92 protein-coding genes, 1 pseudogene and 1 riboswitch (2 of these 94 cut by a window edge) are annotated in these 114297 nt (G+C 72.3%); of the genes and pseudogenes, 44 read left to right on the top strand and 49 right to left on the bottom strand.

Translation table 11 applies throughout. The annotated features are described in order from the left end of the window. From ACIGO8_RS02305 to def, 3 genes are all read left to right on the top strand, one after another. On the top strand, nt 1-974 hold the 3' portion of the coding sequence (locus ACIGO8_RS02305) for an HD-GYP domain-containing protein (RefSeq protein ID WP_399722886.1). 268 nt of this gene lie to the left of the window's left edge; only the last 974 of its 1242 coding nucleotides appear in the window; the start codon falls outside the window, past its left edge; it ends in the stop codon at nt 972-974. Between the two features lie 79 nt (nt 975-1053). After that, nucleotides 1054-2034: a tetratricopeptide repeat protein gene (locus ACIGO8_RS02300; protein ID WP_399722884.1), complete on the top strand. Its 981-nt coding sequence runs from the start codon at nt 1054-1056 to the stop codon at nt 2032-2034. A gap of 72 nt (nt 2035-2106) precedes the next feature. Continuing rightward, entirely contained in the window at nt 2107-2757 is a 651-nt protein-coding gene (gene def / locus ACIGO8_RS02295) for a peptide deformylase (protein WP_399722882.1), read from the top strand. Between the two features lie 63 nt (nt 2758-2820). Here the strand turns inward: def and ACIGO8_RS02290 are convergent, their stop codons facing one another. From ACIGO8_RS02290 to ACIGO8_RS02265, 6 genes are all read right to left on the bottom strand, one after another. Then, nucleotides 2821-3837, bottom strand: a complete 1017-nt coding sequence (locus tag ACIGO8_RS02290) for a ribonucleotide-diphosphate reductase subunit beta (protein ID WP_399722880.1) — start codon at nt 3835-3837, stop codon at nt 2821-2823. Further along, nucleotides 3837-6185: a ribonucleoside-diphosphate reductase subunit alpha gene (locus ACIGO8_RS02285; protein ID WP_399722878.1), complete on the bottom strand. Its 2349-nt coding sequence runs from the start codon at nt 6183-6185 to the stop codon at nt 3837-3839. The genes ACIGO8_RS02290 and ACIGO8_RS02285 overlap by 1 nt, the downstream gene beginning before the upstream one ends. A 130-nt stretch (nt 6186-6315) precedes the next feature. Beyond that, a riboswitch (cobalamin riboswitch) is annotated at nt 6316-6453 on the bottom strand. Between the two features lie 43 nt (nt 6454-6496). Next, nucleotides 6497-7015, bottom strand: coding sequence for a GNAT family N-acetyltransferase (locus ACIGO8_RS02280; protein ID WP_399722876.1), 519 nt, complete (start codon nt 7013-7015; stop codon nt 6497-6499). 213 nt (nt 7016-7228) lie between these two features. Beyond that, complete coding sequence (gene mctP / locus ACIGO8_RS02275; protein WP_399724263.1) at nt 7229-8839, bottom strand: monocarboxylate uptake permease MctP; 1611 nt, start codon at nt 8837-8839, stop codon at nt 7229-7231. A gap of 11 nt (nt 8840-8850) precedes the next feature. Beyond that, entirely contained in the window at nt 8851-9105 is a 255-nt protein-coding gene (locus ACIGO8_RS02270; protein WP_399722875.1) for a DUF3311 domain-containing protein, read from the bottom strand. A 125-nt stretch (nt 9106-9230) separates the two neighbouring features. Next, a complete protein-coding gene (locus ACIGO8_RS02265) occupies nt 9231-9995 on the bottom strand; it encodes a GntR family transcriptional regulator (protein ID WP_399724261.1) in 765 nt (254 codons plus the stop codon). Between the two features lie 285 nt (nt 9996-10280). Between ACIGO8_RS02265 and ACIGO8_RS02260 the strand changes: the two genes are divergently transcribed. From ACIGO8_RS02260 to ACIGO8_RS02245, 4 genes are all read left to right on the top strand, one after another. Beyond that, entirely contained in the window at nt 10281-11561 is a 1281-nt protein-coding gene (locus tag ACIGO8_RS02260; RefSeq protein ID WP_399722874.1) for an extracellular solute-binding protein, read from the top strand. A gap of 77 nt (nt 11562-11638) precedes the next feature. Beyond that, entirely contained in the window at nt 11639-12631 is a 993-nt protein-coding gene (locus tag ACIGO8_RS02255; protein ID WP_399722873.1) for a carbohydrate ABC transporter permease, read from the top strand. Beyond that, on the top strand, nt 12628-13476 hold the full coding sequence (locus ACIGO8_RS02250; protein ID WP_399722872.1) for a carbohydrate ABC transporter permease: 849 nt from the start codon (nt 12628-12630) through the stop codon (nt 13474-13476). The genes ACIGO8_RS02255 and ACIGO8_RS02250 overlap by 4 nt, the downstream gene beginning before the upstream one ends. 10 nt (nt 13477-13486) lie before the next feature. Continuing rightward, nucleotides 13487-15007: a glycoside hydrolase family 3 protein gene (locus tag ACIGO8_RS02245; protein WP_399722871.1), complete on the top strand. Its 1521-nt coding sequence runs from the start codon at nt 13487-13489 to the stop codon at nt 15005-15007. Between the two features lie 94 nt (nt 15008-15101). Here the strand turns inward: ACIGO8_RS02245 and nagB are convergent, their stop codons facing one another. Both nagB and ACIGO8_RS02235 read right to left on the bottom strand, forming a co-directional pair. Further along, nucleotides 15102-15887, bottom strand: coding sequence for a glucosamine-6-phosphate deaminase (gene nagB, locus ACIGO8_RS02240; protein ID WP_399722869.1), 786 nt, complete (start codon nt 15885-15887; stop codon nt 15102-15104). Nucleotides 15888-16103: 216 nt separating this feature from the next. Beyond that, nucleotides 16104-16865 (bottom strand): SDR family oxidoreductase, encoded by a 762-nt coding sequence (locus tag ACIGO8_RS02235; RefSeq protein ID WP_399722867.1) that lies wholly within the window; start codon nt 16863-16865, stop codon nt 16104-16106. A gap of 85 nt (nt 16866-16950) precedes the next feature. Here ACIGO8_RS02235 and ACIGO8_RS02230 point away from each other — a divergent pair, with 85 nt between their 5' ends. Beyond that, on the top strand, nt 16951-17556 hold the full coding sequence (locus tag ACIGO8_RS02230) for a TetR/AcrR family transcriptional regulator (protein WP_399722865.1): 606 nt from the start codon (nt 16951-16953) through the stop codon (nt 17554-17556). A 329-nt stretch (nt 17557-17885) separates the two neighbouring features. Then, entirely contained in the window at nt 17886-19352 is a 1467-nt protein-coding gene (locus tag ACIGO8_RS02225; RefSeq protein WP_399724258.1) for a sensor histidine kinase, read from the top strand. A 195-nt stretch (nt 19353-19547) separates the two neighbouring features. Here the strand turns inward: ACIGO8_RS02225 and ACIGO8_RS02220 are convergent, their stop codons facing one another. Next, the gene (locus ACIGO8_RS02220) at nt 19548-19805 is read right to left on the bottom strand and encodes a WhiB family transcriptional regulator (protein ID WP_003953983.1); all 258 of its coding nucleotides are present in this window, start codon (nt 19803-19805) and stop codon (nt 19548-19550) included. A 319-nt stretch (nt 19806-20124) separates the two neighbouring features. Then, entirely contained in the window at nt 20125-21093 is a 969-nt protein-coding gene (locus ACIGO8_RS02215; RefSeq protein WP_399722864.1) for a diacylglycerol/lipid kinase family protein, read from the bottom strand. A gap of 208 nt (nt 21094-21301) precedes the next feature. Between ACIGO8_RS02215 and ACIGO8_RS02210 the strand changes: the two genes are divergently transcribed. Next, entirely contained in the window at nt 21302-21757 is a 456-nt protein-coding gene (locus ACIGO8_RS02210) for a hypothetical protein (RefSeq protein ID WP_399722862.1), read from the top strand. 21 nt (nt 21758-21778) lie between these two features. Here ACIGO8_RS02210 and ACIGO8_RS02205 read toward each other — a convergent pair whose 3' ends face one another. The 3 genes from ACIGO8_RS02205 to ACIGO8_RS02195 form a co-directional block, all read right to left on the bottom strand. Continuing rightward, nucleotides 21779-22786 (bottom strand): RNA polymerase sigma factor SigF, encoded by a 1008-nt coding sequence (locus tag ACIGO8_RS02205; RefSeq protein WP_399722860.1) that lies wholly within the window; start codon nt 22784-22786, stop codon nt 21779-21781. Further along, on the bottom strand, nt 22783-23196 hold the full coding sequence (locus tag ACIGO8_RS02200) for an anti-sigma regulatory factor (RefSeq protein ID WP_399722859.1): 414 nt from the start codon (nt 23194-23196) through the stop codon (nt 22783-22785). Before ACIGO8_RS02200 ends, ACIGO8_RS02205 begins: the two co-directional genes overlap by 4 nt. A gap of 193 nt (nt 23197-23389) precedes the next feature. Then, nucleotides 23390-23650, bottom strand: coding sequence for a UBP-type zinc finger domain-containing protein (locus ACIGO8_RS02195; protein WP_399722857.1), 261 nt, complete (start codon nt 23648-23650; stop codon nt 23390-23392). A 54-nt stretch (nt 23651-23704) separates the two neighbouring features. Between ACIGO8_RS02195 and ACIGO8_RS02190 the strand changes: the two genes are divergently transcribed. Continuing rightward, on the top strand, nt 23705-25300 hold the full coding sequence (locus ACIGO8_RS02190) for a Na+/H+ antiporter (protein WP_399722855.1): 1596 nt from the start codon (nt 23705-23707) through the stop codon (nt 25298-25300). Here the strand turns inward: ACIGO8_RS02190 and ACIGO8_RS02185 are convergent. Continuing rightward, on the bottom strand, nt 25297-26358 hold the full coding sequence (locus ACIGO8_RS02185) for a 1-aminocyclopropane-1-carboxylate deaminase/D-cysteine desulfhydrase (RefSeq protein ID WP_399722853.1): 1062 nt from the start codon (nt 26356-26358) through the stop codon (nt 25297-25299). The genes ACIGO8_RS02190 and ACIGO8_RS02185 overlap by 4 nt on opposite strands. A gap of 33 nt (nt 26359-26391) precedes the next feature. Next, the gene (locus tag ACIGO8_RS02180) at nt 26392-26982 is read right to left on the bottom strand and encodes an N-acetylmuramoyl-L-alanine amidase (protein ID WP_399722851.1); all 591 of its coding nucleotides are present in this window, start codon (nt 26980-26982) and stop codon (nt 26392-26394) included. Between the two features lie 253 nt (nt 26983-27235). Between ACIGO8_RS02180 and ACIGO8_RS02175 the strand changes: the two genes are divergently transcribed. The 5 genes from ACIGO8_RS02175 (at nt 27236) to ACIGO8_RS02155 (ending at nt 31339) form a co-directional block, all read left to right on the top strand. Next, nucleotides 27236-28651 carry a family 2B encapsulin nanocompartment shell protein gene (locus tag ACIGO8_RS02175; protein ID WP_399722849.1) on the top strand — a complete coding sequence of 472 codons (1416 nt, stop codon included), beginning with the start codon at nt 27236-27238 and terminating at the stop codon, nt 28649-28651. Nucleotides 28652-28743: 92 nt separating this feature from the next. Further along, nucleotides 28744-29808, top strand: a complete 1065-nt coding sequence (locus ACIGO8_RS02170) for a family 2 encapsulin nanocompartment cargo protein polyprenyl transferase (RefSeq protein WP_399722847.1) — start codon at nt 28744-28746, stop codon at nt 29806-29808. Between the two features lie 113 nt (nt 29809-29921). Continuing rightward, nucleotides 29922-30506, top strand: a complete 585-nt coding sequence (locus tag ACIGO8_RS02165; protein WP_399722845.1) for a dihydrofolate reductase family protein — start codon at nt 29922-29924, stop codon at nt 30504-30506. A 26-nt stretch (nt 30507-30532) separates the two neighbouring features. Then, on the top strand, nt 30533-30877 hold the full coding sequence (locus ACIGO8_RS02160) for a hypothetical protein (RefSeq protein ID WP_399722844.1): 345 nt from the start codon (nt 30533-30535) through the stop codon (nt 30875-30877). A gap of 42 nt (nt 30878-30919) precedes the next feature. Further along, a complete protein-coding gene (locus ACIGO8_RS02155; RefSeq protein WP_399722842.1) occupies nt 30920-31339 on the top strand; it encodes a DUF6304 family protein in 420 nt (139 codons plus the stop codon). A gap of 76 nt (nt 31340-31415) precedes the next feature. On the opposite strand, the gene ACIGO8_RS02150 is transcribed toward ACIGO8_RS02155, so the two are convergent. Both ACIGO8_RS02150 and snpA read right to left on the bottom strand, forming a co-directional pair. Further along, nucleotides 31416-31886 carry a group II truncated hemoglobin gene (locus ACIGO8_RS02150; protein WP_399722840.1) on the bottom strand — a complete coding sequence of 157 codons (471 nt, stop codon included), beginning with the start codon at nt 31884-31886 and terminating at the stop codon, nt 31416-31418. Between the two features lie 45 nt (nt 31887-31931). Next, nucleotides 31932-32576 carry a snapalysin gene (gene snpA, locus ACIGO8_RS02145; RefSeq protein WP_399722838.1) on the bottom strand — a complete coding sequence of 215 codons (645 nt, stop codon included), beginning with the start codon at nt 32574-32576 and terminating at the stop codon, nt 31932-31934. A gap of 177 nt (nt 32577-32753) precedes the next feature. Here snpA and ACIGO8_RS02140 point away from each other — a divergent pair, with 177 nt between their 5' ends. From ACIGO8_RS02140 to gdhA, 4 genes are read left to right on the top strand one after another with little or no spacing between them, the layout of a single operon-like run. Then, the gene (locus ACIGO8_RS02140) at nt 32754-33707 is read left to right on the top strand and encodes a LysR substrate-binding domain-containing protein (protein WP_399722836.1); all 954 of its coding nucleotides are present in this window, start codon (nt 32754-32756) and stop codon (nt 33705-33707) included. Next, nucleotides 33704-34204, top strand: coding sequence for a hypothetical protein (locus tag ACIGO8_RS02135; RefSeq protein ID WP_399722835.1), 501 nt, complete (start codon nt 33704-33706; stop codon nt 34202-34204). Before ACIGO8_RS02140 ends, ACIGO8_RS02135 begins: the two co-directional genes overlap by 4 nt. A gap of 55 nt (nt 34205-34259) precedes the next feature. Continuing rightward, on the top strand, nt 34260-34760 hold the full coding sequence (locus ACIGO8_RS02130; protein ID WP_399722833.1) for a GNAT family N-acetyltransferase: 501 nt from the start codon (nt 34260-34262) through the stop codon (nt 34758-34760). Then, complete coding sequence (gdhA, locus tag ACIGO8_RS02125; protein WP_399722831.1) at nt 34757-36103, top strand: NADP-specific glutamate dehydrogenase; 1347 nt, start codon at nt 34757-34759, stop codon at nt 36101-36103. Before ACIGO8_RS02130 ends, gdhA begins: the two co-directional genes overlap by 4 nt. Before the next feature lie 97 nt (nt 36104-36200). Here gdhA and sodN read toward each other — a convergent pair whose 3' ends face one another. Next, nucleotides 36201-36596 (bottom strand): superoxide dismutase, Ni, encoded by a 396-nt coding sequence (gene sodN / locus ACIGO8_RS02120; protein WP_046907284.1) that lies wholly within the window; start codon nt 36594-36596, stop codon nt 36201-36203. A gap of 142 nt (nt 36597-36738) precedes the next feature. Between sodN and sodX the strand changes: the two genes are divergently transcribed. Next, nucleotides 36739-37173 (top strand): nickel-type superoxide dismutase maturation protease, encoded by a 435-nt coding sequence (gene sodX / locus ACIGO8_RS02115; protein WP_399722829.1) that lies wholly within the window; start codon nt 36739-36741, stop codon nt 37171-37173. Here the strand turns inward: sodX and ACIGO8_RS02110 are convergent. Next, nucleotides 37077-37706: a CGNR zinc finger domain-containing protein gene (locus ACIGO8_RS02110; protein WP_399722828.1), complete on the bottom strand. Its 630-nt coding sequence runs from the start codon at nt 37704-37706 to the stop codon at nt 37077-37079. The genes sodX and ACIGO8_RS02110 overlap by 97 nt on opposite strands. A gap of 95 nt (nt 37707-37801) precedes the next feature. Between ACIGO8_RS02110 and ACIGO8_RS02105 the strand changes: the two genes are divergently transcribed. After that, the gene (locus tag ACIGO8_RS02105) at nt 37802-38566 is read left to right on the top strand and encodes a class I SAM-dependent methyltransferase (RefSeq protein WP_399722827.1); all 765 of its coding nucleotides are present in this window, start codon (nt 37802-37804) and stop codon (nt 38564-38566) included. A gap of 80 nt (nt 38567-38646) precedes the next feature. On the opposite strand, the gene ACIGO8_RS02100 is transcribed toward ACIGO8_RS02105, so the two are convergent. From ACIGO8_RS02100 to ACIGO8_RS02090, 3 genes are read right to left on the bottom strand one after another with little or no spacing between them, the layout of a single operon-like run. Beyond that, nucleotides 38647-39414: an amino acid ABC transporter ATP-binding protein gene (locus tag ACIGO8_RS02100; protein WP_399722825.1), complete on the bottom strand. Its 768-nt coding sequence runs from the start codon at nt 39412-39414 to the stop codon at nt 38647-38649. Beyond that, the gene (locus ACIGO8_RS02095) at nt 39411-40397 is read right to left on the bottom strand and encodes an amino acid ABC transporter permease (RefSeq protein ID WP_399722824.1); all 987 of its coding nucleotides are present in this window, start codon (nt 40395-40397) and stop codon (nt 39411-39413) included. The genes ACIGO8_RS02100 and ACIGO8_RS02095 overlap by 4 nt, the downstream gene beginning before the upstream one ends. Before the next feature lie 29 nt (nt 40398-40426). After that, entirely contained in the window at nt 40427-41395 is a 969-nt protein-coding gene (locus ACIGO8_RS02090; protein WP_399722822.1) for an ABC transporter substrate-binding protein, read from the bottom strand. A 547-nt stretch (nt 41396-41942) separates the two neighbouring features. Between ACIGO8_RS02090 and ACIGO8_RS02085 the strand changes: the two genes are divergently transcribed. The 3 genes from ACIGO8_RS02085 to ACIGO8_RS02075 all read left to right on the top strand — a co-directional run bounded on the left by ACIGO8_RS02085 (nt 41943) and on the right by ACIGO8_RS02075 (nt 45897). Continuing rightward, on the top strand, nt 41943-43154 hold the full coding sequence (locus ACIGO8_RS02085; protein WP_399722820.1) for an NADP-dependent malic enzyme: 1212 nt from the start codon (nt 41943-41945) through the stop codon (nt 43152-43154). Between the two features lie 279 nt (nt 43155-43433). Beyond that, entirely contained in the window at nt 43434-44399 is a 966-nt protein-coding gene (locus tag ACIGO8_RS02080) for a zinc-binding dehydrogenase (protein ID WP_399722818.1), read from the top strand. A gap of 127 nt (nt 44400-44526) precedes the next feature. Further along, complete coding sequence (locus ACIGO8_RS02075) at nt 44527-45897, top strand: cellulase family glycosylhydrolase (RefSeq protein ID WP_399724256.1); 1371 nt, start codon at nt 44527-44529, stop codon at nt 45895-45897. Between the two features lie 264 nt (nt 45898-46161). Here the strand turns inward: ACIGO8_RS02075 and ACIGO8_RS02070 are convergent, their stop codons facing one another. Further along, nucleotides 46162-47055 carry a helix-turn-helix transcriptional regulator gene (locus ACIGO8_RS02070; protein WP_399722817.1) on the bottom strand — a complete coding sequence of 298 codons (894 nt, stop codon included), beginning with the start codon at nt 47053-47055 and terminating at the stop codon, nt 46162-46164. A gap of 1 nt (nt 47056) precedes the next feature. After that, a complete protein-coding gene (locus ACIGO8_RS02065; protein WP_399722815.1) occupies nt 47057-47932 on the bottom strand; it encodes a DUF4097 family beta strand repeat-containing protein in 876 nt (291 codons plus the stop codon). A 177-nt stretch (nt 47933-48109) separates the two neighbouring features. On the opposite strand from ACIGO8_RS02065, the pseudogene ACIGO8_RS02060 reads away from it, so the two are divergent. Continuing rightward, nucleotides 48110-49059 (top strand): annotated as a pseudogene (locus ACIGO8_RS02060) (hypothetical protein). 18 nt (nt 49060-49077) lie between these two features. Here ACIGO8_RS02060 and ACIGO8_RS02055 read toward each other — a convergent pair. After that, a complete protein-coding gene (locus ACIGO8_RS02055) occupies nt 49078-49260 on the bottom strand; it encodes a DUF6104 family protein (protein WP_005312030.1) in 183 nt (60 codons plus the stop codon). A gap of 103 nt (nt 49261-49363) precedes the next feature. Between ACIGO8_RS02055 and ACIGO8_RS02050 the strand changes: the two genes are divergently transcribed. From ACIGO8_RS02050 to fxsT, 7 genes are all read left to right on the top strand, one after another. Next, entirely contained in the window at nt 49364-49897 is a 534-nt protein-coding gene (locus tag ACIGO8_RS02050) for a CU044_2847 family protein (protein WP_399722813.1), read from the top strand. Beyond that, a complete protein-coding gene (locus tag ACIGO8_RS02045) occupies nt 49894-51954 on the top strand; it encodes a trypsin-like peptidase domain-containing protein (protein ID WP_399722811.1) in 2061 nt (686 codons plus the stop codon). Before ACIGO8_RS02050 ends, ACIGO8_RS02045 begins: the two co-directional genes overlap by 4 nt. 217 nt (nt 51955-52171) lie before the next feature. Continuing rightward, nucleotides 52172-53179, top strand: a complete 1008-nt coding sequence (locus ACIGO8_RS02040) for an AAA family ATPase (RefSeq protein WP_399722809.1) — start codon at nt 52172-52174, stop codon at nt 53177-53179. A 7-nt stretch (nt 53180-53186) separates the two neighbouring features. Further along, entirely contained in the window at nt 53187-56477 is a 3291-nt protein-coding gene (locus tag ACIGO8_RS02035) for an SAV_2336 N-terminal domain-related protein (RefSeq protein WP_399722807.1), read from the top strand. Between the two features lie 118 nt (nt 56478-56595). Continuing rightward, complete coding sequence (locus tag ACIGO8_RS02030; RefSeq protein WP_399722806.1) at nt 56596-56802, top strand: hypothetical protein; 207 nt, start codon at nt 56596-56598, stop codon at nt 56800-56802. Between the two features lie 141 nt (nt 56803-56943). Further along, a complete protein-coding gene (locus ACIGO8_RS02025; RefSeq protein WP_399722804.1) occupies nt 56944-58221 on the top strand; it encodes an aKG-HExxH-type peptide beta-hydroxylase in 1278 nt (425 codons plus the stop codon). A 59-nt stretch (nt 58222-58280) separates the two neighbouring features. Beyond that, complete coding sequence (gene fxsT / locus ACIGO8_RS02020) at nt 58281-61304, top strand: FxSxx-COOH system tetratricopeptide repeat protein (RefSeq protein ID WP_399722802.1); 3024 nt, start codon at nt 58281-58283, stop codon at nt 61302-61304. A 153-nt stretch (nt 61305-61457) separates the two neighbouring features. Here fxsT and ACIGO8_RS02015 read toward each other — a convergent pair whose 3' ends face one another. The 6 genes from ACIGO8_RS02015 to ACIGO8_RS01990 all read right to left on the bottom strand — a co-directional run bounded on the left by ACIGO8_RS02015 (nt 61458) and on the right by ACIGO8_RS01990 (nt 71416). Further along, on the bottom strand, nt 61458-65282 hold the full coding sequence (locus ACIGO8_RS02015; protein WP_399722801.1) for a multifunctional oxoglutarate decarboxylase/oxoglutarate dehydrogenase thiamine pyrophosphate-binding subunit/dihydrolipoyllysine-residue succinyltransferase subunit: 3825 nt from the start codon (nt 65280-65282) through the stop codon (nt 61458-61460). Nucleotides 65283-65573: 291 nt separating this feature from the next. Next, nucleotides 65574-66701 carry an ATP-binding protein gene (locus ACIGO8_RS02010; RefSeq protein WP_399722799.1) on the bottom strand — a complete coding sequence of 376 codons (1128 nt, stop codon included), beginning with the start codon at nt 66699-66701 and terminating at the stop codon, nt 65574-65576. After that, entirely contained in the window at nt 66698-67435 is a 738-nt protein-coding gene (locus ACIGO8_RS02005; RefSeq protein WP_399722798.1) for a response regulator transcription factor, read from the bottom strand. Before ACIGO8_RS02005 ends, ACIGO8_RS02010 begins: the two co-directional genes overlap by 4 nt. Before the next feature lie 72 nt (nt 67436-67507). Continuing rightward, on the bottom strand, nt 67508-68233 hold the full coding sequence (locus ACIGO8_RS02000; protein WP_399722796.1) for a spermidine synthase: 726 nt from the start codon (nt 68231-68233) through the stop codon (nt 67508-67510). A 73-nt stretch (nt 68234-68306) separates the two neighbouring features. Continuing rightward, on the bottom strand, nt 68307-69425 hold the full coding sequence (gene surE / locus ACIGO8_RS01995) for a 5'/3'-nucleotidase SurE (RefSeq protein WP_399722795.1): 1119 nt from the start codon (nt 69423-69425) through the stop codon (nt 68307-68309). Between the two features lie 245 nt (nt 69426-69670). Beyond that, nucleotides 69671-71416: a glycoside hydrolase family 3 protein gene (locus ACIGO8_RS01990; protein WP_399722793.1), complete on the bottom strand. Its 1746-nt coding sequence runs from the start codon at nt 71414-71416 to the stop codon at nt 69671-69673. Between the two features lie 106 nt (nt 71417-71522). On the opposite strand from ACIGO8_RS01990, the gene ACIGO8_RS01985 reads away from it, so the two are divergent. Further along, nucleotides 71523-72155, top strand: a complete 633-nt coding sequence (locus ACIGO8_RS01985) for a TetR/AcrR family transcriptional regulator (RefSeq protein ID WP_399722791.1) — start codon at nt 71523-71525, stop codon at nt 72153-72155. Between the two features lie 51 nt (nt 72156-72206). Here the strand turns inward: ACIGO8_RS01985 and ACIGO8_RS01980 are convergent, their stop codons facing one another. Next, entirely contained in the window at nt 72207-72764 is a 558-nt protein-coding gene (locus ACIGO8_RS01980; RefSeq protein WP_399722789.1) for a hypothetical protein, read from the bottom strand. Nucleotides 72765-72820: 56 nt separating this feature from the next. Next, nucleotides 72821-73456: a GNAT family N-acetyltransferase gene (locus tag ACIGO8_RS01975; protein WP_399722788.1), complete on the bottom strand. Its 636-nt coding sequence runs from the start codon at nt 73454-73456 to the stop codon at nt 72821-72823. 130 nt (nt 73457-73586) lie between these two features. Between ACIGO8_RS01975 and lon the strand changes: the two genes are divergently transcribed. Next, a complete protein-coding gene (lon, locus tag ACIGO8_RS01970; protein WP_399722786.1) occupies nt 73587-75998 on the top strand; it encodes an endopeptidase La in 2412 nt (803 codons plus the stop codon). Between the two features lie 47 nt (nt 75999-76045). On the opposite strand, the gene ACIGO8_RS01965 is transcribed toward lon, so the two are convergent. The 3 genes from ACIGO8_RS01965 to ACIGO8_RS01955 all read right to left on the bottom strand — a co-directional run bounded on the left by ACIGO8_RS01965 (nt 76046) and on the right by ACIGO8_RS01955 (nt 79456). Beyond that, a complete protein-coding gene (locus ACIGO8_RS01965) occupies nt 76046-77197 on the bottom strand; it encodes a glutamate--cysteine ligase (RefSeq protein ID WP_399722784.1) in 1152 nt (383 codons plus the stop codon). Nucleotides 77198-77341: 144 nt separating this feature from the next. Continuing rightward, nucleotides 77342-78382: a lytic polysaccharide monooxygenase gene (locus tag ACIGO8_RS01960; protein ID WP_399722782.1), complete on the bottom strand. Its 1041-nt coding sequence runs from the start codon at nt 78380-78382 to the stop codon at nt 77342-77344. Between the two features lie 234 nt (nt 78383-78616). Next, nucleotides 78617-79456, bottom strand: a complete 840-nt coding sequence (locus tag ACIGO8_RS01955; protein WP_399722781.1) for a lysozyme — start codon at nt 79454-79456, stop codon at nt 78617-78619. 222 nt (nt 79457-79678) lie between these two features. Between ACIGO8_RS01955 and ACIGO8_RS01950 the strand changes: the two genes are divergently transcribed. After that, entirely contained in the window at nt 79679-80164 is a 486-nt protein-coding gene (locus ACIGO8_RS01950) for a MarR family winged helix-turn-helix transcriptional regulator (protein ID WP_399722779.1), read from the top strand. Nucleotides 80165-80229: 65 nt separating this feature from the next. Here ACIGO8_RS01950 and ACIGO8_RS01945 read toward each other — a convergent pair whose 3' ends face one another. Further along, nucleotides 80230-81012 carry a hypothetical protein gene (locus ACIGO8_RS01945; protein WP_399722777.1) on the bottom strand — a complete coding sequence of 261 codons (783 nt, stop codon included), beginning with the start codon at nt 81010-81012 and terminating at the stop codon, nt 80230-80232. 384 nt (nt 81013-81396) lie between these two features. Between ACIGO8_RS01945 and ACIGO8_RS01940 the strand changes: the two genes are divergently transcribed. The 5 genes from ACIGO8_RS01940 to ACIGO8_RS01920 are packed head-to-tail and all read left to right on the top strand — an operon-like array spanning nt 81397 to nt 87352. After that, nucleotides 81397-84543: a nitrate- and nitrite sensing domain-containing protein gene (locus ACIGO8_RS01940; RefSeq protein WP_399722775.1), complete on the top strand. Its 3147-nt coding sequence runs from the start codon at nt 81397-81399 to the stop codon at nt 84541-84543. Further along, nucleotides 84540-85028: a roadblock/LC7 domain-containing protein gene (locus ACIGO8_RS01935; protein WP_399722773.1), complete on the top strand. Its 489-nt coding sequence runs from the start codon at nt 84540-84542 to the stop codon at nt 85026-85028. Before ACIGO8_RS01940 ends, ACIGO8_RS01935 begins: the two co-directional genes overlap by 4 nt. Continuing rightward, nucleotides 85025-85438: a DUF742 domain-containing protein gene (locus ACIGO8_RS01930; RefSeq protein WP_399722771.1), complete on the top strand. Its 414-nt coding sequence runs from the start codon at nt 85025-85027 to the stop codon at nt 85436-85438. Before ACIGO8_RS01935 ends, ACIGO8_RS01930 begins: the two co-directional genes overlap by 4 nt. Further along, entirely contained in the window at nt 85419-86093 is a 675-nt protein-coding gene (locus tag ACIGO8_RS01925) for a GTP-binding protein (RefSeq protein WP_399722770.1), read from the top strand. Before ACIGO8_RS01930 ends, ACIGO8_RS01925 begins: the two co-directional genes overlap by 20 nt. A gap of 23 nt (nt 86094-86116) precedes the next feature. Beyond that, entirely contained in the window at nt 86117-87352 is a 1236-nt protein-coding gene (locus tag ACIGO8_RS01920) for a styrene monooxygenase/indole monooxygenase family protein (protein WP_399722768.1), read from the top strand. Here the strand turns inward: ACIGO8_RS01920 and ACIGO8_RS01915 are convergent. The 4 genes from ACIGO8_RS01915 to ACIGO8_RS01900 all read right to left on the bottom strand — a co-directional run bounded on the left by ACIGO8_RS01915 (nt 87325) and on the right by ACIGO8_RS01900 (nt 90766). Then, nucleotides 87325-88581, bottom strand: a complete 1257-nt coding sequence (locus ACIGO8_RS01915) for a C40 family peptidase (RefSeq protein WP_399722766.1) — start codon at nt 88579-88581, stop codon at nt 87325-87327. The genes ACIGO8_RS01920 and ACIGO8_RS01915 overlap by 28 nt on opposite strands. Nucleotides 88582-88655: 74 nt before the next feature. Next, nucleotides 88656-88991 carry a hypothetical protein gene (locus tag ACIGO8_RS01910; RefSeq protein ID WP_399722764.1) on the bottom strand — a complete coding sequence of 112 codons (336 nt, stop codon included), beginning with the start codon at nt 88989-88991 and terminating at the stop codon, nt 88656-88658. A 36-nt stretch (nt 88992-89027) separates the two neighbouring features. Then, the gene (locus ACIGO8_RS01905; protein ID WP_399722763.1) at nt 89028-89750 is read right to left on the bottom strand and encodes a TetR/AcrR family transcriptional regulator; all 723 of its coding nucleotides are present in this window, start codon (nt 89748-89750) and stop codon (nt 89028-89030) included. A gap of 80 nt (nt 89751-89830) precedes the next feature. Beyond that, on the bottom strand, nt 89831-90766 hold the full coding sequence (locus tag ACIGO8_RS01900; RefSeq protein WP_399722761.1) for a diiron oxygenase: 936 nt from the start codon (nt 90764-90766) through the stop codon (nt 89831-89833). Nucleotides 90767-90911: 145 nt separating this feature from the next. Between ACIGO8_RS01900 and ACIGO8_RS01895 the strand changes: the two genes are divergently transcribed. After that, on the top strand, nt 90912-92024 hold the full coding sequence (locus ACIGO8_RS01895) for a ferritin-like domain-containing protein (protein ID WP_399722759.1): 1113 nt from the start codon (nt 90912-90914) through the stop codon (nt 92022-92024). Between the two features lie 89 nt (nt 92025-92113). On the opposite strand, the gene ACIGO8_RS01890 is transcribed toward ACIGO8_RS01895, so the two are convergent. Beyond that, the gene (locus tag ACIGO8_RS01890; protein ID WP_399722758.1) at nt 92114-95230 is read right to left on the bottom strand and encodes a DNRLRE domain-containing protein; all 3117 of its coding nucleotides are present in this window, start codon (nt 95228-95230) and stop codon (nt 92114-92116) included. 648 nt (nt 95231-95878) lie between these two features. Between ACIGO8_RS01890 and ACIGO8_RS01885 the strand changes: the two genes are divergently transcribed. Further along, entirely contained in the window at nt 95879-103735 is a 7857-nt protein-coding gene (locus tag ACIGO8_RS01885) for a ricin-type beta-trefoil lectin domain protein (protein ID WP_399724252.1), read from the top strand. Then, nucleotides 103732-104253, top strand: coding sequence for a hypothetical protein (locus ACIGO8_RS01880; protein ID WP_399722756.1), 522 nt, complete (start codon nt 103732-103734; stop codon nt 104251-104253). The genes ACIGO8_RS01885 and ACIGO8_RS01880 overlap by 4 nt, the downstream gene beginning before the upstream one ends. A gap of 126 nt (nt 104254-104379) precedes the next feature. Here the strand turns inward: ACIGO8_RS01880 and ACIGO8_RS01875 are convergent, their stop codons facing one another. The 7 genes from ACIGO8_RS01875 to ligD form a co-directional block, all read right to left on the bottom strand. Then, the gene (locus tag ACIGO8_RS01875; protein WP_399722754.1) at nt 104380-105858 is read right to left on the bottom strand and encodes a penicillin-binding transpeptidase domain-containing protein; all 1479 of its coding nucleotides are present in this window, start codon (nt 105856-105858) and stop codon (nt 104380-104382) included. 24 nt (nt 105859-105882) lie between these two features. Next, nucleotides 105883-107274 (bottom strand): FtsW/RodA/SpoVE family cell cycle protein, encoded by a 1392-nt coding sequence (locus ACIGO8_RS01870; protein WP_399722752.1) that lies wholly within the window; start codon nt 107272-107274, stop codon nt 105883-105885. A 56-nt stretch (nt 107275-107330) separates the two neighbouring features. Beyond that, a complete protein-coding gene (locus ACIGO8_RS01865; protein WP_399722751.1) occupies nt 107331-108617 on the bottom strand; it encodes an ATP-binding protein in 1287 nt (428 codons plus the stop codon). Nucleotides 108618-108832: 215 nt separating this feature from the next. Further along, a complete protein-coding gene (locus ACIGO8_RS01860) occupies nt 108833-109615 on the bottom strand; it encodes a hypothetical protein (protein WP_399722749.1) in 783 nt (260 codons plus the stop codon). A 596-nt stretch (nt 109616-110211) separates the two neighbouring features. Then, nucleotides 110212-112302, bottom strand: a complete 2091-nt coding sequence (locus ACIGO8_RS01855; protein WP_399722747.1) for a PBS lyase — start codon at nt 112300-112302, stop codon at nt 110212-110214. A 548-nt stretch (nt 112303-112850) separates the two neighbouring features. Continuing rightward, complete coding sequence (locus ACIGO8_RS01850) at nt 112851-113795, bottom strand: DNA ligase (protein WP_399722745.1); 945 nt, start codon at nt 113793-113795, stop codon at nt 112851-112853. A 128-nt stretch (nt 113796-113923) separates the two neighbouring features. Then, a protein-coding gene (gene ligD / locus ACIGO8_RS01845; protein WP_399722744.1) for a non-homologous end-joining DNA ligase crosses the window boundary here: on the bottom strand, nt 113924-114297 show its 3' end. The gene runs 511 nt beyond the window's last position; the window shows 374 of its 885 coding nt (coding positions 512-885); the start codon falls outside the window, past its right edge; its stop codon occupies nt 113924-113926.

The following is a 114297-nucleotide window of genomic DNA, read 5'->3' as shown; positions in this document are numbered from 1 at the left end:
CCGGGATCGTGCCCCACGTCGCCCGCGGCCGCGGTCCCGTCCTCGACCACCTGGCCCGGCGCATCCTCACCGTCGGCTTCGCCGCCCTCTGCTTCCAGCCGCTCTACAACGCCGGCGCTCTCACCGCCCACCTCGGCCAGGGCGCCTCCTACGCCCTCTTCCTGCTCCTGCTGCTCCTGCTCACCGCCCTGTGCGACGCCGTCCTCGCCGCCCTGCTGCACCGCGCCCGCACCGGCCATCCCTACGGCCCGCTGCTCCGCGAGGAACTGCACGCCCTGCTCGGCATCGGCTCGGCCGTCTGCGCCACCGGCACCGTCATGGCCCTCGGCACGGCCGTCGCCGGACTGTGGGCGCTGCCCGTCTTCGCCGTACCGCTGCTGCTCACCCAGGTCTCCTTCCGGCGTTACGCGGCGGTGCGCACCACCAGCCGGCAGACCATCGCCTCGCTCGCCCGGGCCACCGAGATCGCCGGCTGCACACCGCCCGGCCACGCCCGCCGGGTCGCCGCGCTCAGCCGGGCCGTGGGCCGCGAGATGGGCCTTTCCGGCCCCGAGCTGACCGTCCTCGAATACGCCGCGCTCATGCACGACATCGGACAGCTCTCGCTGGTCGACCCGGTCGACGGCGGCGCCACCGCGCTGCTGCCCGCCGAGGAGCAGCGCAGGATCGCCCTGCTCGGCGGCGCCGTGGTCCGCCAGACCGGCGTCCCGGCGGCCGTCGCCGTCGTCGTGGAGCGGCAGGCCGACCCGTACCGGGAGCAGCCGCTGCCCGCCCGGATCGTCCGGGTCGTCAACGCGTACGACGACCTCGCCGCCGGCAGCGCGGGCGGCGGGCTCGGCGCCCTGGAGCGGCTCCGTCTCGGCGCCGCCCGCGACTACCACCCGGACGTGGTCGAGTCCCTGGCCAGGGTTCTGGCCAGGGGCGCGGCCACGCCCGCCGCGACCAGGGGTATCGCCTCCGTCCCGCCGGGGTAACCCATGGGTAATGAGCGCGCGTCCGACCGGGCATGGTTGGATGCGAACAAGAGGGTGAAGCGACCGGCAGGCGGGAATCGTGAGGATCTTCGGGAAGGTACGGCATCGGCCCTCCGCCTCGTGGCGGCAGGCCACCGACCGCGCGTTCACGCTGATCGGCGACGGCCGGTACGAGGACGCGGGCGCGCTGCTGACGCGCGCGGCGGACCTGGAGCCCTGGCTCTCGGAGTCCTGGTTCAACCTGGCCCTGCTGCACAAGTTCCGGCACGACTGGGAGCAGGCGCGGGCCGCCGGGCTGCGCGCCGTCGCGCTGCTCGACAAGGAGAGCGGCGCCCCGGACTGGTGGAACGTGGGCATCGCCGCCACCGCCCTGCAGGACTGGCCGCTGGCCCGCCGCGCCTGGCAGGCCTACGGCCTCAAGGTGCCCGGCGCGGCCGCCGGCACCGGCGAGCCGGCCGGCATGGAGCTGGGCAGCGCGGCCGTGCGGCTGTCCCCGGAGGGCGAGGCCGAGGTCGTGTGGGGCCGCCGTCTGGACCCGGCCCGGATCGAGGTGCTGTCCATCCCGCTGCCGTCGTCCGGACGCCGCTGGGGCGAGGTCGTCCTCCACGACGGCGTGCCGAACGGCGAGCGCACCACCAGCGCCGGCCCGTCCTATCCGGTCTTCGACGAGATCGAGCTGTGGGCGCCCTCGCCGGTGCCGACCTGGGTGGTCCTCCTGGAGGCCGCCACGGAGGCCGACCGGGACGCCCTGGAGCAGCTGGCCGCCGACGCCGGCTTCGCCGCCGAGGACTGGTCGTCCTCCGTACGGCTGCTGTGCCGGGCCTGCTCCGAGTCGACGATGCCGAGCGCCGAGGGCGAGGGCGAGCACCTGGACCCGCACGACCACAGCGAGCCCGGACATCCCGGCCCGCTCGGCCACCGCTCGCCCGGCGAGCTGTGGGTGCCGGAGCGCGAGTGCGGTATCGCCGCGCCCGCGGGCCTGGTCCGCGGGCTCCTCGACGGCTGGGTCGCGGACAGTCCGGACAGCCGGGAATGGCGTGATCTGGAGGAAGTCTGCTGACCTCTGCCCGTAGGCTGTATCCCACACCTACAGCGGTTGTATCGGTTTCCAGGAAGAAGGCGTACGGCGGAGATGGCGCAGCAGGGCACTGAGCAGGAGCAGACGGGCGTGTTCGCGGTGGACGACGAGGGCTTCGTCGTCGACACCGAGGACACCGAGGCCCGCGAGGCCGCCCACCGCGAGCGCGGCACCTCGCGTCCGATCACGGTGGTCGGCAACCCCGTGCTCCACCGGGAGTGCAAGGACGTCACCGAGTTCGACGACGAGCTGGCCCAGCTGGTCGACGACATGTTCGCCAGCCAGCGCACCGCCGAGGGCGTCGGCCTCGCCGCGAACCAGATCGGCGTGGACCTGAAGGTCTTCGTCTACGACTGCATGGACGACGAGGGCGTCCGGCACGTCGGCCACGTGATCAACCCGGTCCTCCAGGACCTGCCGGCCGACCGCCGCCACCTCGACGACTCCAACGAGGGCTGCCTGTCGGTCCCGACCGCGTACGCCTCGCTGGCCCGTCCGGACTTCGCCGAGGTGCACGGCGTCGACCTGAAGGGCAACCCGATCAAGGTCCGCGGCACCGGCTACTTCGCCCGCTGCCTCCAGCACGAGACGGACCACCTCTACGGCTTCCTCTACATCGACAAGCTGTCGAAGCGGGACCGCAAGGACGCCCTGCGCCAGATGGAAGAGGGCACCCCGCGCTACCCGGTCGTCGCGAACGACTGACCGCACACCGTCACGCCGAAGGGCCCCGCACTCCGAGGAGTGCGGGGCCCTTCGCCGTACCGGCTAGAAGTCCTCGTCGAGGTCCACCGAGCCCTCGACCGCCACCTGGTAGGCGGACGGGCGGCGCTCGAAGAAGTTGGTCAGCTCCTGGACGCCCTGGAGCTCCATGAACGCGAACGGGTTCTCGGAGCCGTACACCGGGGCGAAGCCGAGGCGGGTCAGGCGCTGGTCGGCGACGCACTGGAGGTACGCGCGCATCGACTCGGTGTTCATGCCCGGCAGGCCGTCGCCGCACAGGTCGCGGCCGAACTGGAGCTCGGCCTCGACGGCCTCCTTCAGCATGTCGGTGACCTGCTGCCGCAGCTCGTCGTCGAAGAGCTCCGGCTCCTCCTTGCGGACGGTGTCCACGACCTCGAAGGCGAAGTTCATGTGCATCGTCTCGTCACGGAACACCCAGTTGGTGCCCGTCGCCAGGCCGTGCAGCAGGCCGCGGGAGCGGAACCAGTACACGTAGGCGAAGGCGCCGTAGAAGAACAGGCCCTCGATGCACGCGGCGAAGCAGATCAGGTTGAGCAGGAAGCGGCGGCGGTCGGCGGCCGTCTCCAGCTTCTCGATCTTCTCGACCGAGTCCATCCACTTGAAGCAGAACTGCGCCTTCTCGCGGATGGAGGGGATGTTCTCGACGGCGGCGAACGCGGCGGCGCGGTCGTCCGGGTCGGGCAGGTAGGTGTCGAGCAGCGTCAGATAGAACTGGACGTGCACGGCCTCCTCGAAGAGCTGGCGCGACAGGTACAGGCGCGCCTCCGGGGAGTTGATGTGCTTGTAGAGCGTGAGCACCAGGTTGTTGGCCACGATCGAGTCGCCGGTCGCGAAGAACGCGACCAGGCGGCCGATCATGTGCTGCTCGCCCGGCGACAGCTTGGCGAGGTCGGCGACGTCCGAGTGGAGGTCGACCTCCTCCACGGTCCAGGTGTTCTTGATGGCGTCGCGGTAGCGCTCGTAGAAGTCCGGGTAGCGCATCGGACGCAGGGTCAGCTCGAAGCCCGGGTCGAGGAGGTTCTGGTTCCGGGTGGTGCTCATTACTGGCAGGCCTCGCAGGACTCGGGGTTTTCGAGGGAGCAGGCGACGGCGTCGGGGTCGGCGACCTGCTGGACGGGAAGGGTGGCGGCCTGGGCGGCGCGGGCGATCCGGGTCGCCGGGCGCGAGCGCAGGTAGTACGTGGTCTTCAGGCCCTGCTTCCAGGCGTACGCGTACATCGACGACAGCTTGCCGATGGTCGGCGTCTCCATGAACAGGTTCAGGGACTGCGACTGGTCGAGGAACGGCGTGCGGTCGGCCGCCATGTCGATCAGGCCGCGCTGCGGGATCTCCCAGGCCGTGCGGTACAGCTCGCGCACCTCGGCCGGCACCCAGCCGAAGCCCTGCACCGAGCCGTTGGCGTCGCGCAGCGCCTCGCGGGTCTGCGCGTCCCACACGCCGAGCCGCTTCAGCTCGTCCACCAGGTAGGTGTTGACCTGGAGGAACTCGCCGGACAGCGTCTCGCGCTTGAACAGGTTGGAGACCTGCGGCTCGATGCACTCGTAGACGCCCGCGATGGAGGCGATCGTCGCGGTCGGGGCGATGGCGAGCAGCAGGCTGTTGCGCATGCCGACGGAGGCGATCCGCTCGCGCAGCGCCGCCCAGCGCTCGGGCCAGTTCAGCTCCACGTCGTAGTGGTCGGGGTGCAGGACGCCGCGCGCGGTGCGGGTCTTGTCCCAGGCGGGCAGCGGGCCGCTGCGCTCGGCGAGGTCGGCGGAGGCCTCGTACGCGGCCAGCATGATCCGCTCGGCGATCCGGGTGGACAGCGCGCGGGCCTCGGCGGAGTCGAACGGCAGCTTCAGCTTGAAGAAGACGTCCTGCAGGCCCATCGCGCCCAGGCCGACCGGGCGCCAGCGGGCGTTGGAGCGGCCCGCCTGCTCGGTCGGGTAGAAGTTGATGTCGACGACCCGGTCGAGGAAGGTGACGGCGGTGCGGACGGTCTCGTCGAGCCGCTCCCAGTCGATGTCCGAACCGACGACGAACGCGCCGAGGTTGACCGAGCCCAGGTTGCAGACCGCGGTCTCGCCGTCGTCGGTGACCTCGATGATCTCGGTGCAGAGGTTCGAGGAGTGGACGACGGTGCCGGGCTCGGCGGTCTGGTTGGCGGTCCGGTTGGAGGCGTCCTTGAAGGTCATCCAGCCGTTGCCGGTCTGCGCGAGGGTGCGCATCATGCGGCCGTACAGGTCGCGGGCCGGCATGGTCTTCTTGGCCAGGCCCGCCTCCTCCGCCTTGCGGTACGCGGCGTCGAACTCCTCGCCGTACAGGTCGACGAGCTCGGGGACGTCGGCCGGGGAGAACAGCGACCAGTCGGCGTCCGCGTTGACCCGGCGCATGAACTCGTCCGGGATCCAGTGCGCGAGGTTGAGGTTGTGGGTGCGGCGGGCGTCCTCGCCGGTGTTGTCGCGGAGCTCCAGGAACTCCTCGATGTCCGCGTGCCAGGTCTCCAGGTAGACGGCCGCGGCGCCCTTGCGCCGGCCGCCCTGGTTCACGGCGGCGACGGACGCGTCGAGCGTCTTCAGGAACGGGACGATGCCGTTGGAGTGGCCGTTGGTGCCGCGGATCAGCGAACCGCGGGCGCGGATGCGGGAGTAGGACAGGCCGATGCCGCCCGCGTGCTTCGACAGGCGCGCCACCTGGTGGTAGCGGTCGTAGATGGAGTCCAGCTCGTCCTGCGGGGAGTCCAGCAGGTAGCAGGAGGACATCTGCGGGTGGCGGGTGCCGGAGTTGAACAGGGTGGGGGAGGAGGGCAGGTAGTCGAGCCGGCTCATCAGCCCGTACAGCGCCGTCACCTCGTCCACCGCGCGGTCGCTGTCGTCCTCGGCGAGGCCGGAGGCGACGCGCAGCATGAAGTGCTGCGGCGTCTCGATCACCTTGCGGGTGATCGGGTGGCGCAGCAGGTAGCGCGAGTAGAGGGTGCGCAGGCCGAAGTAGCCGAAGCGGTCGTCGGCGACCGGGTCGATCGTCGCGTCCAGCCGGTCGGCGTGCCGGGCGACGAACTCGGCGGTGCGGTCCGCGATCAGGCCCTCGCGGTGGCCGACGGCGACGGAGGCGGCGAAGGAGGTCGCGCCCTGTCCGGCCGCCTCCTCGGCGATGGTGAGGGTGAGCAGCCGGGCGGCGAGCCGGGAGTAGGCCGGGTCCTCGGCGATCAGGCCGGCGGCGGCCTCGGTGGCCAGTTCGCGCAGCTCCGCCTCGTCCGAGCCCGCGTGCCGGCCGCGCAGCGCGGCGGCGGCGACCTTGCCGGGGTCGGCGTCCGGGAGGTCGGCGGTGAGATCGGTCAGGGTCCGCAGGAGTACGGTCCCGGGGCCGTCGTTCTCGATCGCTGCGGCCGGATCGGCGGGCGCGATGGTCACGTGGGGGCTCTCCCTCGCTCGGCTCGGGGCCAGGGCGAAGGGAGGCGGGCGGCGGCGGCCGCAGGCATGGCGGCGCCGCGTCCACCGGCCCACTCCGCGAGGCCCGGACGTCTGTGACACCCGGAACGGACGGACCGGGCGCGCTGCCGGCAGGTCCTCGGACTCGCCCGTGCGCGAAACACGCAAAAGCACACCGTTGCGGGACAGTTCCGGATTTCCACCGGATTCCCCTGCGGCGACAGCGAGGACGAGCATACATGTGGGGGGCGCCGCTTGCCGCACCCCCCACATGTTGTGTGTCGTTTGCGCCGCTACAACTCCAGCGTGTAGCAGAGGAGTCGGAATTCAGGCCGCTCGGGGATCGGCGACCAGTCCCGTTCCGGGGCGCGGCCGAAGCCCAGCCGCTCGTAGATCCGGTGCGCGGTGCGCATCCCGGTCTGGGTGGACAGAACGATCCGCACACAGCCAGGAACGGCCCGCGCGCGGTCCACGCAGGCCCGCACGAGCGCCTCGCCGACACCGCGGCCGCGGGCGGCGGGCGCGACGGCCAGCATCCGGATCTCGGTCTCGCCGGCCTCGGCGCGATCGCCCATCACTCCGGGCGCCGGGACGAAGGTCACACCGCCCAGGACGGCGCCGTCCGCCTCGTCGCGGGCGACGGCCACGAGCACGTCGGCGACCTCGGCCCGCCCGGCCACGTTCTTCAGATGGCCGAAATACCAGTCGTCCTCGCCCTGGAGGAGGTGTCCGTCGTCGAGGTAGGCCCGGGCGGTGAGCTCGCCGAGGGTCGCGTACTCCTCCGGCCGTACGTCTCTGATCATGAAGTCCATGCCCGGCAGTCTCCCGCGCCCCGCGCCGGACGCGCGCCGGGGGGCCGCCGGGCGGCGCTTGGGGCCGCCGGGCGGTGCGGGGGCGCTGGGGCCGCCGGGGCAGTCGGGCCGCCCGGGAGTCGCCTCGCCGCGAGAAACGGCCGCCGGGACCCCTGGCAGGGGCCCCGGCGGCCGTTCGGAAGCGTGGCGGGACCGTTTGCCCGCCCGGTGGGATCAGTGCGCGCTGCCGACCTTCGGCGGCTCGGTGACGACGCCGGTGTCGCCGGCGTCGGCGGTGTAGTCCTCGGGGGAGGTCTCGTCGACGCCGTCGGGTGTGCCCACGGCGCGCAGGACGAGGGTGAGGACGACGGTGACGAGGACGTTGAGGACGAAGGCGGTGAGGCCGATGTAGCCGATCTCGCCGATGCCGGGGATCTCGGCGGAGGAGCCGCCGAAGTGTTTCTGGGTGGGGCTGGCGACGCCGTAGGCGGCGGCGGTGCCGTAGACCATGCCGACGGCCCAGCCGGCGATGAGGGCCCAGCGGTGCATCCAGCGGGTGAACAGGCCGCCGACGAGGGCGGGGAAGGTCTGCAGGATCCAGATGCCGCCGAGGAGCTGGAAGTTGATGGCGACGGTCTTGTCCATGGTGAGGACGAAGACGAGGGCGCCGACCTTGACCAGGAGCGAGACGAGCTTGGAGACCTTGGTCTCCTGGGCGGCGGTGGCGTCGGGCTTGATGAAGTCCTTGTAGATGTTGCGGGTGAAGAGGTTGGCGGCGGCGATCGACATGATGGCGGCCGGGACGAGGGCGCCGATGCCGATGGCGGCGAAGGCGACGCCGGCGAACCAGGCCGGGAACATGTTCTCGAACAGCTGCGGGATGGCGAGCTGGCCGTTGGTCACCTTCACACCGGCCGCGATCGCCATGAACCCGAGCAGCGCCAGCAGACCCAGCATCAGCGAGTACAGCGGCAGGATGGTGGTGTTGCGCCGGATCACCTCGCGGCTCTTGGAGGAGAGCGTCGCGGTGATCGAGTGCGGGTACATGAACAGCGCGAGCGCCGAGCCGAGCGCGAGCGTCGCGTACGTCCACTGGCCTGCCTCGCCGGGCACGAGCGCGCCCTTGGGCTTGCCGGTCTTCGGGTTGAGTGCCTCGTAGGCGTGGGCCGCCTTGCCGAAGATCTCGTCGAAGCCGCCCAGCTTGATCGGGATGTAGATGATCGCCACCGCGATGACGAGGTAGATCAGGGTGTCCTTGACGAAGGCGATGAGGGCCGGGGCGCGCAGGCCGGAGGAGTACGTGTAGGCCGCCAGCACGCCGAAGGCGATGAGCAGCGGCAGGTCCTTGACGAACCAGTGGGTGTTCTCGCCGCCGCCGACGCCCATCACGTCCAGGACGGCCTGGATGCCGACGAGCTGGAGCGCGATGTACGGCATGGTGGCGAGGATGCCGGTGACGGCGACCGCCAGCGACAGGCCCTTGGAGCCGAAGCGGCCGCGGACGAAGTCGGAGGTGGTGACGTAGCCGTGCTTGTGGGACACCGACCACAGGCGGGGCAGGAAGGTGAAGATCAGCGGGTAGACCAGGATGGTGTACGGCACGGCGAAGAAGCCGGCCGCGCCCGCCGCGTAGATGGCCGCCGGGACGGCGACGAAGGTGTACGCGGTGTAGAGGTCGCCGCCCAGCAGGAACCAGGTGATCCAGGTGCCGAACGAGCGGCCGCCCAGGCCCCATTCGTCCAGGCTGTGCTCGTTCTCGGCCCGGCGCCACTTGGCGGCCAGGAAGCCCATGACCGTGACGGCCAGGAAGAAGAAGACGAAGACGCCGAGGGCGACGCCGTTCACGCCGTCGTGCTTCACTGCGACGCACCTCCCTTGCGGGAGCGCTGGTCACGCTTCCAGAGCTGGTACGCGACCATGGTCAGAGCGGTGGAGATCACGACCCACAGCATCTGGTACCAGTAGAAGAACGGGACACCGACGAAGGTGGGTTCCACCTTCGCGTAGGAGCTCACCCACAGCATCGCGACGAACGGCGCGACGAGGCAGAGCGCGATCACCACTCTGGCGGGTGTGATGACCGGTTGTTTCCCTTGTGTCGCTTCTGACATGGCGAAACCGTCCCCTCGCTGATCACCTCGTAATGACGGGGAAATCTAGGGGACGGTCTCGCTGTTAGGAACCCCTGTCCGTATAACGGATCAACCGTCAGTGGGAAGCGGCGGCTCCGGCCGGATCAGCCGTGGGGCCGCTGGAGGCGGGCGACGAACTTGTAGCGGTCGCCGCGGTAGACCGAGCGCACCCATTCGACCGGTTCGCCCTGGGCGTCCAGCGAGTGCCGGGAGAGCATCAGCATCGGCAGGCCCACGTCCGTGCCGAGCAGCCCGGCCTCGCGCGGGGTGGCGAGCGAGGTCTCGATGGTCTCCTCGGCCTCGGCGAGGTGGACGTCGTACACCTCGGCGAGCGCGGTGTAGAGCGAGGTGTACTTCACCAGGGAACGCCGCAGTGCGGGAAAGCGCTTGGCGGACAGGTGGGTGGTCTCGATGGCCATCGGCTCGCCGCTCGCCAGGCGCAGCCGCTCGATCCGCAGCACCCGGCCGCCGGGCGAGATGTCGAGCAGTCCGGCGAGGGTGTCGTCGGCGGTGACGTAGCCGATGTCGAGGAGCTGCGAGGTGGGTTCGAGGCCCTGGGCCCGCATGTCCTCGGTGTACGAGGTGAGCTGGAGGGCCTGGGAGACCTTGGGCTTGGCCACGAAGGTGCCCTTGCCCTGGATCCGCTCCAGGCGGCCCTCGACCACCAGTTCCTGGAGGGCCTGGCGCACGGTGGTGCGCGAGGTGTCGAACTCGGCGGCGAGCGTGCGCTCGGGCGGGACCGGCGTGCCGGGCGGCAGGGTCTCCGTCATGTCGAGCAAATGCCGCTTCAGTCGGTAGTACTTGGGCACGCGCGCGGTACGGGTGGCCGCGCCACCCTCTGTCTCCGTGCTGCCCGCGTCCGTGGCCATGGCCTGCCTTCCCGACTCCTGTGCTGCTGCCGTCACCGGCTCCTCCGTCTGTCGCGGCTCACATGGTGGCACGGACCGGTCACGGGTCGTCGCCCTCCCTCAGGTGTCGGTCCGATAACGGACCCGACTGCCCTTCTTATACACCCTTGACACCCCTAAAGGTCTAGGCCAAGCTCCGGGTACTGGTCTACACCATTAAAGACCAGGTCCCAGCCCCACGAGCACTACTCGACGTATGTCTTCGCGCGGTGGGCAGGGGTTGCAGGCATCCCTGAGGAGGGTGGCGTGAAGCGCAAGCTCATCGCGGCGATCGGCGTCGCGGGCATGATGGTCTCGATCGCGGCGTGCGGGGGCTCCGACAAGGGCGGCGACAAGGCCGGCGGCGAGGCCAAGGAGCTGACCGTCTGGCTGACGGTCGACGCCCAGAACAACTGGCCCGAGCTGGTCAAGGCTGCCGACGACGCGGTGACCAAGAAGCACCCGGGCATCACCATCAAGCACGAGTACTACGGCTGGCCGGACAAGAACACCAAGCTCGACGCGGTGCTCGCGACCGACAAGGCCCCGGATGTTGTCGAGATGGGCAACACCGAGATGATCAGCTACATGGCCAAGGGCGCCTTCGCCGAGGTCGACCCGTCGAAGTTCGAGAACTCCGACCAGTGGCTCGACGCCCTCAAGGACTCGGTCACCTACAACGGCAAGACCTACGGCGTCCCCTACTACGCCGGTGGCCGCGTGGGCACCTGGCGCAAGGACATCGCCGCCGAGGTCGGCGTCAAGGCCGCCCCGAAGACCTGGGCCGAGCTGACCGCCGCGCTCGACAAGATCCAGGCCAAGAAGGGCGACAAGTTCAGCGCCTGGTACCAGCCGTCGCCCGACTGGTACGCCGCGATGTCCTTCGTCTTCGAGGCCGGCGGCTCCATCGCCAAGCAGAACGGCGAGACCTGGAAGGCCAACCTCTCCTCGCCCGAGTCCGTCAAGGGCCTCACCGAGTACAAGAACATCGTCGACAAGTACATGCACGGCGACAAGACGAAGGACGAGTCCGACCGTCCCGTCGTCTTCGGCCAGGGCAAGTCCGCGACCATGTTCGCCGCCGGCTGGGAGGGCGCCACCGCCGCCGACCCCAAGACCGACAAGGTGGGCGGGCTGAAGGACAAGCTCGAGAACTTCGTGATGCCCGGCCCGTCCGGCAAGAACCTCCCCGTCTTCCTCGGCGGTTCCGACCTGGCCGTCCCGATCAAGTCCAAGGCCCAGGGCGTGGCGGCCGAGTGGATCGCCGCCTTCACCGGCGCCGAGGGCCAGAAGGGCCTCGTCGCCAAGGGCAACCTGCCCAACAACAAGAAGGACCTCGCTCCGCTGAAGAGCGACCCGGCCACCGCCGTCCCGGCGACCGCGGCCGAGTCCAGCTGGTTCGTCCCGACCGCCCCCGGCTGGGGCCAGGTCGAGAAGGCCCAGACCCTCAAGACGATGCTCATCGAGATCGCCAACGGCAAGAAGTCGGTCGAGCAGGCGGCCAAGGACGCCGACGCCGCGATCGACAAGGTCATCAACACCAAGTGACCTGACACCGCAGGGCCCCGCCGGCGCGGCGGGGCCCTGCGGCCCGTACCACGAGAGGGACCGCTGAGGAGCACGGGATGAGTGCCGCTGAGACAACCACCGCGAAGGTGCCGCCGGTGCGGCAATCGCCACCCTCCGGCTCCGGAGCCGGCCCGACCGCCCGCCCGGCCGGGAAGCCCAGGGCCAAGACCGGCACCCCATGGCTGCTCCTGGCGCCGTGCCTGATCGTCCTGCTCCTCGTCCTCGGCTATCCGCTGATACGCCTGGTCACCCTCTCCTTCCAGAAGTTCGGCCAGCCGCAGCTGTGGGGCTTCCAGGAACCCGAGTCGGCCGGCTTCGACAACTTCACCGCGATCCTCGGCGACGGCGAGTTCTGGACCGTCGTGCTGCGCACCGTGCTCTTCGCGGCCGGCGCGGTGATCGTCACCATGGTCCTCGGCATGGCGATCGCCCTGCTCCTCCAGCGCGTCTCGGGCTGGGTCAAGATGCTGATCAACATCGTGCTCGTGGCGAGCTGGGGCATGCCGATCATCGTCGCCACCGCCATCTTCAAATGGCTCTTCGACGCCGACTACGGCGTGCTCAACTGGCTGCTCAGCCGGCTGCCCGGAGTCGACATGATCGGCCACAACTGGTTCGCCAGCGGCCCGCAGGGCCTGGCCGTGATCATGCTCCTGGTGGTCTGGGGCGCCGTGCCCTTCGTCGTGATCACGCTGAGCGCCGGACTCACCCAGGTGCCCAAGGAACTCGAAGAGGCCGCCCGCCTCGACGGCGCCGGCGCCGGGGGCGTCTTCCGCTACGTCACCCTGCCCATCCTCAAGCCCGTCATCGTCATGCTGACGACGCTGTCGGTCATCTGGGACATGGGCGTCTTCCCGCAGGTCTACGTGATGCGCAACGGCCACCCGGAGGCCGAGTTCCAGCTGCTCACCACGTACTCCTTCGACAAGGCCTTCGTCGTCAACGACTACGGCACCGGCTCCGCGATCGCGCTCGTCTCGGTCCTGCTGCTGCTCGGCGTCGTGGCGGTCTACATGCGCCAGATGCTCAAGATCGGAGATGTCGAGTGAGCACCGCCACCCAGGCCCCGCGCAGGCCGCGCAAGTCGAAGCTCGGCTGGAACCTGCTCGGCCTGCTCGTCTTCGTCACCGCCGGCTTCCCGGTCTACTGGATGATCAACACGGCCTTCAAGCCGGCCAAGGACGCGATCGACCCGGACCCGCACTTCTTCCCGTCCACCTTCACGCTGGAGAACTTCCGGCGCGCGCTGGACATCGCGGACTTCTGGGGCCCGGTCACCCGCAGCCTCGTCGTCTCCACCGTGGTGGTCGTCATCGGCATCGCGGTCGGCCTGCTCGCCGCGCTCGCCATCTCGCGCTTCGCCTTCCGCGGCCGCAAGATCGTCATCGTCGGCATCCTCACCGTCCAGATGATCCCGCTGGTCGCCATGATCATCCCGGTCTTCCTGCTGCTCAACGACCTCGGGCAGTACGACAAGCTCAGCGGCCTCGTCATCACCTACCTGACCTTCATCCTGCCCTTCACGGTGTGGACGCTGCGCGGATTCATCGTCAACATCCCCAAGGAGCTCGAGGAGGCCGCCCAGGTCGACGGCTGCACTCCCACCGGCGCCTTCCTGCGGGTCGTCTTCCCGCTGCTCGCGCCCGGCATGGTCGCCACCTCGGTCTACGGCTTCATCCAGGCCTGGAACGAATACCTCTACGCGCTGATGCTGATGAGCCAGCAGAACCAGACCGCGACCGTCTGGCTGTCCAACTTCATCACCAAGAACGGCACCGAGTACGCCCCGATGATGGCCGGCTCGACCATGATGGCCGTCCCCATCGTGATCCTCTTCCTCCTCGTCCAGCGCAAGATGGCCGCGGGTCTGACGGCCGGCGCAGTGAAGGGATGACGACCGCCCCATGACCACACTCGCAACCGGCACCGACACCCTGACCCGGGACGCGCTCACCGTCCTCCAGCCCGGCTTCGTCGGCACCACCGCACCCGACTGGCTGCTCCGCCGGATCGGCGAGGGCCTCTCCTCGGTCGGCCTCTTCGGCCGGAACATCGCCGCTCCCGAGCAGCTCGCCGCCCTCACCGCCCGGCTGCGCGCCGAACGCGACGACGTCCTGGTCGCGATCGACGAGGAGGGCGGCGACGTCACCCGCCTGGAGGTCAAGGAGGGCTCCTCCTTCCCCGGCAACTACGCCCTCGGCACCGTCGACGACGTCGAGCTCACCCGGGCCGTCGCCCGCGAGCTGGGCCGCCGGCTCGCCGCGTGCGGCGTCGACCTCAACTGGGCCCCGTCCGCCGACGTCAACTCCAACGCCGCCAACCCGGTCATCGGCGTCCGCTCCTTCGGCGCCGACCCCGACCTGGTCGCCCGGCACACCGTGGCCTACGTCGACGGCCTCCAGGCCGTGGGCGTCGCCGCGTGCACCAAGCACTTCCCCGGACACGGCGACACCAACGTCGACTCGCACCACGCCCTGCCCCGGATCGATGTGGACCTCGCCACACTGCACGCCCGTGAGCTGGCACCTTTCCGCGCCGCGATCGCCGCGGGTACCAAAGCCGTCATGAGCGCGCATATATTGCTCTCCGCGCTCGACCCCGACCGCCCGGCCACCCTGAGCCCGCAGATCCTCACCGGTCTGCTGCGCCAGGACCTGGGCTTCGAGGGCCTGATCGTCACCGACGGCATGGAGATGCAGGCCATCTCGGCGACGTACGGCATCGAGCGCGGATCCGTCCTCGCGATCGCCGCGGGCGCCGACGCCATCTGCGTCGGCGGCGGGCTGGCCGACGAGGACACCGTACTGCGGCTGCGCGACGCGCTCGTGACGGCGGTACGGACCGGTGAACTGCCCGAGGAGCGGCTGGCCGACGCCGCGGCGCGCGTGCGCGCCCTGGCGGCCTGGACCCAGGCGCACCGGGTCAGGGGGGCTGTATCGGGGCCGGGCGCGGCACAACAGGAGGGGACCGCGCCCGGCACCGACGTCGGACTCGTCGCGGCCCGCCGGGCCCTGAAGGTGACGCCCGGAACGCGGCCCTACGAGCCGATCACCGCCGCGCCCTACGTCGCCTCCTTCACCCCGGTCGCCAACTTCGCCGTCGGCGACGAGACGCCCTGGGGCATCGCCGCCGAACTTCAGCGGCTCCTCCCCGGCACCACCACCGGCTCCTACGGGACCGACGCCTCGGCGGACGCCGTCCTCGCGGCGGCGGGGGAGCGGCGCGTGGTCGCGGTCGTCCGCGACGCCCACCGCCACCCGTGGATGTCCGGGACCCTGGACGCCCTCCTCGCCGCCCGTCCCGACACCGTGGTGGTGGAGATGGGCCTGAACGAGTCGGAGCCCCGCGGCGCCCTGCACATCGCCACCCACGGCGCCGCCCGGGTCTGCGGCCGCGCCGCCGCCGAGGTCATCGCGGGCCGCTGACCCGCCCGCCCGCGACACCTCGCCCACGACGAAGGGGCCCGGCACCTGGACCAGGTGCCGGGCCCCTTCGCGCACCGGCTGTGCGCGCGAGGTCCTAGATGCCCTGCCAGGACGGCTTGTTCGCGAAGGTGTGACGGAAGTAGTCGGCGAGCTTCAGCTTGGAGGCGGCGGCCTCGTCCACGACCACGGTCGCGTGCGGGTGCAGCTGGAGCGCGGAGGCCGGCACGAGCGCGGCGACCGGGCCCTCGACCGTCTGCGCCACGGCCTCGGCCTTGCCCTCGCCGGTGGCGAGCAGCACCAGGTGACGGGCCTCCAGGATGGTGCCGATGCCCTGGGTGATGACGTGGTGCGGCACCTGGTCGATGTCGTCGTCGAAGAAGCGCGCGTTGTCGACGCGGGTCTGCTCGGTGAGCGTCTTGATCCGGGTGCGGGAGGCCAGCGAGGAGCAGGGCTCGTTGAAGCCGATGTGCCCGTCGGTGCCGATGCCCAGGATCTGCAGGTCCACCCCGCCGGCCTCGGCGAGCGCCTTGTCGTAGGCCTCGCAGGCCGCCTGGACGTCCTCGGCGGAGCCGTCGGGACCCATGAAGGCGTCCTGGGACAGCCCGAGCGGCTCGACGACCTGCCGCAGCACCGTCGAACGGTACGACTCCGGGTGCCCGGCGGGCAGGCCCACGTACTCGTCGAGCTGGGCCACGCGGGCGCGGGAGGCGTCGACGGTGCCGGCCTGGACCTGGGCGATCAGGGCGTCGTAGATGGGCAGCGGGGTCGATCCGGTGGCCACGCCCAGCAGCGCGTCGGGCTTGCGGCGCAGGAGGCCGGCGATGCCGTCCGCGATCAGCTCGCCGCCCGCCTTGGCGTCCTTGACGATGACAACTTCCACGCTGTGCCTGCCGATCTGGTGAGGGGCTTCTGAGCAGCCGGGTGGTATAGACCAATCTAGCCCCAAATTTAGCAGAGCGCAGGCCGTCCGCCCATGCCGTTCCGCCCCGTGGACGCGGCTGATCCCATCGTCAGTCGCCCCTGTCCCACCGGCCACTCGGACCCCACGCCACCGGACCGGAGGCCCCGATCCGACGGGTGCCCCGAAGCCTCCGCGTCAGGCCAGCGAACCTCCCGTCGCGTCGATCCACTGCCCGGTCACCCAGCGCCCGTCGTCGGAGGCGAGGAACGCCACCACGGCGGCTATGTCCTGCGGAGTGCCGACCCGGCCCAGTGCCGAATACGCCGCCGCCTGCGCCCGCGCCTCCGGGTCGTCCCGCAGCCATGCCGCGTTCATGTCGGTGTCGATGATCCCCGGGGCCACCGCGTTCACCGTGATCCCGCGCGGGCCCAGCACCTTCGACAGATAGCGGGTGAAGATGTCGAGCGCGCTCTTCGTCATCGCGTACGCCATCAGGTCCGGCATCATCGCCGCGTGCGAGAGGCCGGTCGACACGTTCACGATCCGGCCGCCGTCCCGCAGCCGCTCCGCGCCCAGCTGCGCCAGGAAGAACGGCGCCTTCGTGTTGACCGCGAAGACCCGGTCGTACTCCTCCTCGCCGATCGCCTCGAAGGAGCTCGAGACGCCGATCCCCGCGTTGTTCACCAGGATGTCCAGGCCGCGGTCCTCGCCGACGGCCGCGTCGAAGGCTGCCCACAGCGCCGCCGCGTCGCCCGGCACGCCCAGCTCCTGCCCGATCGCGAAGGCCTCGCCGCCGGCCGCGGCGATCGCCTCGACCGTCTCCTTCGCGGCCGCCTCGTTGCTCCCGTAATGCACGGCGACCCGCGCACCCTCGCGGCCCAGCCGCTCGGCGATGCCTCGTCCGATGCCCCGGCTCGCGCCCGTGACCAGCGCCGTCTTCCCCTCGAGCACGCCCATGCGGACGCCCCCCCTCACTTCCGTAGCGGTCGTTACAGAAAGAACCGTACCCCACCTTCCGTAGCGACCGCTATAGAATTTCCCCATGACGACCAAGCAGCGCGGCCGCCCCCGCTCCTTCGACCGCCCGACGGCGCTGGAGCAGGCGACGATGGCCTTCTGGGAGCACGGGTACGAGTCGACCTCCGTCTCCGACCTGACCCGCCTCATGGGCATCAGCGCACCGAGCCTCTACGCGGCCTTCGGCGACAAGAAGACGCTGTTCGAGGAGGTCGTCGAGGCGTACGTCGAGTCGTACGGCGCTTTCGGCCGTCGCGCCCTCGCGCAGGAGCCGACCGCCCGCGCCGCCGTCGGCCGGATGCTGCGCGAGGCCGCGGTGGAGTACACCGACCCGGCCCACCCGCGCGGCTGCCTGGTGATCTCCGCGGCCGCCAACTGCTCCACCACCGAGGTCGAGGAGGCCCTGCGGGCGCGCCGGCGGTCCAATCTCGCCGTCTTCGAGGAGCGCATCCGCCGGGACGTCGACTCCGGCGTCCTGCCGGCCGGCACCGACCCGGAGGCCCTCGCCCGCTTCAGCGGCGCCGTTTTGCAGGGCATGTCCCAGCAGGCCCGGGACGGCGCGACGAGGGAGCAGCTGGCGGCGGTGGCGGAGGCGGCGATGCGGGCCTGGCCCGCCGAGACGGACACCTGAGCGGCCCCCGGAAACACCCGCGGGCCGCGGCGCCTGACGGGACCCTCAACCCGTCCGGCACCGCAGCCCGGAGTTGCCCGGCCGGGGGTGTGCGGTCCCTCGGCCGTGTGGGAGGTCTCGGCGCAGTCAGGGCAGAGAGCGCCGGGTACCTCGTCCGTCCTCCTGTGCGGGGAGGACGGAGGCTCGTGAAATGCATTGTGGACTAGACCATTCTTGTCTGTCCATCCATGCGCACACGGTCGTCACGGGCCCATCCTCCAACACGGAGGCCCGGAGATCCAGGTTCACCGCCCCGTAATTCCACGGGTACGCTCGCACACGTGCCCTCCATGAACGACCTCGTACGCCAGCACACCGCTCTGAGCGAGTCCGATCTCGACTGGCTCCACATGCTGGTCTCCGAGTGGCAGCTGCTCTCCGACCTCTCCTTCGCGGACCTCGTCCTGTGGGTCCCGACCCTGGACGGCACCCGCTACGTCTCCGTGGCCCAGATGCGGCCGAACACCGGCCCCACCTCCTACCAGGACGACATGGTCGGCCACCTGGTCCCGCGCGGCCGCCGCCCGCTGCTCGACGCCGCCCTCGACGAGGGCCGGATCGTACGCGAGGGCGACCCCGAGTGGCGCGAGGAGGTCCCGGTCCGGGTCGAGTCGATCCCCGTACGCCGCGAGGGCCGCGTCCTCGGCGTCATCGCCCGCAACACCAACCTGCTCACCGTCCGGACGCCGTCCCGCCTGGAGCTCACCTACCTCCAGTCCGCGTCCGACCTGGCCCAGATGATCGCCGCCGGCTCCTTCCCCTTCCCCGGCGAGCAGGTCGACATGGACTCCTCGCCGCGGGCCGGCGACGGACTGATCCGCCTCGACGCCGAGGGCGTCGTCCAGTACGCCTCGCCCAACGCGCTCTCCGCCTACCACCGGCTCGGCCTCGCCGCCGACCTGGTCGGCCAGGACCTCGGCCAGATCACCGCCGAACTCGCACCCTCCCGCGGCCCGGTGGACGAGGCCCTGGCCAAGATGGCCTCCGGCTACGCCCCGCGCGAGTTCGAGGTCGAGGGCAACGGCGGCGTCATCCAGCTGCGCGCCATCCCGCTCAAGCCCAAGGGCACCCGCATCGGTTCGCTGGTCCTGCTCCGTGACGTCACCGAACTGCGCCGCCGCGAACGCGAGTTGATCACCAAGGACGCCACCATCCGGGAGATCCACCACCGGGTGAAGAACAACCTGCAGACGGTCGCCGCCCTGCTCCGCCTCCAGGCCCGCCGGATGGACTCCGACCGGGGCCGCGAAGCACTCAACGAGGCCGTGCGGCGCGTCGGTTCGATCGCCATCGTCCACGAGACGCTGTCCCAGAACCTGGACGAGCGGGTCGAGTTCGACGAGATCGCGGACCGGGTGATCGCGATGGTCGCCGAGATCTCGCCGGGCAAGGTCACCTGTCGGCGCAACGGCCGCTTCGGCATCCTCGACGCCGAGGTCGCCACTCCGCTCTCCATGGTCCTCACCGAGGTCCTGCAGAACGCGCTGGAGCACGCCTTCGCGCCGGGAGAGCACGGCACGGTCGAGGTCACCGCCGTCCGCGGCGAGCCGCGCGCCGACGCCCGGCTGCTCATCACGGTCAAGGACGACGGCCGCGGTCTGCCGGAGGGATTCGACCCGCAGCGGGCCGGCAACCTCGGCCTCCAGATCGTACGGACGCTGGTCGAGGGCGAGTTGGGCGGCAGTTTCGACATGCAGCCCGGCGCCGAGCGCGGCACGCGCGTGGTCCTCGACATTCCCGTACAGCCGCAGAAGTAACCCGCCCCGGAAAGCCGGGAGTTCGTCTCCGCGCGCTTTCCGGCCTTCCCCGGAATTCCACAGCAGCGAGCCCCGGACCGAAGGAAATCCGGTCCGGGGCTCGAATGCTGTGGGTTACTGCGCGCGCTGCGGCTCGAAGGCGGTGATTGCGTACACGGTGTACGCGCCGCGGGGCCTCAGGCTGTTGCAGGTGGCTCAGGCGCTGGCGTTGCGCGCCCGGTTGCGGGCGGCGCGGCGCTTCATCGCGCGGCGCTCGTCCTCGCTGAGGCCACCCCAGACGCCGGAGTCCTGGCCGGACTCGAGCGCCCACTGCAGGCACTGCTCCATGACGGGGCAGCGGCGGCAGACGGCCTTGGCTTCCTCGATCTGCAGCAGCGCAGGACCGGTGTTGCCGATGGGGAAGAACAGCTCGGGGTCTTCCTCACGACAAACGGCGTTGTGACGCCAGTCCATGGCTGCTACCTCTCTCGGTGTTACGTGCGAGTTGCTTGTGAATGTGAACGCTTTCACGAATCCCCCCGCAAGGGAAGGGCCGACTGCCAGGTGAACTGGTGTGGTCCTGGTTACTTAGGAGGGGGTTCTGGCTCTCAGTGGAGGCCGGTCTTGCGGGCCGTCCCGATCGCCAAGAAGAGACTCCCAAACCCCAGAGGCGGATACAACCCCTTCTGGAAAGTTTTTTTTGATTCCTCGGTGTCGGCTCGGTCACAGCCGTACTTCTAGGGGGTGGTGGGCAGCCTAAACGTTCGAGTGGAAGGACTTTCGGTCCTTCTGGTCACACAATCACACGCAGTGCACGGCGTACGCCTGTGAACGTCACGCTCGTACGCAGTCCGAGGTGGTCTCCGTCCATCTGCAGCGGCAGCGGGACCTTCGAATGCAAGGTGAAGTCGGTCAGATCGTGCAGAGTCACCGCGTGCTTACCGTGCGGTCCGCGTTCCGGGGTCGAGGTGAGCAGCTGGGTCGCGTACCGGGCCACCGAAGGGGCCGACAGCCGGCTCAGACCGAGCACGTCGAGGGCCGTCTCGAAGGACGCCTCCGGCGACGCGTACACCGGACGACTGCCCAGGTAGGTCCACGGAGAGGTGTTGCAGATTATGGAGAGGACCAGATCCTCCACAGGATCCTCACCCGGGCGCTCCAGGGTGATCGTCCCGTGCCGCCGGTTCCGCTCGCCCAGGAACTGGCGCACCACCTGACGCAGATAGAGCGCGTGCGTCGAACGCTTGCCCCGCTCGCGCTGCTGTTCGACCCGGCCGATCACACTCGCGTCGAAACCGAACCCGGCGCAGAAGGTGAACCAGCGCTCCGGCACCGCCTCGTCCTCCGTGCCCGGCGTCCCCGACGCCAGACCCAGGCTCACCGTCCGGGCCCGCCGCTCACGCAGCGCGTCCAGCAGCGCGCCGGTCGCCTCCACGGCGTCGTTCGGCAGCCCCAGCGCCCGCGCGAAGACATTGGTCGAGCCGCCCGGCACCACCGCGAGCCCCGGCAGCCGGTCCGGATCGGGCCCCGCGTGCAGCAGCCCGTTGACCACCTCGTTGACCGTGCCGTCGCCGCCGAGCGCCACCACCAGATCGACGTCGTCCGAGTCGGCGGCCCTGCGCCCCAGGTCACGGGCATGGCCCCGGTACTCGGTCGTCACCGCCTCCAGCTTCATCTCGCTGGCGAGCGCGTGGATCAGCACGTCCCGTGTGCGGGCACTGGTGGTGGTTGCTGCCGGATTGACCACGAGAAGCGCGCGCATGCTCGCCAGCGTACCTACCCGGCGGTACCGGACGCAGTCCCGGTCCAGCTGGCGGGCACCTCCGCCGGACGCCTTCGCCCGGGACCGTGGCCGACGCCGTGCCTGCACCCGGGACCGGGCCGACGCCGTAGCCCGGCCCTGCCGTGCCGTGCCTTCGCCCACACCTCCGGCCCGTCGGTTCCGGCCGGGCCCCCGCTACCCTTCCTGCATGAGCAGTGCGAGCAGTGCCGACACCAGCAGGACGCAGCAGGCTACGGAGCCGGGCACCCGGCCCGGGCGGCTCACCGCCGCCGCGGCGGTGGCCGCGGTCGAGGGCCTCGCCCTCGTCGCCGGCGGCCTCTACCTCCTGGTGACCAGCCTCGTCGACCGGTCCGGCGACCTCACCTCGGCCCTCATGGGCGGCGTCACCCTGATCGCCCTCGGCCTCATCCCGCTCGCCGCCGCCCGCGGCCTGTGGCTGCGCCGGTCCTGGAGCCGCGGCCCGGCCGTCATCACCCAGATCCTGGCACTGCCCGTCGCCTGGCAGCTCCTCCAGGCGAACAGCGTCATGATCCCGGCCGGCATCGCGCTCGCCGTCCTGGCCGTGGCCGGCCTGGTCCTCCTGGTGAGCCCGGCCACGACCGAGGCGCTCGGCATCAAGCGCCCCGGCCAGGACACGCCGTAACGGCGCTTCCTCCTCCTCGTCCTACTCCTCGACGAGCAGCTTGTCCCGCAGCTGCGCCAGCGTGCGCGCGAGCAGCCGGGACACGTGCATCTGCGAGATGCCGACCTCCTGCGCGATCTGCGACTGGGTCATGTTCCCGAAGAAGCGAAGCAGCAGGATCCGCTTCTCCCGCGGCGGCAGGTCCTCCAGGAGCGGCTTGAGCGACTCCCGGTACTCGACGCCCTCCAGGGCCTCGTCCTCCGCGCCCAGCGTGTCCGCCACCGCCGGCGACTCGTCGTCCGTGTCCGGCACGTCCAGGGAGAGCGTCGAGTAGGCGTTCGCCGACTCCAGACCCTCCAGGACCTCCTCCTCCGAGATCCCGAGCCGTTCCGCCAGCTCGTGCACCGTCGGCGAGCGCCCGTGCTGCTGCGACAGCTCCGCCGTCGCCGTCGTCAGCGAGAGCCGCAGTTCCTGGAGACGCCGGGGAACCCGGACCGCCCAGCCCTTGTCCCGGAAGTGGCGCTTGATCTCGCCGACCACCGTCGGAGTCGCGTACGTGGAGAACTCCACGCCGCGGTCCGGGTCGAACCGGTCCACCGACTTGATCAGGCCGATCGTCGCCACCTGCGTCAGGTCGTCCAGCGGCTCGCCGCGGTTCCGGAAGCGCCGGGCCAGGTGCTCCACCAGCGGCAGGTGCATCCGCACGAGGCGGTCGCGCAGCGCCGCCTTCTCCGGCGAACCTTCCGGAAGGCCGCGCAGCTCGATGAAGAGCGCCCGCGCCCCGGTGCGGTCGTGCGGGTCGGGCACGGCGGGCTCCCCGGCCGCGTCAGGGACCTCTTCGTGCTGCTCGTGCTCGCTCATCTGGTCCGCCTGCTCCGTAGCGACCTCGACCTCGACTCCTCCGGCCTCCGCACCCGTGGCCTCGGCACCCGCACCCGCGGCCTTCGCGCCAGCGCCCGCGGCCTCGGCACCCGCGGCCTCGGCACCCGCGGCCGTCCGCGGCAGGGCCTGCTGCTCAGGGATGCCGGCCGTCGCGTCCCCGCTCCTCACGCCGGGCCTGGCCCCGCGCCGCGCTGTTTGTACAGGCTGATGGAGACCGTCTTGTCGTCGGCCACGGAGGACTCCACCTTCCCGGCGAGGGCCGAGAGCACCGTCCACGCGAACGTGTCCCGCTCCGGCGCCCGGCCGTCCGTCGTCGGAGCCGACACCGTGACGTCGAGCGAGTCCTCCACCAGCCGGAACACACAGCTCAGCACCGACCCCGGCACCGCCTGCTGGAGCAGGATCGCGCACGCCTCGTCGACGGCGATCCGCAGGTCCTCGATCTCGTCGAGGGTGAAGTCCAAGCGCGCCGCGAGGCCGGCCGTGGCCGTACGCAGCACGGACAGGTAGGCACCCGCAGCGGGCAGCCGGACTTCCACGAAGTCCTGGGTCCCGGGCTCGCCTGCGATCTGGGACACCCTCACCTCCAAGGTGGCACAAGCTCTTTCGGGGTCCGGGGAGGAAGCCCCCCGAACCAGGCGGTACGCAGTCGGTTGCGCAGTCCGCCGAGACGCTATCGCGATCCGTCCCCCCGTGTCGCCGGGGGCCTGAGGACCGGACCCCCTGCCCGGCGGCCGCGGAGAACCCGCGGAGGGGTGACGTACCCAGCCGTCAGACGATCGAACCGTCCACGAAGCACCAGCGCCAGCGCTCGTTCGGTTCGAAGGTCCGCATCACCGGGTGCCCGGTGGCCGTGAAGTGCGCCGTCGCGTGCCGCCCCGCCGAGGAGTCGCAGCACCCGACGTGGCCGCAGCTCAGGCAGAGCCGCAGCTGGACCGGGTGCGTGCCGTCGGCCAGGCATTCCGGACAGGTGTCGTGCAGCGGCGCCGGTTCGGGGCGCGGCATTTCGGCAACGTGCGGGCACTCGCTCATGATGGCCAGATTACGTGGTGGCGCGAGAGACGAGACACGAGGCGGGGACCCGGAATGGACGCATTGCAGCTGGTGGCACTGGTCGCGGTGAGCGCCGCGGTGGCGGGCTTCGCCCGCAGGACGCCGGTGCCGGCGCCGCTGCTCCTCGTCGCCGTCGGCCTCGCCGCCGCCTATGTGCCTGGAGTGCCCGACTACACCCTCGACCCGCACATCGTGCTGCCGCTGATCCTGCCGCCGCTGCTGTACACGGCCGCCGTCGACTCCTCGTACCTCGACCTGCGCGCCAACATCCGGCCCGTCGCCCTGCTCTCCGTCGGTTACGTGCTCTTCGCGACCGTCGCGGTCGGCTGGCTCGCCTACGTGCTGGTGCCCGACCTGCCGCTGACCGCCGCCCTCGTGCTCGGCGCCGTCGTCGCCCCGCCGGACGCGGTGGCCGCCACCGCCATCGCCCGCCGGCTCGGCCTGCCGAACCGGATCACCACGATCCTCCAGGGCGAGTCCCTGGTGAACGACGCCACCGCCATCACCGCGTACAAGGTCGCGCTCGCCGCCGCCGTGGGCGAGGCCGTCAGCTGGGCCGGCGGGCTGTGGGACTTCGCGCTGGCCGCGGTCGGCGGCATCGGCGTCGGCCTGGTCCTCATGGTGCCCATCCACTGGCTGCGCACCCATCTGCACGAGGCGCTGCTGCAGAACACCCTCTCGCTGCTCATCCCGTTCATCGCGTACGCCGCCGCCGAGGAGGTGCATGCCTCCGGCGTGCTCGCGGTCGTCGTGGTCGGCCTCTTCCTCGGGCACAAGGCGTGGAAGGTCGACTTCGCCACCCGTCTCCAGGAGGAGGCCGTCTGGAAGATGGTCGCCTTCGTCCTGGAGTCCTCGGTCTTCGCGCTGATCGGCCTCCAGCTGCCGTTCGTGGTCCGCGGCCTCGGCCCGTACGGGATGGGAGAGGCCGCCTGGTATGCGGCCGGGGTCTTCCTCGCGGTGGTCGTCGTGCGCTTCGTCTGGGTCTACCCGGCCACCTTCCTGCCCCGCTGGATGTCCGCCGGCATCCGCGAGCGCGAGCCGGAGGTGGACTGGCGGGCGCCGCTGGTCGTCGGCTGGGCCGGCATGCGCGGCGTCGTCTCGCTCGCCATCGCCTTCTCCATCCCCGTCGTCACCGACGGGGACGCCTTCCCGGCCCGCAACCTGGTCCTCTTCCTCACCTTCACCACCGTCATCGGCACCCTCGTCGTCCAGGGCCTCACCCTGCCGCCGCTCATCCGGGCCCTGAAGCTGCCCGGCCGCGACCGCTATCAGGAGACGCTCGCCGAGGCGCAGGCCCAGAGCGAGGCGTCCCGGGCCGCCGAGGAACGGCTCGACGTGCTCCTCGCCGACGAGCGCAACGCCCTGCCCGGGCCGCTCGCCGACCGGCTCCGCACGGTCATGGAACGCCGCCGCAACGCCGTCTGGGAGCGGCTCGGCGCCGTCAACGAGCTCACCGGCGAGACGGCCGACGACACCTACCGGCGGCTCGCCCGCGAGATGATCGACGCCGAGCGCGAGGTCTTCGTACGGCTGCGCGACACCCGCCGCATCGACGACGAGATGATGCGCTCGCTGCTGCGCCGGCTCGACCTGGAGGAGGCGGCGGCCTACCGGGAGGAGTCCGGCTAGACGGGCCGGTCCGCCCGCCCCGCCCTGTCCACCTGGACCGCACGGTCCGCCTGCCCCGCCCGCTCCATCCGCTCCGGCCGCTCCGGCCGGTCCGCACGGTCTGCCAGCTCCGGCCGGTCCGCCGGGGCGGGCTCGTCCGGCCGGGGCTCCGGGGCGCCCGTCACCACCGCGGCGATCCGCGTCCCGGGAGCGAAGGCGCCCTCCTCGGCGAGGGTCACGACGGCGTGCAGCATTTTGGCGACATACAACCGCTCGATGGCGAGTCCATGCCGCGACCCGTGCCGCGCCTCGAAATCGCGTGCGAAGGCGTCGAGCTCCGGGGTCGTACGGGCGTAGCCGCCGCCGTGGAAGCGCTCGTCGAGCCACCATTCGCCGCGCGGGCCGCCGAACGCGGCCTCCTGCAGGTCCCGCACCTCGGCGCCGAGGAAGCCGCCCTTGAGGACCGGGACGCCCAGGACCCGGCCCGGGAAGCCGGCCGCGAGACCGGCCAGCGTGCCGCCGGTGCCGCAGGCGACGGCGACGACGTCCGGCGGCTCCGTGGCGGCCGCCAGCTCGCGGCCGAGCTCCACGCAGCCCCGGACGGCGAGCGCGTTGCTGCCGCCCTCGGGCACGACGTAGGTGTCCTCGGGCGCGCCGGCGAGGGCCAGGAGCCTGGCGAGGGTGGCGGGCTCGTGCTTCGCGCGGTAGGTGGCGCGGTCGGCGAAGACCAGACGCATCCCGTCCGCCGCGCAGCGCGCGAGCGACGGGTTGAGCGGGCGGCCGGCCAGCTCGTCGCCGCGCACGACGCCGACGGCCGGGAAGCCGAGGAGCCGGCCGGCGGCGGCCGTGGCCCGCAGGTGGTTGGAGTACGCGCCGCCGAAGGTGAGCACCGGGCGGCCGCCGGCCGCCCGGAGGTTGAGCGCGAGCTTGCGCCATTTGTTGCCCGGAAGGTCCGGGTGGATCAGGTCGTCGCGCTTGAGCAGCAGGGTCAGACCGTGCCGGGTGAGGCGCTCGTCGTCGACCGGCAGCAGGGGCGAGGGGAGCCGGGGCCGCAGCCGGGCGGGATCGAACGCGTTCACCCCGCCATTGTCGCCGGTCGGGGCGGGGGCCCGTCAGCGCAGCACGTCGGCGATCCGGGCGCGCATCGACCCCATGGTGAAGCCGCGCGGATCGACCTTGCCCGGCTGCCACTCCAGGTGCCCGATCACCGAGCGCTGGGTCCAGCCGTGCACCCGGCACAGCGCCGCCGCGGCCTTCGCGATGGCGTCCAGCTGCACCTTGGGCCAGGGGTCCTCGCCGTCGCCGAGGTTCTCGCACTCGAAGCCGTAGAAGTGCCGGTTGCCGTCCGTGGTGGCCTCGTCGTCCCGCGGCAGGCGCTTCTCCGCGATGACCGCCCGCAGCACCTCGTCGTCGCCGAGGCCGGCGTGGTTGGCCCGGCCGTAGCCGACCAGGTGGACGGTGCCGTCCTTGGCGATCACGCCGTGGCACAGCGGCCCGGGCAGGGAGGCGTAGCCGTCCCGGCAGATGCGGACGGTGTTGCTGGTGCCCCGGGTGACGGTGTGATGGATCATCACGCCGTGGACGGGACCCCAGGGGCCCTTGTGGTTGCGGTTGTGGGTGCGCCAGTCGCCGACCTCGACGACCGTCAGGCCCTCGTCGCGCAGCGCGTCGAGGAAGCGGTTCGCGGACATGGGTGCGGACATGGCCGGCTCCTTCCGGGTGGGGGATCGCGGTGGTTCCGGAGTACCGGAGCGCTGTGCTCCGGTGCCATCCGTTCGGACCGTGTGCGAGCCGATCCGGACAGAACGCCGAGGCCACGCCGCCTCGTCGGGACGAAAAATCGCCCGTCCTGCCCCGCAGGCGGACCGACGACACCCACTCTTTTGTGTAATGGCGCGGACACGCTCCGTGCTGAAAGGCTTCTCTCGCAGGTTTGTCGTATCGAGAGGGAGTTCCATGTCCGTTGGTTCGGTCGGCGACGAGGTGCGCGGAGACCGCCCGGCTCCGCAGCAGAGTCTCGGCACCGCCGCCGCGCGGAACCTCGCGAGCACCACCAAGTCGGCCCCGCAGATGCAGGAGATCACCTCCCGGTGGCTGCTGCGGACGCTGCCGTGGGTGGAGGTGCGGGGCGGGACCTACCGGGTGAACCGGAGGCTCAGCTACTCCGTGGGTGACGGCCGCGTCACCTTCGTGCAGACCGGGGAGCGGGTCGCCGTGATCCCGGCGGAGCTCGGCGAGCTTCCCGCCCTGCGGGGATACGACGACGAGGACGTCCTGCGGGAGCTGGCCGACCGCTGCCGGCAGCGGGAGTACGCGGCGGGCGAGGTCATCGCCGCACGCGGCGAGCCCGCCGACCGGGTCCACCTCCTCGCCCACGGCAAGGTGGAGCGGGTCGGCCAGGGGCCGTACGGGGACGCGACCGTCCTCGGCGTGCTCGCCGACGGCGCCTACTTCGGCGAGACCGCGCTGACCGAGGCGGACGCCTCCTGGGAGTGGACCGCCCGCGCCGCCACCGCCTGCACGGTCCTGGAGCTCACCCGGGCCGACGTGCTGAGCCTGGCGGAGCGGGCCGGCGCCCTGGCCGGCCATCTCGCCGAGTTCGCCGCGCTGTCCCACGCGCGCACCAACGCCTACGGCGAGGCGGCCGTCGACCTCTCGGCCGGCCACGTCGGCGAGGCCCTGGTGCCCCACACCTTCGTGGACTACGAGGCGTCACCGCGCGAGTACGAGCTGAGCGTCGCCCAGACCGTCCTGAAGGTCCACACGCGCGTGGCCGACCTCTACAACCACCCGATGAACCAGACCGAGCACCAGCTGCGGCTCACGGTCGAGGCGCTGCGCGAGCGCCAGGAGCACGAGCTGGTCAACAACCGGGAGTTCGGCCTCCTCGCCAACTGCGACTACGGGCAGCGCCTCCAGCCCCACGACGGCGCGCCCGGCCCCGACGACCTGGACGAGCTGCTCTCCCGGTGCCGCGGAGCCAGGCTGTTCCTGGCCCATCCGCGGACCGTCGCCGCCCTCGGCCGCGAGTTCAACCGGCGCGGTCTCGTCCCGGGCTCCCTCGACGTCGACGGGACCCGGATCACGACCTGGCGCGGAGTGCCGGTCTATCCGTGCGACAAGATCCCGGTCTCCGACGCGGGCACCAGCTCGATCCTCTGCATGCGTACGGGCGAGAAGGACCAAGGTGTGATCGGCCTGCACCAGACCGGCCTCCCGGACGAGATCGAGCCCAGCCTGTCCTGCCGCTTCATGGGCATGAACGAGCAGGCGATCATCTCCTACCTGGTCACCGCCTACTACTCGGCGGCGGTTCTCGTCCCCGACGCCCTCGGCGTCCTGGAGAACGTGGAGGTCAACCGCCGGCGCTGAGCCGGCGACCGGGGACGGGGGCCTCGCCGACGGGTCCCCGCCCCCGGCCTCCCGATCTCCCCACCGCTGTGGAAGAAGGTGACCGCGCATCCATGACCACCACCCATGAGGACGCCGCGACCGCAGGCGCGGCCGGCGGCGGGCAGGGCGCCGTGCTGCTCCTGGACCGGGCGCGCAGCGTCGTCGACCCTCAACTCCGTACGACCGTCGCGTCGTTGCCCGGTTCCATACGGCGTATCGCCGCGTACCACTTCGGCTGGGAGGAGGCGGACGGCAGCCCGTCCGCGCGGCCCGGAGGCAAGGCCATCCGGCCGGCCCTGGTGCTCGCCGCGACCCGCGCGCTCGGCGCCGACCCGGCTCCCGCGGTGAAGGCCGCCGCGGCGGTGGAGCTGGCGCACAACTTCACCCTGCTCCACGACGACATCGTCGACGAGGACCCGACCCGGCGCCACCGGCCCACCGCCTGGGCGGTGTTCGGCATCCCGGACGCCCTGCTCGCGGGCGACGCCATGTCCGCGCTCGCGCTGCGGCTGCTCGCCGAGGATCCCCACCCGGCCGCCACCGCGGCCTCGGCCCGGCTCGCCGCCTGTGTCATCGAGCTGTGCGCCGGCCAGCAGGCGGACTGCGCCTTCGAGCAGCGCGGGCCGCACGAGGTCTCGCTGGACGAGGTGACGGCGATGGCCACCGCCAAGACCGGGGCCCTGCTCGGCTGCGCCTGCGCGCTGGGCGCGCTCTACGCGGGCGCGGACGAGCAGGCGGTCACGGCGCTCGACGCCTTCGGCCGGGAGGCCGGCCTCGCGTTCCAGCTGATCGACGACCTGATCGGCATCTGGGGAGATCCGGGGCGCACCGGCAAGCCGGCCGGTGCCGATCTGACGGCCCGCAAGAAGTCGCTGCCCGTCGTGGCGGCGCTGGCCTCCGGGACCCGGGCGGGCGAGGAGCTGGCGGAGCTGTACGCCCGCCCGGTCCTGGACGCCGCCGCGGTGCGGGCGGCCGCGGACGCGGTGGAGCGGGCCGGCGGCCGGGACTGGGCGCAGGCCCAGGCGGCGGAGCGGATGGCCCGGGCGGTGGAGCAACTCTCCCGCGCGGTGCCGGACTTGTCGGCGGCCGGGGACCTGCTGGCGCTCGCGGAGTTCGTGACGCGCAGAAACCGCTGACCGGGACGCCGCCGAGCGGGCGTGCGAAAAAGAGCTTGCGTAACCACTACGGATGGAGCACTATGTGCGTAGTGGTTAACGCCCGCCACGCCTCCCAGTGAAAGAGTTCCGGCTTGCGCAAGCTCACCTACTACGTCGCCTGCTCCCTCGACGGCTTCATCGGCGACCCCAAGGGCGACGCCTCCTCGATGCTCGCGTTCCTCGACGAGGAGTACGGCGCCTTCATGAACAGCGAGTACCCGGAGACGATCCCGACGGCCTTCCGCAAGGCCTGGGGACTCGAGGGTGTCGCCAACAAGCGCTTCGACACCGTGATCCAGGGCCTCGGCTCCTACCGCCTCGCCCTCGACACCGGCGTCACCAGCCCGTACGCCCATCTGCGGGAGTTCGTCGCCACCCGCTCCCTCACCGAGTCGCCCGACCCCAACGTCGAGCTGATCTCCGAGGACCTGGTCGGCCGCGTCCGCGCGCTCAAGGCCGAGGACAGCCCGCTGGGCATCTGGCTCTGCGGCGGCTCGACCGTCGCCGGCGAGCTGGTCGACGAGATCGACGAGCTGGTCATCAAGTCGTATCCGCAGGTGTACGGCTCCGGAATGCCGATGTTCGGCGCCGGCTTCACCCCGCGCGACTTCACGCTCGACGAGATGCGGAGCTTCGGCAACGGCGTCGTCGTGCGGACCTACACCAGGAAGCGGTGACCGGGGCCGCGCCCTACGCTGGAGGCATGGCGAGCGAGGCGGCGCACACCACACGGGACCCTCGGGCCGAGCATCCCTGCCCGGCCTGCGGGCAGCCCCGGGCGGTCATCGCCCGGCGGCACAAGGTCCTCGGCGCGTGGGTGCCGGAGTGGGAGGTGCAGCCCTGCCGGAATCCCGGGTGCGAGCTGTACGAGCCTCCCGAGGCCGGCGCCGAGGAAGCCGACATCGACGAAGCCGGCACCGAGGCCGGCGCCGGGGCCCGCGCCGACGAGGCCGGCCCGGCCCGCAGCGCGGACGACGGCGCGGAAGCCACTACCACGCACGTGACCGGCAAGAACGGCGAGACCGGGAGAAGTCCGGCCCCTGGGTGACCGGCCGCGCGCCGGAGCCGGTCATACCGCTACAGTCCGCGCATGTCATCGGAGTCGACAGAAGTCTGGACCGGCTGGTACCGGGACCGCAGCGGCGCGGAAGCGATCGTCATCACGGCGGACGGGAGCCAGGTGGCCACCCGCATCAGGGGAATCGAGTACACGGGCGCGACCTTCGCCGCCCTGCGTGCCGCGGACGAGGGCGGGCAGGCCCTCACCGGGTGCGTGCTGGAGTGGGACCTGCCGCTTCCCGTCGTCGCGGACGGCGTCACCCAGCAGGCCACGCTCAGCTGCCTGCTGACCCTCGGCGAGCGCGCCGACCTCAGCCTCACCCTCCACTACGGCGGTGCGGCCTTCGAGTCCGGCGTCACCGGCGGCGACTTCGAGGAGGCCCTGAGCCGGGTCAGGCGCCAGCTGCCGCCGGGCACCGAGTTCGGCCGCCGGCTGCTCCAGGCCGCCTGACGCTCCCGCGCCTCGCGCCCGTACGCGTACGTGTGCGCCGACGTGTGCGCGTACGTGGAGGTTGTACGCGTACGACTCAGGCGAGACCGTCCCAGCCCCAGCGCGGAGTCGGACCCGGCTCGCCCAGATCCGTTCCGCGCGGCGAGGCCGAGACGTCCTCGGCGATCCGGGTGCCCCAGTCGAAATACTCGACGACGCGCTGCCGCAGCAGCGCGTCGTCCGGGAGTTCCTTCTCCACCGCCGCGGTCATCAGCTCCATCCAGCGCAGCCGCTGTTCCTCGGTGATGCCGAGACCGAGGTGCGCCGTGAGCAGGGCGTGATGACCGCCGTGGCGGGCCGTGAAGTCGGCCGGGCCGGAGAAGACCTCGGCGAGCCACACGGCGACGTGCTCCACGTGGGTGGGCGTGAAGTCGGCGAAGACGGGGGCGAGGACCGGGTCGGCGAGGACCGCCTCGTAGAAGGTGTCCGAGAGCCGGCGCAGCGCGTCGGCGCCGCCCACGGCCTCGTACAAGGTGGTGCTCCGGGGAGTGCTGCGCTCGTCGGGCATGCGCGCCACGCTACCAAGCGGCCCCGGCCACCGCCCCCGTTCGGCTCAGTGGGTCTTGAAGGCGGACGCGAGTCCGTAGCGCCACAACTGGTCGACGCGGGAACGCTCCTGGGAGTTCGGGTAGGCGTTCTGGCAGGACGTGCCGGGCCCGCCGCCGGACATCAGCTCGCTGCACGGGCCGCTGTAGTGGTCGGGAAGGCCGAGGACGTGCCCGGTCTCGTGGGCGGTGACGCGGGTGGAGTTGTACTGCTGGTTCTGGCGGTAGTCGAGGAAGATGTAGCCGTTGCCGTGCCCGTCGGTGCTCGCGTACGAACCGCGGGAGTCGTTCCCCTCGTAGTACGCGAAGTCGGGGTTGGACCCCTCCACCAGGCGGACGTTGACGACGGAGCTGTTCCAGATCTGCGCCGAACGGGATATCTGGGTGCGGAAGCTCGGCGCGTTGGCGGAGCTGTAGACCACGGTGACGGCGGTGGCGCCGGGCACGGCGGCCCGCTTCTTCGCGACCGACTTCACGACGGCGTCGAAGAACGCCTGGTTGGCCTTGGCCTCCTCGGCGGAACCGGCGTAGGCGGTGTAGCCGGCCTCCCGGTGCTGGGTCGTGGCACCGGCGGGGGAAGCGCCGAGGGACAGGGTGAGACCGGCACCGAGGGCGGCGGTCAGGACGGACGTGAGGATTCTCGAGTGACGCATGGGGGGCTCCTCCTGTGGGGTTGAGGAGAGTGTCGGGGGAGCCGTGGCGGGTGGGAATGATGTCATCCGCCGATAACCCCGTCCTATCGCCCCCACGCCAAGGTGCTCTCGAATCCGGCCACTTGCGGCTCGAGGGCGGTCTGGTGCGCCGGATGGAGCCGCCCTAACCTTCGGGTCATGGAGCTGGAGGTGAGGCACCTGCGGGCGCTCTGCGCCATCGCGGACCACGGCAGTCTGCACAAGGCCGCCCGCCAACTCGGTGTCAGCCAACCCTCCCTGACCACCCAGCTGCGCCGCATCGAGAACGCGCTCGGTGCCGAACTCTTCTCCCGCGGCCGCACCGGCTGCGACCCCACCCCGCTCGGCCGCGCCGTCCTCAGCCGCGCCCGGCCGCTGCTCGCCGGAATGACCGCGCTGATCACCGAGACCCGGGCCGCCGCCGGCCGCGCCGCCGGCCCCGCCCTCCGTGTCGGCTCCACCGCGAGCCGCGCCCTGCCCGGCTGGCTGCGCCGGCTCCGCCAGGACCTGCCCGGCACCGACATCGGGCTGCGCGTCGACGTCTCCGCCAACGGCCTGCTGCGCGCGGTCGCCGCCGGACAGCTCGACCTCGCCTTCGTCCACGAGGTCGAGGGCTGCCCGCTGAGGGTCCCGGACGGCCTCCAGAGACGGGTGCTCGTCGAGCGCGAGCCCCAGTTCATCTCCCTGGCCCGTGACCATCCGGCAGCCCGCCAGGAGGTCGTCGACCTCACCGACCTCGCCCACGACCGCTGGGCCGTCGACCCGGCCGTCGACGGCGAATGGGACGGCCTGCGCCGGGTCCTCGGCGCCGCGGGCCTCGACCCGCCGGTGCTGCACGCCGACTACCACACCGCCGCCTCGCTCATCGCCCTCGGCGAGGCCGTCGCACCCTGCCAGCCCACCTCGGTCCCGCGCGAGGACATGGCCGTCCGCCCGCTGCGCGGCGACCCGCTGGCCGTCCGCCTCCTCCTCCACGCGGCGCCGGGCGTCCCGCTCGACCGTCCGTACGCGGAACTGGCCGCCGCCTACCGCGAAGCCGCCCTGCGCGCGGCCCCGTACCGGCAGTGGTTCGGGCGCGGCGGGACGGCCGGACCGTGCATGATGGCCGTATGAACGATCACGGGGAATGGGGCGCCGTCATGGCGCTCGCGGACGACCACCACGCCCGCACGGTCCGGGCGTTGGGCGTACGGGAGGTCGCCGGCCACCTGCTGAAGGTGTACGCCGTCGAGGCCCCCGGCCGCACGGTCGGCGAGGCCGAGACCGACCCGGCCGTACGGCTCGCCGCCGACCACCTCGTCCTCGGGCGCCACCGCGGCTCGCTCGGCCTCGCGGTGCTGCTGGTGCACGCCGGCGGCGACGGCGACTACGTCCTCGTCCACACCTGGATCGAGGGCCACATGTCCGACCTCGCCATCTGGACCGGCCCGGCCGGCCGCCCGGACGCGCTCCGCCCGGGCCGCGCCGGCCTCGCGTCCTGCGTCTGGGAGGCCGCCGTCCTCGCCCACGAGCGCGAGGCCTTCGTCCGCCACGTCCTCGACGGCACCGGCCCCGCCGCCGACCGGCTCGCCGCCTGGTCCGACGACGCACTCGACGGCGAGGTCCGATGACCCAGCCCCTGGTCCGGCACGCCCGCCCCGACGACGCGCTCGACGGCGAGGTCCGATGACCCTGCCCCTGGTCCGGCACGCCCGCCCCGACGACCTGCCGCGCGTCGCCGAACTGGCCGCCGAACACGCCGCCTACGAGAAGGCCGCGCCCCCGCCCGCCGACCTGGCCCGCCGCCTCCACCACCTCCTCTTCACCTCCGGCACCTCCCGCCTGCGCTGCCTGGTCGCCGAACTCCCCGACACCACCCTCGCCGGCTACGCCACCTGCGCACCCGAACTCTCCACCTGGGACGCCGCCGAGTACCTCCACATGGACTGCCTCTACCTCACCGAGTCCGCCCGCGGCCACGGCCTCGGCGCCCTCCTGATGACCGCCGTCCGCCGCGAGGCCGACGCCCTCGGCCTCCCCGAGATCCAATGGCAGACGCCCACCTGGAACGAGGGCGCCATCCGCTTCTACGACCGCCTGGGCGCCACCTCGAAGGAGAAGCGGCGCTACTCCCTTCCGGTGGGGTCCGCAGCAGAGCAGACACCGAACAGCGAGGCACATTCATGAGCATCCGCGCACACATCGACGCCGTCTACGACGAGGTCCGCCGGCGCAATCCGGGGGAGGCGGAGTTCCATCAGGCGGCGGCCGAGGTGCTGCACTCCCTGACGCCGGCGCTCGAACGGCACCCGGAGTACGCCGAGCCGGGGTTCCTGGAGCGGCTGTGCGAGCCGGAGCGGCAGCTGATCTTCCGGGTGCCGTGGGTCGACGACCAGGGTGTCGTACGCGTCAACCGGGGCTTCCGGGTCGAGTTCAACAGCGCGCTGGGCCCGTACAAGGGCGGTCTGCGCTTCCACCCGAGCGTGAACCTCGGCATCGTGAAGTTCCTCGGCTTCGAGCAGATCTTCAAGAACGCGCTGACCGGGCTGGGCATCGGCGGCGGCAAGGGCGGTTCGGACTTCGACCCGAAGGGCCGCTCGGACGCCGAGGTCATGCGCTTCTGCCAGTCCTTCATGACGGAGCTGTACCGCCACCTGGGCGAGCACACCGACGTCCCGGCGGGCGACATCGGCGTCGGCGCCCGGGAGATCGGCTACCTGTTCGGCCAGTACAAGCGGATCACCAACCGCTACGAGGCGGGCGTCCTGACCGGTAAGCCGGTGGGCTGGGGCGGCTCCCACGCCCGTACCGAGGCCACCGGTTACGGCGCGGTGTACTTCGCCCAGGAGATGCTCGCCACCCGCGGCGAAAGCTTCGACGGGCGCCGCGTGGTCGTCTCCGGCTCCGGCAACGTCGCCGTCTACGCGGTGGAGAAGGTCCACGCGCTCGGCGGCCGCGTGGTGGCCTGCAGCGACTCCTCCGGCTACCTCGTCGACGACAACGGCATCGACCTCGACCTCCTCAAGGACGTCAAGGAGGTGCGGCGCGCCCGCCTCTCCGCCTACGCCGAGGCCCGCCCCGGCGCCGTCTTCTCGGCCCGCGGCACCCTCTACGACGTCCCCTGCGACGTCGCCCTGCCCTGCGCGACGCAGAACGAACTGCGGCGCGAGGACGCGGTGTCCCTGGTCAAGAACGGCGTCCGCGCCGTCGCCGAGGGCGCGAACATGCCGTGCACGCCTGAGGCGGTCGAGGTGTTCCGCGACGCCGGCGTCCTCTTCGGCCCGGGCAAGGCCGCCAACGCCGGCGGCGTCGCCACCTCGGCCCTGGAGATGCAGCAGAACGCCGCCCGCGACACCTGGACCTTCGACCAGACCGAGTCCCGCCTCGCCACCATCATGCGCACCGTCCACACCGAGTGCCGCACCACCGCCGACACCTACGCCGCCGACCCCGACGACTACGTCCTCGGCGCGAACGTGGCCGGCTTCCTGCGCGTGGCGGAGGCGATGACGGCCCAGGGCGTCATCTGAGCTTGTAAGAGCGGGATCGGTCAGTGCTTGGGTTTCGCAGGACGAAGGGGCCCGGCCGCAGCGCGGCCGGGCCCCTTCGGAGTGAGGGCGAGGAAGGTCAGGCCTTCTTCGTCTCCCAGAAGATGCGGTCGATCTCGGCGATGAGCTCCAGCGCCTTCTCGCCCGTCTTCGGGTCCGTCGAGGCCTTCGCCGCCGACAGGGCCTTCAGGGTGTCGTTGATGAGCGTGTGCAGCTCGGGGTACTTCTCGAAGTGCGGGGGCTTGAAGTAGTCGCTCCAGAGCACCGAGACGTGGTGCTTGGCGAGCTCCGCGCGCTGCTCCTTGATGACCGTGGCGCGGGCCCGGAAGTGCGGGTCCTCGTTCGCCTGGTACTTCTCCTGGACGGCCTTGACCGACTCGGCCTCGATGCGGGCCTGGGCCGGGTCGTACACGCCGCAGGGGAGGTCGCAGTGGGCGCTGACCTTCACCTTGGGGGCAAACAGGCGGGAGAGCATGCTGCTGTCCTTCCTCGTGATCGTCTTCTCAGGTGGGACATTACTCGGTGAGAAGCTCGTTTTCGCGAGTGCCCCCTGGTGCTTAGGACAAAAGTCCAGGGTGACCATGGGACTCGTGGACGATCGGACCGGGAGGTGCCGGATGGTGGAATCGGGGCGTGAGCCGGGGCAGGAGACCGGGGCCCCGTTCGGGATCGCCGAGGTGACCGGGGTGTCGATGGTGCCCACGCTGCTGCACGGCGATCAGCTGTTCGTGCACTACGGGGCGCGGTTGCGGCCCGGGAACGTGGCCGTGCTGCGGCATCCGCTGCAGCAGGACCTGCTCATCGTGAAGCGGCTGGTCGAGCGACGCGGGGCGGGCTGGTGGGTGCTCGGGGACAATCCGGACGCGGAGGGTGACAGCCGGGTGTTCGGGGTCGTACCGGAGCAGTTGGTGCTCGGGCGGGTGCGGGCGCGCTACCGGCCCGTCACCCGCGGGCGTCAGCGGTCGGCCGGTGTGGTGCTCTCCTGGCTCTTCTCGTCGGTGCGGCCGGTGCGTTCGGCCGCCACGGCCTCCTGGCGCTTGCGGGCGCGGTAGGCGGCGACGTTGGCGCGGGTGGCGCAGCGGTCGGAGCAGTAGCGGCGGGAGCGGTTGGTGGAGGTGTCGAGGTAGGCGTTGCGGCAGGGCGCGGCCTGGCAGAGGCCGAGCCGGTCGGCGCCGAACTCGGTCAGGTGGAAGGCGAGGCCCATGGCGGCGATGGCGGCGTAGCCCGCGGTCGCGTTCGACGGGTGGTCGGCGAGGTGCATGTGCCAGCGGGGCCGGCCCTCCTCGTCGAGGTAGTCGTGGCCGGAGATCTGCGGGCTGACCGGGAACTCCAGGAGGAGCGAGTTCAGCAGGTCGACGGCCTGGGTGTGGTCGCCCTCGTCGGCCGCGGTGAAGACGGCCCGCAGCCTGCCGCGTACCGAGCGGAAGCGGGTCACGTCGGCGTCCGTCGCCCGGCGGGCCATCTGGGAGGCGGTGCCGAAGAGTTCCCGGACGGCCTCGACGGAGGTGAGGGAGTCCTTGTTGCGGGCCGGCTCCTCGGTGTTGACCAGACGCACGGCGTAATCCGAGTAATAGGCCAGTTCCACTTGTAGTCCTTACTCCGGCGGGCTAGGGTCGGGGCGGGGAAGGGTAAGCGACGCCTTCCCTTCGAGGGTATTACGAAGACGGTGGAGGCAGAGCCATGACGGACGCGACCACGACCGGAACCGACTGGGCGGCCTGGCAGCGGAGCTGGGACCGCCAGCAGGAGTGGTACATGCCGGACCGCGAGGAGCGCTTCCGGGTGATGCTCGACATGGTCGAGGCCGTCGTGGGGCCGGAGCCCCGCGTCCTCGACCTCGCCTGCGGTACGGGAAGTATTACGGACCGGCTCCTGCGCAGGTTCCCGAAGGCGACCAGCACCGGCGTCGACCTCGACCCGGCCCTCCTCGCCATCGCCAGGGGCTCCTTCGCGGGCGACGAGCGCGTCAGCTTCGTGACCGCCGACCTGAAGGACCCCTCGTGGACCGAGGCGCTGCCGCACGACGCGTACGACGCCGTCCTCACCGCCACCGCCCTCCACTGGCTCCACAGCGAGCCCCTGGCCGCCCTCTACGGGCAGCTCGCCGGCCTCGTGCGCGACGGCGGCGTCTTCATGAACGCCGACCACATGATCGACGAGACCACGCCCCGCATCAACGCCGCCGAGCGGGCCCGGCGGCACGCCCGCATGGAGCGCGAGAAGGACGCCGGCGTCCTCGACTGGGCTGACTGGTGGGCGCTGGCCGCCAAGGACCCGGTGCTCGCCGAGCCCACTGCCCGCCGCTTCGAGATCTACGGCGAGCACGCCGACGGCGACGCGCCCGGGCCTGGCTGGCACGCCGACACCCTGCGCGCGGCCGGCTTCGCCGAGGCCCGGACCGTCTGGGCCTCGCCCTCCGACGCCCTGGTGCTGGCCGTGAAGTAGCGCCTCGCGCACGCCGAAGGGGCGGTACGGGCTCTCGCCCGTACCGCCCCTTTCCGTGACCCCTGGAGCCCCTGGAGGACCTAGAGGACCTTGGACAGGAACGCCTTGGTCCGGTCGTGCTGCGGGTTCGTCAGGACCTCGCGCGGGTGGCCGGATTCGACGACGACGCCGCCGTCCATGAAGACCAGCGAGTCGCCGACCTCACGGGCGAAGCCCATCTCGTGGGTGACGACGATCATCGTCATGCCCGACTCGGCCAGGTCGCGCATGACGTCGAGGACGTCGCCGACCAGCTCCGGGTCGAGGGCCGAGGTCGGCTCGTCGAAGAGCATCAGCTTCGGCTCCATCGCCAGCGCGCGGGCGATGGCCACGCGCTGCTGCTGACCGCCGGACAGCTGCGAGGGATAGTTGCCGGTCTTGTCGCGCAGGCCGACCCGGTCGAGCAGGCGCTCGGCGCGCTCGCGCGCCACGGCCTTCGACTCGCCCTTGACCTGGATCGGCGCCTCCATCACGTTGGCCAGGGCCGTCATGTGCGGGAAGAGGTTGAAGCGCTGGAAGACCATGCCGATGTCGCGGCGCTGGGTGGCGACCTCGCTGTCCTTCAGCTCGTAGAGCTTGTCGCCCTTCTGGCGGTAGCCCACCAGCTGGCCGTCGACGGACAGCCGGCCGCCGTCGATCCGCTCCAGGTGGTTGATGCAGCGCAGGAAGGTCGACTTGCCGGAGCCGGACGGACCGACCAGGCAGAACACCTCTCCGTTCTGCACTTCCAGGTCGATGCCCCGCAGGATGTGCGCGGCGCCGTAGGACTTGTGGACGCCTTCGGCCTTGACCATGGGCTCGCCGGTCATGCGGTCGCCTCCGGGGAACGCTTGAACGTGGTGAGGTTGGCCCTGACCCGCTGCCACGGGGTGGGCGGCAGGTTACGGGTCGAGCCGCGGGCGAAGCGGCGCTCCAGGTAGTACTGGCCGATGCTGAACACGCTGGTCAGCGCCAGGTACCAGATGGAGGCGACGAAGAGCATCTCCATCACGGCGCCCGCCGTGCTGCCGATGTTCGAGGAGGCCCGCAGCAGTTCGGTGTACTGCACGGCCGAGACCAGCGACGAGGTCTTCAGCATGTTGATGAACTCGTTGCCCGTCGGCGGCACGATCACCCGCATGGCCTGCGGCAGGACGACCCGCCACATCGTCTTCGTCTGCGACATGCCGAGCGCGTGCGCCGCCTCGGTCTGGCCCTCGTCGACGGACTGGATGCCGGCGCGGACGATCTCCGCCATGTACGCGCCCTCGTTGAGGCCGAGGCCGAGGAGCGCGACCATGAACGGCGTCATGACGTCGACGGTCTCGTTCTTGTAGATCGGCCCGAGGTTGATGTACTCGAAGATCAGCGACAGGTTGAACCACACCAGCAGCTGCACGTACACCGGCGTGCCACGGAAGAACCAGATGTAGAGCCAGGCGACGGCGCCCGTGACCGGGTTCTTCGACAGGCGCATCACGGCGAAGAGGATGCCGAGCACCAGGCCCAGCGCCATCGAGGCGACGCTGATGACGATGGTGTTGGTGAGGCCGTCGAGGATCGAGGTGTCGAACAGCTTGTCCCAGACCGTGTCCCAGATGATGTTGCCCTGGGAGAAGGCGTAGAGCAGCCAGCCCAGCAGCGCGACGACCACGACGGCGCTGATCCAGCGGCCGTAGTGCCGGACCGGGATGGCCTTGATCGCCTCGTACGGGGTGCCCGACGGGGTGCCCGACGCGCCGCCGGGCGGCGTGTCCGAGGGGCCGGACCCGGACGGAGACGCGCCCGGGTCCTTGGAGATCTTGTCAGTCATGACGACTGCCCTTCAGTGGAGCTGGGAGGTCACTTGCCGGCGTTGACGGTCGCCTGCTTCACGGCGCTGCCCTCGACGTTCCACTTCTTCAGGACCTCGGCGTAGGAGCCGTCCTTGATGATCGCGTCGAGCGCCTCCTTGACGGCGTCGCGCAGCTGGGTCTTGTCCTTGGACACGCCGATGCCGAAGAGGCCGACGTCGCTCTGGCTGCCGACGACCTCGAAGTCGTTGCCGCCACCGGAGGTCTTCGCGATGTACGCGGCGACCGGGTAGTCGTTCAGGTCGGCGACGGCACCGCCGGCCTTGACGCGGGTCTGGGCCTCGGCGTCGGTGTCGAAGGCCTGGATGGTGAGCTTGTTGGCGCCGCACTTCGTGGCCTGGGCCTTGAAGGTGTCCTCGTAGATCGTGCCGCGCTGGACGGCGACGGTCTTGCCGCACAGGTCGTCGAGCGAGTTCACGCCCTGCGGGTTGCCCTTCTTGACCAGCAGGGAGACGCCGGAGGAGAAGTAGTCGACGAAGTCGATGCCCTTGCCGATCTTCTTGCCGGAGTCGTCCAGACCCTCCTGGCGCTTCTTGTTGTCCGTCATCGAGGACATGATCAGCTGCTGGCGGCCGGTGTAGATCGAGGTGATCAGGCCGTCGAAGGTGCCCGAGGTGAACTCGAAGCGGACACCGAGCTGCTTGCTCAGGGCCTCGGCGATGTCGGGGTCGACACCCACGATCTTGCCGCCCTCGGTGAACTCCATCGGGGCGTACGAGGCGTCCGTGCCGACCTTGATGACGCCGGCCTTCTGGATGTCGGCCGGGAGCTTCGAGAACAGCGGGGCCTTGCTCGCGGCGGCGCTGGAGGAGCCGCCCTCCTTCGTGGAGCCGCCCTCGGTCTGGTCGCCACAGGCGGTCAGCAGCATCGAGCCGGCGACCGCGATGGCGGCGACCGCGGCAAGACGGGAGGTGCGGGTCTTGGCGGCGGTCGTACAGCGCGTGGAGCGTGCGGTCATGGTCGGGTTCCTCCGGCGTGTGAGGGAGTTGCCTTAGGCCGCGCACGCGCCTTCGAGCGCCGCGACCTCGTGTGATTACGGCATCTTGCCATTCGGACTGCCACAAACCGACGGCCTCGGATGTCAAAATCGGATAACGGGTCGCGGCCGAATGACGCCGACCAGGCGCCGCAAGGCAACACCTTCTTCGGAAGGGGTTCACCTCTACCGTAAATTCTCCGGTTCATCTCGGCATTCGGACGACACGAAGACCCCTATTCGGGTGGGGGCACCATCTATCCGGACATCGAGTGACGAGTCGTTCTCTATCCGTGCTCCATCCGTGCCCGGTAGCACTCGGTATGAGTCGCGTCACCGAGGAGGTATGAACTCGTCTCCGGAGGCTTCTGTCCGGTAAGAAGGATCCTTACACCCCTCATCCGGGGCTCAGGGCGCGTTGTGCGGCGCGCCCGCGCGGCTGCCAGACAAGGCGGCCGCGGGACCCACCCACCCCTCCTGAACCGGGAGTGGCCACCCTCAAATGAAGAAGACTTAAGGGGTCAACCCAATGGCAGCGGAGATCGTCAATCCTCGCAGCGAGAGCGGTACGGAAGGGGCTCCCGGCGAGCCCTTCGATCCGGCCTTCGCGCTGCACCGCGGCGGCAAGATGGCCATTCAGGCCACGGTGCCGCTGCGCGACAAGGACGACCTGTCCCTCGCGTACACGCCCGGCGTCGCCAAGGTGTGCACGGCAATCGCGGAGCAGCCCGAGCTGGTCAACGACTACACCTGGAAGTCCCAGGTCGTCGCGGTCGTGACCGACGGCACGGCGGTGCTCGGCCTCGGCGACATCGGCCCGGAGGCCTCGCTTCCGGTCATGGAGGGGAAGGCCATCCTCTTCAAGCAGTTCGGCGGCGTGGACGCGGTGCCGATCGCGCTCGCCACCACCGACACCGACGAGATCGTCGAGACCGTCGTCCGGCTCGCCCCGTCCTTCGGCGGCGTGAACCTGGAGGACATCTCGGCCCCCCGGTGCTTCGAGATCGAGCGCAAGCTCCAGGAGCGCCTGGACATCCCGGTCTTCCACGACGACCAGCACGGCACCGCGATCGTCACCCTCGCCGCCCTCCGCAACGCGGCGAAGCTGACCGACCGCACCCTGGGCGACCTGCGCGCGGTCATCTCCGGCGCCGGCGCGGCCGGTGTGGCCATCGCCAAGTTCCTGCTCGAGGCCGGCATCGGCGACGTCGCCGTGACCGACCGCAAGGGCATCGTGAGCACCGACCGTGAGGACCTCACGGACGTCAAGCGCGAGATCGCCGAGCTCACCAACAAGGCCGGTCTCTCCGGCTCGCTCGAGAGCGCGCTGGCCGGCGCCGACGTCTTCATCGGCGTCTCCGGCGGTACGGTCCCGGAGGCGGCGGTCGCGACGATGGCGCCGAACGCCTTCGTCTTCGCCATGGCCAACCCGAACCCCGAGGTCCACCCCGACGTCGCGCACAAGTACGCGGCGGTCGTGGCCACCGGCCGTTCGGACTACCCGAACCAGATCAACAACGTCCTCGCGTTCCCCGGCATCTTCGCCGGCGCGCTCCAGGTCCGGGCCTCCCGGATCACCGAGGGCATGAAGATCGCCGCGGCCGACGCGATCGCCGGCGTGGTGGGCGACCAGCTCGCCGCCGACTGTGTGATCCCGTCGCCGTTCGACGAGCGCGTTGCCCCGGCCGTCGCGGCCGCGGTCGCCGCCGCCGCCCGTGCGGAGGGCGTCGCCCGCCGCTGACACCGGCCGTCGTCGCCGAGGGGCCCCGTCCTGGACCAGGACGGGGCCCCTCGCGCATGCGGCGGGAGCGTCCGGGGCCGTGAGGAGCGCGCGGCGGGAGCGACCGGGGCCTGAGTGGCGCGAGACGGGAGAACCCGAGGCACGCGTGGCCGGGGGCCCGAGGTCGTGAGGGGGCCTTGCGGCGGGAGGGCGCCGGGCCCGCGCGGCCGGGCGCCCGAGGCATGCGTCACACCGGTGCGTGGTTCCGCCGCGTACCGCTGCCGCCCTACGCTCAAGGTCATGTTCGCCGCCTACGCTGCCCGAATCGACCGCGACCAGCCCCTGAACGGCCTCGAACTGGGGGAACGCCCCGAACCCGAGGTCCGGCCCGGCTGGACCACCGTCACCGTCAAGGCGGCCTCGCTCAACCACCACGACCTGTGGTCGCTGCGCGGGGTCGGACTGCCCGAGGAGAAGCTGCCGATGATCCTCGGCTGCGACGCCGCCGGGATCGACGAGAACGGCAACGAGGTCGTCCTGCACTCCGTCATCGGCCAGACCGGCCACGGCGTCGGTCCGGACGAGCCGCGCTCGATCCTGACCGAGCGCTACCAGGGCACCTTCGCCGAGCGGGTCACCGTGCCCAGCTGGAACGTGCTGCCCAAGCCGAAGGAGCTCTCCTTCGAGGAGGCCGCCTGCCTGCCGACCGCCTGGCTCACCGCCTACCGCATGCTCTTCACCAACGCCGGCGTACGGCCCGGCGACTCGGTCCTCGTGCAGGGCGCCGGCGGCGGTGTCGCGACCGCCGCCATCGCCCTCGGCAAGGCGGCCGGACTGCGGGTCTTCGCCACCAGCCGGGACGAGGCCAAGCGGAAGCGGGCCGTCGAGCTCGGCGCCGTCGAGGCGTACGAGCCGGGCGCGCGCCTTCCGCAGCGGGTGGACGCGGTCATCGAGACCGTCGGCGCCGCCACCTGGTCGCACTCGGTCAAGTCGCTGCGCCCGGGCGGCACCCTCGTCATCTCCGGCGCCACCAGCGGCGACCGGCCCTCGCACGCCGAGCTGACCCGGATCTTCTTCCTGGAGCTGAAGGTGGTCGGCTCCACCATGGGCTCCAAGGACGAGCTGGAGGACCTGCTCTCCTTCTGCGCCGCCACCGGTGTGCGCCCGGTGATCGACGAGGTGCTGCCGCTCGACCGGGCCCGCGAGGGCTTCGAGAAGATGGCGTCCGGTGAGCTCTTCGGGAAGATCGTCCTGACGGCCTCCTGAGTCTCCTCCGGATCCGCTTCCGAAGACCTTGGTGACGACCTCTTGATGACTCGTCAGCACAACTGATGGGATCTCCGGCACGTGAAACGTGAACAACGCTCACTTCCTCGTGCCGGAGGTCCTCTTGTTGCGAACCACCCTCGTGGCGGCCACCGCCGTCGCCGCGCTGCTCGCTCCCGCCGTCGCGCACGCCGATCCCGGTGGGGAGGCGACACCCGTCCTCACCGACTCCCGCGGCCGCGCCCTCACCCTGCGCGGCTGGAACGTCGAGGACAAGGCGAACCGGGGCGAGGCCGCGCTCTCCGCGATCACCGAGAAGCACTTCCGCGACATGCGGGCCAAGGGCTTCAACTTCGCCCGCCTGCTGGTCTTCTGGGACGACCTGGAGCCGCGGCCCGGCCACTACAGCCAGGACTACCTCCGGAAGATCGAACGCGTCCTGGGCTGGGCCCGGAAGCACGACGTCAAGGTCGTCATCGACGCCCACCAGGACGTCTTCGGCCCCGCCTTCGGTCACCGCGGCATACCGGCGTGGGCGACCCGGACCGACGGACTGCCCTTCACCCCGCATCCCGACGACTGGTTCTCCGAGTACTTCGAACCCGCCGTGCAGCGCGCCTTCACCCACCTCTACGAGGACGCCGACCTGCGGCAGGCCCAGGCCCGGATGTGGCGGGTGCTCGCCGAGCGCTTCCGCGACCACCCGGCCGTCCTCGGCTACGACCTGATCAACGAGCCGATGGGCGAGCTGAAGGAGGGCGAGGACCTGCCGACCGCCGCCCGCCGGATCGAGCGCGAGCAGCTGACGCCGATGTACAACCGGCTCGCGGACGCGGTCCGTTCGGCCGACCGGGACGGCTGGGTCTTCGTCGAACCGACCCCGATCGTCGGCGAGGGCGTGCCCACCGGCCTCGGCCGGATCGACGACCCGAAGGTGGTGTACGCGCCGCACTTCTACAACACCGGCATGGAGGCGGGCGCGGACTACGACCCCGCGGCCGGCTGGATCGAGAGCTACGAGCAGGCCGTGACCGTGTACCCCAAGGAGTACAAGGTCCCGGTGGTGGTGGGGGAGTGGGGACCCCTGAACAACTCCCTGCCGAACATGAACCGCTTCTACCGGGAGGCGATGGCCTCGCTCGGCCGCTACAGCTCCGGCTGGGCGGGCTACGTCTGGTGCTACGGAGGCGGCTACTGCGCGGTGGACGGCGCCGGCACCTTCCGTACGAACAAGGAGCTGACCGCCGAGCCGTACGCGGAGGCCGTCGCCGGCACGGTCCGCGCCTCCTCCTACGACGCGGCGGCCGGCGTCTACCGCCTGGAGTACGACTCCGCCGCCCGGCGCGGCGCCTCCCGGGTCACCGAGCTCTCCCTGCCCCCGGGCGCGTGGCAGGTCGCGGCCCGGGGGCAGGCGCTGGTCCTGCGCCCCGCCCCGGGAAGGGCCCTCGTCCTCGCCGCGCCCGGCGCCTCGGTGACCGTGACGGTCACCCGCCGCTGACGCCTGGGCGGCGGTGACGGCGGAGCGGCGGTGACGCCGCGCGGGCCGGGTCCGGCCGATCGCCGGCCGGACCCGGCCCGGCCGCCGCCGTTGGTGCCGCGGCGCGCGCTGACGCCTGGGCGGTGGTGACGCCGGGCAGGCCGGGTCCGGCCGGCCGTCGGCCGGAGGTGGTCGCCGGCCGACGGTGCCGGGGGCGCCGACGCGCCGAGGGGGCGGGCCGACCGGCGCGTGCGCGGTGCGCCGTGGGGCGGACGGGCCCGGGTGCTACGGCTGCTTTCCGGCGTCGGGTGTCAGCAGGCCGAGGATGCTGTCCGCCGCCGTGGCCAGGTGGCGGCGGGCGTCGGTCAGCTGGTCGCGGGTCACGCCGTGGTCGCGGGCGGCGTCGCGGATGTCGTCGCGGAAGCGGTCCAGGAGCCGGTCCAGCTCGCGGGCCGGCTCGGCGGCGGCGTCCATGTCCTTGGCCCAGTCCGTGACGGCCTGCTCGGCGGAGGCGGGCCGGCCCTGCGCCGAGCCGTGCGCCGTGCCCGTCACCAGATTGCCGAGCTGGGCCGTGATGTCCGAGATGCCCTCCCAGACGCCCTTGGGCCACTCGCCGTGCGCCATCCGGTCCTGCACCTGCTCCTGGACCTGGCGGGCGATCCGCTGGAACTCCCTCGCCTGGCGCTTGGCCGACTGGGCCTCGGCGCGCGCCTGACGCGCCTGCTCCTTCCACTCCTGCTTCGCCTTGCGCAGCTCCTCCTTGGCGTCGGCGAAGGACGAAGAGCCCGGCGAGCGGGAGGCGCTCGCCGCCGCCCGCATCTCGCTGCGCAGCTTGCCCGCCGCGCCGCGGACGTCGTCGCGTATCTCGGCGGCCAGCTCGGAGACGGACTCGCGGATCTCCACCTCCAGATCGGCCAGCTCGCCGCCGCGTCCGGCCAGCTCGGCGCGGCCGGCGTCGGTGATCGAATAGACCTTGCGGCCGCCCTCGGTGGCGTGGGTGACCAGACCCTCGGCCTCCAGTTTGGCCAGCCGCGGATAGACCGTGCCGGCCGAGGGTGCGTAGAGGCCCTGGAAGCGCTCCTCCAGGAGGCGGATCACCTCGTACCCGTGACGAGGAGCCTCGTCGAGGAGCTTGAGCAGATAGAGGCGGAGACGGCCGTGGGCGAAGACGGGCGGCATGTCACAGAACCTTTCCGGACGCGGGGGAGGTGGCGGTCCAGCCGTCGCCGTCAGGCTCCGGCTCGGGGCGGCGCAGCAGGGCGATCGAGCCGGAGATCGTGGTCGCCTTCAGCGTGCCCCGCCCGGCGCCGAGGGTGCCGGTGATGGACTTGGTGCCCCACTGTCCGCCGACCCGCAGGTCCTCGAACGCGTTGGAGACGGAGCCGCTGGTGGTGGTCGCCTCGACCCGGGCGTCCGCGGGGTGCGGCAGCCGGATGGCGACCTCGCCGGAGACGCTGGCGAGCCGGATGTCGGCGGGCGGCCCGTCCAGGTCCGCGGCCGGGTCGAGGTCGACGACCATGTCGCCGCTGACCGTCTCGGCCCGCACGGAGGCGCCGGCGCCCTCGATCACCGTGACGTCGCCCGTCACCGAGTTGACCCGAAGGGCTCCCGTGACGGACTGCGCCTCCAGATTGCCCGAGACGGACTCGGCGCGGACCGGGCCGGCCAGGCCGACGAGGGTGGTGTCACCGGTGACGCCGCGGACCTCGGTGCGCCCCTTGACGCCGGAGATCACGGTCTCGGCGCCGATCGCGCCGACCTCGACGTCGGCGCCGGCCGGGACGGCGACCGAGACGACGACCCGGCGCCGGTGGCCCTTCGGGTCGAGCCACTTGAGGAAGCCCTTCCAGTGCAGGTCCTCATAGGTGACGGTCAGCGTGGAGCCCTCCTGCGTGACGACGAGCGGCGGCCCCTCGATCTCGGAGATCTCCAGGCGGGCGGAACTCTCGTCCGTGCCCACCACGTTCACCGCTCCGTTGACCACGCGGACCTGAAGCCGGGAAACGGGGCCGGTCAGCGGGATCTTCCTGGGCTCGGTGACGGACCACTCTGTCATGGTGCTGGCCTCCCGTGTCTCGCGGCGGGCGGATGCCGCCGACGCAACATATCGCGTCTTTCGCTACACACGATATATCGCGGTCCGGTCAAGTCAACCCCGACTCGCCCCTGACGACAGCCCGTAAGGGATGGTCAATCAACCGCGAACACGGACAAACTGCCCTAGCGTGGGGCCATGAACGCGACATCGGGTCCCCGCGCCGCCGGGGCGCTGCTGCTCTGCCGTGCCGAGCCGCCGGCCGTCCGGCCGCCCGCCCGTCTGATCGGGGAACAGCTGCTGCTCGCCCCGGCGGGACCCAACTGGAGCGTGCTCGTGCCCGAGGGCAAGCCCTGGCTCGACGACGGCGAACCCGTCGACCGCGTCGTCACCGGCTGGGCCACCGCGCTCGCCGTCGCCGCCCTCGGCCGGTCCGTCGTGGCCCTGTGGTGGGACGCCGACCGGGCCGGTCTCACGCTCGCCGCGGGCTTCCGCCGCACCGTCGGCTACACCTGGCTCGCCGACGGCACCCCGGCCGGCGAGGACGAGGCCATGCGCACCTTCGCCGACCGGCTCGCGCTCGATCCGGTGCTCGACGTGCAGGCCAGGCCGTGTCCGGAAAGTCCCGCCTGGCCTGCGGGCAGACGACGCTACTTTCCGGACACGACCTGGAGCCGCTCACCCGCCCCGACCCGGATTCCGACGCCCACGCCCGGCTCGTCGGCCTCACCGCCGTCCTGGCCCGCACGGGACTCGCGCTGCCCGCCGGCCTCGCGCCGGGCGAGAGCGCCGACCGGCTGCGCGCCGCCGCCCGCGCCCAGGGCGCGGAACTCCTCGAAGGAGACCGGCGTGACACCGTACGCGCGGAACCCGGCACGCCGTCGGCCGACGCGCCCGGGCCGTACCCGACCGCCGAGCCCCGGTCCGACGCGTCCCCGCTCGCGCCGCACCCGCGCGACCTGATCCCACACGCCCCGTTCCCGCGAGGGCCTCGCGCCCGCCTGTTCGGCGCCGTTCAACTCGCGGCCGGAGTGCCGCTGCTCGCCTGGGGCCTCGGCCGTCGCAGCGCCGGCTGGGCGGTCGCCGGCGCGCTGCTCGTCGTCCACGGCGCGTCCGGTCTCGCCCGTGACCGCCCGCTCGGGGCCTGAGACCGTCCCGGACGGCTCCTACTCCTCGTCGTCCTCGTCGTCGAGACGGGCCAGCCAGGTCGCGAGGCGCTCGACCGGCACCTCGAAGTCGGGGTTGAGATCGACGAAGGTCCGCAGCTGCTCGGCGAGCCACTCGAAGGTGACCTCCTCCTCGCCGCGCCGCTTCTCCAGTTCCTCGATGCCACGGTCGGTGAAGTACATGCGATCAGAATAGGCCGTACGGGAGAACCGACCGCGTCCCCTGTTCCTCCCCAGCCCCACGGACTAGCCTTCTTCATCATCGTCTCGGGGAGCGGGGGCCGCTGTGACGCAGGGAATCGCTCGGATACGGCTGGACGACGGCACGCCCGTCTGGGCCCGGATCAGCGGCGCGGACGAACTCGACCGCGGGGACGGCTTCCAGGACACCGGCTTCGGCGACCGGGTGGTGTCGATGGCCGGCGGGCTCACCGACGTGGTCCGCGGAGTGGTCGGCTCGCTGCGCGCCGGGCTCGACCCGCAGGGCTCGGTCGAGGTCGCCGTCAGCTTCGGCATCGAACTGTCCGCGCAGGCGGGCAAGGTGATCGGCGTCCTCGCCGACGGCGGCGGCAAGGCCTCCGTCAACGTCTCGCTGACCTGGACCGAGCCCGGCCGCCCCGTCGCCGGCGCCGACGCCCCGGCGACCACCGCCGCGACCGCCACCACCGCCGCGACCGCCGCCACCCACCCCGCGCCTCCGCCCGCCCCCACGCCGACGCCCGCGCCCATGCCCACGCCCGCGTTCCCGCCTCCGCCCGCGACCGCGCCCACCCTCCCCTCACCCGCCGTCTCCCCGGAGAACGGCCCCGGCGCCGTATGAGCGCCTTCGACACCCTCGTGCGCCCCGCACTCGTACGCATCGCCGCTCCCGGCGGCGGGTATGACCCGCACGGCGACCCGTTCTGGGGCACGGGCTTCTTCATCGCCCCCGGCTGGGTGCTGACCTGTGCCCACGTCGTGGCCAAGGGGGGAAGCGCGGTGTGGAGGAAGGAACCGGCCGTCGGCATCACCTGGGAAGGCGGCCGCACCACCGGCCAGGTGGTCCTGGCCAAGCCGCGCCCCGCCACGCCCGACACGGCGCTCGACTCCTGGGACTTCCCCGACCTCGCCCTCGTCCGCGTCGAGGGCGCCGAACGTGCCGCCTGCGTACGCCTCAGCGAACGCCCGCCCACCACTCCGGCCCGGATCAGCCTGCACGGCTGGGCCCGCCAGACCGGCGAGCTCGGCGTCCGCGACGTGGAGGGCGAGGCGCACGGCACCGTGGGCCGGGCCCTGCTGGTGCGCTGGGCGGTGCCCGTCGAGGGCTGCTCCGGCGGGCCCGTCGTCGACCTGGGTCGGGGCGCCGTCATCGGCGTCAACAAGGGACGCGGCCGGGACGAGGGCGCCGCCGTGCCGCTCACCTCGCTGCGCGAGCTGTACGACGTGCCCGGCGGCGAGGTCCTGCACGACGTGCTGCGCGCCCACGACCGCCACCACCTCACCCGCCACCGCTCCTTCGGCGCCGGCCGCACCTGGACCGCCGCGCAGACGGAGCTGTGGACCGCCACCGCCCGCGGCGTCAGCCCCGCCCGCCGCGTCCAGCTCTACGGGCACTTCGCCGAACTCCCGCCGCCCACCGCACCCGGCGAGGTCATGGCCCTGGTCGACGCGGTCAAGCGCCGCGTCCTGCACCCCGAGTACCAGGACGTCCTGGAGACCGGCGCCCGCACCTGGCGGGACGGCGTCGGCCTGCTCCACGAACTGCACGCCGCCCGGCGCGAGGACCGGCCCGAGAGCACCGACCTCGGCCTCGACGCCGTCCTGCTCTACGCGGCCCACGTGGTGCGCCACCTCACCGAGCGGTACGGCCCAGGCACCGGCGTCGGGAGCCTGGTCGACTGGATCGCCGACGAGTCGGGCGGCGCCCACGCGGCCGTACGCGAGGAGATCGCCGCCCTGCTCGAGCCGGCGCCGCCGCACGCCGCCGACGCGCCTGCCACGGAGCGGGGCGCGCGCGCCGACGTCCGGATCGAGATCGACGCCGTGCCCTACAGCACGCCCCGGCGCTACGCCTGGCGCGTGATGCTGCTCTTCGACGGCCGCACGGTCAGCCCGCTGCGCGGCGACGACGGCGGAGTGACCCGCGACCGGCTGCGCGAGACGCTGCGCGGCCCGCTCACCGACGCCCTCGGCCTCGGCGACAGCGGCGACCACCTCGCCGCCGTCGAAGTGGTGCTGCCGCGCGAGCTGTTCGACGAACCGCTCGACACCTGGCGGCTCTCGCCCGACGACGAGCCCTTCGGTGAGCGCTCCCTGCCGCTCGGCCAGCGGCGCACCGTCGTCCTGCGCGACCGCTACCGCAGCCACCACGCGCCGTCCCCGGAGTGGCGCCGGCGCTGGCGGGGCAGCGCGGCCGGTCCGCTGCGCGCGGTGCCGCTGCGCGCGGAGGTCCTCACCCCGGGCGACGAGGGACACGGACCGCACCTGCGCCGGGAGAGCCGGATGACCGCGTACGAGCGGCTGGGCGCGGCCGCCGACGGCAGCGTGCCGGTCTTCTGCGGGCCGGTCGCCGCGGGCGACGGGCAGCGGGCCATGGAGGCCGCGCTCGCCGCCGGGCATCCCATCGCGCTGTGGCGTCACTCGGCCCGCGAGCACACCGACTGCGCCGAGTTCCACAAGAGGGCCGGCGAGCTGCTCGCGGACGTCGACGGCGCGGAGGGCCTGCACGGGCCGGTGCGCGTGCTGCGGCTGCGGGCCGGCGACACCGAGGCCGACCCCCGGGACCGCTCCGAGCACGCCTGGGCCGAGGACCTGGCCGTGCTCTACGACCCGCCCGACCGGCCGCCGTACGAGGCTCCGCTCCAGGGCCCGCCCCTGCTCGGCGAGGCCGACCGGTGACCGGCCCGCGCGCGCCGCGCCCCGGTCACGTACCCGCGCACCCCGCGCGCCCCGGTCACGCCCCCGCGCACCCCGCGCGCGCCGGGCGGCGCCGCCCCGCCTTCTCAACTCCCCCACAAGCGGACGGGTTTGACCGGTTCGAAAGTCGGCAGAGCGGTCCGGTGAGCGGTACGTTCGACGGGCCCGGCGAAGTCACCACAGCCAGGAGGGGTCAGGCGTGAACGATTGGCGGATCTACCGCGGTGCCGGACATCCGCACGACGAGATACGGCGGCTGCCCGCCCCGCCGCCCTGGCGCGACTTCTCCGCGGGCGGCGCCGACGACACCCTCGCCGGCTCCGACCGGCGGCTCGGCGTGCGCCGCCGGCTCGTCCAGAACCACCACCCGCGGCCCGCCGAGACCGACGCCGTCAACGCCGCGCTCTATCTGCGCCGCCCGCTCCTGGTCACCGGCAATCCCGGTACCGGCAAGTCGACCCTCGCCCACGCCGTCGCCCACGAGCTGGGTCTCGGCCGGGTGCTGCGCTGGCCCATCGTCAGCCGTTCGAGCCTGCAGGACGGCCTCTACCGCTACGACGCCATCGGCCGCCTCCAGGACGTCCAGCTGGAGCGCGCCCGAGCCGACGGCGAGCCGTCCGCCGCGAGCCCGGCCGGCATCGGCTCGTACCTCCGGCTCGGCCCGCTGGGCACCGCGCTGCTTCCCTCCGAACTGCCCCGGGTCCTGCTCATCGACGAGCTCGACAAGAGCGACCTCGACCTGCCCAACGACCTCCTCAACGCCCTGGAGGAGGGCGAGTTCGCGATCCCCGAGCTGGAGCGGCTCGCCGACCGCGAACCGGTCGTGGAGGTGCTCACCGACGACGGGCGCAAGGTGCCGGTGTACGGCGGGCGGGTGCGCTGCACCACCTTCCCCTTCATCGTCCTCACCTCCAACGGCGAACGGGACTTCCCGGCCGCCCTGCTGCGCCGCTGCATCCGCCTGGAGCTCGAACCGCCCGGCGAGGAGCAGCTGGGCGCCATGATCGAGGCCCATCTCGGCGCGGACGCCGCGGCGGCCGAACCCGGGCTCGTCGCCCGCTTCCTCGACCGGGAGCCCGGCGAGGTCATCGCCACCGACCAGCTGCTCAACGCGCTCTATCTGACCCAGCACACCCCGCGCGCCGAGCGGGTGACCAGGGAACGCATCGCGGACATGCTCATGCAGCCGCTCGACCAGCCGAGGTGATGGCCGGATGCCCCGGAGTCACCGGATGCGGCTGGACGAGCTCACCCGCAGACTGCGGGCCGGCGGCCAGGAGCCGACCGCCGAGGAGGTCGCGGACGCCGTCTGGCTCGCCCAGTGGCTGCCGGGCGCCGACGCCGGGCGACGGGCACCCGGCCCGACGCCCGGACCGTCCCCGACGGAGAGCCCCGAGGACCGTCGGGATCCGGCCATCGAGGCCGCTGCCACCGGTGACTTACCCGTCCCCGAGGAACCGTCCGCACCGCGCGTACCGCCGCCCCGGGCCGCCGAGACCGTCGACCTCCTGATGCCGCCGGCGGGCCGGGCCGCCGCCGGGCGGACCGGCGGCATCGGCACCGGCGGCGCCGGCCTGCCCGTCCGCGCGCCCGGCGCCAACGCCCTGCCCGGGCTCCTCGGCCTGCAGAAGGCGCTCCGGCCGCTGCGCCACTACGCCACCCATCTGCCCGCCCGGCCCGGCGAGGAACGGCTCGACGAGGACGCCACCGCCGAGCGCAGTGCCGCCGCCGGCATCCTCACGCCCGTCCTGCGTCCCGCCGGCGGCCTGCGCCCCGACATCCAGCTCCTCATGGACACCGGCCCGGCCATGGTGGTGTGGAGCCGGATGGTCGAGGAACTGCGCCAGGCCTGCCAGCAGTCCGGCGCCTTCCGCGACGTCCAGGTCCACCGCCTCTACGACACCGGCGAGGGCCCGCCGCTCGTCACCACCACCTCCGGAGCCGACGGCCGGCCCCGGCTGCGGCCCGGCGACCAGCTGCACGACCCGACCGGGCGCCGCCTCACCCTCGTCGTCAGCGACTGCGTCGGCCCGCTGTGGCAGCGCGGCGCCGCCCAGCGGCTCATCCACCAGTGGCCCCGGCATTCCCCGCTCGCCCTCGTCCAGCCGTTGCCGCCCCGCCTGTGGCCGCGCACCGCCCTGCCCGTCGAACCCGGCGTCCTGCTGCGGCCCGCCGCGCCCGGCGGTCACGTCCGCTTCGAGCCCGACGAGGCGGCCTGGGAGCCGGTCGCCGCCGATCCGCGGGCCGTGCCCGTGCTCACTCCCACCCCGGAGGCCTTCACCTCCTGGGCCCGGCTGCTCACCGGACACGGCGGCGGCGCGGTCCGCGGCTGGGCCGCCCGCGTCGCCCCGCCGCCCGAGCCCACCACGAGGCCGTACGCGAGGACCGCCGGACCGGCGGACGACGGACCCACGGCCCGCGTCCGCCCCACAGGCCCCAGCGGCGCTATCGGCCCCAGCGGCGTCACCGGTCCCAGCAGCACCACCGTCACCACCAGCCCCGCCGGCACCACGAGCACCGCCGGCCCCATCGCCACCACCGCCTCCGCCCGCCGCGGCGACGAGGAGCTCCTGCGAGCCTTCCGCGCCGGAGCCTCGCCCGGCGCCGTACGGCTCGCCGTCCACCTCGCCGCCGCCCCGCTCGCGCTGCCCGTCATGCAGCTCGTGCAGCGCGCGATGCTGCCCGACACCGGACCCATGGAGCTCTCCGAGGTACTGCTCAGCGGGCTCCTCCGGCGCCTGCCCGGCCCCACCCCGTACCCCTGCTTCAGCTATCCGCCGGCCGTGCAGGAGCACCTCCTCGGCTCGCTCGACCGAGGCGCCGCCGCGCTCGTGCTCAAGCACTGCTCCGAGTTCGTCGAGCGCCACTTCGGCCAGGGCATGCGCAACTTCCCCGCCCTCGCCGCCGCCCGGCTCGCCGGACAGGACACCGACGAGGAACCGGCCGCCGCCACCGGGCCGGGCGAGGAGACCGAGGAGCCGTCCGGCGCCGCCGGCGAACTGTTCGCCCGCATCCCCGCGCGAGTGCTGCGCTTCTACCACCCCGACCTCGTCACACCCGAACCGCTCGCCGCCGCCCGCCGGCTCCTCGCCCAGTGGCGCGCCCAGTCCGACCCGTCGCTGCTCGCCTCCGCCCGCGAGCTGGCCGAGACCGCGCTGCGCGCGCAGGACCCGCGGACCGAAGGCCCGCCCGGCCGGCCCGAGGACACCGCGGGCGCCCGTCTCGTCCTCGGCCAGGTGCTGTACGCGCAGGCCGGCACCGCCGCCGTACGGGACACCGGCCGGCGCCAGGAGCTGCTCGGCCAGGCCCTCGACGAGCTCGTACGGGCCGCGGAACTCGCCGCGCCCGGCGGCGAGGACTGGGCCGAGGCCCGCCTCGAACAGGCCGCCGCCCAGCACGCCCTGTGGCACGGGAGCGGCGAGCGGGGCCGGCTCGACGCGGCCCTCGCCGCCCTCGCCGGCGACCCGGCCGACTGGCCCGAGACCCACCGGCACGCCCTGCTCGTACGGCGCGGCCGGCTGCACCTCGCCCGCGGCGACGGCCCGGACGCGGCGACCGCGTTCACCGCCGCCCTCGCCCTGCGCCCCACCGGGCCCGTGCTGCTCGACCTGGCCGACGCCCTCCACCTCGCCGGCTCCGCCCCCGAGGCCGTCGCCGACGCCCTCGACCGCGCCGAACCGCTGCTCGGCGACTCCACGGCGCTCCGGCTGCGCTGGACCACCGCACGCGCCCGGCTGCACGAGACCACCGGCGACGGCCCCGCCGCCGACGAGGCCTACGAGCGGGCCACCCTGCTCACACCCGCCGAAGGCGAACAGCGCGGACTGCTCCTGCTCACCTGGGGCGAGTCCCTGCTGCGCCGCGCCGCCGCCGCGACCGGCACCGCGCCCGTCGACCGCGCCGAGTCCGTCCTGCGCGAGGCCCTGACCTGCCTGCCCGCCGACGCCGGCGCCCGCTTCCGGGCCCGCGTCCTCATCGGCAGCGTCCTCGCCCTCCGCTTCGACCGGGCCGGCTTCCTGCCCGACCTGTACGAGAGCCGCCACCTGCTCGACGAGGCGGTGCGGACCGCCCGCGCGCCCGCCGACCGGGCCGGCGTCTGGCTGCAACTCGGCTGGGTGAGGCTCCAGCTGAGCGAGGCGGCCCGCGACGGCCGGCTCGCCGACGCCCTCACCGCCTACCAGCGGGCGGCCGAGGACACCCGTACCGCGCACGGTGACACACCGGGCACCCGCACCCTGGCCCGCGCGCTGCACGCCCAGGGCGCGGTGCTCCATCTGATGGGCCGCGTCGGCCGGGCCACCACCACCCTGCGGGAGGCCCTCGACCGCTGGCGCGCGCTCGACGCCGCACTGGTCGAGGTCGACTGGGCGGACGTGGAAAGGACCCGGGCCCTGCTGGCCGAGGTGAGCACGGCCGGCCGGGCCGCGCCGGCCCGCCTCACCCGCGAGCAGCGGCGACGCGTCGCCCCGCCGTGGTGGGCCTGGGGCGGAATCGGAACGGCTTGATAACGGGGGCGCGCATGGGCGCAGTTGAGTCGAACGGGTTTCTGACTTTCGGGCGTCGGGAAGAACCGCTCCGCCGCTACGACCGTGGGGGACAAGGGTCGGTGAGGAGGAGCCGAGGGTGTTGGAGCACACGAAGCGGGTTGCAGGCGTCGACCGGGCCGCGGGTCGGCCCCGGCACCTGCCCGATCTCACCGGCGTGGACCTGCGGACCCTGCGCTTCATGGACGATCCCGACCTGGCGGCCGCCGTCGAGCGCGTGCTCTGGCACCCGCAGGAGCTGGCCGATTCCTGGCAGGAGGGAGCCGGGGACAAGGTCCACGGCTGAGCTCCGGTGGACGGGCCGCGCCGACCGGCCGTTTCCGGCCAGATGCCCGCCGCCCGTCGACGGGCCCAGGCCGTGTCCGGACCTCCCGCCTGCCCCTCGGGCGGACGACGCCGCCCTCCGGACGCGACCGAGGAGGCGGGAGTGAACGCGGCCGCACTGCCCGCGCCCGCCTTCGCCCAGCTGGCCCGGACCAGCCCGGCCCCGGCCGGGCTCACCCTGCTGCGGTCCGCCCTGCACACCCGGCGGCTGCTGCTCCTCAAGGCACTCCTGGTCCGGGTGCACCGGCACCGCGGGTCCGTCGAGCCCGGCGCGCTCGGCCGGTTCGAGCACGCCTGGGAGCTGCTCGAACGGGTCGAGCGGCGCCATCCCGCCGTGGTCCGCGACGTCCTCGACTACCCGACCACCGGCTCCTGGCTGGCCGCGGCGCTCGCCGAGCCCGCAGGGCCCGTCTTCGACCGGCTGCTCGCCCGCCTCGACGGCCTCGCCGTCACCGCCGCCCTGCGCTGCGGCGGCCCGCTCGACCTGACCGTCGAGACGCCGGACGGCCTGCTGTCGCTGCCCGGCGTGGGCCGGCTGCGGGTCGCCGCCGACCGCGTCCGGATCAGCGCCGGCGACCGGACCGTCCGCTTCCACCCGGACGGCGCCCGGCAGGCCGCGCCCGCCGTCCTCGCGCTCGTCGGCCGGCGCCCCGGCGCCCTCGCGGGCCGCGGCCCCGGCTGGTGCGCGGTGCGCCGGCTGCCCCGCAGCGCCGCACGCCTGGACGACCTCGACCCGTACCGCGTGCCGGCCGGCACCGGCGGCGCCTCCGTCGGCACGCCGGCCGAGCACGCCGACACCGACCACGCCGCCTGGTCCGCCCGCTGGCGCGCCGCCCAGGACCTGCTCGCGCGCACCCACCCCGGCCGGGCCGCCGAGGTCGCCGGCGCCGTCCGCGCGGTCGTCCCGCTGGTCGAGCGCGGGCCGAGACACCGCGGCGCCACCCTGAGCGCCGCGCCCGGAGCCGTGTTGACCTCGCTGCCCGCCGCGGCGCAGGGCCTCGCCGAGACGCTCGTCCACGAGCTGCACCACAGCAAGCTGGCCACGCTCCACGAGCTCGTGCCGCTCTACGGCCCCGGGCGCGAGGCCGTGCACCAGGTCGGCTGGCGGTCCGACCCGCGGCCCATCGCCGGCGTGCTGCACGGCGCCTACGCCCATCTGGCGCTGGCCGACCTGTGGCGCCGGGCGAGCACCGCCGACGGAGTCCCGAAGTCCTGGCGGTCCGGCGCCGGGCAACAGTTCGACGACATCCACGATCAGGTGGGCGAGGCGCTGCGGATCCTGCTTGAATCCGATGAACTGACCACGGAAGGGCGGGAGTTCGCGCTCCAAATGAGGCAGCACCACGCGAGCCTCGGCGCGGCCCCCCTCGTCACTGGGTAACACTGTGCCCACGGCACATGACACTGCGTTGCGCGGGAGCGGGACGGGAGACACGACAGATGGCGGAACAGCGGTCGGGCGGTGCGGCGGACCACGGAGCCAGGAGCCAGCCGGAACATGTCCTCGTGGTCTTCCCCGGCTATCACCGTCCGTGGGCGACCTGGATCAACCAGCGGCTCGACGCCCACGGCGTGCGCGCCACCCTGCAGCGCTGGGACCCGCCGCGCGACGTCCCGCTGGAGGACTCCCTCGGCGACCTGCTGCTCGCCCGCGGCCAGGTCCTGCTCGTCCTCGACGACTGGTTCTTCCAGCTCGGCCCGCGCCCGGCCGGCGAATGGAACGACGTCCTGCGCGGCTTCGTCGCCGCCCAGGCCGAACGGTTCGCCGCCGTCAACCTCACCAACCGCACCCTGCTCCCGGCCACCGCCGTCCTCGAACCCGTCAGCCTGTGGGGCGTCGGCGAGGAGGAGGCGGAGGCGCGGCTGCTCAGCCGGCTCGGCGTCGAACCCCGCCGCGCCTCCGGCCGCCGGCTGCCCGCCGGCTCGCTCGTCCGCTTCCCCGACACACCGCCCGAGATCTGGGGCGAGGTGCCCCGCCGCAACCCGCGCTTCACCGGCCGCGACGACCTCCTCACCGAGCTCCAGGAAAAGCTCATGGACGCCGAGCGCGGCAACGCCGCCTGCACCCTGCTCGGCATGTCCGGCATCGGCAAGACCCAGATCGCCGCCGAGTACGCCCACCGCTTCAGCTCCGACTACGACGTCGTGTGGTGGGTCAGCTCCGACGACCGCAACGTCCAGCGCGACCGCTTCGGCGAACTCGCCGCCGAACTCGGCCTCACCACCGGCAACGAGCCCGGCGAACGCATCCGCGCCGTCCGCGAGGCCCTGCGCCGCGGCGACCCGCACGCCCGCTGGCTCGTCGTCTTCGACGGCTGGGACGACACCGACGGCGCGAACGTGATGCTGCCGCACGGCCCCGGCCACGTCCTCATCACCTCCCGCAACCGCGGCTGGGGCGAGCACACCGAGATCCTCGAGATCCCCGGCTTCGACCGCGCCGAGTCCACCGCCTACCTGATGCGCCGCGCCCCGCACATCACCGCGCCCGAGGCCGACGAGGTCGCCAACGAGTTCGGCGACGTGCCGCTGCCGCTCGTCCAGGCCGCCGCCTGGCTCGGCGAGTCCCGCATGGAGGTCCCCGAGTACCTGCGCATGGTCCGCGACGGACGCCTGTCCACCGTGGACGACCCGTCCGGCGGCGACGGCTTCCCGCACGCGTCCCTGACCTCCTGGGCGATACTGATCAACCGGCTCCGGCGCTCCCAGCCGCAGGCCATCGACGTGCTCAGCCTGTGCGCCTCCTTCGCGCCCGGCCGCATCCCGCTCGGCCTCATCCGCGCCTACCCGCAGGCCGAACTCCCCGAGGACCTGCGCTGGATGGTCACCGACCTCGCCGCCTGGTCCCGGGCCCTGGACACCCTCGTCAACTACTCGGTGCTCACCCGCGAGACCCGCGGCCCCGTCAACAACGCCGAGGTCGGACCGCACCAGGAGTCCGTCCACATGCACCGGCTCGTCCACGACATCGTGGCCCGGCTCACCGAGGGCGACCACCGCGACGCCCACCGCAAGGCCGTCCGCACCCTGCTCGCCGAGGCCGACCCCGGCAACCCCATGGACAGCCGGCACTGGCCCCGCTACGCCGAACTCCTGCCCCACCTGGAGCCCTCCGGCGCGCTCCTCAGCCGCGACCCGCGCACCCAGACCGCCGTCCTCAACTGCCTGCGCTACTGCTTCCGCAGCGGCGAGTTCAAGGCCGGCATCCAACTGGCCGAGACCATCCGGGAGAACTGGTCCACCTTCATGGACCCGCTGGACCAGCCCATGCTGGACCTGACCACCCAGCAGAGCAACATCCTGCGCTCCTTCGGCCGCTTCCGCGAGGCGTACGACCTCGACCTCGCCCAGCGCGAACGCCTCACCGCCGCCCAGCCGCCCAACGAGCTCGGCACCCTGCTCTCCTCCAGCGCCATCGCCAGCGACCTGCGCTTCCTCGGCCAGTACCAGGAGTCCGAACGGCTCCAGCGCCAGGTCCTCGACGACGCCGAACGCCTCCTCGGCGACACCGAGTTCTCCACCCTCGTCGCCCGGCACAACCTCGGCGTCACCCTGCGCCTGCTCGGCCGTTTCCAGGAGGCGTACGAGTTCGACGCCGAGACCCTCGGGCGCAACGAGCGGGTGCTCGGCAAACGGCACTCCCACACCCTCAACTCCAGCAACGCCCTGGCCCACGACCTGCGCCTGCTCGGCCAGTACCGCGAGGCCCTCGCCCGCCAGGAGGCCAACGTCCTGCGCCATGTGCAGGTCCTCGGCCCGCAACACCTCCAGACCCTCTACGCCCGCACCCAGCTGGCCCTGTGCCGCCGCCGCGAGGGCGGCTTCCAGCAGGACCTCGGCGCCACCATGGCCAGCCTGCTCGACCAGCTGGAGCAGGTCCACGGCCGCGGCCACTACGTGACGCTCTCCTCCATCAACAACTACGCCAACTACCTGCGCGAGCACGGCGACCTCGACCACGCCCGCGAACTCAGCCACGAGGCCGAGGCCGGCTACCGCGCCCTCCTCGGCCCCGCCCACCCGGTCGCCACCGGCGTCCTCGCCAACACCGCCCTCGTCCTCCAGGCCTCCGGCGAACGGGCCGACGCCCTCGCCATCCTGGAGGCCGCGCTCGCCGGCCTGACCGCCTCCCTCGGCCCCGACCACCCGTGGGTCCTCGGCTGTGCCCTCAACACCTGCGCCGCCCGCAACTTCAACGGCCGCGTGGTCGACGCCGCCGAGCTCAGCCGGGACACCCTGCGCCGGGCCAGGCACACCCTCGGCAACGAGCATCCGCTCACCCTGTCCAGCCAGGTGGCGCTCGCCACCGACCTGCGCGGCCTGCGCGAGAACGAGGAGGCGGGCAAGCTGGAGGAGGACGCCCTGCTCACCCTCACCCGGACCCTCGGCGCCCAGCACCCGCACACGCTCTCGGCCCGCCAGCGCAACCGGCCGTACTGGGACTTCGAGGCCAACCTCGGCTGACCGCCCGTACGCACGCGGCTGTCCGCCCGTACGAGCACGGGAGAGCCGCCCCGTACGAGCACGGGAGACCCGCCCCGTACGAGCACGGGAAACGCCGGAGGCCCGGCACCCACGTGGGGTGCCGGGCCTCCGGCTGTCCGGGTCCGGGACGCCTTACGCGTCGAAGACCTCCGCGACCAGCTGCGCCTGCTCGGCCTGGTGGCGCTTGGCCGAGCCGACCGCCGGGGACGAGGAGTGCGGGCGGGAGATCCGGCGCAGGCGCTCGCCCGCCGGGATGTCCGCGCCGACCGCCAGGTCCAGGTGGTCGATCAGGTTGAGCGCGATGAACGGCCAGGCACCCTGGTTCGCCGGCTCCTCCTGCGCCCAGATGTACTTCGCGGCGTTCGGGTACTTGGCGATCTCGGCCTGCAGCTCGGCACCCGGCAGCGGGTACAGACGCTCCAGACGGATGATCGCGGTCTCCGTGTCACCGCGCTTCTGACGCTCGGCCTCCAGGTCGTAGTAGACCTTGCCCGCGCAGAAGACGACCTTGCGGACGTCGGCCGGCGCGACCGTCGTGTCGCCGATCACCGGGCGGAAGCCACCGGTGGTGAACTCCTCCATCTTCGACGCCGCGGCCTTCAGACGCAGCATCGACTTCGGCGTGAAGACGATGAGCGGCTTGTGGTGCGGGTTGTGCACCTGCCAGCGCAGCAGGTGGAAGTAGTTCGACGGCAGCGTCGGCATGGCGACCGTCATGTTGTCCTGGGCGCACATCTGCAGGAAGCGCTCCGGGCGCGCGGACGAGTGGTCCGGGCCCTGGCCCTCGTAGCCGTGCGGCAGGAGCAGCGTGACGCCGGAGGTCTGGCCCCACTTCTGCTCGGCCGAGGAGATGAACTCGTCGACGACGGTCTGCGCGCCGTTGACGAAGTCACCGAACTGGGCCTCCCAGATCACCAGGGAGTCCGGGCGGGCCAGCGAGTAGCCGTACTCGAAGCCCATCGCCGCGTACTCGCTGAGCAGCGAGTCGTAGACGTTGTAGTGGGCCTGGTCCTCGGCCAGGTAGAGCAGCGGGGTGTAGTCCTCGCCGGTCTCCTGGTCCACCAGCACCGCGTGGCGCTGGCCGAAGGTGCCGCGGCGCGAGTCCTGGCCCGACAGGCGGACCGGGGTGCCCTCCATCAGCAGGGAGCCGATGGCGAGGGTCTCGCCCATGCCCCAGTCGATCGTGCCGTCCTCGATCGAGGCCGCGCGACGCTGCATCTGCGGCATCAGACGCGGGTGGACCGTGATCCGCTCCGGCACGTTGACCTGGGACTCGGCGATCCGCTTGACGACCTCCGCGGAAACCGCGGTGGTGACGGCGACCGGGAACTCGGGCTGGGCGTCCGGGACGTGCGTCGGCGCCGGCGCCGAGGTGGCCTCGCGGACCTCCGCGAAGACCTTCTCCAGCTGGCCCTGGAAGTCCTGGAGCGCCTGCTCCGCCTCTTCCAGCGTGATGTCGCCGCGACCGATCAGCGACTCGGTGTAGAGCTTGCGCACCGAACGCTTCTTGTCGATCAGGGTGTACATCTGCGGGTTGGTGAACTGCGGGTTGTCGCCCTCGTTGTGACCGCGGCGGCGGTAGCAGATGAGGTCGATCACGACGTCCTTGTTGAACGTCTGGCGGAACTCGAAGGCGAGCCGCGCCACCCGGACGCAGGCCTCCGGGTCGTCGCCGTTCACGTGGAAGATCGGCGCCTCGATCATGCGGGCCACGTCCGTCGCGTACATGGAGGAACGCGAGGACTCGGGGGCCGCGGTGAAGCCGACCTGGTTGTTGATGACGATGTGGACCGTGCCGCCGGTGCGGTAGCCGCGCAGCTGCGACATGTTCAGCGTCTCGGCCACGACGCCCTGGCCGGCGAAGGCCGCGTCACCGTGCAGGGCGACCGGCAGGACGGTGAAGTCCGTGCCGCCCTTGTTGATGACGTCCTGCTTGGCGCGGGCGACACCCTCCAGGACCGGGTCGACCGCCTCCAGGTGCGAGGGGTTGGCGACCAGCGAGACCTTGATCTGCTCGCCGTCCAGGCCGGTGAAGGTGCCCTCGGCGCCCAGGTGGTACTTCACGTCGCCGGAGCCGTGCATCGACTTCGGGTCGAGGTTGCCCTCGAACTCGCGGAAGATCTGCGCGTACGACTTGCCGACGATGTTCGCGAGGACGTTCAGGCGGCCGCGGTGGGCCATGCCGATGACGACCTCGTCGAGGCGGGACTCCGCCGCGGAGTCGATGACCGCGTCGAGCAGCGGGATGACGGACTCGCCGCCCTCCAGCGAGAAGCGCTTCTGGCCGACGTACTTGGTCTGCAGGAAGGTCTCGAAGGCCTCCGCCGCGTTCAGCCGGCGCAGGATGCGCAGCTGCTCCTCGCGCTCCACGCGGGCGTGCGGGCGCTCCACGCGGTCCTGGATCCACTTGCGCTGCTTCGGGTCCTGGATGTGCATGAACTCGATGCCGGTGGTGCGGCAGTACGAGTCGCGGAGCACGCCGAGGATGTCGCGGAGCTTCATCATCGACTTGCCGGCGAAGCCGCCGACCGCGAACTCGCGCTCCAGGTCCCACAGGGTGAGGCCGTGCTCGGTGATGTCCAGGTCGGGGTGCTTGCGCTGCTTGTACTCCAGCGGGTCGGTGTCGGCCATGACGTGGCCGCGGACCCGGTAGGAGTGGATCAGCTCGAAGACGCGCGCGGCCTTGGTGACGTCGTCGTCGTGCGAGGCGTCGATGTCCTTGAGCCAGCGGACCGGCTCGTAGGGGATGCGCAGCGACTTGAAGACGTCGTCGTAGAAGCCGTCCTCGCCGAGGAGGAGGTTGGCGACGATCCGCAGGAACTCGCCGGAGGCGGCGCCCTGGATGACCCGGTGGTCGTACGTCGAGGTCAGCGTCATGACCTTGGAGATGCCCAGCTTGTTCAGGGTGTCCTGGGAGGTGCCCTGGAACTCGGCCGGGTAGTCCATCGAGCCGACGCCCATGATGACCGACTGGCCGGGCATCAGACGCGGCACGGAGTGGACGGTGCCGAGGCCGCCGGGGTTGGTCAGCGAGACCGTGACGCCGGTGAAGTCCTCCATCGTCAGCTTGCCGACGCGGGCGCGCTTGACGATGTCCTCGTAGGCCTGCCAGAACTCGAAGAAGTTCAGCGTCTCGGCCTTCTTGATGCCGGCGACGACGAGCTGGCGGTCGCCGTTGGGCTTCACCAGGTCGATCGCGAGGCCGAAGTTCACGTGGTCCGGCTTGACCAGGGTCGGCTTGCCGTCCTTCTCCGCGAAGGAGTAGTTCATCGACGGCATGGCCTTGATCGCCTGCACCATCGCGTAGCCGATCAGGTGCGTGAAGGAGATCTTCCCGCCCCGGGCGCGCTTCAGGTGGTTGTTGATGACGATCCGGTTGTCGAAGAGCAGCTTCACCGGGACGGCGCGGACGGACGTGGCCGTCGGCATCTCGAGCGAGGCGTTCATGTTCTTCGCGACCGCGGCGGCCGGGCCGCGCAGGGTGACCAGCTCGGGGCCGGCAGGGGCCTCGGTGGCCTCCGCGGCCTTGGGCTTCGCCGGAGCGGCGGCCGGGGCCGGGGCGGCCTTCACGGCGGCCGGGGCGGCCGCGGCGGGCTTCGCCGGGGCCGGGGCCGGGGCGGCGGCCGGAGCAGCGGCCGGTGCGGCCGGAGCGGGAACGGCGGCCGGTGCGGCAGACGCGGCCTGTGCGGGGCCCGTCTGCGGCGCGGCGGGCGCGCTCGGAGTGCTCGTGGTGCCCGGGGTGGTGGCGGCCGGGGCGGCGGTGCTCTCCGCGGCTCCGGGCTTGTAGTCGGCGAAGAAGTCCCACCAGGCACGATCGACCGAATTCGGGTCCTGGAGGTACTGCTGGTAGATCTCGTCGACGAGCCACTCATTGGCACCGAAGGCGGTTGCAGGGGACTTTCCCTGCCCGTCTTGGTCGGTCGGGGAGCTCGGGGTACTGGGGGACTGAGACGACACGGCGGCAACCGCCCTCTTCCGCTTCACAAGGTGATGGACAGCGGAAATAAAGGCTACGCCTCCCTGGCGTGGAGGTGCAGGCCGGGCACTCCAACGTCGCGCAAGTCACACTTGACGCGGTGTTTCGGTGCCGTGAATGGCGGGAAACAAACGTGGTTCCGCTCCTGTGAGGGTACGCGGAACCGTGGTTGCGGCCCTCTTCGGCCGCACCCCTGAGCACGTCACGCGCGTCCGTCGTACGTCTGTCGTACGCGTACACGCAGAACGTGCGCTTCCGGTTCGAACCCTACGTCAATCCCGTGAGGGAAGGCTGCCCGGAAGAGTGAGCCTGATGCGGCAGCCGCGTGACGATTCGGCCACTCCGATGTGGCCACCGTGCAGGTCCACCGCCCAGCGGGCGATCGCCAGGCCGAGACCCGTGCCGCCGTCGCTCTTCGGGCCGTGCTGGGCCGGGACCGTGCCCCGGTTGAAGCGCTCGAAGACCTTGTGCCGCTCCGACTCCGGAATGCCCGGGCCCTCGTCCTCGACCTCCAGCTGGAGCGAGTCCGGCCACGGCCCGCGCCGGGCCCGCACGGTCACGCGGCCGTGCGGCGGCGAGTGCTTCACCGCGTTGTCGATCAGATTCGCCATCACCTGGTGCAGCCGCTCCGCGTCCGCGTCCGCCGTCAGCTCCGGCGGCGACACGTCCAGGTGCAGATGCACGTCCGTACGGTTGTGCAGGCCGGAGGTGGAGGACAGGCCGCGCTGCGAGGCCGCGAGGTTCGCCTCGCGCAGCACGCCGGACAGGTACGGCCACACCTCGAAACGGCGACGCCTGAGCGTGACGACACCGTTGTCAAGCCGTGACAGGTCGAGCAGCGTCTCCACCAGCCGGCCGAGCCGCTCGGTCTGCTTCAGCGCCGTCCGCATCGTCTCCGGGTCGGCCTCGGAGACGCCGTCCACGACGTTCTCCAGGACCGCGCGCAGCGCGGCGATGGGCGTGCGCAGCTCGTGCGAGACGTTCGCGACCAGCTCCTTGCGGTGCCGGTCCACCGCCTCCAGGTCGTCGGCCATGCGGTTGATCGTCGACGCCAGGTCGCCCAGCTCGTCCCGGCGGTCCGCGCCGCTGACCCGGCGGCTGAAGTCGCCGCGCGAGATCGAGCCCGCGACATGGTTCATCTCGTCGAGCGGGGCCGTCAGGGACTGCGCCACGAACTGCGTGATCAGCAGCGTCGCGATCATCGCGAAGATGGTGATGTAGCGGAACTCCGTCGAGGTCCGGATCGCGACCAGGGCCAGGCCCGAGGTCAGCAGGACCGCGCCGACGACCAGGGCGCCGAGCTTGGTCTTGATCGATATCGCTATCCGGCGGCGCCGCCCGTCCCTCGGACGCGGCTGCGGCTGCGGCTGCCTCGGCCCTCTCGGCCCGCGCCGGCTCACGACGCCGGGGTCTCCAGCGCGTATCCGACGCCATGGACCGTACGGATCCGCTCGGCCCCGATCTTCCGGCGCAGCGCCTTGATGTGGCTGTCCACGGTCCGGGTGCCGGAGGCGTCCGCCCAGTCCCACACCTCGGCGAGCAGTTGCTCGCGCGAGAGCACCGCGCGCGGCGTGTTCGCCAGGCAGACCAGCAGGTCGAACTCGGTCGGCGTCAGGTGCACGTCCTCGGCCCTGACCCGGACCCGGCGCTGCGCGTGGTCGATCTCCAGCTCGCCGAGCCGCAGGATCCCGCTGCGCGGTGTCACCGCCGCCAGCGCGGCCCGCTCCACCCGGCGCAGCAGGACGTGCACCCGGGCGGCGAGCTCGCGCATCGAGAACGGCTTCGTCATGTAGTCGTCGGCGCCGACCCCGAGGCCCACCAGCATGTCCGTCTCGTCGTCGCGCGCCGTGAGCATCAGGACCGGGACCGGCCGCTGGGCCTGGACCCGGCGGCACACCTCCAGGCCGTCGAAGCCCGGCAGCATCACGTCGAGGACCATCAGGTCCGGCTGCCACGCCTCGGCGGCGTCCACGGCGGCCGGGCCGTCGGTCGCGGTCTGCACGAGGAAGCCCTCGGCCCGCAGCCGGGCCGAGATCGCCTCCACGATCGTCGCGTCGTCCTCGACGACGAGCACGCGCCGCTGAGCCCCCGGAGTCGTCGCCGCACCGTGGTTCGTGGTGTGTGTCTGCTCCATTGCCCCGCCTCGCGTCGCCGATGTCGGTGCAGCAGCCTAGAGGCACCGGCGGCGTCAAGGCTACGCAGACGATCAGCCGGGGCGGACGGCGAGGTGGACCACGTCGGGGACGCCCCGGGCAACGGGGATCTCTTCCGTCCGTACCCCGTTGAATCCGGCATTCCGCAACGACTCTTCGAAATCGGCGGACGGCCGGGCCGACCAGACCGCGAGGATTCCGCCCGGGTTCAGACGGGCCGCGCAGGCCGCCAAACCCTCGGCGGAGTACAGGGATTCGTTGTCCTCGGTGACCGTCCAGTCCGGGCCGTTGTCGATGTCCAGACAGAGCGCGTCGTACGTGTCGGTGGACGTGCGGAGGTGCTCGACCAGGTCCGTGTGCAGGATCACGGTCCGGGGATCCGCGAGCGCCGCGCCGGACACGGCCGAGAGCGGGCCTTCCCGGTGCCAGTCGATGATCGCCTCCTCACGCTCGGCGACGACGATCCGGCCCCAGCGCGGGTCGGCGGCCGCGTGGGCGAGGGAGAAGCCGACGCCGAGGCCGCCCACGAGCACGCTCGCGCGCAGCCGCCTCGGCTCGGGCAGCGCCGCCATCGCGGCGTCGACCAGGAGCCGCTCGGAGCGGCCGTCGGAGGTGTCCATCAGGAAGGTGCCGTTGGCGATGATCTCGTAGTGGACGCCGGCGGACGCGGCCTCCGGGCCGTCCTGCGGGCCGCTGGGCGGACCGGGCGCGACGCGCCTGCGCAGGACGACTTCTCCGTACGGGCCCTCGCGGCGGTCGAGGGTGACGGGGTCGGTCATGATCACTCCGTGGCTCGGTACGTACGGGTTGTCCCGGCCATCCTCGCGAGGACCGGAGACCGGGACAAACCTGTTACGAACGCGGGGCCTCGTACGTCACGTAGTGCTCGATCCGCCGGAGCGTGCGGCGGGCGTCGACGGGAGTGCCGTAGGTGCGGTCCCAGGTGATCGGGGCGACCGTGACGTGACCCTTGCCGAGCAGCCAGGTCGAGTCGGCGTCCGCGCGGCCCTCGGCGCACTCGCCCTCACCGCCGCCCTCGCTGCCGCCGTCTCCGCCGTCCGCCGGGCACAGGCCGAGCGTGATGTCGAAGGAGTCGCCTCCGCCGCGCTGCCGGTACGCGTGGTAGGCCACCGCGCCGTCGCCGACCCGGGTCCACACCGGCGCCTTCGCACGCCGGCCGGCGCTCACGTCCGGGTAGTCCACCTTGAGCGCGAACGCCGGCGTCAGCAGGGAGCGGGCGCGCAGTCCGGCCACGAAACGGGCGCCGAACTCGGCGTGCGCGCGGTAGTTCTCGCGCGGGAAGTACGTGTTGGTCGCGTCCCCGGAGGAGGAGAACGCGACCGCCGGGACGCCCTGGTCGATCGCGGCGACGGCGGCGCCGACCGTGCCGGAGTCGTTGACGTTCGCCGAGACGTTCGGACCGGAGTTGATGCCGGTGAGGACCAGGTCGGGCGCGTCGGGCCAGCCGGCCTTGGCTCTCAGGCCGCCGCGCAGCGCGAGCTTGACCGTGTCGGCCGGTGTGGCGCTCGGCGTGTCCTTCTCGCAGGGCCCAGCGGAGACGCAGACGCCGAAGACCGCGCCGCGGGCGGGCGCGGAGGCGCAGTCGTCCGCGTATCCGGCGGGCAGCTCGGCGGCGGTACGGCGCTGCACGGTGAGCGTGCCGCCGTTGGTGACGGCCGTGCCCTTGCCCGACTGGACCTGCCAGGGCGCCATCACGACGACGTCGGCCCCGGCGGCGCACATCGCGCGGCGCAGCTCGTAGAGGCCGAGGCCGTCGGAGTTGGCGGCCTTGGCGGCCTGCATGGAGTCGTCGTTGGACAGCAGGACGCGCAGGCCGGAGAGGGGCTTGGCGGGATAGTGGGCGGGCGCGGGCGCGGGCGCGGGTGCGGGTGCGGGCAGGGGAGCGGTGGCGCCGAGGGCGGTGGCCGCGAGGAGGGCGGCGGCGGTGGACAGGACGAGTGAGGTGCGCATGGCGAGGCTTCCTTCATGTGCATGACATGTGGGTGGGTGAGGAGATCCGGGGCCCCGCCCCCCGGCGGGGGCCCCGGATCGGCGCGGGGCGGCGTCAGGAGCCCCGCGGTCTAGGGGTGGATCCTGGATCCTGGATCCTGGATTTTGGATATCGGATCCAGAATCCGCAGATGAGATCCCGGATCCCGGATCCCGGATCCCGGATCCCGGATCCCGGATCCGCTATCCGTGGCCGGGATCCCGGATCAGATCCGCAGGCCGTGCCCGTACGGGAAGACCGGGCCCTTCGTGTCGTTCGGGACGTCCGGGCGCGAGGCCTCCACCGCCGCCATCGAGCGCGGCAGCTCGAACGGCAGCCGTCCTTCCGCCGCCGCCCGGCCGAAGGCCACGTCGAGCAGGGCCTCGTCGCTCGCTCCGTAGTCGGCGACGAGCGCCGCCGCGTGCTCCGCGATCTCCGGCAGCACCGCCGGCCGCTCCAGGTTGACGCAGACCAGCGTCGGGACCGCCGCGAGGAGCGCGAGGATCCGGCTCAGCTCCGGCTCATCGAAGGCGAGCGAGCCCGAGTGGAAGAAGGACTCGAACCTGTTCGGGCGCTCCTCGTACGGCGTCCGCAGTCGCAGGACCGCGAGGTCGGCCTCCTGCGGACCGGCCACGACCTCGCCGTAGGCCGCGGCCACGGTCGCGTCGACACCCTCCACGTACAGCTTCGGCCGGCCGCTCAGCGGCAGCGGCCCGTTCGTGAGGACCGTCAGCGAGCGGCGCTGGGCCGCCGCGCCCGCCGCCGTGAAGTCGGCGCGGCCCACCGTCTCGGCGGCCTCGTCGGGATCCACGTAACGCCGCTCGTCGAAGAGGCCGAGGACGAACTTCTCGCGCAGCAGCCGCCGTACGGACGCGTCGAGGCGCGCCTCGGAGATCCGGCCGGAGCGGACGAGGCCGACGACCACCTCCGGGCACTGCTCGCCGCCGAACTGGTCCACGCCCGCGTCCAGCGCCTTCGCCGCGCGCTCGGCCGTCCTCAGGTGCTCGACACCCCAGGCCCGGGCCTCGTGCGGCTCGCCGAAGATCACCGAGTCGGCCAGCAGGCCCCAGTCCGTGCAGACGATGCCGGTGAAGCCCAGCTCGTCGCGGAGCAGACCCTGGACGACGCCCTGGTTGAAGCCGAAGCCGACCTCCTCCCAGTCGGTGCCGACCGGCTTTCCGTAGTACGGCATCACCTGCGAGCAGCCGGCCGCGATCGCCGCCCGGAAGGGCTCCAGGTGGAGGTCGCGCAGGCCGCCCGGATAGATCTGCTCCTTGCCGTGCGGGAAGTGCGGGTCCTCGCCGTCCTTCTGCGGGCCGCCGCCCGGGAAGTGCTTGACCATGGCCGCGACCGAGTCGGGGCCGAGGGCCGGGCCCTGGAGGCCGCTGACGTAGGCCTCGGCCAGTTCGGCGGCGAGCTTCGCGTCGGAGCCGAAGGTGCCGGACTGACGCGCCCAGCGGGGCTCGGTGGCGAGGTCGATCTGCGGGTGGAGGGCCACCCGGAAGCCGACGCTCAGGTACTCGCGGCGCACGGTGTCGGCGAAGCGGTGCACCAGCTCCGGGTCGCGGACGGCGGCGAGGCCGGTGGGCTCGGGCCAGGCGGAGAAGGCGCCCGCGTTGAAGGAGGCGCCGATGTTGTCGGTGAAGGCGTGGCGCGGATCGGTGGACAGGGTGACCGGGACGCCGAGCCGGGTGCTCGCCGCCATCTCCTGGATCGCGTTGTGCCATGCGGCCATCTCGCGGGCGCCGTGGGTGCCGAGCAGGTTGAAGTGGGTCAGCCCGCGCCCGGCGATGAGCTCCGGGGTGGTGAAGGGCAGCAGGGAGCCGTCGGTCTCGGTGACCGGCGTGCCGTCCGGGTTCATCGTCAGCATGGAGTGGAAGAGCTGTCCGGCCTTCTCCTCCAGCGTCATCCGGCCGAGCAGGTCCTCGACCCGCTCGGCCACCGGGCGACGGGAGTCCTGGTAGGGGTGCATGGGCCCAGAGGCTAAGCGCGAAAACCGAGTGGGTACTAGGTTTGTGTGAGGTGACCTGGATCACGTGATCGAAAGGCGGAGTGGAGCCGGGGCTAAGGTGGCCTCCATGGCGGAGAAGAAGGCGGCCGCGGGCGGCAGAAGCGCAGGCCGGGGCGGTTACGCGGTCGGCGACGCGCGCCGCCGCAAGATCCTGGACACCGCCGTCGAGCACTTCGGGCAGTGGGGCTTCCACGCCTCCTCGCTCGCCCGGATCGCCCACGACTGCGGCATCACCCAGGGCGGACTGCTGCACCACTTCCGCAGCAAGGAGGACCTGCTGCTCTCGGTCCTCGCGCAGAGCGAGCAGCACGACATGGAGCGGCTCTTCACCGCCGAACCCGCCTCCTGGGGCGCCTATCTGGACACCCTCGTCGCGCTGATCGAGGACAACACCCGGCGCCCCGGCATCGTCCGGATGTTCAACGTGCTCGTCGGCGAGTCCGGAGACGTCGGGCACCCGGCCCACGCCTACTTCAAGGAGCGCTACGCGCGCGTGCTCCGGCACACCGTCGCCCTGCTCGAGTCGGCGGTCGAGCGCGGCGAACTGCGCGCCGGCACCGACTGCCGGGCCGTCGCCGAGGAACAGCTCGCCGTCATGGACGGTCTGCAGATCCAGTGGGCGCTCGACCCGGAGGCAGTGGACATGCCGGCCCGGGTGCGGGACTACCTGCGGCGGCGCTACGAGGAGCTGCGCGCCTGAGGTGCGCCCCGGCGCCTCACGGCGCGATCGCCTGAGATACGCCCCGGCGCCTCACGGCGCGGTGGGCGGGTGGCCCTCCGGGAGGGCGTCGAAGACGCGCTGGAGGGCGGGCGGCCAATCCTCGCCGTCCCGGGTGACGACGAGCCGGTGGTCGTGGGTGACGTAGTACGAGAAGCCGTCGGCCACCGGTGTGCCGCCGCCCGTCGGGCGGTCCGGGACCTTCGCGTACGCCGGGTCCTCCAGGGCCGCGCGCAGCTCGGCCGCCCGGGCGGCGGTCATGGTGCCGGAGCTGGGCGGCCTGGTGCCCTTGCTGAGCGTGTACGCGCCGTCGTAGTGGACGACCAGCTTGTTGCGCACGCCGGCGAACCCGCCGTTCACGACGACCTCGACCAGGACGTCCTGGGGCGCGGGCTCACGGCTCCCGGCCGTGGTGGGCGCCGGTGTCGACGGCGCCGGTGCCGTGGCCGGCGAGCTCGCGCCCGGCGCGGGCGTCGACGGCGACTTCCCGGACGGCGCCGCGGGCGACCCGCCGCACCCGGCCACGACGACGACCGCGGCCAGCGCCGCCGCGGCTGCGTACCTTCCTCCGTACCGCTTCACGTACTCCATGGGCCTGAGCATGCCCGTCGGCTCGCGCCCGTGCAGCCGGAACGGCCTGGTGCGGCTCAACCGTTGCGGACGATTCCGGTGAGCGGACACCGGTAGTACCAGTCGAGCGAGTCGTAGAGCGCCATGCCCTCCGTTGTCGCCGCGAGGACGCCGGTCTCCGCGCCCGCCTGCGCGGCGGCCGCCTCCAGCGTCCGCATCACGTTGGCGCCGAGCCCGCGGCGGCGGTGGGCGGGATCGGTCTCGATCCGGTCGGCGACGGCCGTCGCACCGGTCGGCGCGATCTGCCCGCGGGCGGCGAGCGTCCCGTCGGGCGCGAGGATCCGGACCCGGATCACGCCGTCCCGGGTCTCCGTCGTCCGCGCGTAACCGTCGGGAGGTGCCGGCCGGGCGGCGGGATCGAGACGCTTGGTCATCATGAAGCCCGGGTCGTCCGGGACCGTCCATCCCTCGGTGATCCACGGCGCCACCTCCTCGGGCGCCGCCATCACCTTGAGCCAGGCGTACGGCTCGGTGACCGCCTCGCACAGCTTTCGCACGGACACCGCGTCGGGATGCGGCAGCACGTGCCGGAGGACGTGGCGGGGCTGCCCGACGTCGATCCGGTAGCCCCAGGGCTCGACGACGGCGGGCGGCGTGCCCCGGGAGACGGTCCACCCGGCCACCCAGGCCGATGTAATGGCTGCTGTATCCATGGAGGCATTACATCCGCTGTTCACGGTGCGCGTGACGGTGATCGCTCAGAGCGAACAGCCGATGGGGAACATTCGACGACTCACAAGCATTGAGTGCACATAGCTCAACTTGACTGCCGAAGGGGAGATCATGGCTGCTGAGTCCATGCCGTCCGCGCCGCTCACTCTGCCCGTGCTGCCGCTCGACGACGAGGTCGTGCTGCCCGGAATGGTGGTGCCGCTGGACCTGTCCGACGCGGACGTACGGGCCGCGGTCGAGGCCGCCCAGGCCGCCGCGCGCACCGGGTCCGGCAAGCCCCGCGTGCTCCTGGTGCCCCGCGTGGACGGCACCTACGCCGGCACCGGTGTGCTCGGCACCGTCGAGCAGGTCGGACGGCTGGCCGACGGCGACCCGGGCGCGCTCGTCCGCGGCCGCGGCCGCGTGCGGATCGGCGCCGGCACGACGGGACCCGGCGCGGCCCTGTGGGTCGAGGGCGCCGTCGTCGAGGAGACCCTGCCCGACCCGCTGCCCGGCTCCGTGACCGAACTGGTCAAGGAGTACAAGGCGCTCGCCACCAGCTGGCTGCGCAAGCGCGGTGCCTGGCAGGTCGTCGACCGCGTCCAGCAGATCGAGGGCGTCGGCGCCCTCGCCGACAACTCCGGATACTCGCCCTTCCTCACCGTCGAGCAGAAGGTCGAACTCCTCGAGACCGCCGACCCGGTCGCCCGCCTCAAGCTCGCCACCGCGCAGCTGCGCGAACACCTGGCCGAGCAGGACGTCGCCGAGACCATCGCCAAGGACGTCCAGGAAGGCGTCGACAAGCAGCAGCGCGAGTTCCTGCTGCGGCGTCAGCTCGAAGCCGTCCGCAAGGAGCTGCGCGAGCTCAACGGCGAGAGCGAGGGCGACGAGTCCGACGACTACCGCGCCCGCGTGGAGGCCGCCGACCTGCCCGAGAAGGTCCGCGAGGCGGCCCTCAAGGAGGTCGAGAAGCTGGAGCGGTCCAGCGACCAGTCCCCGGAGGGCTCCTGGATCCGCACCTGGCTCGACACCGTCCTCGAACTGCCGTGGAACGAGCGGACCGAGGACCAGTACGACATCCAGGGCGCCAAGGCGGTCCTCGACGCCGAGCACGCGGGCCTGGAGGACGTGAAGGAGCGCATCACCGAGTACCTGGCGGTGCGCAAGCGGCGCGCCGAGCGCGGCCTCGGCGTGGTCGGCGGCCGGCGCGGCGGCGCCGTGCTCGCCCTGGTCGGCCCGCCCGGCGTCGGCAAGACCTCGCTCGGCGAGTCCGTCGCCCACGCGATGGGCCGCTCGTTCGTCCGCGTCGCCCTCGGCGGCGTCCGCGACGAGGCCGAGATCCGCGGCCACCGGCGGACGTACGTGGGCGCGCTGCCCGGCCGGATCGTCCGCGCCATCAAGGAGGCCGGGTCCATGAACCCGGTGGTCCTGCTCGACGAGATCGACAAGGTCGGCTCCGACTTCCGGGGCGACCCGGCGGCCGCCCTCCTGGAGGTCCTCGACCCGGCGCAGAACCACACCTTCCGCGACCACTACCTGGAGGTCGAACTCGACCTGAGCGACGTCGTCTTCCTCGCCACCGCCAACGTCCTGGAGGCCATCCCGGAGGCGCTGCTCGACCGCATGGAGCTGGTCAGGCTCGACGGCTACACCGAGGACGAGAAGGTCGTCATCGCCCGCGACCACCTGCTGCCCCGGCAGCTGGAGCGGGCCGGCCTGGCACCCGGCGAGGTCGTCCTGGAGGAGTCCGCCCTGCGCAAGCTGGCCGGCGAGTACACCCGGGAGGCGGGCGTCCGCACCCTGGAGCGCTCGATCGCCCGGCTGCTGCGGAAGGTCGCCGCGCAGAACGAACTCGGCGAGCGCGAGCTGCCCTTCACACTCGGCGCCGACGACCTGCGCGCCCTGATCGGCCGGCCGCACCACGTGCCCGAGTCCGCCCAGGACCCGGCCGAGCGCCGCACCTCGGTGCCGGGCGTGGCGACCGGACTCGCGGTCACCGGAGCCGGCGGCGACGTGCTCTTCGTCGAGGCGTCGCTCGCCGACCCGGAGACCGGCGCGGCCGGACTGACCCTGACCGGCCAGCTGGGCGACGTGATGAAGGAGTCCGCGCAGATCGCGCTCTCCTTCCTCCGCTCGCACGGCGCGGAGCTGGAGCTGCCCGTCACCGGCCTCAAGGACCGCGGCGTGCACATCCACTTCCCGGCGGGCGCGGTCCCGAAGGACGGCCCGAGCGCCGGCATCACGATGACGACGGCCCTCGCCTCGCTGCTCTCCGGCCGCCTGGTCCGCACCGACGTCGCGATGACCGGCGAGGTCAGCCTCACCGGCCGGGTCCTGCCGATCGGCGGACTGAAGCAGAAGCTGCTGGCCGCCCACCGCGCGGGCATCACGACCGTCGTGATCCCCAAGCGGAACGAGCCGGACCTCGACGACGTCCCGGCCGAGATCCTCGAGAAGCTGGAGGTCCACCCGGTCACGGACGTCCGCCAGGTCCTCGAGATCGCCCTCACCCCGGCGGAGGTCGCGGTGAGCGCGGCGGCGTGACCCGCGGCCGGGGCGCCCTCCGGGTGGAGGGCGCCCCGGCCGCCGGCTCACGCGGGCGCGGTGCGGCGCACGGCGTCGGCGACGACCGGTGCCAGGCTCGCGCCGCCGTCGTACGCGGCGCGCTGGAGATCGGCCCCGGTGCCCCGGGCGAGCAGCTCCTCGACCGCGCGCACCGCCCGCTCGAAGTCGCCCGTGGCGCGCAGCGCCGGCGCGACGTGGTCGAGCAGGGCCTGGAGGACGTCGGCGGCCGGCGCCGGCCGCCAGGTCAGCGGGTGCAGCAGCTCGCCGCCGACGCCGTAGCGGCTGGCCCGCCAGGACGCCAGGCGCAGCACCACGGTCGGCACCGGATCGGCCGCCACACCCGCCCGCCAGGCCCGGGCCCCGGTCTCCACCAGGGCGCGCACCAGGACCGCGAGGAGCACCGCGTCCTCGACGTGCTGGCAGACGTCGCCGACCCGCACCTCCAGGGTCGGATAGCTGCGGGAGAGCCGGGCGTCGAAGTAGATCATGTGGTCGTCGACCAGCACCTCGCTCGCCAGCATCGCCCTGGTCGTCTCCTCCAGCGCCGCCACGTCCCCGTACAGCTCGCTCGGCCCGCTCATCGGCCAGCGCGACCACAGCTGGTGGCGCCAGCTCGCGTACCCGGTGTCCTCGCCCTGCCAGTACGGCGAGTTGGCGCTGAGCGCGAGGAGCGGCGCGAGCCAGGGCCGGATCCGGTCGAGGACGCCGACGCCCTCCTCGGCCGAGACGAGATGGACGTGGACGTGGCACGCGCAGGTGAGCTTGTCGTCGACGAGCCGGGCGTAGCGGTCCTCGATGCGCCGGTACCGGTCGTCGGGAGTGAGGACCGGGTCGAAGCGCATCGGGGCGGTCGCGAGGGCCGCGACCGCGGCCCCCGCCTCCTTGGCGGCGGCCGCGGCCGCGGTCCTGGCCCGGAGCAGCTGCTCGGCGAGCTCGTCCGCCGTGGCGCACGGACGCGTGCCGATCTCCAGCATCTCGCAGAACAGCTCGGTCTTCACCGGCTCGCCCCGGTCCTCCTCGCGCAGGACGTCGGCGTGCCAGGCGGCGATCTCGGTGACGGTGGCGGCGAGTGGTCGCGGGACCCCGCTGCCGGGATCCACGAGGAGCAGTTCCTCCTCCACCCCGAACGTGCGCGGCCCCGCTCCGCGGTGGTAGGTCCAGGGCTGCTCATTCCGCATGGAGTGCTCTCCTTCACGGTCGGACGACGGTGCGCTGACGGCCGTTCGAACGGAGCTTTCCCCAAGCGTGTCCACGAGTCCGCCGGTATGCACCCGTCCGCTCGCACATGGCGGGAATTGGGTGACCGGTGGCCGCCGGGCGGGTCAGTTCTCGCCGCTGCCGGCCCGGCGGCGGGTCAGCAGCAGGCTGCCCGCGCCGAAGGCGGCGAGCGCGCCGGCGCCCGCGAGGGCGAGCGGGAGCGGGGAGGAGGGGGCCTCGGCGGTGTCGGCGGAGAGCGCCGGAGGCCGCTCGTCGCCGCCGTGGCCGGCGTGGCTGACCGTCGAGCGCGCCGCGCCCGCCGCGATCTCCGCCTCGGTCGGAGCTTGCGCGACGCCCGCCGCGCCGGCCTTGCCCGCCTGGCCGACGCTGCCCGCCTTGCCCGTGGCACCTGCCGTGCCCGCGTTTCCGGCGGTGTCGACGCCGCCCGCCGTTCCTGCCGTGCTCGCCGTGGTGCCGAAGGTGACGTCCGAGCAGCTGTAGAAGGCCTCGGGGCTGTCGTTGCGCTGCCAGACCATGTAGACGACGTGGCGGCCGGTGCGGGCCGGGAGCGTGCCGGAGAAGGCGTAGTAGCCGTCGGTCGCGGTGCGGGTGGTGGCGTACGTGGCGACCGGGGTGCTGTCGAGGTCGGACCACTTCAGTGGCTTGGCCGGGTCGAAGCCCTGCTTGGTGACGTACATCGTCATGGTGCCGGAGTGCGGCGCGGTGACCCGGATCCGGAAGCCGAAGGCGCCGGAGGCGACGGCGGTGGCGGGCCAGTCGGTGCGGGCCCAGTCGAGGGCGCGGTACTTGTCGCGGTTGGCGGAGCAGAGCCTGCCGTCCGGGATGACGGCCTGGTGGTTGCCGGCGGCGTTGGCGATGTTCACCTCGTTCCAGTCGTACAGCGGCTGGGTGCCGGAGTCGGCGACGAGGTCCTTGCACACCTGCGACTTCGGGGTCTCCGGGCCCTCCGCGTAGCAGGCCGCGATCCGGCTGACCGGGTTGAAGACGGCGCCGTGGGCCTGGGCGGCGGTCGGGGTGAGGGCGGTGAGCGCGGCCGCCGCCGAGAGGGCGGCGACGGCGGCGGAGGTGCGGCGCACGGACGTGCGGCGGGCCGGCGCAGGGCCGGAGGACGTACGGCGGGAGGACGTACGGCGGAAGGGCGGCATGAGGGGGGCTCTCTCTCGTGCGTGGGGGAGTACGGGACGAGCAACACCGGTGTGGCACACGGGAGTTGCGGTCCCGGGCGCCGCCCCGAGGGTCGCATTGGTCCATACCAATGAGCAAGAGGGAGAGCGGAAAACGGCGTCGAGGGCGAGTCGCGGACGAGTCGCGGAAAGGCCGGGCGGGGCCCCGGGGTGCCCTCACCCCGAAGCCCCGCCCTCCCCCGAACGGGCCCGCGCTCAGCCGTTGGCGAGCGCCTGGACCCGCGAGAGGTCCCCGTTGAAGTGGTTGTGGTCGCCCACCGTCGGGCCGGACGACGTGTACTGCCACATCGTGTAGTAGCCCCAGCCGGCCGGGAGCTCGCCGACGTCGGCGGCGTAACGCGCGATCCACAGCGGGTTGACGGTGGCGAAGCCGCCGTAGTTGCCGGTGCACTGCTTCCACCAGCTCGTCGCCGTGTAGATCACCGGGTCGCGGCCGGTCCGGGTCTTGTAGCGGTTCACGAAGTCCCGGATCCAGGTGACCATCCCGGACTGCGTCTTGCCGTAGCAGGTCGCGCCGTACGGGTTCCACTCGATGTCCAGCGCGCCCGGCAGCGTCTTGCCGTCCCGGGACCAGCCGCCGCCGTTGTTCACGAAGTAGTCGGCCTGCGCGGCGCCGGTCGTCGTGTCGGGCGTCGCGAAGTGGTACGAGCCGCGGATCATGCCCACGTTGTACGAGCCGTTGTACTGCTGCGCGAAGTAGGTGTTCTGGTAGTACGTGCCCTCCGTCGCCTTGACGTAGGCCCACCTCACCCCGCTGTTCCACAGCGTCGACCAGGCCACGTTCCCCTGGTGGCTGGAGACGTCCACGCCTTCCGTCTGGCCGGCCTGGATCGTGACACCGCCGCCGGGCTTGCCGCCCTGGCCGTCGTGCGCGATGACGCCCATGCCCATGTAGGCGGAGCCACGGGCGGGCACCTGCCGGGCGCCCGGGTCCTGGGCGGCGCTGGCGGTGCCGGAGAGGGAGAGGGGGAGGAGGAGTGCCAGGGCCGCGAGGGCGGCGCCGGCGAGGGACGTTCCGGATCTGTGCACACGCATTGCGTGCCTCCGAAAGGCTCGTGGGAGCGAGGGGGGAACACATCCTGGTGTGGACATGTCAGGCTGTGACGCCGGGAACGACGCTACGCACGTAGACCCGCCCGGGGAAGAGGGCCTGGGTGCTGCCGTTGGTCTACGCCTGCGAAATACTGAAGGAGCTGCGGCGATGGCCGCGGCCGGAAGAAACTTTCAGCGAGCGGAAAGCGCGCGAGGGGTGCTGACGTGCACGGAAGCGGTACGGGGAGTGAAGTCGGGCCCAGGAACGGGAGTGGTGTGGACCAGGAATTCCTCGCGCTGGAACGCGAACTGGCGGTCTTTCTGCGCCGTGCCCGGGCCCAGTCCGGCGAGATGGCCCGCGAGGTCCACCCCGAGCTGGAGCCCGCCGCCTACGGACTCTTCGTACGGCTCGACGAGGCCGGCCCGCAGCGCGCCACCGACCTGGCCGGCTGGTTCGGCGTCGGCAAGGCCACGATGAGCCGTCAGCTGCGCGCCCTGGAGGAGCTCGGCCTGGTCGCCCGCGACCCGGACCCCGCCGACGGCCGCGCCTCGCTGGTCCGCCTCACCGAGGAGGGCCAGGGCCGCTTCCGGCACGTCCGGGACGCCCGCCGCGAACGGTACGTGCGCAAGCTCGCCGACTGGGACCGCGCGGAGGTCGCGGAACTGGCCCGGCTGCTGCACCACTTCAACGTCCGCGCGGCGGAGGGCTGACGGCCCCACCGTCTGGTGGGCCTGTTCCTCCGGCCTCCAGCGCCCCGGAGGTGAACCGAGCCCTCTCACAGAAGGGCGTGGACCGCGGTCGCGTCGTCGTGGAGCTTCCAGCGGCGGGCGTCGCCGGCCGCCGCGGCCGCCGCCTCCAGGGCCCGGACCCGCTGGAGCAGGCCGCGCGCGCCCTCCTCGTCCAGGACGTCGAAGAGGCCGGCCCAGTCGCCCTCCCGGAACAGCTCCACCCATCGGCTCGCCCCGTCACTGAGCGCCGCGAGCGCGCGGACCTGCGCCCTCGGGGTCGTACCCGTCACCGCGCGGTCCGCCACGGACGGGTCGGCGGCGGCCGTGAAGAAGCCGCCCTCCCGGTTGCGCAGCCGGTCCGTCGCCTCCCGGGAGCGCAGGACCTCCACCGGGACCCGGTCCAGCCGGTCGTCGAGCACCGCCCGTACCGCGCCGTCCGGCGCCCGCAGGAGCAGGGCCGCGTCGGACAGGACGAGGTGCTCCACGGCGGTCTCGTCCCAGCGCGCGATCGCCACGGTCGCCTGCGGCGTGCGCACGTGAGAAAGGTCACAGGTGTTCCGGTGGGCATCCGCGGTGCGCCGGATTGCCAGCGCGAGGATCCCGGACAGCGTCAGATCGCGCCGCGAAGCGGACAGTTCGGTCAAAGCGCCGCCGAGTCGGGCCGTGAACCACGGCACCCCGTGCACACAACCGTCGTCGTCCGCCGGCGGTGTCACCCCGTCCAGGACGACGACCACGCCTCCCGTCCCCGAGGCGGGCAGAACCGCGGCTGCCCAGTCCTCGTTGGGCCGTTCGGGACTGCCGGGCAGGGAGGCCGCTTCCGTACGCATGATCCACAGTCTGCCCCGCACCCGCCCCGCCTGCATCACTCCTTCACAACGCCTCCAAACGCCCGAATCTGGCCTGTACCAAAGGGTCCTGAAGGGCCGGAAGGCTCGGAAACGCAGGCCCCGGCAAGCTGCGGGCGGGCATCCTGCCAAAGCCCGCGCGGAAGATCCAACCGGCGGTAAGCGAGGCGCCCCGGCGGCCACCGGGAAGAGTTGTTCGCCAACTCATGAGTGTTGTTCACTCGTTCGGGTGGCGGAGCGGCCGATGCCAGTCCCCTGACCAGAACCGCTGAAATGGTCGGAAGACACACCAGGGGTGGGGGCTCTTACATGTGACCGGTCGTCACCTCTGCTTCATGGGCGGACGAGTCAAGGATGCGAGCACCGGTGCAGAAGAAGCGGCCTCGGAGCAACAACGGCGCGCGGAGCCAGACCCCCGGTGATCCGCAGAGCCCCGGCCTGCCCGCGCCCGGCGCGCCCACGCCCGTGCCCGGCACGCCCACCTCCGCGCCCGCGTCCGCGTCCGGCCTGCCCGCGCAGCCGCCGGCCGGCCGCACCAAGCGGGTCCGCAGCCGCCTCGTCGCCGGCGTCGCCCTGGTCGGCGTCACCGTGCTCGCCGCCGGCGCACCCGCCGTCCTCACCGCCTCCGGCGACCTCGACGAATCCGTCAGCCTCGTCGCCCTCGCCGAACTCGACCGCCAGGCCGTCACCCTCGCCCACTCGCTCTCCGACGAACGCGACGAGGTCGTCGCCTACATCGCCGCCGGCCGCGACGAGCAGCCGGGCGACGCCAAGGACAAGCGGCGGATCACCGACGCCCGCACCGCCCGCGTCGACCGCCAGATCGACGAGATCCGCGCCGCCGCGCCCGACGAGCTGCGCCGCGACCTCGCCACCGTGCCCTCCATCCGGCGCACCGCCCTCACCGGCAAGGGCACCGCCCTCGAGGCCCACAAGGCGTACACCGACGTCATCGGCAAGCTCCAGGCCCTCGCCGACCAGCTCGCCGAGCGCACCCCGGGCCGCGCCGCCGAGGCCGTCCGGGCCCCCGGCGCCCTCGGCCGCGCCACCGAACAGGCCTCCGCCGAGCGCGGCCTGCTGCTCGCCGCGCTCGCCGTGCCCCGGCCCGAGGCGCCCGGCACCACCCACTACGACCCGGCCACCGGCACCTACGTCACCGACCGCGCCGAGGGCGCCGAAGAGGCCGACCGCACCCGCAACGCCCTCGCCGCCGCCGCCCAGCAGGCCCGGGTCCGCGAACTCGCCGCCCTCGCCGACTTCGACCAGGCCGCCACCACGCCCGCGCGCGACTCCCTCGCCGCCACCGTCACCGGCCCCGACGTCAAGAACGCCGAGCGCTATCTCGCCCGCCTCACCGACCGGCCCGAACTCTCCGAGTCCGAGCTCAACACCGACCCGGCCAAGCTGGACGCCGCGCTCTCCGCCCGCATCGAGCAGATGCGCGGCGTCGAATCCGCCCTCGCCACGGGCCGCGTCGACCGCCTCACCGAGCTCCGCGACGACGACGTCACCGCGCTCGAAGTGCGCCTCGCCTTCCTCGGCGGCTGTCTGCTCGTCGCCGTCGGCATCTCCACGTACGTCGCGCGCACGCTCACCCGGCCGCTCGCCGTCCTGCGCATCGGCGCCGCCCGGCTCGCCGCCGCGCCCGAGCCGCAGCACGAGGAGGCGATCCGCTTCACCGGGCGCAACGACGAGTTCGCCCAGGTCGTACGGTCCCTCAACACCCTCCAGGGCAAGCTGGCCGACCTCGCCGCGCGGGTCGAGCAGCTCGACGGCCACGCCGCCGACCTGGCCGGCGCGCGCGAGGCCCTCGCCGCCGAGCTGACCGCGCAGCGGGCCGAGCTCCAGGCCCAGAACGCCCTGCTCACCGCCGAGCTCGAGCGGCTCCGCGGCACCGTCCACCACACCTTCGTCAACCTCTCGCTGCGCGGGCTCGGACTCGTCGAGCGCCAGCTCGGCGTCATCGAGAAGCTGGAGGAGCGCGAGCAGGACCCCGACCGGCTCGCCACCCTCTTCAAGCTCGACCACATGGCAACCGTCATGCGCCGCCACAGCGAGAACCTGCTCGTCCTCGCCGGCCACGAGCACCACCACGGGCACCCGGGGCCGGTGCCGCTGGTCGACGTGCTGCGGGCGGCGGTCAGCGAGATCGAGCGCTACGAGCGGGTCAGCATCCAGTCGCTGCCGCCGTACGCCCAGGTCGCGGGCTTCGCGGCGGACGACCTCAGCCACCTGGTGGCCGAACTCCTCGAGAACGCCACCTCCTTCTCGCCGCCCGACACCCAGGTCCAGCTGTCCGGCTGGCTCCTGGAGTCCGGCGAGGTCATGCTCTCCGTCCAGGACGGCGGCATCGGCGTCGCGCCGGACCGCCGCGCCGAACTCAACGCCCGCCTCGCCGACCCCGAGGCGGCGGCCGGCACCGAGGGCGAGGGCCTCGGCATCCGCGTCACCGCGCTGCTCGCCGCGCGGCACGGCGTACGGGTCGAGCTGCGCGAGCAGAAGCAGGGCGGCACCGCGGCCGTCGTGGTCCTCCCGCTCCCGCTCCTCCCCACGGCCCCGCCGGTCACGGCCCCTCCGGCCGCCCCGCTCCCGGGCCTGACCTCGCCCCCGGCCCTCAACCTCCCCGGCTCCGTGGCCGAGGCCAACTCCAACACCCTCCCGACGCGCCACCGCGACCCCTTGATCGAGGCGGCGGAACGCACGGTGGCCTCGCAGCCGCAGGCCGCCCAGAACCCGGCGCGGGACCTCGACGGGGACGGCGGCGCCCCGACGGGCCACGCCGCTTCCGCGGACCCCGGGCTCGCCCCGGAGACCGGCGCCCCGACGGGCCACGCCGCTTCCGCGGAGTCGGACCAGGAGGCCGTGTCCGAGCCGGCCGGCCCGGGCGCGTACGCCCCCGCGGACGCCGGGCTCGCCGAGGAGACGGGCGTCGCCGCCGACCACGCGGCCCCGACGGCACCGCTGGACCCCGCGGCGCCGTTCGGTGATCCGGCGGAGCCCGGCCCGTACGCCGCCCCGGCGGCGGACCCCAACCACGGGCCGGAGGCGCACCCCGCGCCCGAGGCGCACCCCGCACCCGCGCCCGAGGCGCACGCCACGCCCAGCGCGCCCGCCGCGCCCGAGGCGCACCCCGCGCCCGCCCCCGCCACCGCGCCCCGCGAGCCCGTGGCGGCCGAGACCACGCTGCAGGTGCGGCTGCCCGATCCGCCCGCGGAGCCCGACGGGCACGAGCGGGCCGGGGTCGAGGAGGCCGGGCCGCGGGAAGGGCGGTGGGAGCGGGTCACCGACAAGGGGCTGCCGAAGCGGACGCCGCGGATAGTGCGTCCGGCCGGTGCCCCCGCCGCACCCATACGCCGCGGCGGTGTGGACGCCGAGGCGCTGCGCCGGCGGCTCGGCGGGTTCCAGCGAGGAGCCGAGGACGGCCGCCGCGACGTGGCCGCCGAGATCCACGCCGCCGGGACCGCAGGTACCGAGGAGAAGACGGGGGACACAGTCGAGGAGGCACGCAGTTGACTGCGACCGGAACATTCGGACTGAGCAGCGAGGCCCGCAACCTGCAATGGCTGCTGGGCAACCTGGTCGAGGAGGTGCCGGGCGTCCGCTCCGTCGCCGTCGTCTCCTCCGACGGCCTGCTCCTGCTCTCGTCGGACCCGGACGTCCAGGGCGCCCCGCCGCCCGTCGCCGCCGACCGGGCGGCCGGGCCCCGCGGCTCCAGCGCCGACCTGGCCACCATCGTCTCGGGCATCGGCAGCCTCACCGTCGGCGCGGCCCGTCTGATGGACGGCGGCGGCGTCAAGCAGACCATGGTCGCCATGGAGGAGGGCAGCGTCTTCGTCATGTCCATCAGCGACGGCTCGCTGCTCGGCGTGCACGCCACGCCCGACTGCGACATGAGCGTCATCGCGTACCACATGGCGCTGTTCGTCGGCCGGGCCGGGCACGTCCTCACGCCCGAACTCCGCAGCGAACTGGCCAAGTCCATGGAGAGCGCCCAGTGACGTCCGCAGCGCACGCCCACCGCCTTCCGATACGTGGGGAGGGGCGCCGCCCCTCCCGTGTCCGCCCGTACTCGCTCACCGGCGGCCGCACCCGTTTCGGCCACATCCTCCTCGTGGAGACCTTCGTCGCCGCCCTCGAAGCGGCGCCGGACCGCAAGGTCCTCACCGACGGAGGGCCCGCCGCCCGCGGCTTGATGCCGGAGATGCGGGCCATCGTCGAGCTCTGCCGCCGCATGCGGACGGTCGCGGAGATCTCGGCGCTCCTCAAGATGCCGTTGGGCGTCGTCCGGGTGCTGCTCAGCGACCTGGCCGACCAGGGAAAGATCCGTGTGTACGGGACCGGCCACGGCACCGGCCGGCCCGACCGCGCGCTCCTCGAAAGGGTGCTGAGTGGACTCCGCCGTCTCTGAATCGCCATCGCCGGTGATCGCCGGTATCCCCGCCCAGCCCACGCCCGTCGAGCCGCCCGGCGCCGACCCCGAAGAGGGCGCCCAGGACTGGCAGCTCGACCACAACCGCGCGCCGATCGCGACCAAGGTCGTCGTCGCGGGCGGCTTCGGCGTCGGCAAGACCACCTTCGTCCGCGCCGTCTCGGAGATCACGCCGCTCCAGACCGAGGCGCTGATGACGCGGGCGAGCGAGGACACCGACGACCTCACCGCCACGCCCGACAAGCTGACGACGACCGTGGCGATGGACTTCGGCCGGATCACGCTGGACGACGACCTGGTCCTGTACGTGTTCGGCACGCCGGGGCAGCAGCGCTTCTGGTTCATGTGGGACGACCTGGTGCGCGGCGCGATCGGCGCCGTCGTGCTCGCGGACACCCGCCGGCTGACCGACTGCTTCCCGGCGCTGGACTACTTCGAGAGCTGCGGCCTGCCGTACGTCGTGGCCGTCAACCACTTCGAGGGCACCGAGCGCTTCGAGGTGGCGGACGTCCGCGACGCGCTGACCGTTCCGCCGCACGTCCCGATCATGATCATGGACGCGCGCAAGCGGTACAGCGTGGTCGAGACGCTGCTCGCGATGGTCGAGCACGCTCTCGAAGCCACCCCCGAATAGATCCCCAGCACCCAAGGTCCCCCATGCGCAAGATACTCATAGTCGGAGCCGGTCAGTCCGGTCTCCAGCTCGCCCTCGGACTGCAGTCGAAGGGCTACGACGTCACGCTGATGTCCAACCGCACGGCGGACGAGATCCGCTCCGGGCGGGTCATGTCCACGCAGTGCATGTTCGACACCGCGCTCCAGCACGAGCGCGACCTCGGCATCAACTTCTGGGAGTCCCAGGCCCCGCGGATCGAGGGCCTCGGCGTCTCCGTCGCCGGCCCGGACTCGGCCCGGGTCATCGACTGGGTGGGCAGGCTCGGCGGATACGCGCAGTCCGTCGACCAGCGGGTCAAGATGGCCGGCTGGATGGAGACCTTCGCCCAGCGCGGCGGCCGGCTGGTCATCCACGGCGCGGCCGTCGGCGACCTCGACTACTTCTCCCGCAACTACGACCTGGTGCTGGTGGCGGCCGGCAAGGGCGAGCTGGTCTCCATGTTCGGCCGGGACGCGGCCCGCTCGCCGTACAGCGAGCCGCAGCGCGCGCTCGCCGTCGCGTACGTGCACGGACTCGGCCCGCGCCCCGAGCACCCGGACTTCGACGCGGTGCGCTGCAACGTGGTGCCGGGCGTCGGCGAGCTGTTCGTCATGCCGACCCTCACCACCTCCGGCCGCGCCGACATCCTCTTCTGGGAGGGCGTCCCGGGCGGCCCGCTGGACGTCTTCCAGGGCGTCAAGGACCCGGCCGAGCACCTGGCGCTCACGCTGAAGCTGATGGAGACCTTCACGCCCTGGGAGCACGCCCGGGCCACCGAGGTCGAACTCACCGACGCCGGCGGCACCCTCGCGGGCCGCTACGCCCCGACCGTCCGCAACCCGATCGGCCGTCTGCCCGGCGGCGGTCTGGTCCTGGGCGTGGCCGACGTGGTCGTGGCCAACGACCCGATCACGGGCCAGGGCTCCAACTCGGCGTCCAAGTGCGCCGCCGCGTACCTCGCCGCGATCGTGGAGCACGGCGAGCGTCCCTTCGACGAGGAGTGGATGCGGGGCGCGTTCGACCGCTACTGGCAGACCGCCCAGCACGTCACCAAGTGGACCAACGCGATGCTCGCGCCGCCGCCGGAGCACGTCCTGAACCTGCTCGGCGCCGCCGGCCAGCTGCAGCCGGTCGCCGACCGTTTCGCCAACGGCTTCAACGACCCGGCCGACTTCGAGAACTTCTTCTTCGACCCGGAGAAGACGAACGCCTACCTGGCCTCGGTCTCCGGAGCCTGATCCTCGGCTTGATCCTGAGCCTGATCCCCGGCCTGATCCCGAGCCTGTTCCTCGGCCTGGTCCAGGCCCGAGACGCCCTCGTCCGCGCCGTCCGTGGCTCCCTCCGGGAGCTCGGGCGGCGTGAACGTTTTCAGGGGCGGGGCGTCGGGATCGGGGCGTACGGCGCCTAGGAGCGGGTTGGCGGCGAGCGGGGAGACCTTGACGCGGGCGCCGGGGCGCGGGGCGTGGACGACGAGGCCGTCGCCGAGGTAGAGGGCGACGTGGGTGGCCTCGGGGAAGTAGACGACCAGGTCGCCGGGCCGCAGGCGGGTGAGCGGGACGCGGGGCAGGGTCTCCCACTGCTCCTGGCTGGTGCGCGGGAGTTCGTGCCCGGCCGCCGCCCACGCCTGCCGGGTGAGTCCGGAGCAGTCGTACGTGTCGGGGCCCTCGCCTCCCCACGCGTACGGCTTGCCGATCTGCCGCACCGCGAAGCGCAGCGCCTCGGCGCCGGCCTCGGAGGGAGTGCGGGCCCCGTCGAGGACGCCGGAGCCGAGGAGCCGGCTCTGGGCGCCGGCGGTCTGGGCGGTCTCGAGGGAGGCGAGGCGGCCGAGCTGGTCGGGCGAGAGCCCGGCGAGCAGCCGCTCGACCTCGCGCAGTCGCGTCTGCGCGGTGGCCCGGTGCTTCTTCCGGGCGGCCAGCAGGCCGCGCCGGCGTTCCAGCGCCGTGCGGGAGGCGGCGGCGAGGGCGCCCGCCTTCTTCTCGGCGGCCTGGAGGCGGGCGACGACCGTGGCCCGTTCGCGGGCGGCGCGGGCGACCAGGTGGCCCTGGTCCAGGGCGTGCTGGGGGTCGGGAGCGAGCAGGAGGCGCAGATACGGGGAGAGTTCGGAGCGGCCCTGGTACTGCTGCCGGGCGAGCCGGCCGGCCTCGTCGCGGCCGCGGGCGAGGGCCCGGCGGGCGGCCGCCAGATCGGCGGCGGTCCTGCGGGTGTCGGCCGTCTGCTTCTTCAGTGCCTCGTCGGCGGCGTTGTAGGCCTCGGCGGCCTTCTCCGACTCCTGGTAGAGGGTCCGGAGACGGGTGAGGAGGCCGGAGACGGAACCTGACGGGCCGGGAGCGGGGCCGGACGCGGGGCCGGAGGAGGTGGCGGAGCCGGGCGGGTCGTCGCCGGGCGCCGCCGAGGCCTGTGGGCCCGCGGTCAGCGTCGTCGTCACGGCGAGCACTCCCGCCAGCGTGCGCAGCAGTCGTCCCGGCACGTCACCACCTCCACCGGGATGATGACGGGCCGAATAGTCCGATGAACGGACGATCGGGCGGGTGTTCCGGTCGCTCACTCCTTCGGAGCAGCCCCCGCCCCGCCCGCCGCCCCGCCGTCCGAGGTCCCGCCGCCGGCCGCCCCGCCGCCCGGCTTGGACCACGGCCACCGGATCTCCCGGCGCTCCCGTCCCTCCGGCGCGTACACGTACACCCAGCCGCGCTGCAGCCCGAGCCGCCTCGTGTAACCGGCCGGCTCGCGACGGTAGGCGTACAGGACCGGCGGGCGCCCGTCGTGCGCCGGGACCGGCACCTCGTACCACTTCGGCGGGTGACCGGTCAGACCCAGCAGGACGGGCAGCGTCCGGCCGTCGAGGGGGCCGCCGCGAAAGGGGGTGTTCTCGCTCTTCACCCCACCAGTGTCCCCTCCGGCGGCCCCGGGTCCCGCTCAGAGCAGGTGCGCGGCCTCGCCGACCACCGGGAGCACGTTCCTGGCCAGCCGGCCGACTGGCCCCGACGCCCGCTCCTGGGCGAGGAGACGGGCCACCACCTCGGCGGTCTCCGCGTCGCCGGCGGCCGTCGCCGCGAGCAGCGCGACCAGATGGTCGACCAGCCAGTCCCGCAGCTCGGCGGCCGGCGGGCGCTTGTCCTCGTCCACCCAGATCAGCGACGCCGCCTCAACCGCGGCGATCCAGGTCCGCACCATCATGCCGAGCCGCGGGCCCGGCCCGGACACGCCCAGGTGGAAGAGGATCTGCTCGGCCGCGGCCCGCCGGACCTCGTCCACGATCGCCGTGGTCCGCGAGGTCTCGGCGACGCTGCCGCCGCGCAGCAGCGCGGCGAACCCGGCGTCGTGCTGGTCCACGAAGGCCAGGTAGCGGTCCAGGACCCGGGTCAGCCGCTCGGTCGGCGGGCCCTCGGGCGGCTCGGCGAAGCAGCGCTCCAGGGCGTCGGCCGAGGAACGCAGGGCCGCCTCGTACAACTGCTGCTTGCCGCCCGGGAAGTAGCGGTAGACGAGCGGGCGCGAGACACCCGCGGCCTCGGCGACGTCGTCGAGCGAGACGTCCTCCGGCGGCCGGTGCGCGAACAGCGACAGGGCCGCGTCGAGCAGCTGCAGCCGCCGCTCCTCGACGCTGAGCCGGCGGTACGCGGGCGAGGCGGCACTGGTCATGCCCCGCAGCCTAGGGGGTCCCTCGCCGATCCTGCCGGGCTCGCGGCGTCTCGCACACGCTCCGACGGTGGTGAGCGGGCTCAGGCCAGCAGGCCCGACGACTTCCAGAGCCTGCGGCCCGCGCCCCGCAGCGCGCCCACGTCGTCCAGGAAGTCCGTGAGGCGTTTCGCGCCGGACTGCATCACCTCACGGCGGTGGGCGCTCGCGCGGACCTGGGCGAGGGCCTCGCGGCGGTCGAGGCCGACGTTCTCGTACACGGCCGGGTTGATGAAGCAGGTGGAGAAGACCCGGGCGGCCTCGCCGCAGCTGAGCCGGGTGAACGCGCGCTCCCAGCGGGGCGCCGTGATCATCTGGCGGCGCAGCTCCTCGCGCGCGTAACGCACATGGCGGGCCTCCTCGACGACATGGATGCGGGTGACGCCGCGGACGAGGGGCTGGACGCGCTCGTCCGGGAAGGTGAGACGCTGCATCCAGTCGAGGATCTCCTCGCCGAGCAGGGTGGCGGCGAAGGAGCCGGGCGTGGTGGAGACGGTCTTCAGGATCCGGCCGAGGTTGTGGTAGATCCGCGGCACCGGGTACTCGGGCGCCCCGCCGCGCCGGATGAGCCGGGCGAACATCATCGAGTGCCGGCACTCGTCGGCGATCTCGGTGAGGGCGTAGCGGACGTGGCTGCCGGTGAGCGGCCGGTCGTAGATGTGCCGGACGAGCAGCTGCATCAGGATGATCTCGAACCAGATCCCGAGGGAGGCGAGCGAGGCGGCCTCGTGCCGGGAGAGGTCGATCCGCTGCTCCTCGGACATCCGCCGCCACAGCGGTGTGTCGTAGAGCGAGACCAGCTCGGGCGGCCAGAACCACTTGCCGTCCTCGAAGGGCGCCGTCCAGTCGAGCTCGGTGTCGGGGTCGAAGGAGTGCTTGAGGGAGGACTCCAGGAGCCGCTCGGCGACCTGCTCGCGGTCGCGCAGCGGGCCCAGGGCGTCGCGCAGGAGGGTGAAGTCGGGCTCGGTGGTACGGGCCATGGCGGTGGCACCTCGCGCGGTGTTGTCGGCTCTTCCGGCTTTATAAGACTCCCCGTCAGTAACGTCGTCAATCCCTCACGCGCGACTTGTTGACCCTGCGTCTACCAACGTGTGAGCCTGCTGAAAACGTCGGAAGGAGCCGTCAGTGTCGACGCACGACCTCTACGCCCAGGCCCCCAAGGAGCCGGTCTGGCAGGTGCCGGCGACCGGTGCTGCCCGCTTCAACTGGGACTACGACGACGGCCGTGACCGTCTCCTCGCCCTGTACCAGAAGGGCAAGGACAAGCAGTGGGACGGCGCCACCCGCATCGACTGGGACCTGGAGGTCGACCCGTACGACCCGCTCGGCACTCCCGACGAGGCCATGTCCCTTCACGGCACCCGCCACTGGGCCAAGATGACCGACAAGGACAAGGGCGACCTGCGCCGGCACTACGCCTCCTGGCAGTTCAGCCAGTTCCTGCACGGCGAGCAGGGCGCGATGATCTGCGCGGCCCGGATCGTGGAGTCCGTGCCCGACCTGGACGCCAAGTTCTACTCGGCCACCCAGACCATGGACGAGGCCCGGCACGCCGAGATCTACGGCCGCTTCCTGCACGAGAAGATCGGGATGCTCTACCCGATCAACGACAACCTCCAGAGCCTGCTCGGCGACACCCTGCGCGACTCCCGCTGGGACATGCCCTACCTCGGCATGCAGGTGCTCATCGAGGGCCTCGCGCTCGCCGCCTTCGGCATGATCCGGGACACCACCGACAAGCCGCTGCCCAAGCAGATACTCGCGTACGTGATGCAGGACGAGGCCCGCCACGTGGCCTTCGGCCGGATGGCGCTGCGCGACTACTACCGGCAGCTCACCGACGCCGAACTGCGCGAGCGCGAGGAGTTCGTCATCGAGGGCTGCTACCTGATGCGCGACCGGCTGCGCGGCGTCGAGGTCCTGGAGAACTTCGGCATCCCGAAGAAGGAGGCGGAGGCGCTCAGCGAGCAGAGCGAGTTCCTGCACCTCTTCCGCAAGCTGCTGTTCAGCCGCATCGTGCCGTGCGTCAAGGACATCGGCCTGTGGGGCGAGCGCCTCCAGAAGGCCTATCTCGACATGGGCGTCTTCGACCTCGGCGACTCCAACCTCGACCTGCTGATGACCCAGGACGAGGAGATCGCCGAGGCCCTGGACCGCGAACGGTTCGCGGCCGAGGAGGCGGAGCGCGTGGCGGAGGTCGCGGAGGCGATCGCGGAGGGCGGCGCGGAGCGCTCGTAACGGAGCTCGGACGTCATGCGGAAAGGGGTGAGCCCCCGGCGCCATGTGCTGGCGCCGGGGGCTCACCCGTACCGAAGGAGGTTTTCGGCTCAGCCGAAGGACTTGATGGTGGACCAGTTCGACGAGAGCACCGTCTTGACGGCGGCACCCGTGTTGGTGGTGGACGGGTAGTACAGCTTGATCGTGCCGTCCGCGCCGTAGCGCACCCACATGTCCGGGATCTTGTCGCCGTTGACGTCGGGGATGCCGATGACCGCGGTGATGTTGGTCGTCGTCCAGTTGGTGCCGTAGGAGGTGTCGACGCCCTCGCGGGAGTTGGCGGCGAGCTTGAGCGAGTTCAGGTCGACGCTGCCCGCGACGGAGCCGGGCTTGCCGTGGCGGATGTAGATGGTGCCGGAGTCGAGGCTGCGCCAGAGCAGGTCGGGCGTGTTGTCGAGGTCGATGTCGGCGATGTTGACGATGTCACGCGGGCCCCAGGCGGTGCCCTCCATGAGGGTGGCGGTCTGGAAGGAGGCTCCGGTGTAGCCGGACAGGATCCAGAACTGGGTGCCGGTGGTGACCGCCACGTCCGGCAGCTTGTCGCCGGTGATGTCGCCGATCGCCTTCATCTCCGACCACGTCGAGGGCGCGGGCGCGTTCGACGGGAGGCGGATCGGGAGGCGGTCGTCGACGTTGAACGTGCCGTAACCGTCGCCCGGGTAGAGGTAGAACGTGCCGTCGGGGTCGACCGCGAACAGGTCGGTGGATCCGTCGCCCGGGTAGACGTCCTGGTAGTGCGAGATCAGCGCGGCCTTCGAGCCGTTCCACCACGGCGCCTTGGGCGCCAGGACCGGCTTGCCGTCGGTTCCGATGGTGTAGGAGCCGGTCATGCCCGCGTACAGCTCACCGCCGGGCGTGCCCGGGTAGGAGAAGAAGTTGCCGTTCGCGTCGATGATCATCAGGTCCGGGACGCCGTCACCGCCGACGTCGCCGGGACCGTCCGCGGTGTCCCGCGGCGGGACGTAGGTCGCGTAGTCGGTGCGGCCACTGACGTTGCCGACCGAGTCGAGCGCGAAGACGTGCATCCAGTTCGGACCGGCGTGCGCGGGCTTGAGACCCGTGAGGGTGTACGAGCCGTTGGTGGCGGTGACGTCGGTGTAGGACGCGCCCTCCCAGCCGTAGCGGAACTTCGCCGCACCCGCGGACGTGAAGGTCATCGAACCGGTCGAGCCGAACTTCACGGTGGCCCAGGTGGCGCCGTCGGAGGTGGCGCGCTTGAACTCCGTGCTGCTGACCGCGGGCGGCGGCGGCGCGGAGCCGTCGATGGTGACGGCGCAGTTGTCCGTGGTGTTCGGCGGGAAGTAGGTGGACGACAGACCGCCGGAGTCCTCGGCGCGCACGGCCCAGTAGTAGGTGGCCTTGTCCACGAGCGAGGTCGCCGGGATCGTCGTCGAGCCCCAGCCGGCGGACAGCGGCACCACGGTGCCGGCCGGGACGGCGTCGCCGGCCTTCCAGAACTTGAAGCGCAGACCGGTGAGGTTGCCGTCGGGGTCGGTGGCCTTGGCCTTCAGGACCAGGTTGGTCTTGCCCATCGTCTGGCCCGTGGCGCTGACGACACAGTCCAGACCGTTGACCTCACCGTCGGTGGGCTCGTTCGGCGGGCGGTTGTAGTCGTACTCCATCACGGCCGACTTGGCCGCGAACTTGCGCCAGGTGTAGGAGTCCGTCTCCGTGGTGGCGCGCAGGCCGAAGGTGATGTTCGACCAGTTGCCGTTCGCGGCCGACTGGGCGGCGCTCTTGACGTCGATGGCCTCGTAGGCGTCGGGGCAGGACGAGGAGTAGCCGTGCGCGAAGGACCACTTCTTCAGCTGCGTCGACCAGGACGGCTGGGCGTTCCAGGTCGTGCCGGAGCCGATCGCACCGGTCAGATAGAACTGGAACTCACGGCCGGAGCAGGACCACGCGTGGTTGTTGAGCACCTTGAACGTGGCGCGGGTGACCGTCGCGTCCTGGATGTTCTGCACGAAGCCGATGCGCCAGAACGACCGGGCGGTGATGCCGGTGTCGCTCTCGTGGCCGACGCGGGCGTCGGACGTGCCGCCGCTGTAGTTGGTGCCGTTGATGTAGTTGGAGGTCGGGTAGTTCTTGACCACCAGGGCCCAGGCGGCGGTGCCGGGAGTCATCGTCGGGTCGACGAAGAGCGGGAACTTCACGTCCTTGCGGGACAGCAGCCCCGTGCCGGCCACGTCGAGCTCGATGCGCGCGGTGCCGGTGCCCTCGCCCGTCAGGGCGACGGGCAGCTGCGCGGCCTTGGTGCCCGGCTCGATGCCGGACAGGCCGGACAGCTTCAGGACGTCCGCCGGGGAGCCGGTGGCGGTGCGCTGCGGGGTGCCCGCCGGCAGCTCGGCGTCGCGTCCGTTCGAGTCCCACGCGAAGGGCGTCGGCAGGGAGGCGACCTCCTTGCCGGCCTTGTCCAGGACCTGGACGCGGCTGTGCTCGGGGTCGTTGTGGAAGGTGGCCGTCGCGGAGCGCAGCCCGTAACCGACCTTGGCGAGGGCCGGGTTCTTGGCGGCCTCGGGCGTCTTGACGATCAGGAGCTGGCCGAAGCCGCCCTCGTCGCGGGCGACCAGCAGCAGGTCGACGCCGGGCAGCACCTCGGAGTAGAGGGCGCGCGGACCGTCGAGCACCGGCTCGGGCAGGGTGCCCGGCCAGCTGAAGTCGATGGTGTGGCCCGGGAACCGGACCTCGGCGAGGAGCGTCTCCCCGGGCTGAGGGGCACGGGCGTACGAACGGTTCGCGCGCGAGGCGTCGGCGCTGCCGCTCGAGAACCGCACCGGTACGGCGGCGTTGGCAGGTGCGACGCCCAGGCCGCGCGGGGCCTTCGCCGAACGCTTCAGGGTGTTGTCGATCGGAGCCCAGTGGCCGGCGGCGTTCTTCGCCCGCTGGGGCAGCGCGTACGTCTGCGTGCGGAGCTGGCCGTCGGGCAGGGCCCAGGTCTGGGACGTGGCCGTGGTGGCCGTGTCGACGAGGACCTTCTTGCGGGTCCGGCGGGCCTCGGCCATCGCGGCGGCCTCGTCCTTCGGACCGGTCGAGGCCTGCTTGGCGTCGACCGGCTTCGAACCGGTCACCGTGGGCGGAGTGGAGTGCTGCCACCAGGGCAAAAGGGCAGCGGTCAGGGCGGCCAGTACGAGGCCGAGGGTCAGCGACAGCCGCGTGCGCGTGCGCACGAATGGGCTGAGATATCGGGGCGGCGCGGTCACGGCGGTCTACTCCCCTGTGGACCAGACGGATTGAGAACAGCACAAACAGCCCCTGACGGCAGGCCGCGGGGCAGAGAGCGGAGACACGATCACACACCCGCCACACACCGTCTACACATGAGAATTTTATGAACCTGTTACTCCATCGGGAAAAGGCCTTGACTGAGCGTCACCAGTGTCCGGTTCAGAAGGTTTTGGCATGGTTGTGAGTCTTCGATGTCCGGATTGGTGCATCTGCCATGAACATCACTACTGGTGATCGTCTGCTCGTAACTAGGGTGTGACTCACTTCACTTCCCTGGTGTGCAACCGAAAACTTCTCGCCTTGCTCTCTGTGCCGTCCATGACAGACAGTGCGGGCACGCACGCGCCTGAACCAGGGGCGTGCCTTTTGGTGTTTCCGCACCTCATTCGTTGTCTGAATTGCCAGGGTGGGAGTCGACGCGCATGCGTGCTTCAGGTCCGCTGTCATGGTTGGGGCGGGGACGCCCAGCCTTGACAGAGTCACAACGACGACGCCGGCGGCGAAGCCGCGCGGCGATCGTCCTGCTGTTGTCCTCGACACTGACGGTGACAAGCCTGGGCGGGCAGGCCTTGGCCATCCCCGGCCCGGGCATGAGCCGCGAGGAGTCGATCTCCGCGGTCGACCTGCCCGACCTGCCGAAGAACACCGAGGCAGCCGGTGACGACACGGCCGACAAGAAGCTGAGCCTGGCCAAGCAGGTTCCGATCGACCCGTACGACCCGAAGAACGCGGTCCCGTGGACGCCCGGAACCGGATCGGCGCCGCTGACGGCCACCACCGCGCCGGGCACCACGGTGCCGGTGTCGAACGGTCTGCCCATCGCCGTCGGTGTGCCCGAGGGCACGGACCCCGCCACCGTCGCGGGCAACTGGACGGTCGACCTCCAGGCTCCCGAGACCTCCCAGGACGCGGGCGTCTCCGGCCTGATCATGAAGATCACGCCGCCCGCCACCGTGGACCCGGCGGCCCAGGTCGCGCTCAGCGTCGACACCACCGGCTTCGCCGACCTCTACGGCCCGCAGGCCGCCGACCGGTTCGGCCTCGTGCTGCTGCCCGACTGCGTCATCGGCGCCATGGGCGTGGGCGACTGCGAGGTCGACACCTCCACGCAGACCATGTCGGGCAAGGACGGCTCGGAGACCGCGGGCACGTTCGAGCGGCTGCGCTCGACCGTGGAGACGGTGGCGGCCAAGGACGCCCCGACCCGCACGAACTCCGCCAAGTCGGCCAAGACCCGCAAGATCGTCACCGGCACCGTCCCGGTGGCGAAGCTGCTGGCCGACGACTCCGACGCCGGCGCCTCGGCGCACAAGGCCTCGTTCAAGACCTCCGGCTCGACCGGCGGCTCCGGCGCGGTCGGCATGATGGACACCGGCGCCTCGGCGTCCGGTGACTTCACCGCCTCCCCGCTGCTGTCCTCCGGCTCCTGGTCGGCGGGCTCCTCCTCGGGCGCGTTCACGTACTCGTACGACGTCCAGGTGCCCGAGACCGCCGGCGGCCTGATGCCGAAGGTGGCCCTCGGCTACTCCTCGCAGTCGGTCGACGGCCGCACCTCGGCGAGCAACAACCAGGCCTCCTGGATCGGCGACGGCTGGGACTACAACGCGGGCTCCATCACCCGTACGTACAACAACTGCCGCCAGGACTCCAAGAAGGCCGGGTCCAACAACGCGACCCACCGCACGCCCGACCTGTGCTGGGGCTCGAACAACGCCACCCTCTCGCTCGGCGGCATGACCACCGAGCTCGTGTGGGACGACGCCAAGAACAAGTGGTTCACCGCCAACGGTGACGGCTCCAAGATCCAGCAGGTCAAGGGCCAGAGCACCGGCAACGGCGCCAAGGACGGCGAGTACTGGATCGTCACCACCAAGGACGGCACCAAGTACCACTTCGGCCTGAACAAGCTGCCGGGCTGGTCCGACAAGAACACGACCGACACCGCGGACGACGACCCGACCACCGACTCGGTCCTCACCGTCCCCGTCTACGGCAACCACCCGGGCGAGGACTGCTACAAGGGCCCGACGGTCGACGACTGGAAGCAGTCCTACTGCAACCAGGGCTGGCGCTGGGGCCTCGACTACGTCGAGGACGTCCACGGCAACGCCATGTCGTTCTGGTGGAAGAAGGACCAGAACTACTACGCCCGGAACCTGTACTTCAAGGGCCCGGTCGTCTACGACCGCGACGGCTGGCTGGACCACATCTACTACGGCCAGCGCAAGGACAACATCTTCAGCGCGACGGCCCCGGCCCGCGTCGGCTTCACCGTCGCCGAGCGCTGCCTGGACGCGGTCAAGTGCACCGAGACCAACTTCACGTCCAAGGACCCCGGCAACTACAGCATCTGGTACGACACTCCCGCCGACCTGCGCTGCGCCAAGGGCAAGATGTGCTGGAACGCGGGCCCGTCCTTCTGGTCCCGCAAGCGCCTGGACAAGATCACCACCTCGGCCCAGCGCCGTACCGACACCAGCGCCCGGCAGATCGTCGACGAGTACCAGCTGAAGCAGAGCTTCGCCGAGCAGTACCGCGGCACCCCGAACGCGAACACCGCCCTGTGGCTGGAGTCCGTCCAGCGCACCGGCTACGCCCGCAACGGCTCCACGGACGCGAGCGTGACGCTCAACCCCGTCCGCTTCGAGCCCAACCTCGAGGACATGCCGAACCGCGTCATGCTGCGCAGGACGGCGGACGACCCGAACGGCACGGCCAAGAAGGGTGACCCGATCGACTCGATCCCCGGGTTCTCCAGGCTGCGCATCGGCCGGGTCATCAACGAGTACGGCGGCGAGACCTACGTCACGTACAGCATCCCGAAGTGGGGCGACACCGCCGACGACTGCGCCACCGGCCTGAACCTGCCCGGCAAGACGCAGACGGCCGCGCTCAAGGCCAACAACCGGCTGTGCTACCCGATGTACTGGAACCCGGACCCCGAGGTCGAGGACATCGCCTGGTTCCACAAGTACGTCGCCACGGAGATCCAGGAATCCCCGAACGTCGACGGTGCCTACGCCACCAAGACGGCGTACAAGTACGACAACCCCGGCTGGAAGCTCGCCGAGGCCGAGTTCACCAAGAAGTCCACGCGCACCTACTCGCAGTTCGCGGGCTTCGAGCAGACCACGGTCATCACCGGTGCCGACAGCCCGGAGATCGGCAGCAAGCAGTCCAAGGCCGTGACCCGGTTCTTCCGCGGCATGGGCGACACCGTGCCGGTGAAGGACGTCCACGGCAACGTGATCAAGGCGTCGGACGGTTCGACGGTCTACGACCGCGAGCCCTTCGCCGGCCGCATATCCGAGGAACTGACGTACACCAACGCCGGTGACCTGGACACCAACTGGCTGAGCCGCAGCGTCACGATCCCCGAGGCCACGGAGCTCGCCAGCCGCGACCGCGGCGACGGCCTGACCCCGCTCAAGGCCTGGCGCGTCACGGAGCCCGAGGAGATCGCGTACACCAAGTCGTCGGGCACCAACCCGGACGACCCGCGCACGGTGCGCGAGGTCCGGACGAAGACGACGTACGAGCCGACGTACGGGCTGCCGACTCTGGTCGAGTCGCTGGGCGACGTCGGCAAGAGCGGTGACGAGTCCTGCACGAAGTCCGAGTACCTGAACGAGACGACCAAGAACCTCATCGGTCTCTCGAAGCAGGTGCTGTCGTCCTCGACCACCTGCGCGAACGCCAACTGGGCGGACACGTCGACGCTGAGCGGTGGTGCTCGTACCGCCTATGACGGAACCGCTTACGGTACGGCGCTTGCCGGCACCACTCGCGGTCTGGCCACCGAGTCGTGGTCGCTGAAGGGCGACGGCTCCGGCTTCCAGTCCAACGGCACCACCACCTTCGACGCGATGGGCCGCGCGATCCGGGGAACCGACCCGGACGGCAAGTCCTCCACGATCTCCTTCGACCCGCCCACCGGGCAGGTCTTCAAGGTCACGCAGACCAACGCCCTGGGCCATACGCAGGTCCAGGAACTGGAGCCGGGCCGCGCGGTCACCCTCAAGACGACCGACGCCAACAACCTGGTCAGCGAGGCCGTGTACGACCCGCTGGGCCGACTGGCCGAGGCGTGGGCCCCTGGCCGCACCCCTGGCAGCGGCGTCCCGGACTTCCGGGCGGTCTACACCGTCCCCAAGGAGGAGACCGACCCCGAAGACGAGAACATCAAGATCCGCAAGCCTCCGTACGTCACCACCTATTCGCGTGGCTACGAGGACCGGATCGAGACCTCCGTGACGCTGTACGACGGCCTCGGACGTGAGCGGCAGTCGATGGAGGAGGCGGACAACAACGCCGGCTGGATGGTCACCGACACGCTGTACAACAGCTCCGGTGAGGTCTGGCAGACGAACAACGCCTACCTGACCCGGGAGGCCACTCCGGGCGAGCTGTTCACGCCGCTGGCCGACACGGCCATCCCGAACATCACGCGCTACACGTACGACGGTCTGGGCCGCGTGGTCCAGGAGACCCCGTACATGAAGTACGTGGACCCGACCACCCAGGAGGCTTCCTCCAGGGCGTACCCGGAGCGGGCCGTCCGCTACGAGTACGGCGAGGACTGGTCGAAGGTCATCCAGCCGCAGGGTGACTCGTCCTACCGCGTCTGGACCGACGCGCTGGGCCGTACCATCCGCACGGACACCTTCAACCCGGCGGCGCCCGGCGGCTTCACGTCGACGCGCTACGAGTTCGACACGCACGGCCAGCCCGTCAAGGCGACCTCGTCGGCCGACCCGACCCACCCGTGGACGTGGACGTACGACCACACCGGACGGATCGAGACGGCGACCGACCCCGACTCCGGTACGAACCGTACGGAGTACGACGCGCGTGGCCGGGTCCTCACGACCACCAACGCCCGCGGCGTCAAGGTCTGGAACGGCTACGACGAGCTGTCGCGTCCGACCCAGCAGCGTGAGGACAGCGCCGCCGGCAAGCTCCTGGCCGAGTTCACCTACGACACCGCTCCGGGCGGCAAGGGCATGCCCGCCTCCGCCACCCGCTACACGGACGGCCTGGCGTACACGCAGAAGGTCAACGGCTACACCAAGGAGTACCAGCCGACCTCGACCACCCTGTCCCTGCCGCAGTCCCTCGCCGACACGTGGGGTCTCGCCAAGGACTACACGTACGACTACTCGTACTCCGACAACGGCATGCTGAACGAGACCACCCTTCCTGCGGTGGGCAAGTTCGCCAGCGAGAAGCTGATCGTCCGCTACAACAAGGACGGCAAGCCGCTCTCGATCTCCGGCAAGGACTGGTACGGCTCCGAGACCGTCTACTCGCCCACCGGCCAGGTTCTCCGTTCCACCCTCGGCTCGCAGCCGTACCGGGTGTGGACGCAGAACTCGTTCGACGAGGGCAGCGGCGAGCTCAAGGAACAGGCGGTCTACCGCGAGAAGAACGACGCCAGCCTGGTCGGTGGCAACCTGGTGTCGAACCGGGCCTACACCTACGACCCGGCCGGCAACGTCACCTCGATCCAGGAGAAGTCCGTCGGGATCGCGGAGCGCCAGTGCTTCGTCTACGACCCGCTGGGTCAGCTGAGCAAGGCGTGGACCGACAAGAACCAGGACTCCTGCTCCGCCGCTCCGAAGAACGCCGACGGCACGCTCAACGTCGCCTCCGGCGCGGACGGCTCCGGCTACTGGCAGGAGTACGAGTACGACCTCCTCGGCAACCGCACCAAGCTCTCCGAGAAGGACCTGTCCGGCAACACCGCCAAGGACGCCGTCAGCACCTACGCGTACGGCAAGGCCGACGGCAGCCAGCCCCATTCGCTGACCAAGGTGACCAAGAAGTACACCACCCCTGCGGGTGCACAGGTCACGGCCGAGGCCACGCGTCTGTACGAGCTGACCGGTGACACGAAGTCGATCACTTCGGTCCAGAACGGTGACAAGCAGGACCTGACCTGGACCTACGACGGCCGGGTCGACCGGATCACCGGTCAGGGAGCCGGCGGCAAGACCCCGTACGTGGGTCTCGGCCAGAAGTGTCTCGACCTCAAGTCGGGTCTCGCGGCCGCGGGTCAGCCGCTCCAGCTGTACGGGTGCAACGCCACCGTCGCGCAGAACTGGCACTTCGACCCGGTCCCGGGGCAGGCGAGCGCCGACCTCGGCACGCTCGAGGTCTACGACACCTGGTGCGTCCAGCCGGCGGCCAACACCGCGGGCTCCGCGATCCAGCTGCAGAAGTGCAACGGCTCCGCCGCGCAGCAGCTGAAGCGCAACGCCTCCGGCCAGCTGATCCATCCGGCCTCCGGCAACCTGTGCCTCGCGGTGCAGGGCGCGGCCAACGTCAACGGCACGGCCATCGTGCTGGCCACCTGTGACGCGGCTCAGGCCGCCCAGCAGTGGCTGCCGCAGAACGACACCCGTTACATCTACGGCCCGAGCGGCGACGCCCTGCTGACCATCCAGGGCAAGCAGGCCACGCTGAACCTGGGCGAAGCGCAGGTCACCGTCCAGCAGGGCGGCGTCCTGATCCGCACCGAGCGCACGTACACGGTCCCTGGCGGCGGTGTGCTCCGCTATGCCAACGGCACCAGCTCGGACGCGCTCACCGCGCTCGCCATGGACCACCAGGGCAGCGTGTACTCGGAGGTCGGGCTCTACTCCGGCATGCCGGTGCGGGTGCGCAAGCAGGATCCGTTCGGCAACCAGCGTGCTGCTGACACGGCAGGTCAGAACATCCAGACGCACAAGGGCTTCCTGGGCAAGACGCGGGATGACTCCTCCGGCTTCCAGCCGCTGGGTGAGCGTCTGTACGACCCGGTGGTCGGACGCTTCCTGTCCGTCGACCCGGTCCTTGACCTGAACGACCCGCTGCAGTCCAACGGTTACGCCTACGCGCAGAACAACCCGGTCACCTATTCCGACCCGACCGGTGAGTCGATCGCTCTGACCGCTTCGGAGCGGGCCGCGGCCCTCGCCGGCGCGGGTCTGTCGGCCGCCCAGGTCGCGCAGGCGCAGGCGATGCAGGGCAAGTCCCTCACCTCGGTCATCCTGGCCGTCGCGTGGGAGACGCTGAAGGACTTCATCGGCATCAACGACGCCATCGCCTGCTTCGGCGGCGACATGTGGTCCTGCGTCAGCATCGTGGTCGACGCCATTCCGTGGTCGAAGCTCGGCAAGATCCCGGCCGTCATCAAGGCGGTCAACCGGACGATCGACGCGATCAAGGCGTTCAAGGCGGCCAAGCGAGCTGCGGAAGCCGTCCTGAAGGCGGCCAAGGCCGCCGAGGAAGCCGCACTACGGGCCAAGAAGGCCGCCATCGAGAGGGCCAAGAAGGAGGCCGCACAAAGAGCGAAGAAGAAGGCCGCCGAAGCAGCCAAGAGACGAGCCGACGCAGCTGCCGCCGCAAAGCGGAAGACGGGTAACCCCACCCAGAAGAAGGCTCAGGCCAAGGCGGCGCCCAAGGCCTCGTCCCACCCCGCACCCAAGAAGGGCGCGGCAAGCAAGAGCTCCGGCGGCGGAGGCAGCGGCAAGTCCGGCGGTGCCTCCCGCAGCAAGGGCGGTTCGAGCGGCAGTGGCGGCTCCGGCAAGGCCGAAGCCAGCGAAGGCGAGACCTGCAACAGCTTCGTGCCCGGCACGAAGGTGCTGATGGCTGACGGCTCCACCAAGGCCATCGACAAGGTCAAGGCCGGCGACAAGGTCGTCGCCACCGACCCGAAGACCGGGGAGACCCGCGTCGAGACGGTCACCGCCGAGATCAAGGGCCAGGGCCTCAAGCACCTGGTCAAGATCACGCTCGATGTCGACGGCAAGGCGGGCGCGAAGACGGCCCAGATCACCGCGACCGACGGGCACCCGATCTGGGTTCCCGAACTCCGCGACTGGATCAAGGCCACCGACCTGAAGCCGGGACAGTGGCTCCAGACGAGTAGTGGTACGCGTGTTCAGGTCACGGCGATCCAGCGTTGGACGGCGGTCCAGAAGACCGTCCACAACCTGACCGTCTCCGACATCCACACGTACTACGTCGTCGCGGGCGCAACGCCGGTCCTCGTCCACAACTGCAACGTCACGGTCTACCGGGCGCAGCGCGCCGGTGGCTTCAGCGAGCGGGTGCACATCGACGACGACGGAAACGTCACGATGAGCGGTGACACGATGATCCACTTCAATTTCAGTGGAGACATCACGCACACCGAGGCGTTCCGCGGTGCCACGAGCCAGATCGTCGCCTTCGACATTCCGAGGTCGTTCCTGGAAGAGATCCGCGCAGCGGCCATCGACCAGCGTCGCCCCCGGGGTATGAGCCGGCGCGAGTGGAACATTCGCTTCTCGGGCAGGCCGCAGATCGATGACCCGGACGTGGCGGACGACCTCTACGGCATTCCGGCACACATGTTCGGCGGGGAGAACTTCTCCGCGTTGGTCAACGCGATCGTCCCAGGATCCGGAAGAGTGGTCCGGTGACGTCATCACGTGAACTCGCCATGATCGACCGCCGTCCCGCCGCATCCCCGGACGGGCTGCTCTCGGTGTTCTACATCGAGGTGGAGAGCTGGCGGGAGGCGGAGGCCTTCGGACAGCGCCTGCGGGAGTTGGCCAGGGCCGGCGTCAAGGCGAGCCTGGAGGCCGACTTCGAGGCCGAGACGGTCTCGGAGGCGGACGTACCCGCTTGGGCTGCTGACGCTTGGGCGAAGGCGGCTCCGAGGTACGCGGCGCATCGGGGTGACGAGGAGTGGACGGTTCAGGACCTCCTCTACGCCTTCCAGCCGGGTCAGCGGAACTGGACCTGGTGGGATGTGACCCTGGCCTTCGGGAACATCGTGTGCCTGTGGGTCGATTCGCAGGAGGAAGCGGTCTACGGCTGCGAGGAGCTGCGGTGGATGGCCTACGCAGCAGGCGCGCGGTCATTGGTCGGGCCGCTGCTGCGGGAGGCGGGTGAATGGGAGAGGTCGACGAGTCTCGGCAGCGGGATCTCGACCTGATTCCGGCACTCTCTTCCTGAGCTAGCCGCTCCGTCACACCTACAGAGGCCCCACCGGATGTACTTCCGGTGGGGCCTCTTCGGCGTTCCTACGGCCGCGCAGTCGGCAAGTCGGCGGACGGCGTAGTCACCGCCCCCGCGCCTCCGCCTCAAGGCGCAGCGCCTCCTCCATCACCGCGCGGGCGATCGGGGCCGCGTTGCCGCCGCCGCTGATGTCGGTGCGGTTGGCCTCGGCGTCCTCCACCACGACCGCGACGGCGACGGCCGGCTGGGCGGAGTCCGGGGCCTGGGCCCAGGCGATGAACCAGGCGTAGGGGGTGCCCGTGTTGCCCAGGCCGTGCTGGGCGGTACCGGTCTTGCCGCCGACCCGGGCGCCCGGGATGGCGGCGTTCGTGCCGGTGCCCTCGGTGACCGCGCGGACCATGAGGTCCTGGAGGCGGACCGCGGTGGAGGGGGTCATCGCCCGGCGGTAGGTGTGGCGGGCCGGGGAGTCGACCAGGGTGCCGCCCGCGGTGGTGGTGCGTTCCACCAGGTGGGGCCGGGCGATCTCGCCGTTGTTGGCGACCGCTGCGGCCACCATCGCCATCTGCAGCGGCGTGGCGGCCGTGTCGAACTGGCCGATCGAGGACAGTGCCAGCTGGTCCGGGCTCATGTCGGTGTCGAAGTTCGACTTCGCCACCCAGGACGGGACCCGCAGCCCGCTGTCGTTGAAACCGAAGCTCTCCACGGCCTCCACCATCCCCGCGAGGCCCACCTTCACGCCGAGCCCGGCCATCACCGTGTTGCAGGACCACTGGATCGCGTACGCCAGCGAGGCGTCGGCGCAGCCGGTGGCCTCGTTGGGGAGGACCTGGCGGGTGCCGGGCAGGACGAAGGGGTCCGGGATACCGGTCGGGGCGTCGGGGTCGGTGACCACGCCCGCGTCCAGGGCGGCCGCCGCCGTCACGATCTTGAAGGTGGAGCCGGGCGGATAGGTCTGCCGGATCGCCCGGGCCAGCATCGGCTGGTTCGGTGAGGCGTTGAGGCGGCGCCAGGCCTCGGTCACCTCGGGGCCCGTACCGGACAGGACTCCCGGGTCGTACGAGGGCGAGGAGACCAGCGCGAGGATCCGGCCGCTCGACGGCTCGATCGCCGCGACCGCGCCCCGCCTGCCGGCGAGGCCCCGGAACGCCGCCTCCTGCATCCGGGCCCGGACCGTCGTCACCACGTCGCCGCCGGCCTGCCGGCCCCGGCTGATGTCGTTCCACAGCGGCAGCGGCGCGAGCATCGGGTCGGTGCCGGACAGCAGGTCGTCCTCGGCTCCCTCCAGCAGGGTCGTGCCGTACGTCTGGGAGGCGTAGCCGGTCAGCGGCGCGTACAACGGGCCCTGGGTGTAGGTGCGTTCCCAGCGCAGCTGCTGGCCGCTGTCCCGCGAGCCGGTGACCGGGCGGCCGTCCACCACGATCTCGCCGCGCGGCTGGCCCCAGCGGGTGATGGCGATCCGCCGGTTGGCCGGGTTGTCGTCGTACGTGTCGGCCTGGAACAGCATCACGCGGGCCGCGTTGACGAGGAGCGCGACGAGCAGGACGAGGCAGAGCGCGGCGGCCCGCCGGATGTACCGGATCATGCGAGGCCTCTCATGGTGCGTCCCTCACTTCACGTCCTCCGTGATCGGTGCGATGACGCCGGTGTCGGCCGGCTCCGGGCGCGGGGCCCGGGCCGAGTCGGAGACCCGGACGAGCAGGGCCACGATGACCCAGTTGGTGACGACCGAGGAGCCGCCCTGGGCGAGGAACGGCATCGCCATGCCGGTGAGCGGGATCAGGCCCATCACGCCGCCGGCGATGACGAAGACCTGGAGCGCCAGGATCGATGCCAGGCCGATCGCGAGCAGCCGGCCGAACGGGTCGAGCAGAGCGAGGCCGGCCCGGTAGCCGCGGCCGACGAGCAGTGCGTACAGCAGGAAGAGCGCGGTCAGCCCGACCAGGCCCAGCTCCTCGCCGGCGGTGGCGAGGATGAAGTCCGACTTGGCGGCGAAGCCGATGAGGACCGAGTGGCCGAGCCCGAGGCCCGCGCCGAGCATCCCGCCGGCGGCGAACGCGAAGAGGGACTGGGCGAGCTGGCCGGGACCCTCGCCCGCCCGGATGGAGGCGAACGGGTCGAGCCAGTCCTGGACCCGGCTGTGCACGTGCGGTTCGAGGCTGCCGACGAGGAAGGCGCCGGCCGCGGCGAGCAGCAGGCCGACCGCGATCCAGCCGGTGCGGCCGGTCGCCACGTACAGCATGATCACGAACAGGCCGAAGAACAGCAGCGAGGTGCCCAGGTCGCGTTCGAGCACCAGGACGCCGACGCTCAGCACCCAGATCGCCACGATCGGTCCGAGGACCCGGCCGGTGGGGAACTGCAGCCGCCAGACCTTCCGCCCGGTGTAGGCGAGGGCGTTGCGGTTGGCGGCGAGGTACGCGGCGAAGAAGACGGCGAGCAGGATCTTTGCGAACTCGCCGGGCTGGAAGGAGAATCCGCCCAGCCGGATCCAGATCTTGGCGCCGTTCACGGCGGGGAAGAAGATCGGCAGGATCATCAGCCCGAGCGCGGTGGCGACCCACACGTACGCGTAGCGCTGGAGCACCCGGTGGTCGCGGATCAGCAGCACCGCCACGATGAACAGGCCGACGCCGAGCGTCGACCAGACCAGCTGGGTGGGCGCGGCCCGGTCGCCGGGCGTCTCCAGGTCGAGGCGGTAGATGAGGACGAGGCCGAGTCCGTTGAGCAGCACGGCGATCGGCAGCAGCAGCGGGTCGGCGTACGGGGCGCGCAGCCGGACGGCGAGGTGCGCGAGGAGGGCGAGCAGGCCGAGTCCGGCGCCGTAGCGGGCGGCGTCCTGCGGTACGGCGCCGCTGCGGGCGAGGCCGACCTCGGCGTAGCCGCAGACGGAGAGGAGGACGGCGCCGACGAGGAGCGAGAACTCCACACCGCGGCGCTTCGGGACCCGGACCCCGGGCGGGGCGGGGTCCTGCTCGTCGCTGCGCGGTGCGGGCGTCATGGTCCGCAACGTAGCAAGCAGTAAGCCTTATGTCCCTTTTGTGTGACGGTGCGCCGTCATCGCCGCTTCGGTTGGGCGGGGTCGGGGCCGGGGTCGGGATCGGCGTGGGGGTCGGACGAGGAGCCGGGCCCAGGGGCCGCGTCGGGATCCTCCGGGTCCGCGAGGCGTACGTACTCCGGCAGCGTCAGGCGCGCCACCGCGCCGCCGCCTTCCGGCGCGTTGGCGAAGACCAGCTCCGCGCCGATCACCTCGGCCTGGCCCGCCGCGATCGTCAGGCCGAGTCCGTGGCCCTTGCCGCCGCTCTCCGTACGGAACCGCTGCGGGCCCGCCGCCAGCAGATACTCCGGGTACCCGGCGCCGTGGTCCCGCACCGTCACCACCGGCCCGTCCACCGTGAGCACCACCGGCGGCGCCCCGTGCCGGTGCGCGTTGGCGACCAGGTTGCCGAGCACCCGCTCCAGGCGCCGCTTGTCCGTCTCCACCGTCGTGTCGCGCACCACCCGCACCTCGGTGTCGGTCCCGGAGGCGCGCACCACCCGCTCGGCCAGCGGGCCGAGGACGTGCACGGCCAGGTCCACCGTCTCGGTGCCCGCGTCCAGCCGGGAGATCTCCAGGAGGTCCTCGGTGAGCGCGCGCATCGTCTTCACCCGGTCCCGCACCAGCTCCGACGGCCGCCCCTCGGGCAGCAGTTCGGCGGCTGCGGACAGGCCGGTCAGCGGGGTGCGCAGCTCGTGCGCAACGTCGGCGGTGAAGCGCTGCTCGGTCTGCAGCTTGCGCTGGAGCGAGGAGGCCATGGTGTCGAGGGCGCCGGAGACCGTGGCCACCTCGTCCTGCGGCCGCGAAGGGTCCGCGGTACGCGGATCGTTGACGCGCGCGTCCAGATCGCCGGCGCTGATCCGCCGGGCCACCTGCGCGGTGGCGTGCAGCCGCCGGGTGACCCGGGTGACGGCGAACGCCCCGACGAGCAGCGTCGCGGCGATCGCGAGGACCGAGGAGCCGAGGATCGAGCGGTCCAGCCCGTCGATGGTGGCGGCGCTCTGCGTGTAGTCGACGCGTACGGCGAGCGCGCGGCCGTCCGCCGGGCCCGCCGCCCACATCGTCGGCCGGCCCTCGAACTCGCTCACCATGGTGCCGCGCTCGCCGCGCAGCGCGAGGTCCCGCAGCGAGCCGGGCAGCCCGGGCGGGTCCACGCCGGCGAAGCGGGGGAGCGGCTCACCCGACTCGTAGAGCCGGCTGACCTCACCGAGCCGGGTCAGCGCCTTGTCGCGGGAGTCCTTCACGGTCTGGCCGGCCACCGACACGTGCACCAGGACGCCGAGCAGCGCGGCCAGGGCGCAGCACATGACGGTGATGAAGAGCGCGGCCTTCCAGGTGAGCGTCGCGGTCCAGGCGGGCCGGCGAGGGCGTCTGCGGCGGGGCCGGCTCGTGGGGGAGCGGCCCTCGGGAGGTCGGCCCGCGTGGGATGGACCCGTGCGGGATCGGCCCGCGGAGGATCGGTCCGCGCGGGGTCGGCCCTCGGGGGGTCGGTCCGCGGGGCGTTCCGGACGGGGTGCGGGGCTCATGGGCCCGCCTCGGAGGGCGCGGGCGCCGGCGTACCGGCCGACGGCGTCGGCGTGGGGCTGACGAACGCGGGCGCGGGGACCAGCGTGGCGCCCGAGCCGGGCGGCTTGACCCGGACGATCTCGTCCCGGGCCGGCAGCATCGAGTGCTGCTGCTCGTCCCACGACCACGCCGTGCGGTACTCGTATCCCGGGATCCCGGCCGAGCTGACCCGCATGATCAGGTCCCGGCCGGCCAGCTCGACGCTGATCACCTGGTCGACGGTGGACATGATCCGCGTCAGGCCGTCGTTCTCGGCGAGGTAGACGCGGACGCCGACCTGCTGGTCCGGCATCCGGATGCCGACGATCAGCTCGTCACGCCCGTTGCCGGTCAGGTCGCGGTAGTACGGAGTGAGGATCGGGCAGTGCGCGCGGTCCGTGGTGCACGCGCCGATCGCCCGCGCGGTCTCCTCGTACAGACCGTCCGCGCCGGACCGCGCGCCGCCGTGGGTGCGTACCTCCGCCTGGACCACCGCCACCGGGTCGACCCGGTGCACGTCGTTGTCGGGGACCCGGATGCCGGGCACCCGCTCGGTGTCGGTCTCGCCGTAGTCGATCGGCGGATTGGTCGCGGGCGGCAGGTCGGGCCAGAGCCGGACCGGGCCGACGGCGGTGGGTGCGCGGCCGGCGCTCGTGAGGCCGCCCTGGCTCCCGCAGCCGGCGAGGGTGAGGGCGAGCGCGCCGAGCACCGCGACCGGCACGGCCGCGGTGGCGGCGAGCTGCCCGAGGCGCGCTCCCACACTCTGCTCCTTCCGCGGCGGTCGAGGTCGGTTCACCAGGTCGGCGAAGCGGATGACGTTGTCGGTGCGGTGACCGTTCCGGACGGGGCCGCCGCGGGTGATGAGGCGGAGCTCGGGACGGTCGGTCTTCCCATAGACCTTATTCGTAGGGAAGTCCTTTTTGTCTATCTACTGGCTCTCGCGCACCCCGAACCGGGCCGTCGAGCCGTCCGCCCGCCCCGCCTCGATCAGGCCCCGGCCTTGATCTTCGCCGCGTCCCGCAGCAGCGCCGGGCCGCTGGCCGTGTCGTCGTGCGCCGCGAGCACCGCCGCCCCGCGCTCGCCGGGCGTCACGCTACCCGTGTGCCAGCCCGGCCGCCGCTCCGCCTGGTCGACCGACGGCACGACCGTCGGGCCGCGCAACCGCGGACCGGTCGACCGGGCGGATCTGCGGACCTGCGGCCTCGCCTGGCGGAGTGGCGGAGCCGTCGACCGCCGGACCCGCGCCCCGCGCCCCGGTCGGTCGACCCGCCGGGCCCGGCGCCCCGCGGACCCGCGCACCCCCGCACACGCCGTCAGCGTCCGCCCCCGCCCGTCCGCGTCCGCCCCCGCCCGTCCCTAGAACCCGTGTCGCTCCATCTGTGCCAGTGCCGCCCGGCACAGGGTGAGCAGCTTCTCGTCGTCGTGGACGTCGTGCGAGCCCGCTCCGTCCTCGCGGGCGTTGTGCCGTCGTCTTCGGGACAGTTCCGCGCGGATCGCGGGCCCGGCCTCCGCCGCGGCGGGACCCATCTCGGCGAGGCACTCGGCCACGGCCACCCGGGCGTGCCGGTTCTCCTCCCACGCCTCGAGGAGGGCGGGCAGGACGGCCGCCGCGTCGCCCGCGACGCGCCACAACGCCGCCGCCGAACGGACCCGCACCCAGAGGTCCCGCGAGCCGAGCCCGGCCCGCAGGGCCGGGGCCGCCGGGGCCGCCGCCGGGCCGATCGCGCCGAGTGCCTGCGCCGCCGCGCACCACTCCGCGCACGACGCGCCCGGCCGCAGCCAACGATCCAGGGCGCCCAGCGCCTCCGCGATCGAGCCGTCCAGCGACCACACCGCCCGCGCCGCCATCGACGACACCGCCGCCGAATCCGAGGCCAGCAGCCGCCGCACGTCCGGCAGGGCCTCCCGGGCCACCGGCCCGAACGCGGCGAGCGTCCGCAGACACGCCTCCCGCACCCAGTCCCGCCGGTTCGGCGGCGCCCCGCGCAGCACCCGCAGCACCTCCGGCAGCGCCTGGGAGCCCCGGACCGCCGTCAGCGCGTACAGCAGCGGCGCCGCCCGGTCGTACAGCAGGTCGTCCAGCTCCACCTCGCCGAGCCGGCGCCGCAGGGCCGGCGCGAGCGGCAGCGCGGCCGGGCCGAGCGCGTCCACCGCGTACAGCAGTTCCCGCCGCACCTCGCGCTCCTCCAGGGCGCGCGCGAGCAGCGGGATCGCCCGGGCGTCACCCGAACGGGCGAGCGCGAGCAGCGCGCCGCCCCGGCCGGCCCGCGCGCCGGGCCCCGGCAGCCCGAGCGGACCCGCGGGCCCGCTCGACAGGCGCGCGGCGAGCGCGTCGGCGGCCGGACCGGTCAGCTCGAACAGCCGCTCCAGGAACGACGTCGCCGCCTCCCGCAGCCGCGGCTCCGGGTCGCCGAGCTGCGCCCCGATCAGCCGCACCACCTCGTCGTACCGCCCGCGCCACACCCGTATCAGACCGCCGCACAGCCAGATCGCGTCCGAGCGCTGGCCCCAGTCCGGGCTGCGCAGCTGCGCCAGGATGAGCGCGATGCGGTCGTCGACCCGGTCGTCGAGGGCGGTGTGCAGCGTACGGAGCAGCTCCTCCGTCCAGGGCGTAGGGCGGCCCGCCGAGTGCTCCTCGAGGAGCTCGCGGACCTGGCCGATCAGCGTCGGGGTGGCCGCCCGCGGCGTCTCGACGGCGCGCTCCGAGGGCTCCGTGCGCACCTCGTCGAGCAGGACGGTCACCCGCTCCACCACGTCGTCCGGGATCTCGGCCGGCGCGCACCGGGCGAGCTGGGCGAGCGCCGCGAGCCGAAGGCCCGGCGCCTGCGCCACCCGCGACAGCCAGCCCAGCCAGTCCACGGTCTCGTCGCGCAGCGACTCGTGCCGCAGCGCGATCCGCCCGACCGCCGCCACCAGGGCGAGCCGCACCTCCGTGTCCCGCTCGACCGTCAGCCGTTCGCGCAGCAGGTCGAGCACCCGGGCCGGCTCGGCGTGCAGCGAGGCCAGCGCGCACGGGGCCGCGAGCCGCACCTCGGGGTCGGGGTCGTCGACCAGGCCGAGGAAGACGTCGGCGCCGGCGGCGACCGCGGCGGCCGCCATGGCGTAGTTCGCGGCCGGTATGAACTCCTCGTCGTCCGGGTCGAGTTCGTCGAGCTCCTCGTCGCCGCACAGGTCGATGCCGCCGATGCTGGTGAGCAACTCGACGATGGCGCCCCGGTCCTGGACGGTGGGATCGGCGACGAGTTCGAGGAGGAAGGGGATGCAGGCGAGCGTCGAGTCGTAGACGTCGCCCTGGTGGTGCACGGCGCCGTACATGCCGTCGAGGGCGGTCTCCCGCTCGGCCGGATCCGCGGAGGCGAGTCCCCGCAGCAGCTCCGGCACGTCGTCGGCGGGCCCGTACGCGTGCCCCAACGAGGCCCAGTCGACCTCCTCGATCCCCGTCAGCATGCCAGGCCGCCTTCCCCGTGAGCGCTGTACCAGGCAGCAAGTGTGCACCAACGCACGGACAACAAGGCCCCGCCTGACGGACGTTGCCGCGCAAGGCCCGTGCGGCCGCTAGCTTTGCGCCATCCCCACGTCCGCCGACCACCCCGCCGGAGCCCCGCCAGGCCCCTGACCGGCCGTTCCGGCGGTGTTTCGGCGCCCTCCGGGCGTGTCGCCCGCACTGCCCGCGCACGGCCGACCGGCACAGTTGTCCACGGGGGCGCGCGAGGGGGCGCTCGGGGCGGGCGCACCGACAGTTTGTCCTGAACGGAGCGGAGGTAAGGGCGAGTCGGGATCCGGCCGAAGGGCTCGTTCGCCGCGCTGCCGCACCGCATATCGGGTACGGGCTGGGGGCCGGAGGCCCGGCCGAGGTGCGATCGCGGGCTGGCGAGAGGGTCGTTACGGCGGCGCTACGCGGCCTCGTTGGCGTCTCGGCGCCATCTCGCCCGGGCCGCTACGGGATCGCCACGTGGCCGTTCCGTGGTCGTTCCGTGGTCGTCGCTCCGTGCTCGCTACGGGGCCCCGTCCTCGTCCGCCCCGGCAACCTCGTCCGGCGCCAAGGCAGTTGAGTCGCCCGGCGGCGCATCTGGCGGCGGTTCGTCGGCGTTCCGTACGCGCACGAAACGGGCGGTGTCCTGCCGGCCCTTGATGAGCAGGAGTTCGACCGGCGGGAGCGGCTCGGCGAGCGGCCGGACCGGCCCGTGCTCCGGGTCGTCCACCGGATCCGCCGCGACGCGGCCCGCCGTCAGTTCGGCCACCTCGCGGGCCTGGGCCCCGGTCAGCCGGGGCGCGGTCCGCAGGGTGCGGCCGTCGGGCAGCCGGACGAGCGCGGCGTGCGGACGGCCGGGCGGCCCGAACACCCCGACGAGCAGGGCGTCCTGGGTGTCCGAGTGCCGGATCTTCCGCCAGGACCAGGTGCCGCCCGGCCGGTACGCCGAGTTCCAGGCCTTCGCCACGAGCCCCTCCACTCCCGCCGCCCGCAGTGCGTCGAACCACTCGCGGGCGGTGTCCTCGTCGTCGGTGGCCAGCACGCGCTGCAGCGGCGGCCCGGTCCCTTCGAGGGCCGCGCCGAGCAGCTCCCACCGTTCCCGCAGCGGCCGGCCGCGCAGGTCGTGGCCGGGGAGCGCGAGCAGATCGAAGGCGATGTACGAGACGGGGACGCCGGCCCGCTCGCGCTCCCGGTGCGAGCGGAGCAGGTCGGTGAAGCTGACCCGGCCCTCGCGGTACGCGCACAGCTCGCCGTCCAGGACGATGCCGGGCGGCAGGTTTGCGCCGAGGTAGGCCGCGATGCCCGGGAACTCCGGGGCGAGGTCGCGGCGGTTGCGGGACTGCAGGAAGACCTGGCCGTCGTCGAGGACGAAGGCGAGCGCGCGGAAGCCGTCGAGCTTGAGGGAGTACTGGTATCCGCCGGGGACCGTGCCCTGCCGGGGCATGGTGTCGGCGGGCCTCGGGCGCATCACATCGACGGGCGGACGAAGGACGACGGCGGGGCCGGCCGGGGTGCCCGCGGCGCCGGCCGGGGTGGCGGCGGGGCGGTCGGCACCGGCGGGGCGGTCTGGCCCCGCGGGTCGGCCTGGCCCGGGGCTCATGGCACGGCTCCGGCCACGGCGGGGTCGAACATCGGGGCGAGCAGATCGCCGTAATCGCTCAGACGCGGCGGCATGTCGTCCATCAGCAGCGTGAGCGTGTCGGGAGAGGTGCAGCTCTCGACCTCCTCCCAGGTCACCGGCGCCGAGACGGCCGGCAGCCGGCGGGCCCGCAGGGTGTAGGGCGCGGCGGTGGTCTTCGCGGCGGCGTTCTGGCTGTGGTCGACGAAGACCTTGCCGGGCCGCAGGGCCTTCGCCATCCGGTGGACGACCAGCCGGGGCAGCGCCGCCTCCGCCTCCACGGCGAGCCGGCGCGCGTAGGCGGAGACCTGCTCGGACGGGGCCGGGACCAGCGGCACGAGGAGGTGCAGGC

The sequence above is a fragment of the Streptomyces sp. NPDC053493 genome, from assembly GCF_044544825.1.
In the GTDB taxonomy this organism is placed as follows: domain Bacteria; phylum Actinomycetota; class Actinomycetes; order Streptomycetales; family Streptomycetaceae; genus Streptomyces.
The sequence above is the reverse complement of the archived record's forward strand: the minus strand, read 5'-3'. Positions and strand labels throughout refer to the sequence as shown.

Excerpts from the sequence above, each read along its gene's own strand:
- ACIGO8_RS01905 (WP_399722763.1), bottom strand. The coding sequence starts at position 89,750 with ATGACCAGTGCCGCCTCGCCCGCGTACCGCCGGCTCAGCGTCGAGGAG.
- ACIGO8_RS02225 (WP_399724258.1), top strand. The coding sequence starts at position 17,886 with ATGAACGACCTCGTACGCCAGCACACCGCTCTGAGCGAGTCCGATCTC.
- ACIGO8_RS02140 (WP_399722836.1), top strand. The coding sequence starts at position 32,754 with ATGGAGCTGGAGGTGAGGCACCTGCGGGCGCTCTGCGCCATCGCGGAC.
- ACIGO8_RS02155 (WP_399722842.1), top strand. The coding sequence starts at position 30,920 with ATGTCATCGGAGTCGACAGAAGTCTGGACCGGCTGGTACCGGGACCGC.
- fxsT (WP_399722802.1), top strand. The coding sequence starts at position 58,281 with ATGGCGGAACAGCGGTCGGGCGGTGCGGCGGACCACGGAGCCAGGAGC.
- ACIGO8_RS02045 (WP_399722811.1), top strand. The coding sequence starts at position 49,894 with ATGAGCGCCTTCGACACCCTCGTGCGCCCCGCACTCGTACGCATCGCC.
- ACIGO8_RS02175 (WP_399722849.1), top strand. The coding sequence starts at position 27,236 with ATGTCCGTTGGTTCGGTCGGCGACGAGGTGCGCGGAGACCGCCCGGCT.
- ACIGO8_RS02130 (WP_399722833.1), top strand. The coding sequence starts at position 34,260 with ATGACCCTGCCCCTGGTCCGGCACGCCCGCCCCGACGACCTGCCGCGC.
- ACIGO8_RS02085 (WP_399722820.1), top strand. The coding sequence starts at position 41,943 with ATGGCAGCGGAGATCGTCAATCCTCGCAGCGAGAGCGGTACGGAAGGG.
- ACIGO8_RS02235 (WP_399722867.1), bottom strand. The coding sequence starts at position 16,865 with ATGGGCGTGCTCGAGGGGAAGACGGCGCTGGTCACGGGCGCGAGCCGG.
- ACIGO8_RS01865 (WP_399722751.1), bottom strand. The coding sequence starts at position 108,617 with ATGTGCTGCGCCCTGGCCGCGCTGCTCGGCGTCCTGGTGCACGTGTCG.
- ACIGO8_RS02000 (WP_399722796.1), bottom strand. The coding sequence starts at position 68,233 with ATGACCGACCCCGTCACCCTCGACCGCCGCGAGGGCCCGTACGGAGAA.
- ACIGO8_RS02005 (WP_399722798.1), bottom strand. The coding sequence starts at position 67,435 with ATGGAGCAGACACACACCACGAACCACGGTGCGGCGACGACTCCGGGG.
- ACIGO8_RS02135 (WP_399722835.1), top strand. The coding sequence starts at position 33,704 with ATGAACGATCACGGGGAATGGGGCGCCGTCATGGCGCTCGCGGACGAC.
- surE (WP_399722795.1), bottom strand. The coding sequence starts at position 69,425 with ATGCGCACCTCACTCGTCCTGTCCACCGCCGCCGCCCTCCTCGCGGCC.
- ACIGO8_RS02070 (WP_399722817.1), bottom strand. The coding sequence starts at position 47,055 with ATGCCGCCCGTCTTCGCCCACGGCCGTCTCCGCCTCTATCTGCTCAAG.
- ACIGO8_RS02100 (WP_399722825.1), bottom strand. The coding sequence starts at position 39,414 with ATGACCGGCGAGCCCATGGTCAAGGCCGAAGGCGTCCACAAGTCCTAC.
- ACIGO8_RS02290 (WP_399722880.1), bottom strand. The coding sequence starts at position 3,837 with ATGAGCACCACCCGGAACCAGAACCTCCTCGACCCGGGCTTCGAGCTG.
- ACIGO8_RS01980 (WP_399722789.1), bottom strand. The coding sequence starts at position 72,764 with ATGGAGTACGTGAAGCGGTACGGAGGAAGGTACGCAGCCGCGGCGGCG.
- ACIGO8_RS02215 (WP_399722864.1), bottom strand. The coding sequence starts at position 21,093 with ATGCGCGCGCTTCTCGTGGTCAATCCGGCAGCAACCACCACCAGTGCC.
- ACIGO8_RS02180 (WP_399722851.1), bottom strand. The coding sequence starts at position 26,982 with ATGTCCGCACCCATGTCCGCGAACCGCTTCCTCGACGCGCTGCGCGAC.
- ACIGO8_RS01965 (WP_399722784.1), bottom strand. The coding sequence starts at position 77,197 with ATGCGGAATGAGCAGCCCTGGACCTACCACCGCGGAGCGGGGCCGCGC.
- ACIGO8_RS02095 (WP_399722824.1), bottom strand. The coding sequence starts at position 40,397 with ATGACTGACAAGATCTCCAAGGACCCGGGCGCGTCTCCGTCCGGGTCC.
- ACIGO8_RS01945 (WP_399722777.1), bottom strand. The coding sequence starts at position 81,012 with ATGCGTACGGAAGCGGCCTCCCTGCCCGGCAGTCCCGAACGGCCCAAC.
- ACIGO8_RS02230 (WP_399722865.1), top strand. The coding sequence starts at position 16,951 with ATGACGACCAAGCAGCGCGGCCGCCCCCGCTCCTTCGACCGCCCGACG.
- lon (WP_399722786.1), top strand. The coding sequence starts at position 73,587 with ATGGCTGCTGAGTCCATGCCGTCCGCGCCGCTCACTCTGCCCGTGCTG.
- ACIGO8_RS02210 (WP_399722862.1), top strand. The coding sequence starts at position 21,302 with ATGAGCAGTGCGAGCAGTGCCGACACCAGCAGGACGCAGCAGGCTACG.
- ACIGO8_RS01900 (WP_399722761.1), bottom strand. The coding sequence starts at position 90,766 with ATGGCCCGTACCACCGAGCCCGACTTCACCCTCCTGCGCGACGCCCTG.
- ACIGO8_RS02220 (WP_003953983.1), bottom strand. The coding sequence starts at position 19,805 with ATGGACTGGCGTCACAACGCCGTTTGTCGTGAGGAAGACCCCGAGCTG.
- ACIGO8_RS02245 (WP_399722871.1), top strand. The coding sequence starts at position 13,487 with ATGACCACACTCGCAACCGGCACCGACACCCTGACCCGGGACGCGCTC.
- ACIGO8_RS02080 (WP_399722818.1), top strand. The coding sequence starts at position 43,434 with ATGTTCGCCGCCTACGCTGCCCGAATCGACCGCGACCAGCCCCTGAAC.
- sodX (WP_399722829.1), top strand. The coding sequence starts at position 36,739 with ATGGTGGAATCGGGGCGTGAGCCGGGGCAGGAGACCGGGGCCCCGTTC.
- ACIGO8_RS02105 (WP_399722827.1), top strand. The coding sequence starts at position 37,802 with ATGACGGACGCGACCACGACCGGAACCGACTGGGCGGCCTGGCAGCGG.
- ACIGO8_RS01850 (WP_399722745.1), bottom strand. The coding sequence starts at position 113,795 with ATGCGCCCGAGGCCCGCCGACACCATGCCCCGGCAGGGCACGGTCCCC.
- ACIGO8_RS02170 (WP_399722847.1), top strand. The coding sequence starts at position 28,744 with ATGACCACCACCCATGAGGACGCCGCGACCGCAGGCGCGGCCGGCGGC.
- ACIGO8_RS01855 (WP_399722747.1), bottom strand. The coding sequence starts at position 112,302 with ATGCTGACGGGGATCGAGGAGGTCGACTGGGCCTCGTTGGGGCACGCG.
- gdhA (WP_399722831.1), top strand. The coding sequence starts at position 34,757 with ATGAGCATCCGCGCACACATCGACGCCGTCTACGACGAGGTCCGCCGG.
- ACIGO8_RS02255 (WP_399722873.1), top strand. The coding sequence starts at position 11,639 with ATGAGTGCCGCTGAGACAACCACCGCGAAGGTGCCGCCGGTGCGGCAA.
- def (WP_399722882.1), top strand. The coding sequence starts at position 2,107 with ATGGCGCAGCAGGGCACTGAGCAGGAGCAGACGGGCGTGTTCGCGGTG.
- ACIGO8_RS01920 (WP_399722768.1), top strand. The coding sequence starts at position 86,117 with ATGCGCAAGATACTCATAGTCGGAGCCGGTCAGTCCGGTCTCCAGCTC.
- ACIGO8_RS01960 (WP_399722782.1), bottom strand. The coding sequence starts at position 78,382 with ATGCCGCCCTTCCGCCGTACGTCCTCCCGCCGTACGTCCTCCGGCCCT.
- ACIGO8_RS02190 (WP_399722855.1), top strand. The coding sequence starts at position 23,705 with ATGGACGCATTGCAGCTGGTGGCACTGGTCGCGGTGAGCGCCGCGGTG.
- ACIGO8_RS01975 (WP_399722788.1), bottom strand. The coding sequence starts at position 73,456 with ATGGATACAGCAGCCATTACATCGGCCTGGGTGGCCGGGTGGACCGTC.
- ACIGO8_RS02055 (WP_005312030.1), bottom strand. The coding sequence starts at position 49,260 with ATGTACTTCACCGACCGTGGCATCGAGGAACTGGAGAAGCGGCGCGGC.
- ACIGO8_RS02280 (WP_399722876.1), bottom strand. The coding sequence starts at position 7,015 with ATGGACTTCATGATCAGAGACGTACGGCCGGAGGAGTACGCGACCCTC.
- snpA (WP_399722838.1), bottom strand. The coding sequence starts at position 32,576 with ATGCGTCACTCGAGAATCCTCACGTCCGTCCTGACCGCCGCCCTCGGT.
- ACIGO8_RS02265 (WP_399724261.1), bottom strand. The coding sequence starts at position 9,995 with ATGGCCACGGACGCGGGCAGCACGGAGACAGAGGGTGGCGCGGCCACC.
- ACIGO8_RS02065 (WP_399722815.1), bottom strand. The coding sequence starts at position 47,932 with ATGACAGAGTGGTCCGTCACCGAGCCCAGGAAGATCCCGCTGACCGGC.
- ACIGO8_RS02150 (WP_399722840.1), bottom strand. The coding sequence starts at position 31,886 with ATGCCCGACGAGCGCAGCACTCCCCGGAGCACCACCTTGTACGAGGCC.
- ACIGO8_RS02035 (WP_399722807.1), top strand. The coding sequence starts at position 53,187 with ATGCCCCGGAGTCACCGGATGCGGCTGGACGAGCTCACCCGCAGACTG.
- ACIGO8_RS01990 (WP_399722793.1), bottom strand. The coding sequence starts at position 71,416 with ATGCACCCCTACCAGGACTCCCGTCGCCCGGTGGCCGAGCGGGTCGAG.
- ACIGO8_RS01985 (WP_399722791.1), top strand. The coding sequence starts at position 71,523 with ATGGCGGAGAAGAAGGCGGCCGCGGGCGGCAGAAGCGCAGGCCGGGGC.
- ACIGO8_RS01870 (WP_399722752.1), bottom strand. The coding sequence starts at position 107,274 with ATGACGCCCGCACCGCGCAGCGACGAGCAGGACCCCGCCCCGCCCGGG.
- ACIGO8_RS02195 (WP_399722857.1), bottom strand. The coding sequence starts at position 23,650 with ATGAGCGAGTGCCCGCACGTTGCCGAAATGCCGCGCCCCGAACCGGCG.
- sodN (WP_046907284.1), bottom strand. The coding sequence starts at position 36,596 with ATGCTCTCCCGCCTGTTTGCCCCCAAGGTGAAGGTCAGCGCCCACTGC.
- ACIGO8_RS02090 (WP_399722822.1), bottom strand. The coding sequence starts at position 41,395 with ATGACCGCACGCTCCACGCGCTGTACGACCGCCGCCAAGACCCGCACC.
- ACIGO8_RS01885 (WP_399724252.1), top strand. The coding sequence starts at position 95,879 with ATGAGCCGCGAGGAGTCGATCTCCGCGGTCGACCTGCCCGACCTGCCG.
- ACIGO8_RS02160 (WP_399722844.1), top strand. The coding sequence starts at position 30,533 with ATGGCGAGCGAGGCGGCGCACACCACACGGGACCCTCGGGCCGAGCAT.
- ACIGO8_RS02270 (WP_399722875.1), bottom strand. The coding sequence starts at position 9,105 with ATGTCAGAAGCGACACAAGGGAAACAACCGGTCATCACACCCGCCAGA.
- ACIGO8_RS01955 (WP_399722781.1), bottom strand. The coding sequence starts at position 79,456 with ATGCGTGTGCACAGATCCGGAACGTCCCTCGCCGGCGCCGCCCTCGCG.
- ACIGO8_RS01875 (WP_399722754.1), bottom strand. The coding sequence starts at position 105,858 with ATGATCCGGTACATCCGGCGGGCCGCCGCGCTCTGCCTCGTCCTGCTC.